The 111,433-nt window shown below is 63.2% G+C and carries 116 protein-coding genes and 1 tRNA gene (2 of these 117 only partly in view); 82 read left to right on the top strand and 35 right to left on the bottom strand.

Features of this window, described 5'->3' with window-relative positions:
- The 4 genes in view from LB515_RS01725 to LB515_RS01710 are tightly spaced (at most 8 nt apart) and all read left to right on the top strand, a layout consistent with a single transcriptional unit that may run on beyond the window.
- On the top strand, positions 1 to 854 hold the 3' portion of the coding sequence (locus LB515_RS01725; RefSeq protein ID WP_224706761.1) for an ABC transporter permease. The gene continues 142 nt to the left of window position 1, outside the view; only the last 854 of its 996 coding nucleotides appear in the window; its start codon lies off the left edge, out of view; it ends in the stop codon at positions 852 to 854.
- Positions 854 to 1,825, top strand: a complete 972-nt coding sequence (locus LB515_RS01720; RefSeq protein ID WP_095765266.1) for an ABC transporter permease — start codon at positions 854 to 856, stop codon at positions 1,823 to 1,825. The genes LB515_RS01725 and LB515_RS01720 overlap by 1 nt, the downstream gene beginning before the upstream one ends.
- Positions 1,822 to 2,781, top strand: coding sequence for an ABC transporter ATP-binding protein (locus LB515_RS01715; protein WP_224706546.1), 960 nt, complete (start codon positions 1,822 to 1,824; stop codon positions 2,779 to 2,781). The genes LB515_RS01720 and LB515_RS01715 overlap by 4 nt, the downstream gene beginning before the upstream one ends.
- A gap of 8 nt (positions 2,782 to 2,789) precedes the next feature.
- Positions 2,790 to 3,779 (top strand): ABC transporter ATP-binding protein, encoded by a 990-nt coding sequence (locus LB515_RS01710; protein WP_224706545.1) that lies wholly within the window; start codon positions 2,790 to 2,792, stop codon positions 3,777 to 3,779.
- Positions 3,780 to 3,827: 48 nt separating this feature from the next.
- On the opposite strand, the gene LB515_RS01705 is transcribed toward LB515_RS01710, so the two are convergent.
- The 4 genes from LB515_RS01705 to LB515_RS01690 form a co-directional block, all read right to left on the bottom strand.
- Positions 3,828 to 4,382, bottom strand: a complete 555-nt coding sequence (locus tag LB515_RS01705; protein WP_224587622.1) for a hypothetical protein — start codon at positions 4,380 to 4,382, stop codon at positions 3,828 to 3,830.
- Positions 4,383 to 4,481: 99 nt separating this feature from the next.
- On the bottom strand, positions 4,482 to 5,564 hold the full coding sequence (locus LB515_RS01700) for a YcjF family protein (RefSeq protein WP_224706544.1): 1,083 nt from the start codon (positions 5,562 to 5,564) through the stop codon (positions 4,482 to 4,484).
- Positions 5,561 to 7,033 (bottom strand): YcjX family protein, encoded by a 1,473-nt coding sequence (locus LB515_RS01695; protein WP_224706543.1) that lies wholly within the window; start codon positions 7,031 to 7,033, stop codon positions 5,561 to 5,563. The genes LB515_RS01700 and LB515_RS01695 overlap by 4 nt, the downstream gene beginning before the upstream one ends.
- A 63-nt stretch (positions 7,034 to 7,096) precedes the next feature.
- Entirely contained in the window at positions 7,097 to 7,600 is a 504-nt protein-coding gene (locus LB515_RS01690; protein WP_095765607.1) for a SixA phosphatase family protein, read from the bottom strand.
- 246 nt (positions 7,601 to 7,846) lie between these two features.
- On the opposite strand from LB515_RS01690, the gene dksA reads away from it, so the two are divergent.
- Positions 7,847 to 8,263, top strand: coding sequence for an RNA polymerase-binding protein DksA (dksA, locus tag LB515_RS01685; RefSeq protein ID WP_095765270.1), 417 nt, complete (start codon positions 7,847 to 7,849; stop codon positions 8,261 to 8,263).
- A gap of 113 nt (positions 8,264 to 8,376) precedes the next feature.
- On the opposite strand, the gene LB515_RS01680 is transcribed toward dksA, so the two are convergent.
- Positions 8,377 to 9,096: a flagellar biosynthetic protein FliO gene (locus tag LB515_RS01680; RefSeq protein ID WP_224706542.1), complete on the bottom strand. Its 720-nt coding sequence runs from the start codon at positions 9,094 to 9,096 to the stop codon at positions 8,377 to 8,379.
- A gap of 211 nt (positions 9,097 to 9,307) precedes the next feature.
- Here LB515_RS01680 and cckA point away from each other — a divergent pair, with 211 nt between their 5' ends.
- Positions 9,308 to 11,893, top strand: coding sequence for a cell cycle histidine kinase CckA (gene cckA / locus LB515_RS01675; RefSeq protein ID WP_224631976.1), 2,586 nt, complete (start codon positions 9,308 to 9,310; stop codon positions 11,891 to 11,893).
- Between the two features lie 104 nt (positions 11,894 to 11,997).
- Positions 11,998 to 12,708, top strand: coding sequence for a DeoD-type purine-nucleoside phosphorylase (locus tag LB515_RS01670; protein ID WP_224532022.1), 711 nt, complete (start codon positions 11,998 to 12,000; stop codon positions 12,706 to 12,708).
- Here LB515_RS01670 and LB515_RS01665 read toward each other — a convergent pair.
- Complete coding sequence (locus tag LB515_RS01665) at positions 12,705 to 13,010, bottom strand: ribbon-helix-helix domain-containing protein (RefSeq protein ID WP_095765274.1); 306 nt, start codon at positions 13,008 to 13,010, stop codon at positions 12,705 to 12,707. The genes LB515_RS01670 and LB515_RS01665 overlap by 4 nt on opposite strands.
- 239 nt (positions 13,011 to 13,249) lie before the next feature.
- Here LB515_RS01665 and LB515_RS01660 point away from each other — a divergent pair, with 239 nt between their 5' ends.
- The 3 genes from LB515_RS01660 (at position 13,250) to LB515_RS01650 (ending at position 15,888) form a co-directional block, all read left to right on the top strand.
- Positions 13,250 to 13,645, top strand: coding sequence for a VOC family protein (locus LB515_RS01660; RefSeq protein WP_224601306.1), 396 nt, complete (start codon positions 13,250 to 13,252; stop codon positions 13,643 to 13,645).
- Positions 13,646 to 13,719: 74 nt separating this feature from the next.
- The gene (locus LB515_RS01655) at positions 13,720 to 14,268 is read left to right on the top strand and encodes a Twin-arginine translocation pathway signal (protein WP_095765276.1); all 549 of its coding nucleotides are present in this window, start codon (positions 13,720 to 13,722) and stop codon (positions 14,266 to 14,268) included.
- A gap of 48 nt (positions 14,269 to 14,316) precedes the next feature.
- On the top strand, positions 14,317 to 15,888 hold the full coding sequence (locus tag LB515_RS01650) for a GMC family oxidoreductase (RefSeq protein WP_224631978.1): 1,572 nt from the start codon (positions 14,317 to 14,319) through the stop codon (positions 15,886 to 15,888).
- Between the two features lie 58 nt (positions 15,889 to 15,946).
- Here the strand turns inward: LB515_RS01650 and LB515_RS01645 are convergent, their stop codons facing one another.
- Positions 15,947 to 16,336, bottom strand: a complete 390-nt coding sequence (locus LB515_RS01645) for a hypothetical protein (protein WP_224636446.1) — start codon at positions 16,334 to 16,336, stop codon at positions 15,947 to 15,949.
- Between the two features lie 306 nt (positions 16,337 to 16,642).
- Here LB515_RS01645 and urtA point away from each other — a divergent pair, with 306 nt between their 5' ends.
- From urtA to LB515_RS01615, 6 genes are all read left to right on the top strand, one after another.
- Positions 16,643 to 17,953, top strand: coding sequence for an urea ABC transporter substrate-binding protein (urtA, locus tag LB515_RS01640; protein ID WP_095765278.1), 1,311 nt, complete (start codon positions 16,643 to 16,645; stop codon positions 17,951 to 17,953).
- Between the two features lie 182 nt (positions 17,954 to 18,135).
- Complete coding sequence (urtB, locus tag LB515_RS01635) at positions 18,136 to 19,752, top strand: urea ABC transporter permease subunit UrtB (protein ID WP_224706541.1); 1,617 nt, start codon at positions 18,136 to 18,138, stop codon at positions 19,750 to 19,752.
- On the top strand, positions 19,749 to 20,975 hold the full coding sequence (gene urtC, locus LB515_RS01630; RefSeq protein ID WP_224706540.1) for an urea ABC transporter permease subunit UrtC: 1,227 nt from the start codon (positions 19,749 to 19,751) through the stop codon (positions 20,973 to 20,975). The genes urtB and urtC overlap by 4 nt, the downstream gene beginning before the upstream one ends.
- Positions 20,976 to 20,981: 6 nt before the next feature.
- A complete protein-coding gene (gene urtD / locus LB515_RS01625) occupies positions 20,982 to 21,728 on the top strand; it encodes an urea ABC transporter ATP-binding protein UrtD (protein WP_224706539.1) in 747 nt (248 codons plus the stop codon).
- A 70-nt stretch (positions 21,729 to 21,798) separates the two neighbouring features.
- Positions 21,799 to 22,494: an urea ABC transporter ATP-binding subunit UrtE gene (urtE, locus tag LB515_RS01620; protein ID WP_224636449.1), complete on the top strand. Its 696-nt coding sequence runs from the start codon at positions 21,799 to 21,801 to the stop codon at positions 22,492 to 22,494.
- Between the two features lie 265 nt (positions 22,495 to 22,759).
- The gene (locus tag LB515_RS01615) at positions 22,760 to 22,936 is read left to right on the top strand and encodes a hypothetical protein (protein ID WP_095765283.1); all 177 of its coding nucleotides are present in this window, start codon (positions 22,760 to 22,762) and stop codon (positions 22,934 to 22,936) included.
- Between the two features lie 23 nt (positions 22,937 to 22,959).
- Here the strand turns inward: LB515_RS01615 and LB515_RS01610 are convergent, their stop codons facing one another.
- From LB515_RS01610 to LB515_RS01570, 9 genes are all read right to left on the bottom strand, one after another.
- Positions 22,960 to 24,105: a GGDEF domain-containing protein gene (locus LB515_RS01610; protein WP_224706760.1), complete on the bottom strand. Its 1,146-nt coding sequence runs from the start codon at positions 24,103 to 24,105 to the stop codon at positions 22,960 to 22,962.
- Between the two features lie 113 nt (positions 24,106 to 24,218).
- Complete coding sequence (locus tag LB515_RS01605) at positions 24,219 to 24,476, bottom strand: hypothetical protein (protein WP_224706538.1); 258 nt, start codon at positions 24,474 to 24,476, stop codon at positions 24,219 to 24,221.
- Positions 24,477 to 24,616: 140 nt separating this feature from the next.
- Positions 24,617 to 25,420 (bottom strand): DUF72 domain-containing protein, encoded by an 804-nt coding sequence (locus LB515_RS01600; RefSeq protein WP_263490153.1) that lies wholly within the window; start codon positions 25,418 to 25,420, stop codon positions 24,617 to 24,619.
- A 26-nt stretch (positions 25,421 to 25,446) separates the two neighbouring features.
- Entirely contained in the window at positions 25,447 to 25,911 is a 465-nt protein-coding gene (locus LB515_RS01595; protein WP_095765285.1) for a GNAT family N-acetyltransferase, read from the bottom strand.
- A 28-nt stretch (positions 25,912 to 25,939) separates the two neighbouring features.
- Positions 25,940 to 28,861 (bottom strand): excinuclease ABC subunit UvrA, encoded by a 2,922-nt coding sequence (gene uvrA / locus LB515_RS01590; protein WP_224706537.1) that lies wholly within the window; start codon positions 28,859 to 28,861, stop codon positions 25,940 to 25,942.
- 798 nt (positions 28,862 to 29,659) lie between these two features.
- Complete coding sequence (locus LB515_RS01585; RefSeq protein WP_224544440.1) at positions 29,660 to 29,938, bottom strand: hypothetical protein; 279 nt, start codon at positions 29,936 to 29,938, stop codon at positions 29,660 to 29,662.
- A 75-nt stretch (positions 29,939 to 30,013) separates the two neighbouring features.
- Positions 30,014 to 30,616 carry an ATP-dependent Clp protease proteolytic subunit gene (locus LB515_RS01580; protein WP_224601284.1) on the bottom strand — a complete coding sequence of 201 codons (603 nt, stop codon included), beginning with the start codon at positions 30,614 to 30,616 and terminating at the stop codon, positions 30,014 to 30,016.
- Between the two features lie 27 nt (positions 30,617 to 30,643).
- Entirely contained in the window at positions 30,644 to 31,120 is a 477-nt protein-coding gene (locus LB515_RS01575; RefSeq protein WP_224636453.1) for an SRPBCC family protein, read from the bottom strand.
- Positions 31,117 to 31,431 carry an ArsR/SmtB family transcription factor gene (locus LB515_RS01570; RefSeq protein ID WP_095765290.1) on the bottom strand — a complete coding sequence of 105 codons (315 nt, stop codon included), beginning with the start codon at positions 31,429 to 31,431 and terminating at the stop codon, positions 31,117 to 31,119. The genes LB515_RS01575 and LB515_RS01570 overlap by 4 nt, the downstream gene beginning before the upstream one ends.
- A gap of 236 nt (positions 31,432 to 31,667) precedes the next feature.
- Here LB515_RS01570 and LB515_RS01565 point away from each other — a divergent pair, with 236 nt between their 5' ends.
- The 3 genes from LB515_RS01565 to LB515_RS01555 all read left to right on the top strand — a co-directional run bounded on the left by LB515_RS01565 (position 31,668) and on the right by LB515_RS01555 (position 33,123).
- A complete protein-coding gene (locus LB515_RS01565; protein WP_224636454.1) occupies positions 31,668 to 32,183 on the top strand; it encodes a single-stranded DNA-binding protein in 516 nt (171 codons plus the stop codon).
- 33 nt (positions 32,184 to 32,216) lie between these two features.
- Positions 32,217 to 32,624 (top strand): DUF2306 domain-containing protein, encoded by a 408-nt coding sequence (locus tag LB515_RS01560; protein WP_411969115.1) that lies wholly within the window; start codon positions 32,217 to 32,219, stop codon positions 32,622 to 32,624.
- Positions 32,625 to 32,697: 73 nt separating this feature from the next.
- Positions 32,698 to 33,123, top strand: coding sequence for an OsmC family protein (locus LB515_RS01555; RefSeq protein ID WP_140841187.1), 426 nt, complete (start codon positions 32,698 to 32,700; stop codon positions 33,121 to 33,123).
- Between the two features lie 30 nt (positions 33,124 to 33,153).
- Here the strand turns inward: LB515_RS01555 and LB515_RS01550 are convergent, their stop codons facing one another.
- Both LB515_RS01550 and LB515_RS01545 read right to left on the bottom strand, forming a co-directional pair.
- Positions 33,154 to 33,783 carry a MarC family protein gene (locus LB515_RS01550; protein ID WP_140546758.1) on the bottom strand — a complete coding sequence of 210 codons (630 nt, stop codon included), beginning with the start codon at positions 33,781 to 33,783 and terminating at the stop codon, positions 33,154 to 33,156.
- A 148-nt stretch (positions 33,784 to 33,931) separates the two neighbouring features.
- The gene (locus LB515_RS01545; RefSeq protein ID WP_224706536.1) at positions 33,932 to 34,465 is read right to left on the bottom strand and encodes a hypothetical protein; all 534 of its coding nucleotides are present in this window, start codon (positions 34,463 to 34,465) and stop codon (positions 33,932 to 33,934) included.
- An 85-nt stretch (positions 34,466 to 34,550) separates the two neighbouring features.
- On the opposite strand from LB515_RS01545, the gene LB515_RS01540 reads away from it, so the two are divergent.
- A complete protein-coding gene (locus tag LB515_RS01540) occupies positions 34,551 to 35,381 on the top strand; it encodes an AraC family transcriptional regulator (RefSeq protein ID WP_224706535.1) in 831 nt (276 codons plus the stop codon).
- A gap of 163 nt (positions 35,382 to 35,544) precedes the next feature.
- On the top strand, positions 35,545 to 38,331 hold the full coding sequence (gene gyrA, locus LB515_RS01535) for a DNA gyrase subunit A (protein ID WP_224706534.1): 2,787 nt from the start codon (positions 35,545 to 35,547) through the stop codon (positions 38,329 to 38,331).
- Positions 38,332 to 38,372: 41 nt separating this feature from the next.
- Here gyrA and LB515_RS01530 read toward each other — a convergent pair whose 3' ends face one another.
- Positions 38,373 to 38,525, bottom strand: a complete 153-nt coding sequence (locus LB515_RS01530) for a hypothetical protein (protein WP_095765297.1) — start codon at positions 38,523 to 38,525, stop codon at positions 38,373 to 38,375.
- Positions 38,526 to 38,716: 191 nt separating this feature from the next.
- Between LB515_RS01530 and coaD the strand changes: the two genes are divergently transcribed.
- The 8 genes from coaD (at position 38,717) to LB515_RS01490 (ending at position 44,939) form a co-directional block, all read left to right on the top strand.
- Positions 38,717 to 39,217 carry a pantetheine-phosphate adenylyltransferase gene (gene coaD / locus LB515_RS01525; RefSeq protein WP_140696281.1) on the top strand — a complete coding sequence of 167 codons (501 nt, stop codon included), beginning with the start codon at positions 38,717 to 38,719 and terminating at the stop codon, positions 39,215 to 39,217.
- 18 nt (positions 39,218 to 39,235) lie between these two features.
- Positions 39,236 to 39,826, top strand: a complete 591-nt coding sequence (locus LB515_RS01520) for a peptidylprolyl isomerase (protein WP_411969114.1) — start codon at positions 39,236 to 39,238, stop codon at positions 39,824 to 39,826.
- Between the two features lie 29 nt (positions 39,827 to 39,855).
- Positions 39,856 to 40,368, top strand: a complete 513-nt coding sequence (locus tag LB515_RS01515) for a peptidylprolyl isomerase (protein ID WP_095765300.1) — start codon at positions 39,856 to 39,858, stop codon at positions 40,366 to 40,368.
- A gap of 10 nt (positions 40,369 to 40,378) precedes the next feature.
- Positions 40,379 to 40,828, top strand: coding sequence for a DMT family transporter (locus tag LB515_RS01510; RefSeq protein WP_095765301.1), 450 nt, complete (start codon positions 40,379 to 40,381; stop codon positions 40,826 to 40,828).
- 90 nt (positions 40,829 to 40,918) lie between these two features.
- Positions 40,919 to 42,007 (top strand): tRNA preQ1(34) S-adenosylmethionine ribosyltransferase-isomerase QueA, encoded by a 1,089-nt coding sequence (gene queA / locus LB515_RS01505; protein WP_224706533.1) that lies wholly within the window; start codon positions 40,919 to 40,921, stop codon positions 42,005 to 42,007.
- Positions 41,997 to 42,266, top strand: coding sequence for a hypothetical protein (locus LB515_RS01500; protein WP_224706532.1), 270 nt, complete (start codon positions 41,997 to 41,999; stop codon positions 42,264 to 42,266). Before queA ends, LB515_RS01500 begins: the two co-directional genes overlap by 11 nt.
- Positions 42,259 to 43,389: a tRNA guanosine(34) transglycosylase Tgt gene (gene tgt / locus LB515_RS01495; protein ID WP_224706531.1), complete on the top strand. Its 1,131-nt coding sequence runs from the start codon at positions 42,259 to 42,261 to the stop codon at positions 43,387 to 43,389. The genes LB515_RS01500 and tgt overlap by 8 nt, the downstream gene beginning before the upstream one ends.
- A gap of 92 nt (positions 43,390 to 43,481) precedes the next feature.
- Positions 43,482 to 44,939 carry a hypothetical protein gene (locus LB515_RS01490; protein ID WP_224706530.1) on the top strand — a complete coding sequence of 486 codons (1,458 nt, stop codon included), beginning with the start codon at positions 43,482 to 43,484 and terminating at the stop codon, positions 44,937 to 44,939.
- Between the two features lie 19 nt (positions 44,940 to 44,958).
- On the opposite strand, the gene LB515_RS01485 is transcribed toward LB515_RS01490, so the two are convergent.
- The gene (locus tag LB515_RS01485) at positions 44,959 to 45,378 is read right to left on the bottom strand and encodes a DUF4864 domain-containing protein (protein ID WP_224706529.1); all 420 of its coding nucleotides are present in this window, start codon (positions 45,376 to 45,378) and stop codon (positions 44,959 to 44,961) included.
- Positions 45,379 to 45,592: 214 nt separating this feature from the next.
- On the opposite strand from LB515_RS01485, the gene LB515_RS01480 reads away from it, so the two are divergent.
- The 17 genes from LB515_RS01480 (at position 45,593) to LB515_RS01400 (ending at position 62,584) form a co-directional block, all read left to right on the top strand.
- Entirely contained in the window at positions 45,593 to 45,829 is a 237-nt protein-coding gene (locus tag LB515_RS01480) for an Lrp/AsnC ligand binding domain-containing protein (protein WP_224706528.1), read from the top strand.
- Between the two features lie 169 nt (positions 45,830 to 45,998).
- The gene (locus LB515_RS01475; RefSeq protein WP_224706527.1) at positions 45,999 to 47,411 is read left to right on the top strand and encodes a circularly permuted type 2 ATP-grasp protein; all 1,413 of its coding nucleotides are present in this window, start codon (positions 45,999 to 46,001) and stop codon (positions 47,409 to 47,411) included.
- A gap of 53 nt (positions 47,412 to 47,464) precedes the next feature.
- Positions 47,465 to 47,824, top strand: a complete 360-nt coding sequence (locus tag LB515_RS01470) for a four helix bundle protein (protein WP_224706757.1) — start codon at positions 47,465 to 47,467, stop codon at positions 47,822 to 47,824.
- Between the two features lie 63 nt (positions 47,825 to 47,887).
- Positions 47,888 to 48,829, top strand: a complete 942-nt coding sequence (locus LB515_RS01465) for an alpha-E domain-containing protein (RefSeq protein ID WP_095765309.1) — start codon at positions 47,888 to 47,890, stop codon at positions 48,827 to 48,829.
- A 20-nt stretch (positions 48,830 to 48,849) separates the two neighbouring features.
- Entirely contained in the window at positions 48,850 to 49,644 is a 795-nt protein-coding gene (locus tag LB515_RS01460) for a transglutaminase domain-containing protein (RefSeq protein WP_224706526.1), read from the top strand.
- Between the two features lie 32 nt (positions 49,645 to 49,676).
- A complete protein-coding gene (locus LB515_RS01455) occupies positions 49,677 to 50,408 on the top strand; it encodes a peptidase (RefSeq protein WP_224528935.1) in 732 nt (243 codons plus the stop codon).
- A 59-nt stretch (positions 50,409 to 50,467) separates the two neighbouring features.
- Complete coding sequence (locus LB515_RS01450; RefSeq protein ID WP_224706525.1) at positions 50,468 to 51,880, top strand: pyridoxal phosphate-dependent decarboxylase family protein; 1,413 nt, start codon at positions 50,468 to 50,470, stop codon at positions 51,878 to 51,880.
- A 126-nt stretch (positions 51,881 to 52,006) separates the two neighbouring features.
- Positions 52,007 to 52,774 carry a DeoR/GlpR family DNA-binding transcription regulator gene (locus LB515_RS01445; RefSeq protein WP_224706524.1) on the top strand — a complete coding sequence of 256 codons (768 nt, stop codon included), beginning with the start codon at positions 52,007 to 52,009 and terminating at the stop codon, positions 52,772 to 52,774.
- A 127-nt stretch (positions 52,775 to 52,901) separates the two neighbouring features.
- Positions 52,902 to 54,428 (top strand): glycerol-3-phosphate dehydrogenase, encoded by a 1,527-nt coding sequence (gene glpD, locus LB515_RS01440; protein WP_224706523.1) that lies wholly within the window; start codon positions 52,902 to 52,904, stop codon positions 54,426 to 54,428.
- A 39-nt stretch (positions 54,429 to 54,467) separates the two neighbouring features.
- Entirely contained in the window at positions 54,468 to 55,547 is a 1,080-nt protein-coding gene (locus LB515_RS01435; RefSeq protein WP_224602424.1) for an ABC transporter ATP-binding protein, read from the top strand.
- Between the two features lie 10 nt (positions 55,548 to 55,557).
- Entirely contained in the window at positions 55,558 to 56,625 is a 1,068-nt protein-coding gene (locus tag LB515_RS01430) for an ABC transporter ATP-binding protein (RefSeq protein WP_224528924.1), read from the top strand.
- Complete coding sequence (locus LB515_RS01425) at positions 56,626 to 57,492, top strand: carbohydrate ABC transporter permease (RefSeq protein ID WP_095765316.1); 867 nt, start codon at positions 56,626 to 56,628, stop codon at positions 57,490 to 57,492.
- Position 57,493: 1 nt separating this feature from the next.
- On the top strand, positions 57,494 to 58,402 hold the full coding sequence (locus LB515_RS01420; RefSeq protein WP_224629310.1) for a carbohydrate ABC transporter permease: 909 nt from the start codon (positions 57,494 to 57,496) through the stop codon (positions 58,400 to 58,402).
- A gap of 4 nt (positions 58,403 to 58,406) precedes the next feature.
- On the top strand, positions 58,407 to 58,694 hold the full coding sequence (locus LB515_RS01415; RefSeq protein WP_224636470.1) for a DUF2160 domain-containing protein: 288 nt from the start codon (positions 58,407 to 58,409) through the stop codon (positions 58,692 to 58,694).
- 76 nt (positions 58,695 to 58,770) lie between these two features.
- Positions 58,771 to 60,501 (top strand): ABC transporter substrate-binding protein, encoded by a 1,731-nt coding sequence (locus LB515_RS01410; RefSeq protein ID WP_095765319.1) that lies wholly within the window; start codon positions 58,771 to 58,773, stop codon positions 60,499 to 60,501.
- 92 nt (positions 60,502 to 60,593) lie between these two features.
- Positions 60,594 to 62,084 (top strand): glycerol kinase GlpK, encoded by a 1,491-nt coding sequence (gene glpK, locus LB515_RS01405; protein WP_224706522.1) that lies wholly within the window; start codon positions 60,594 to 60,596, stop codon positions 62,082 to 62,084.
- Between the two features lie 29 nt (positions 62,085 to 62,113).
- Complete coding sequence (locus LB515_RS01400) at positions 62,114 to 62,584, top strand: DUF6882 domain-containing protein (protein ID WP_224706521.1); 471 nt, start codon at positions 62,114 to 62,116, stop codon at positions 62,582 to 62,584.
- Positions 62,585 to 62,665: 81 nt separating this feature from the next.
- Here the strand turns inward: LB515_RS01400 and LB515_RS01395 are convergent, their stop codons facing one another.
- Positions 62,666 to 63,121, bottom strand: coding sequence for a BA14K family protein (locus LB515_RS01395; RefSeq protein ID WP_224706520.1), 456 nt, complete (start codon positions 63,119 to 63,121; stop codon positions 62,666 to 62,668).
- A gap of 292 nt (positions 63,122 to 63,413) precedes the next feature.
- Here LB515_RS01395 and LB515_RS01390 point away from each other — a divergent pair.
- The 3 genes from LB515_RS01390 to LB515_RS01380 all read left to right on the top strand — a co-directional run bounded on the left by LB515_RS01390 (position 63,414) and on the right by LB515_RS01380 (position 65,102).
- Positions 63,414 to 63,489, top strand: a tRNA-Lys gene (locus LB515_RS01390).
- A gap of 108 nt (positions 63,490 to 63,597) precedes the next feature.
- Positions 63,598 to 63,858, top strand: coding sequence for a hypothetical protein (locus LB515_RS01385; RefSeq protein WP_224706519.1), 261 nt, complete (start codon positions 63,598 to 63,600; stop codon positions 63,856 to 63,858).
- A 98-nt stretch (positions 63,859 to 63,956) separates the two neighbouring features.
- A complete protein-coding gene (locus LB515_RS01380) occupies positions 63,957 to 65,102 on the top strand; it encodes a hypothetical protein (RefSeq protein ID WP_224706518.1) in 1,146 nt (381 codons plus the stop codon).
- Positions 65,103 to 65,134: 32 nt separating this feature from the next.
- Here the strand turns inward: LB515_RS01380 and dprA are convergent, their stop codons facing one another.
- The 4 genes from dprA to LB515_RS01360 form a co-directional block, all read right to left on the bottom strand.
- On the bottom strand, positions 65,135 to 66,262 hold the full coding sequence (gene dprA / locus LB515_RS01375; RefSeq protein ID WP_224636473.1) for a DNA-processing protein DprA: 1,128 nt from the start codon (positions 66,260 to 66,262) through the stop codon (positions 65,135 to 65,137).
- Positions 66,259 to 66,840 carry a glycerol-3-phosphate 1-O-acyltransferase PlsY gene (gene plsY, locus LB515_RS01370; protein ID WP_224636474.1) on the bottom strand — a complete coding sequence of 194 codons (582 nt, stop codon included), beginning with the start codon at positions 66,838 to 66,840 and terminating at the stop codon, positions 66,259 to 66,261. The genes dprA and plsY overlap by 4 nt, the downstream gene beginning before the upstream one ends.
- 187 nt (positions 66,841 to 67,027) lie before the next feature.
- The gene (locus LB515_RS01365; protein ID WP_224706517.1) at positions 67,028 to 68,314 is read right to left on the bottom strand and encodes a dihydroorotase; all 1,287 of its coding nucleotides are present in this window, start codon (positions 68,312 to 68,314) and stop codon (positions 67,028 to 67,030) included.
- Positions 68,311 to 69,276, bottom strand: a complete 966-nt coding sequence (locus LB515_RS01360; protein WP_224544458.1) for an aspartate carbamoyltransferase catalytic subunit — start codon at positions 69,274 to 69,276, stop codon at positions 68,311 to 68,313. The genes LB515_RS01365 and LB515_RS01360 overlap by 4 nt, the downstream gene beginning before the upstream one ends.
- 200 nt (positions 69,277 to 69,476) lie before the next feature.
- Here LB515_RS01360 and LB515_RS01355 point away from each other — a divergent pair, with 200 nt between their 5' ends.
- The 3 genes from LB515_RS01355 to LB515_RS01345 all read left to right on the top strand — a co-directional run bounded on the left by LB515_RS01355 (position 69,477) and on the right by LB515_RS01345 (position 72,330).
- Positions 69,477 to 71,105 carry a DNA alkylation response protein gene (locus tag LB515_RS01355; protein WP_140545768.1) on the top strand — a complete coding sequence of 543 codons (1,629 nt, stop codon included), beginning with the start codon at positions 69,477 to 69,479 and terminating at the stop codon, positions 71,103 to 71,105.
- Positions 71,106 to 71,431: 326 nt separating this feature from the next.
- Complete coding sequence (locus LB515_RS01350) at positions 71,432 to 71,989, top strand: hypothetical protein (RefSeq protein WP_224706756.1); 558 nt, start codon at positions 71,432 to 71,434, stop codon at positions 71,987 to 71,989.
- Entirely contained in the window at positions 71,989 to 72,330 is a 342-nt protein-coding gene (locus tag LB515_RS01345) for a DUF6105 family protein (protein WP_224706516.1), read from the top strand. Before LB515_RS01350 ends, LB515_RS01345 begins: the two co-directional genes overlap by 1 nt.
- Here the strand turns inward: LB515_RS01345 and ruvX are convergent.
- Positions 72,272 to 72,754: a Holliday junction resolvase RuvX gene (gene ruvX / locus LB515_RS01340; protein WP_224706515.1), complete on the bottom strand. Its 483-nt coding sequence runs from the start codon at positions 72,752 to 72,754 to the stop codon at positions 72,272 to 72,274. The genes LB515_RS01345 and ruvX overlap by 59 nt on opposite strands.
- Before the next feature lie 116 nt (positions 72,755 to 72,870).
- On the opposite strand from ruvX, the gene LB515_RS01335 reads away from it, so the two are divergent.
- The 5 genes from LB515_RS01335 to LB515_RS01315 all read left to right on the top strand — a co-directional run bounded on the left by LB515_RS01335 (position 72,871) and on the right by LB515_RS01315 (position 76,937).
- Positions 72,871 to 73,578 carry a metal-dependent hydrolase gene (locus tag LB515_RS01335; RefSeq protein ID WP_224706514.1) on the top strand — a complete coding sequence of 236 codons (708 nt, stop codon included), beginning with the start codon at positions 72,871 to 72,873 and terminating at the stop codon, positions 73,576 to 73,578.
- A gap of 216 nt (positions 73,579 to 73,794) precedes the next feature.
- Positions 73,795 to 74,082, top strand: a complete 288-nt coding sequence (gene gatC / locus LB515_RS01330) for an Asp-tRNA(Asn)/Glu-tRNA(Gln) amidotransferase subunit GatC (protein WP_095765337.1) — start codon at positions 73,795 to 73,797, stop codon at positions 74,080 to 74,082.
- Between the two features lie 3 nt (positions 74,083 to 74,085).
- Complete coding sequence (locus LB515_RS01325; RefSeq protein WP_140841249.1) at positions 74,086 to 74,544, top strand: GNAT family N-acetyltransferase; 459 nt, start codon at positions 74,086 to 74,088, stop codon at positions 74,542 to 74,544.
- Positions 74,544 to 76,109 carry an amidase gene (locus LB515_RS01320; protein WP_224706513.1) on the top strand — a complete coding sequence of 522 codons (1,566 nt, stop codon included), beginning with the start codon at positions 74,544 to 74,546 and terminating at the stop codon, positions 76,107 to 76,109. The genes LB515_RS01325 and LB515_RS01320 overlap by 1 nt, the downstream gene beginning before the upstream one ends.
- A gap of 30 nt (positions 76,110 to 76,139) precedes the next feature.
- Positions 76,140 to 76,937 carry a YdcF family protein gene (locus LB515_RS01315; RefSeq protein WP_224706512.1) on the top strand — a complete coding sequence of 266 codons (798 nt, stop codon included), beginning with the start codon at positions 76,140 to 76,142 and terminating at the stop codon, positions 76,935 to 76,937.
- On the opposite strand, the gene LB515_RS01310 is transcribed toward LB515_RS01315, so the two are convergent.
- The gene (locus LB515_RS01310; RefSeq protein ID WP_140841255.1) at positions 76,910 to 77,629 is read right to left on the bottom strand and encodes a DUF599 domain-containing protein; all 720 of its coding nucleotides are present in this window, start codon (positions 77,627 to 77,629) and stop codon (positions 76,910 to 76,912) included. The genes LB515_RS01315 and LB515_RS01310 overlap by 28 nt on opposite strands.
- Positions 77,630 to 77,797: 168 nt before the next feature.
- Between LB515_RS01310 and LB515_RS01305 the strand changes: the two genes are divergently transcribed.
- The 3 genes from LB515_RS01305 (at position 77,798) to LB515_RS01295 (ending at position 80,545) form a co-directional block, all read left to right on the top strand.
- Positions 77,798 to 79,201 (top strand): L-serine ammonia-lyase, encoded by a 1,404-nt coding sequence (locus tag LB515_RS01305; protein WP_095765342.1) that lies wholly within the window; start codon positions 77,798 to 77,800, stop codon positions 79,199 to 79,201.
- An 84-nt stretch (positions 79,202 to 79,285) separates the two neighbouring features.
- Positions 79,286 to 79,723 carry a DUF1489 family protein gene (locus tag LB515_RS01300; protein ID WP_095765343.1) on the top strand — a complete coding sequence of 146 codons (438 nt, stop codon included), beginning with the start codon at positions 79,286 to 79,288 and terminating at the stop codon, positions 79,721 to 79,723.
- A 123-nt stretch (positions 79,724 to 79,846) separates the two neighbouring features.
- Positions 79,847 to 80,545, top strand: coding sequence for a molecular chaperone DnaJ (locus LB515_RS01295; protein WP_224706511.1), 699 nt, complete (start codon positions 79,847 to 79,849; stop codon positions 80,543 to 80,545).
- A 43-nt stretch (positions 80,546 to 80,588) separates the two neighbouring features.
- Here LB515_RS01295 and LB515_RS01290 read toward each other — a convergent pair whose 3' ends face one another.
- Positions 80,589 to 82,013, bottom strand: a complete 1,425-nt coding sequence (locus LB515_RS01290; protein WP_224706510.1) for an SPOR domain-containing protein — start codon at positions 82,011 to 82,013, stop codon at positions 80,589 to 80,591.
- Between the two features lie 288 nt (positions 82,014 to 82,301).
- Between LB515_RS01290 and LB515_RS01285 the strand changes: the two genes are divergently transcribed.
- The 3 genes from LB515_RS01285 to clpA all read left to right on the top strand — a co-directional run bounded on the left by LB515_RS01285 (position 82,302) and on the right by clpA (position 85,708).
- The gene (locus tag LB515_RS01285; RefSeq protein ID WP_095765346.1) at positions 82,302 to 82,631 is read left to right on the top strand and encodes a phasin family protein; all 330 of its coding nucleotides are present in this window, start codon (positions 82,302 to 82,304) and stop codon (positions 82,629 to 82,631) included.
- Positions 82,632 to 82,909: 278 nt separating this feature from the next.
- The gene (gene clpS, locus LB515_RS01280) at positions 82,910 to 83,236 is read left to right on the top strand and encodes an ATP-dependent Clp protease adapter ClpS (RefSeq protein ID WP_036258315.1); all 327 of its coding nucleotides are present in this window, start codon (positions 82,910 to 82,912) and stop codon (positions 83,234 to 83,236) included.
- A 6-nt stretch (positions 83,237 to 83,242) separates the two neighbouring features.
- Entirely contained in the window at positions 83,243 to 85,708 is a 2,466-nt protein-coding gene (gene clpA, locus LB515_RS01275) for an ATP-dependent Clp protease ATP-binding subunit ClpA (RefSeq protein ID WP_095765347.1), read from the top strand.
- Between the two features lie 90 nt (positions 85,709 to 85,798).
- On the opposite strand, the gene LB515_RS01270 is transcribed toward clpA, so the two are convergent.
- The 4 genes from LB515_RS01270 to LB515_RS01255 form a co-directional block, all read right to left on the bottom strand.
- The gene (locus LB515_RS01270; protein ID WP_224706509.1) at positions 85,799 to 86,227 is read right to left on the bottom strand and encodes an HIT family protein; all 429 of its coding nucleotides are present in this window, start codon (positions 86,225 to 86,227) and stop codon (positions 85,799 to 85,801) included.
- Between the two features lie 172 nt (positions 86,228 to 86,399).
- Positions 86,400 to 87,614: a GNAT family N-acetyltransferase gene (locus LB515_RS01265; RefSeq protein ID WP_224706508.1), complete on the bottom strand. Its 1,215-nt coding sequence runs from the start codon at positions 87,612 to 87,614 to the stop codon at positions 86,400 to 86,402.
- 55 nt (positions 87,615 to 87,669) lie between these two features.
- Complete coding sequence (locus LB515_RS01260; protein ID WP_224528806.1) at positions 87,670 to 88,398, bottom strand: glycerophosphodiester phosphodiesterase; 729 nt, start codon at positions 88,396 to 88,398, stop codon at positions 87,670 to 87,672.
- Positions 88,399 to 88,406: 8 nt separating this feature from the next.
- Positions 88,407 to 88,871, bottom strand: coding sequence for a RidA family protein (locus tag LB515_RS01255; RefSeq protein ID WP_224528804.1), 465 nt, complete (start codon positions 88,869 to 88,871; stop codon positions 88,407 to 88,409).
- Positions 88,872 to 89,010: 139 nt separating this feature from the next.
- Between LB515_RS01255 and LB515_RS01250 the strand changes: the two genes are divergently transcribed.
- The 5 genes from LB515_RS01250 (at position 89,011) to tsf (ending at position 92,807) form a co-directional block, all read left to right on the top strand.
- A complete protein-coding gene (locus tag LB515_RS01250; RefSeq protein ID WP_224706507.1) occupies positions 89,011 to 89,841 on the top strand; it encodes a cell envelope integrity EipB family protein in 831 nt (276 codons plus the stop codon).
- Positions 89,842 to 89,923: 82 nt separating this feature from the next.
- Positions 89,924 to 90,202: a DUF4031 domain-containing protein gene (locus LB515_RS01245; protein ID WP_140841277.1), complete on the top strand. Its 279-nt coding sequence runs from the start codon at positions 89,924 to 89,926 to the stop codon at positions 90,200 to 90,202.
- The gene (locus LB515_RS01240) at positions 90,199 to 90,810 is read left to right on the top strand and encodes a LysE family translocator (protein ID WP_224706506.1); all 612 of its coding nucleotides are present in this window, start codon (positions 90,199 to 90,201) and stop codon (positions 90,808 to 90,810) included. The genes LB515_RS01245 and LB515_RS01240 overlap by 4 nt, the downstream gene beginning before the upstream one ends.
- 175 nt (positions 90,811 to 90,985) lie before the next feature.
- The gene (gene rpsB, locus LB515_RS01235) at positions 90,986 to 91,765 is read left to right on the top strand and encodes a 30S ribosomal protein S2 (RefSeq protein WP_095765354.1); all 780 of its coding nucleotides are present in this window, start codon (positions 90,986 to 90,988) and stop codon (positions 91,763 to 91,765) included.
- A 121-nt stretch (positions 91,766 to 91,886) separates the two neighbouring features.
- Positions 91,887 to 92,807, top strand: coding sequence for a translation elongation factor Ts (tsf, locus tag LB515_RS01230; RefSeq protein ID WP_140841281.1), 921 nt, complete (start codon positions 91,887 to 91,889; stop codon positions 92,805 to 92,807).
- A gap of 53 nt (positions 92,808 to 92,860) precedes the next feature.
- Here tsf and LB515_RS01225 read toward each other — a convergent pair whose 3' ends face one another.
- Complete coding sequence (locus tag LB515_RS01225; protein ID WP_224706505.1) at positions 92,861 to 93,787, bottom strand: LysR family transcriptional regulator; 927 nt, start codon at positions 93,785 to 93,787, stop codon at positions 92,861 to 92,863.
- Positions 93,788 to 93,901: 114 nt separating this feature from the next.
- Between LB515_RS01225 and LB515_RS01220 the strand changes: the two genes are divergently transcribed.
- The 13 genes from LB515_RS01220 (at position 93,902) to lpxB (ending at position 107,029) form a co-directional block, all read left to right on the top strand.
- Positions 93,902 to 94,429, top strand: coding sequence for a nuclear transport factor 2 family protein (locus LB515_RS01220; protein WP_224706504.1), 528 nt, complete (start codon positions 93,902 to 93,904; stop codon positions 94,427 to 94,429).
- Between the two features lie 38 nt (positions 94,430 to 94,467).
- Positions 94,468 to 95,577 (top strand): aldo/keto reductase, encoded by a 1,110-nt coding sequence (locus tag LB515_RS01215; RefSeq protein ID WP_224528754.1) that lies wholly within the window; start codon positions 94,468 to 94,470, stop codon positions 95,575 to 95,577.
- A 168-nt stretch (positions 95,578 to 95,745) separates the two neighbouring features.
- Complete coding sequence (gene pyrH, locus LB515_RS01210) at positions 95,746 to 96,468, top strand: UMP kinase (protein WP_095765617.1); 723 nt, start codon at positions 95,746 to 95,748, stop codon at positions 96,466 to 96,468.
- Between the two features lie 84 nt (positions 96,469 to 96,552).
- On the top strand, positions 96,553 to 97,107 hold the full coding sequence (frr, locus tag LB515_RS01205) for a ribosome recycling factor (protein ID WP_095765618.1): 555 nt from the start codon (positions 96,553 to 96,555) through the stop codon (positions 97,105 to 97,107).
- Between the two features lie 31 nt (positions 97,108 to 97,138).
- Entirely contained in the window at positions 97,139 to 97,858 is a 720-nt protein-coding gene (locus LB515_RS01200; RefSeq protein WP_140545922.1) for an isoprenyl transferase, read from the top strand.
- 11 nt (positions 97,859 to 97,869) lie between these two features.
- Entirely contained in the window at positions 97,870 to 98,685 is an 816-nt protein-coding gene (locus tag LB515_RS01195; protein WP_224706503.1) for a phosphatidate cytidylyltransferase, read from the top strand.
- Positions 98,686 to 98,789: 104 nt separating this feature from the next.
- Positions 98,790 to 99,932, top strand: a complete 1,143-nt coding sequence (rseP, locus tag LB515_RS01190; RefSeq protein ID WP_224706502.1) for an RIP metalloprotease RseP — start codon at positions 98,790 to 98,792, stop codon at positions 99,930 to 99,932.
- Positions 99,933 to 100,150: 218 nt separating this feature from the next.
- A complete protein-coding gene (gene bamA / locus LB515_RS01185) occupies positions 100,151 to 102,514 on the top strand; it encodes an outer membrane protein assembly factor BamA (RefSeq protein WP_224706501.1) in 2,364 nt (787 codons plus the stop codon).
- 78 nt (positions 102,515 to 102,592) lie between these two features.
- Positions 102,593 to 103,648, top strand: coding sequence for a UDP-3-O-(3-hydroxymyristoyl)glucosamine N-acyltransferase (lpxD, locus tag LB515_RS01180; protein ID WP_140545926.1), 1,056 nt, complete (start codon positions 102,593 to 102,595; stop codon positions 103,646 to 103,648).
- On the top strand, positions 103,641 to 104,102 hold the full coding sequence (gene fabZ, locus LB515_RS01175) for a 3-hydroxyacyl-ACP dehydratase FabZ (RefSeq protein ID WP_224706500.1): 462 nt from the start codon (positions 103,641 to 103,643) through the stop codon (positions 104,100 to 104,102). The genes lpxD and fabZ overlap by 8 nt, the downstream gene beginning before the upstream one ends.
- Positions 104,103 to 104,117: 15 nt before the next feature.
- A complete protein-coding gene (gene lpxA / locus LB515_RS01170) occupies positions 104,118 to 104,954 on the top strand; it encodes an acyl-ACP--UDP-N-acetylglucosamine O-acyltransferase (RefSeq protein ID WP_224706499.1) in 837 nt (278 codons plus the stop codon).
- Positions 104,941 to 105,858 carry an LpxI family protein gene (locus LB515_RS01165; RefSeq protein WP_224706498.1) on the top strand — a complete coding sequence of 306 codons (918 nt, stop codon included), beginning with the start codon at positions 104,941 to 104,943 and terminating at the stop codon, positions 105,856 to 105,858. The genes lpxA and LB515_RS01165 overlap by 14 nt, the downstream gene beginning before the upstream one ends.
- The gene (gene lpxB / locus LB515_RS01160; RefSeq protein WP_224706497.1) at positions 105,848 to 107,029 is read left to right on the top strand and encodes a lipid-A-disaccharide synthase; all 1,182 of its coding nucleotides are present in this window, start codon (positions 105,848 to 105,850) and stop codon (positions 107,027 to 107,029) included. Before LB515_RS01165 ends, lpxB begins: the two co-directional genes overlap by 11 nt.
- Before the next feature lie 74 nt (positions 107,030 to 107,103).
- Here lpxB and gltA read toward each other — a convergent pair whose 3' ends face one another.
- Together gltA and gltX are read right to left on the bottom strand one after the other, a co-directional pair.
- Positions 107,104 to 108,432: a citrate synthase gene (gltA, locus tag LB515_RS01155; protein WP_140546402.1), complete on the bottom strand. Its 1,329-nt coding sequence runs from the start codon at positions 108,430 to 108,432 to the stop codon at positions 107,104 to 107,106.
- A 178-nt stretch (positions 108,433 to 108,610) separates the two neighbouring features.
- On the bottom strand, positions 108,611 to 110,035 hold the full coding sequence (gene gltX / locus LB515_RS01150; protein WP_224706496.1) for a glutamate--tRNA ligase: 1,425 nt from the start codon (positions 110,033 to 110,035) through the stop codon (positions 108,611 to 108,613).
- Positions 110,036 to 110,137: 102 nt separating this feature from the next.
- On the opposite strand from gltX, the gene LB515_RS01145 reads away from it, so the two are divergent.
- A protein-coding gene (locus LB515_RS01145; RefSeq protein ID WP_224706495.1) for a ComEC/Rec2 family competence protein crosses the window boundary here: on the top strand, positions 110,138 to 111,433 show its 5' portion. Its footprint extends 1,170 nt past the window's final position; only the first 1,296 of its 2,466 coding nucleotides appear in the window; the start codon lies at positions 110,138 to 110,140; the stop codon falls past the right edge of the window.

The following is a 111,433-nucleotide window of genomic DNA, read 5'->3' as shown; positions in this document are numbered from 1 at the left end:
CGGATCCGTTCGCCTCGACGCTCGACGCCGTCATCCAGATCGACGGCGCCGACGTTCCGGTGATGGAGCAGTCGACCGAGGGACTGGGGCTTGGCTATACGCCGATCGGCCCGACCTGGCGGCTCGGCAATTATTTCCTCGGCGCCGACAGCCAGGGCCGGGACGTCATGGCGAGGTTGCTCTATGGCGGCCTGAACTCGCTGCTGATCTCCGGCGCGGCCACCATCTTCACGCTGATCGTCGGCACGATGGCGGGCCTGATCGCAGGTTATTTCGGCGGCATCACCGACACGGTGCTGTCGCGCTTGCTCGACGTGCTCTGGGCGTTCCCGATCTATCTGCTGGCGATCTCGCTATCCATCGTCACCATCGCGCAAGGCATCGCGATCGGACCGATCGAGATCCAATCAGGTAGCCTATGGCTGCCGATCATCATCATAGGCATCGTCTATATACCCTATGTGGCGCGGCCGATCCGCGGCCAGGTCCTGGCGCTGCGCCACAGCGAGTTCGTGTTCGCCGCGATCAATCTCGGCGTGCCGGGCTGGCGCATCCTGTGGCGCGACATCCTGCCCAACATCACCACCACCCTCATCGTGTTCGTGCCGCTGATGATGGCGCTGAACATGCTGACGGAATCGGCGCTGTCGTTCCTGTCGATCGGCGTGCAGCCGCCGGCCGCGAGCTGGGGCACCATCATCCAGGACGGGCAGGCGCTGCTCTACACAAGGCCACTGGTGGCGCTGGTGCCCGGTCTGGCGATCGCCGTTTCCGTCATGGCGCTCAACGTCTTCGGCGACGGCCTGCGCGATGCGCTCGACCCGCGCTCCAAGGTCCGGCTGGGGCGCGACTGATGTTTTATGCGATCCTTCGCCGTTTCGGTCAGATGCTGTTCGTGATGTTCGGCATCTCGGTCATCGTCTTCCTGATCTTCTTCGCCACGCCCGGCGCCGATCCCGCGGCGCGCATCGCCGGCCGCAACGCTTCGCCGGAAGTGCTGGCCGCGGTTCGCCACAGCTTCGGCTTCGACCAGCCGCTCTACGTGCAATACACGCGCATGATGGAGAAGATCTTCGTCACCGGCGACCTGACCTCCTTCGTCAACCGCGGCTGGAAGGTTGTGCCGGCCGTCATGGATTCCATCCCCGTCACGCTTTCGCTGGTGTTCGGCGCCGCGGTCCTGTGGGTGGTCGTCTCCATCATCATCGGCATCGTCGCCGCGGCCACCCGAGACAGCTGGCTGGACAAGCTTTTGATGGCGCTGGGCCTGCTCGGCATTTCCATGCCGGTCTACTGGCTGGGCGAGGTGATGAACCTAATGACCCAGAGCCGCTATCACGACAGCTGGGCATTCTCCTGGGTGCCGCCGCTTGGCTATAAGAATTTTTCCGACGATCCCAAGGGCTGGTTCCTGACGCTGGTCATCCCATGGATCACGCTGGCCATCCTCTATATCGGCATTTACGGGCGCGTGCTGCGCGCGGCCATCATCGAATCCATGCAGGAAGATTATATCCGCACCGCCCGGGCCAAGGGCCTGTCGGAGACCCGCATCCTGTTTCGCCATGCGCTGCGCACCTCGCTCATCGCCTTCGTCACCCTGTTCGGCCTCGACTTCGGCGCGCTGGTGGGCGGCTCGGCCTTGCTGACCGAAGTCGTGTTCGGCCTGCATGGCATCGGCAAGCTCACCTATGACGCGCTGCAGAATCTCGATCTGCCGATGATCATGGCGACGGTCATGTATGCGTCCATGTTCGTGGTGATCGCCAACGCGGTCGTCGATTTCGTCTACATCCTTCTCGATCCGCGCCTGAGGGCATCATGATATTGTCGGTGCGCGATCTCAAAGTGTCCTTCCGCACCCATGACGGGCCGGTACGGGCCATCGACGGCGTTTCCTTCGATCTCGAGGAAAGCGAGATCCTCGGCGTCGTCGGCGAATCCGGCTCCGGCAAGACGGTGTCGCTGCTTGCCGTGATGGGGCTTATCACCGACCCGAACGCCACCATCGAAGGCTCGATCCGTTACAAAGGCCGCGAATTGGTGGGCCTGCCGCCGCGCGAGCTTCGTCGTTTGCGCGGCAACGAGATCGCCATGATCTTCCAGGACCCGATGACGGCGCTGACGCCGGTCTACACCATCGGCTGGCAGATCGCCGAGCAGATCCGGGCGCATCGCGGTGTTAGCAAGTCCAAGGCGATGGAGCGCGTCGAGCAGCTGCTGGCGGAGGTGAACTTCCCCAACCCGCACGAGGCGATGTCGCGCTATCCGCACCAGCTTTCCGGCGGCATGCGGCAGCGGGCGGTGATCGCGATGGCCTTGTCCTGCGATCCGGCGCTGCTGGTGGCCGACGAGCCGACCACCGCGCTCGACGTCACCGTGCAGGCCGGCATTCTCGACCTCGTGCGCAAATTGCGGGCGAAGCACAAGTCGGCGGTGGTCTTCATAACGCACGACATGGGCGTGGTCTCCGAGCTCGCCGACCGAGTGATGGTCATGTATGCCGGCCGCGTTGTCGAGCGCGGCACCCGCACTGAGCTGTTTTCCGATCCGCGACACCCTTACACGCGCGCGCTGCTCGGCTCGATCCCGCCGCTGACCGGCCAGAAACCGCGCCGCCTGCCTGCGATCCCCGGTTCGCCGCCTTCCTTGCTGCGGCTGCCGCAAGGCTGCGCCTTCGGCCCGCGCTGTCCGGTCCGCTACGAGCCTTGCGAGGCTGGCAAGCCAGGTCTCGGCGCGAGCGCGCACGCCGCCGCGTGCTTTCGGGTGGCGCAGGCATGAGCGAGTTGATGACAAACACAGACCGACCGATCCTCGAGACGCGTTCGCTGGCAAAACGCTTTTCGATCGGCAGCCGCTTTTCCGCCGAGGGCAGGCGGACGGTCCATGCGGTGGACAACGTCTCGCTGAGCGTGCGGCGCGGCGAGACTGTCGGCCTTGTCGGCGAATCCGGATGCGGCAAGTCCACGCTGGCGCGCTGCCTGGTGCGGCTCTACGACATCACCGACGGCAAGCTTCTGTTCGAAGGCGACGACATCACCTCGAAATCGCTATCCGAGCTCAGGCCGCTTAGGCGACGTTTGCAAATGGTCTTCCAGGATCCCTCGGCCTCGCTCAATCCGCGCCGGCGCGTCGGCGACCTCGTCGCCGAGCCGCTGCGTATCCACGGCAAGGTTTCGGCGCGTGAGATCACCGCGCGCGTGGCGGAGCTGTTCGAACTGGTCGGGCTGTTGCCGGACCATATGATGCGCTATCCGCACGAATTCTCCGGCGGCCAGCGCCAGCGCGTCGGCATCGCGCGGGCGATCGCGTTGAATCCCGACCTTGTCGTGCTGGACGAGCCGGTCTCCGCCCTCGACGTGTCGGTGCAGGCCCAGATCGTCAACCTGCTCGCCGATCTGCAGGAGAAGCTGAAGCTCACCTATATCTTCATCGCCCACGATCTCTCTGTGGTGCGCCAGGTCTCGACGCGCATCGCGGTCATGTATCTCGGCTCTATCGTCGAGGAGGGCCCGGCGGAAGAGATCTTTGGGACATCCGCCCATCCCTACAGCCAGGCACTGATCTCGGCGGTTCCCATCGTCGAGACGACGCCTGCGGGCGCGCGCAAGCGCATCATCCTCACCGGCGACGTGCCGAGCCCGCTGGAGCCTCCGTCCGGATGCCGTTTCCACCCACGGTGCCCGATCGCGGCGGAACGGTGCCGTTCCGAGCGGCCGGAACTGAAGGAATATCGTCCGGGCCGCAAAGTGGCCTGCCACTTCCCGACTTTGACCTGAACCGTCTTCTTCCGGGTGGCGGACGCGGGCTGCCAGAACCGCGCCGGATCAGTTCTTGGCGATGGCGCCGACTTCGACCGAATCGACCCGCTTCAGGCTCATGCCGATCACCGGCACCAGCTGATTGTTGACGCGCACGGCAACCGTCACGGTCATCGAATTGCCGTCGGGGACACGCGCCTGCATGACGCCGTTCAACTGCTTGCGGTTGATGGTGAAAACGACCTTCTGGGCGTCGACGACATTGCCGCCGACAATGTCCATGCCGCTTTCGGTCGAGCCGCCCATGAAGGTGCCCCTGTAACCGTCGCGGCCCTTGCGCTCGACGCTGGCCGACATCTTTTGCGTGAACACGCCGACCCTGCAGCCGCCGTCAAGCGTCATGCCGAGCTTGCTGGCGGGCGTCGAGCCATTGAAATCGCAGGTGAATTTGGTGCCCTTGTACTTGCCGGCGATGATTTCGCCAGGGCCGACCCATCTGCCTTCGACGGAGCGGAAAAACTGCTTGTCCGGCTCTGCGCCAAGGGCCTTTTCGACGAGGCCGAGCGGCGCGGCAATCGCAATGGCGGCAGGCAGGACGCAGGACAGGATAACGCTTCTCATCGACGACACCCGGCACGAAAGAGTCTATTCTTGGGACCGGACTGACCATGCAGAAGATTGGTTAATGCTTCGTCACCCGCAATGGGTGACGCGTTTACCTTATCGGTCGTCCTGGCCGTTCTTTCGTGCCGCGAAAGACGTCAGCGCTGAGAGGAAATCGCCGAGGCCCGGGCGCTTCACGGCGATGAACGGCAAGGGGCGGGCGGTTTCCATCGCGGCGATGCCGATGCGCGCCGTCATCATGCCGTTGACCACGCCTTCGCCGAGTTTTGCCGAGAGTTTGGCGGCAAGCCCGTGGCCGACGATCTGCTGCACGAAACTGTCGCCCACCGCGATCGAGCCGGTCACCGCCAGATGCGCGAGCACCCCGCGCGCCAGCCGGAAGAAGCCGAGCGTGCCTGGGCGGCCGCCATAGAGCTCGGAAAGCCGCCGGATCAGCCGCCCGGCCTCGAACACGACATAGGCGATGTCGACCAGCGCGCGCGGGCTGACCGCCGTTATGAGCGACACGCGCTTCGCGGCCTCCAGAATCATGATTTTGGCGCGCTCATCGAGAGGCGACAGGATTTCGGTCTCGGCCAGCCGCACCAGATTGGCACCGTCGATGATCTCGCCGCGCAATTCGGCCAGCGAACGGCGCCCTGCGGCGGTCTCGGGCTTGGCGGCGACGAAAGCCGAGAGCTCGTCGACCAAGGCGCGCGCTGCCTTGGGATCGTCGCGAGCCACCGCATCCAGGGCCCGTTTCTGCATCTTTTCGACTTCGGCCAGGCGGGCGATGGCAAGGAATTCGCGGATGAGGATGACGAACAGCGAAAGCAGCGCGATCGCCGCCATGCCGGCCGCCAGCCAGCCGAGCCATTCGGCGCGCGCAAACAGGTCGCGGATCAACTGATCGGCCCAAAGGCCGATCGCCAGCGAGACGAGCACACTCAGAGCGCCGAAGAACAGCCGCGCCAGCAGCGAACGCTTTGGCGGCGCCGTCGCCGGCGGCGGAACCGCGGCCTCGATATCCGGCTCGTCGAAGACGTCGACTTCCGAGGGGATCACGACCGCTACATCGGCCCTCGCGGCACGTGGCCTGCGCGCCGGCGGCTCCTCGGCGGCGCTATTTCGCTGTGGTTGCGGCGGCGCCTCGGTCTCAGGCTCGATGCGGAAGGCCGCCGGTTTGCGAGGCGCGGTCATGCCAGATGATCTCCGATCAGGAACTGCAGCGCGCGGTCGAGCCGGATATGCGGCAGGGACAGCGTGACGCCTTCGGCGGTGCGTTCAAGCTTCGGCGGGCGGAAACGCACGAAGCGGATCGCCGGTTCGGCGCTGTCCACCTGCGATCCGGAAACGTCGAAGACGGCATCCACCTTTTCCGGCAAATCGCCCGGGAAAATGGCGGTTTCAGTCTTTCCGTCGAATGTCCCGCCGTTGATCGTCTCGCCTTTCAGCGGCGTGCCGATGATGACGGGGAGCGTCTCTCGCTCCTGCTTAACCGTGCCTTCGCGGGTCGAGCGAACGGCGGCCATGGCGACGACATCGACGGCGGCGCCGCTGAAATTCGCCCGCGCGACGGCCCGGTCGGTCAGCCGGCGCACGATCGCCTGCAGCCGGTCATGGCTTTCGTGGTGCAAATGGTCCGCCTTGGTCGCGGCCACCAGGATGCGGTCGATGCGGCGCGAGAAGAAGTCGGTCAGGAAATTGCCCCGTCCGGGCCGGAAGCAGGACAGGATCTCGGTTACCGCGCGCTCCAGATCGGCCATCGCGGCCGGGCCGGCATTGAGCGCCTGCATGGCGTCGATCAGCACGATCTGCCGGTCGAGGCGGGCGATGTGCTCGCGAAAGAACGGTTTGACGACATGCGTCTTATAGGCCTCGTAGCGGCGCTCCATCATCGCCCGTAGCGATCCCGAGCGCGGCCGGCCTTGCGACAGCGTCATCAGCGGCGCGAAGGTGAGCGCCGGCGAGCCTTCGAGATCGCCCGGCATCAGGAAACGGCCTGGCGGCAGCGTCGACAGCGCGTGGTCGTCGAGCTTGCACGCCTTGAGATAGGCGGCAAAGCTTTCGGCCAATCGCCGGGCGGTCATCTCGTCGGCTTCGGCATCTGGATCGATGGTGGAGGCCAACTCACGCCAGGCCTGCGACAGGTCGCAGCGGACGGGCAGGGCGGCCAACTCGACCGCCTCGCGCGAAAAATCGGCGAAGGATTTGCCGAGCAGTGGTAGGTCGAGCAGCCATTCGCCGGGATAGTCGACGATGTCGACAGATAGTTTTCCGGCTGAAAACAACCGGTTCCAGCCGGAAGCCGACTCATATTCGATGGTGAGCCGGAGCTCGGAGATCGCGCGGGTCGAGTCCGGCCAGACGCGCTCGTTCACCAAAGCCGCGACATGGTCTTCATATTGGAAACGCGGAACGGCATCGTCCGGCTGCTCCTCGAGGAAGGCGCGGGCGATGCGGCCGGATTTCTGCGCCTCGAACAGCGGCAGGCGACCGCCATGAATGAGATTGTGGACGAGGGCGGAGATGAACACGGTCTTGCCGGCGCGCGACAGGCCGGTGACGCCAAGGCGCATTGACGGAGAGAAGAGCCCGGCGGCGCGGCCCGACAACGTGTCGAGCGCAATCCTCGCCTCGTCGGTAAAACTGGTCAGCGATGATGCCAAATCAGGCCTCTGGTTGCGCGTCAGCGCCCGATATAGGCCCTGGACCGCGCGTTTGAAATGGCCTCAGAGGTCGGCCGGCGTGAGAAAGGCTTCGAGATAGCCATTGCCCTGGGCCGCTTCGGCAAGGTTGCCGGGAAAGCGCACCACGGCAAGGCCGGAGGTCGGAAAACCGTGATTCATCATGCCGCGCGCCGTCTGCTCGCCATTCCCGGACACCGCCATGGCCAGATCTTCGGTCATGGGGTTGTGGCCGATCACCAGAAGCTGGCCAGCGTCCCGATTTTTGCGGATGATCTCCAGATAGCCGGCCGCATCCTCGCTGTAGAGCGTGTCGAAGAACAGCACCCGGCCGGTGTCGGTGCGCCCCGCCAGGCCTTCCAGCGTCTGCCTGGCCCGCTTGGCGCTGGAGCAAAGAGTGACGTCCGGCACATAGTTGCGGGCCCGCATGGCCTCTCCGATCGCTTCGGCATCGGCCATGCCCGATTCGTCGAGCGGGCGGTCGAAATCGCGCATGCCGGGCAGCGCCCAGCCGGCTTTGGCATGCCGCAACAGATAAAGTCTGCTCAACCGGACCCCCATGGCGCTGCCTTCGTGACAAAGCGCGATTAGTCACCAGAACGATGTCATGCACAATGGTCGGCCCGCAACTGCAACGAATCATGTGCAAATTCGTTTTCTGCCGTTGAACAATGTCGTCGCCGGAGTTGCCGATGTGAGACTAACAATTGCGTGAAACTGTTGCCGATAGCGCTTGTGCAGGCTCTTTTCCCCGAATATATAGGCGCCAAATTTTGGGGTTGTTGGGTGAGTCGAATGAACGATATCGTTACCGCCAATTACGTACCCTCCGAAGACGAGCCGTTCATGAACGAACGGCAAAAATCGTACTTCCGTCAAAAGCTTATCACCTGGAAGAACGACATTCTGCGCGAAGCGCGCGAAACCCTAGAAATCCTGCAGCAGGAAAACGCCAATCATCCCGACCTAGCCGATCGCGCCTCCTCCGAAACCGATCGTGCCATCGAATTGCGCGCCCGCGATCGCCAACGCAAGCTCATCTCGAAAATCGACTCCGCGCTCCAACGCATCGACGAAGGCACCTACGGCTATTGCGAGGAGACCGGGGAGCCGATCGCGCTGAAGCGGCTTGATGCGCGTCCGATCGCGACGTTATCGATCGAGGCGCAGGAGCGTCACGAACGCCGCGAGAAGGTCTATCGCGACGACTGACGCGATCCAACAGGCAGGAACATCAAAAATGGCCGGAATTCCGGCCATTTTTGTTTTCAGCGCTCCCATTGTCTTTGCCGACAAGCGCGAAAGGCTCGCTTGCCGGTGGCCGGTCAGCGCTTGTGGCTGCCCAACTCGCCAAGCAGCTTAGTCATCTCGTCATCGAGCGAAGGCTTGGCCACCGGCTTGCTGGGTGCCGGCTGGGAATGCGTCTCGTCGAGAGAGGTCTCGAGCTCGTGCATCAGCGTGTCGTCGATGGAATCGTTTGAGGGCGGCGGCGTGGATCGGGTGCTGCCGTTCGTCGTTCCGTAGCCCGGCAGCGGCATAACCTTCGCCGTCGGTTGGCTCGGCGCCGCCGGCTTGGGCGCGGGTGCGGGCGCCGGCGCGCGCGGACGTGCGACGGCAGCCGGCTGGGCGGCAGGCGGCGGCGCCGGCCTGGCGGGGGCGGGTGCGGGCGCCGGTTGCGGCGCGCGTGGGCGTTGCGCAACTCCTGTCTGCTGCTGACCGGCGTCGCCCGTCAATGCCGGGCGGCGCAGCGCCGCCAGCCTGATGTCGCGCTCGACCACGACATCGGTCGGCCCGCCGATCAGGATCAGATGCTCGATGTCGTCGCGGCGCACCAGGACAAGCCGGCGATGGCTGTCGACAGCGGTGGCATCCATCACGGCAAGCCGCGTCTTGCGGTTCCTGCCGCCGGCGACGAAGGTGCCGAACGTCAGGTTGCGGACCACCTTGATGGCGAGCAGGACGACAACCAGCATGATGAGAGCCGCTACCGTCCACAAGATTGCAGCGACATAACCCGGGCCCGCTACATTATCCAGCCACTGCATCGGTGCACCCCAATCGCCATCTTTGAAGTCAGGGAACACTAGACCGTTGGGACCAGCGACCGCAAGTTCACATCATCCATCGTGAACAGTTTGAAACATGAATCGTTGATTTTATCGGACATTTGCCGCCGAGGCCTTTTCCGCTACAGGAGAATGTGATTCAACCGGCCGTCCGTGCCCGTCGGACACCGGAATCACGAGCAGGGGGAACATGGCCAAGGAAGCGCGCGGCGATTTCTATCCGGTACCGATCGTCGACCAGAACACGCGTCCGGGCGCCGTCACTAGGCTCATCGTCTTCATCGTCGTCTTGACCGGCGCCGCGATCGTCTTCGGACTTTTCCGCGAGCGCCTCGGCGATCCTTTCCTGCTCGGCATGCTCGGCGTGCTCGCCATGATCGGCGTCGGCTTCCTGTTCGCGACCGCGATCGGCTTCGTGCAGATCGCACCGCGGTCGACCGGCGACGAATTGTCAAAAGCCTTCGTCGACTCCATGTCGCAGGGCCTGCTGGTCACCGACACCAAGGGCCGCGTCGTCTACGCCAACCGCGCCTATGCCGACATGACGGGTGCCGCCTCGGCCGCCGATCTCAAGACCGTCGAAGGGCTGTTGTCGGATGTCCCCGAGGCCTCGATGACGATCTACCGGTTGGCGTCGGGCCTGCGCGACGGCCAGGCCGGCGACGGCGAGTTCCGGCTGGCGCAGTCGATCAAACCAGGCGCTGAGCCGGGCGCGCGCTGGTACCGCGCTCGCGCCCGCGCCTTCAGCATGCCCGGGCAAAGGCTGCCGATGCTGGCCTGGCAGCTGGCCGACATTTCGCAGGAACGGGCGGAGCAGGAACGTTTCTTCCTGGACCTGCAAAAGGCCATCGACCATCTCGACCATGCGCCGGCCGGGTTCTTCTCGGCCGATCAGGAGGGCCGCGTCACCTATATCAACGCCACGCTCGCCGAGTGGCTGGGCATCGATCTTGCCTCCTTCACGCCGGGCGCCATCACGCTGCCGGAAATCATCGCCGGCGACGGCATGGCGCTGGTCCGTTCCGTCAAGGCCGATCCGGGCACCACACGCAATGCGGTCATCGACCTCGACCTCACCACGATGAGCGGCCAGGCGCTGCCGGTGCGCTTCATGCACCGGGTATCGGCAAGCCGCGAAGGCGTGAACGGCCCGACCCGCACGATCGTGCTCAACCGCACCCAGGGCGAGGACGCTTCCGCGGAGCTGCGGGCATCCGAGGTTCGCTTCACCCGCTTCTTCAACTCGACGCCGATGGCCATTGCCGGCGTCGATGCGAGCGGACGCATCCTGCGCACCAACGCGCCGTTCCTGCAGCTGTTTTCGTCCGTGGTCGACCGCGACGCCGTCGACCGGCGGGTGCGCTTCGAAACGATCGTTCACGAACGCGACCGGCCGGCATTCGCCGCCGCCTTCGAGAAGGCGCGGCAGCGGCAGGCCAATATCGAGCCGATCGATTCCGTCCTGCCCGGCAATGAGGAGCGCCACATCCGCTTCTACGTCAATGCCGTCGCCGACAGCGCGGGCAGCGAAGGCGCCGAGGAGGCGGCGATCGTCTACGCGGTCGAGACCACCGAGCAGAAGGCGCTCGAGGGCCAGATGGCGCAGAGCCAGAAGATGCAGGCAGTCGGCCAGCTCGCCGGCGGTATCGCGCACGACTTCAACAACGTGCTGACCGCCATCATCATGGCGTCCGACCTTCTCTTGACCAACCACCGGCCGTCGGACCCGTCCTTCCCCGACATCATGAACATCAAGCAGAACGCCAACCGGGCGGCCTCGCTCGTGCGGCAATTGCTCGCCTTCTCGCGCAAGCAGACGCTGCGGCCGGAAGTGCTCAACCTGACCGATGTTCTGGCCGATCTCAGGATGCTGCTCGCGCGCCTCGTCGGCAACGACATCAAGCTGAAGATCGACCACGGCCGCGACCTGTGGCCGGTCAAGGTCGATATCGGCCAGTTCGAGCAGGTGGTGGTCAATCTCGCCGTCAATGCGCGCGATGCCATGCCGAGCGGCGGCGATCTCACTGTGCGCACCCGCAACGTCACCGCCGACGAGTGCAAATCCTTCGCCTACCGCGAATTGACGCCGGCCGACTATGTGCTCGTCGACGTCGAGGACACCGGCAGCGGCATTGAGCCCGAGGTGCTGAAAAAGATCTTCGAGCCCTTCTTCACAACCAAAGAAGTGGGCAAGGGCACCGGCCTCGGCCTGTCGATGGTCTACGGCATCATCAAGCAGACCGGCGGCTTCATCTTCTGCGATTCCGAAGTCGGCAAGGGCACGGTGTTCCGTATCTTCCTGCCGCGCCACATCGCCGAGGTGAAGAAGCAGGCCGAGCCTGGCGAGGCGCCGTCGACAGCGGCGACTGCTCCGGCCAAGACCGCCGATACCGCAAAAGATCTTTCCGGCTCCGCCACGGTGCTTCTGGTCGAGGACGAAGATGCCGTGCGCATGGGCGGCGTCAGGGCGCTGACCTCGCGCGGCTATACCGTGCACGAGGCGTCGTCCGGCGTCGAGGCGCTTGAAGTGTTCGAGGCGCTCGGCGGCAAGGTCGATATCGTCGTGTCCGACGTGGTTATGCCGGAGATGGACGGGCCGACATTGCTCGGCGAGCTGCGCAAACGCCAGCCGGACATCAAGTTCGTGTTCGTTTCGGGCTATGCCGAGGACGCGTTTGCGAAGAACCTGCCGGCCGAGGCGCATTTCGGTTTCCTGCCGAAACCGTTTTCGCTCAAGCAACTGGCGACGATCGTCAAGGACGTGCTGGAATCCTAGGGCGTTCAGCGCTTCCTTGGATTGCTCTAAATAAGCCGGAGCTTGCGCATTGCGGCAGTCCTGCCATGATAGTCGCCGGATGGGTCTATCAGGGGTGGTAGCGCGTGACGCCGCATATCGAGGCGGGCCGGGGGGACTATGCCGAAACGGTGCTGTTGCCGGGCGATCCCGAGCGCGCGCAATGGATGGCGGAGATGTTTCTCGAGGCGCCGCGCTGCGTGAACCGCCGAAGGGGCGCGCTGGGCTTCACCGGCCGGTTCCGCGGCAAGCCGGTCAGCATCCAGGCGACCGGGATAGGGGCGCCGTCTTTCCTGATTTATGCCTTTGAGCTGATGGAGTATTACGGCGTCAAAACGCTGATCCGCACCGGCACATGCGGCGGCTTGTCGGAAGACGTGCCTTTGCGCGGCGTCGTCATCTCCAGCGAGGTGCGGGCCGAGAGTGCAATCAGCGGGCAAGTGTTCGGGCTTTACCAGCCGGCGGGGCCGGACCCGGCGCTGCATGCGCGGGCGCTGCAATGCGCCGCCGATCTCGGTATCGCCTGCAGCGCCGGACTGACGATCTGCAGCGACGTCTTCCACCATCCCGATGGCCGCGCTCGGTTTGACGAGCCGATGGCGCTGGGGGCGTTGGCCGTCGATATGGAAACCAGCGCCCTCTATCGGATTGCGGCACAGTTCGGCGCTCGAGCGCTGTCGCTGCTGACCGTCGTCGACCATGTCGCCACCGGCGAGCTGATCGACGATTCGGAGCGCCAGGCGCTTTTCACCGACATGACCCGGCTGGCGCTCGAAGTCGCAGTCGAGAGCAGTTAGGCGGCTTCCTGCTTCAATGCGGCCTGGTCTTCGGCGCTGGGCCGATGGCCGCGCAAATAGAGCGCGCAGGTCGTGCGCAGCATGGAAGCGAAGTTCGGGATCTGGCCGTTGATCTCGATCGCCTCGTCATAGAGCTTCGAGATGAATTTCGGCGTTGTCAGTCCCTGGCTGTCGGCGATCTCGTCAAGAAGACCCCAGAATGTCGCCTCGAGCTGGATGCTGGTTGAATGGCCGTCGATGCGGATCGACCTGTTGATCTGCCGGTAGCCTTCCGGGTCCTGCCCGGCGAAGACTCTGCACATCGGTACCTCCCGTTGTTGTTTGTCTTGGGCGCCGATTGGGTTGGCTGGCGCCTTTTTGAACACTGCCTGCGTTGGTCATTTTCGATCCGATAGCCGCCGACGGCAATCGGACTTTCGTCCTTAGAATTGGAGCGACACTAGCCGTTTTCCTGCTCTACGCGTGGTAATCGGCTGCCACCACCATTTTTCGCCGGCGCGCATAATCGGCTTCGAAAGCATGAGAGCTCACGGAGTCCGATTTGGCGAAGACGATCCATTCCATGATCAGGGTTCTCGACGAAGCGCGCTCCGTCGACTTCTACAACAAGGCCTTCGGCCTCGAGGTCGCCCAGCGGCTCGATTTCGAGACTTTCACGCTCGTCTATCTCAGCAATGCCAGTTCGCCCTTCGAGGTGGAGCTGACCGTCAACAAGGGACGTACCGAGCCCTACGCGCTTGGCGACGGCTACGGCCATCTCGCCGTCTCGGTCGCCGATCTCGACAGCGAACACGACCGGATCGGCGCGCTCGGTCTCAATCCGAAGAAGATTGTCGAGTTCAATCACGACGGGGCGCTGATCGCCCGCTTCTTCTTCATCGAGGATCCCGACGGCTACAAGATCGAGGTCCTGCAGCGGGGAGGGCGCTTCCAATAAGGATACGCCGCGGAGAGGCGCGGCGCCAGCAACGGCACTCTCAGGGGTGCGAACAGCAAGCAGGGAGGAAAATCATGGTTACAGTCTACGAGAAGAAACCGGGTTATGAGAGAAAGGCCGGACTATCTAGGCGCGAGCTTCTGAAACGTGGCGGCGCGGGCGCGCTGCTCATCATCTCCGGCAGCGCCGTCATCAGCCCCGAACACGCCTGGGGTCTCGAAACCTCGGCGCTGAAGCCCGAAACGATGGCGACGCTGATCCAGGTGGCGCGCGACATCTACCCGCACGACCAGGTGCCGGACAAATATTACGCCATTGCCGTCAAGGGCCATGACGAGACGGCCGCCAAGGACCCTGCCCACAAGGAGCTGATCGAGAAAGGCATCGCCGAGCTCGACAAGAAGGCTGGCAAGGGCGGCTATCGCGGGCTTGGCTGGGAAGAGCAGAGGGTGGCGCTCCTCACCGGTATCGAGAAGACGCCGTTCTTCCAGGCGGTGCGCGGCGGGCTTGTCGTCAGCCTCTATAACCAGAAGGAGGTGTGGCCGATCTTCGGTTACGAGGGCGAGTCCTACTCCAAGGGCGGCTACATCGCGCGCGGCTTCAACGACATCGAGTGGCTCTGAGCCGCTCTGTCACGAACCGCTTTTCGACAGATTTCATGGGAGGAAACCATGGCAGCACAATTTGATCTCAACAATGACGGCGTGGTCGTCATCATCGGCTCGGGCGCGGGCGGCGGCACGCTCGGCAACGAGCTCGCCCAGAAAGGCATCGACGTCGTCATCCTCGAGGCGGGCGCACGCCACGAATATGAGGACTTCATCAACGACGAGTGGGAGTCGTTCGCCCAGCTCGCCTGGAAGGACAAGCGCACCACTTCGGGCGACTGGCGCGTGGCCAAGGATTTTCCGAACCTGCCGGCCTGGATCGTCAAGTCGGTCGGCGGCTCGACCACGCACTGGGCCGGCGCCTCGCTGCGCTTCCAGGAGCACGAGTTCAAGGCGGCCACGACCTACGGTAAGGTCAAGGGCGCCAACCTCCTCGACTGGCCAGTGACGCTGGCCGAGATGGCACCCTATTACGCCAAGGCCGAAGCCAAGATGGGTGTCACCGGCACCAACAATTGGCCGCGGCTGCCGGGCAACAACAATTTCAAGGTGCTCAAGGCCGGCGCCGACAAGCTTGGCTACAAGGAATGCCACACCGGCAACATGGCCATCAATTCGGTGGAGCGCGACGACCGCAATTCCTGCCAGCAGACCGGCTTCTGCTTCCAGGGCTGCAAATGGGGCGCCAAATGGTCGACGCTCTACACCGAGATCCCGAAGGGCGAGGCGACCGGGCATCTGGAGGTGCGGCCGAACTCGATGGCAATCAAGATCAATCATGACGCCTCCGGAAAGGTGACTGGCGTCGTCTATGCCGACAAGGACGGCAAGCTGCAGGAGCAGAAGGCCCGCATCGTTGCGGTCGCCGGCAATTCGATCGAGAGCCCGCGCCTGTTGCTCAATTCGGACTCGTCCAAATTCCCGCACGGGCTCGCCAACTCGTCGGGACAGGTAGGCAAGAATTACATGCGCCACACCACCGGCTCGGTCTATGCCATCTTCGACAAGCCGGTGCATATGTATCGCGGCACCACCATGGCCGGGATCATCCGCGACGAGGCGCGCCACGATCCGTCGCGTGGCTTCGTCGGCGGCTATGAGATGGAGACGCTGTCGCTCGGCCTGCCATTCATGGCGGCCTTCCTCAATCCCGGCGGCTGGGGCCGCTCCTTCACCACGGCGCTCGACCATTACGACCATATGGCGGGCCTGTGGATCGTCGGCGAGGATATGCCGCGCGAAGAGAACCGCATCACGCTGCACAAGGACGAGAAGGACGAGCACGGCATGCCGATCGCCGACGTCCATTTCGATGACCATCCGAATGACGAGGCCATGCGCAACCATGCCTACAGCCAAGGCCAGGCGCTCTACGCCGCGGTCGGCGCGACGCGGACCTTCCCGACGCCGCCTTATCCTTCGACCCACAATCTCGGCACCAACCGGATGAGCGAAAAGCCGGAGGACGGCGTCGTCAACAAGCACGGCCAGTCGCACGATATCAAGAACCTGTTCATCTCAGACGGCAGCCAGTTCACCACGGGTGCGGCGGAGAACCCGACGCTGACCATCGTGACGCTGGCGATCCGCCAGGCTGACTACATCGCCGCCCAGATGTCGGCGAAAACGATCTGACCTCCCGACTGCCTGCTGGCGCGGGACCCAAACGGGTTCCGCGCCTTTTTTATGCGGGCTATCTTTTGGTGCAGGTCGAGGCTGTGAAGGCGCCGTCCTGCTGTTTCATGATGATGTCGAACGAAGGACCGCTCGGGTCATCCAAGGTCGCCTGGGTCATCGAGACCGAATTGCCGCCGCTGGTGTAGCCGCCGAGCGGACCGAGCCAGGTGATCTCGCCATTGGGATTCATCTGGTAATTGTAAGGCGGCGGCGCGACGCCGAAGGTCACCGGGCCGCTATAGAGGCTGCCCTTGATGGTGATGTCGCCCAGGTTGAGGAACAGGCCGAGCAGGTAGACCTCGCAGTGGTAGACGCCGTCCGGCAGCTTGCCGTCGGCAAAATCGGCGCGGGCGCCGCCGGCGGCGGACACAAGAAGCAGGAAAGCCAGGATTGTTCGCAGGGCCATGACGTCGCTCGTTTGCACGGCGACCTTGCCCCATTTCGCCATGAGCCCGCAACAGGGCCGACAAAGCTATCCTTGCCTATGTGGTGAAATCATAGGCATTTTACAATTTGGGCAAAATCTAGGCAGAGGTGCGTAAACTTTTCTCAATCCTGCCGCGTTGCAGTAGAGGCGACAGTTGCGCGGCTATCATATAACCGACTGTAATCATTGCATTATCGCGAAAATCAGTTCAGCGCATTCCTATCTGGCACGTCGCTTGCACCGCTAATATTGCGATGCAAAACAACCAGCTTGGGAGCGTGTCATATGAGGGGTAACTTCGCGAAAATAACAAAAATCCTGTCCGCCGGCGTCGTCGCGGCTGGTCTGCTGGCTTCAGCTTCCGCCAAGGCGGCTGAAGACACGATCAAGGTCGGTATCCTCCATTCGCTGTCGGGGACCATGGCGATTTCGGAGACGACGCTGAAAGACGTCATGCTGATGCTGATCGACGAGCAAAACGCCAAGGGCGGCCTGCTCGGCAAGAAACTGGAGGCCGTGGTGGTCGATCCGGCGTCCAACTGGCCGCTCTTCGCCGAAAAGGCGCGCGAGCTGATCTCGAAGGACAAGGTCGCGGCCGTGTTCGGCTGCTGGACCTCGGTGTCGCGCAAATCGGTTCTGCCGGTGTTCTCGGAACTCGACAATATCCTCTTCTATCCCGTCCAGTATGAGGGCGAGGAGAGCGAGCGCAACGTCTTCTACACCGGTGCGGCGCCGAACCAGCAGGCCATTCCGGCCGTCGATTACCTGATGAGCGCCGATGGCGGCTCGGTGAAGCGCTGGGTGCTTGAAGGCACCGACTATGTCTATCCGCGCACCACCAACAAGATCCTCGAAGCCTATCTCAAATCGAAGGGCGTGCCGGCCGAGGACATCATGGTCAACTACACGCCGTTCGGCTTCTCCGACTGGCAGACCGAGGTCTCGGCGATCAAGAAATTCGGCTCGGCCGGCAAGAAGACGGCCGTGGTGTCGACCGTCAACGGCGACGCCAACGTGCCGTTCTATAAGGAGCTCGGCAACCAGGGCGTCAAGGCCGAGGACATTCCGGTCATGGCCTTCTCGGTCGGCGAGGAAGAATTGGCCGGTCTCGACACCGGGCCGCTGGTCGGCCATCTCGCCGCCTGGAACTACTTCGAAAGCATCGACACGCCGGCGAACAAGAAGTTCATCGACGACTGGCACAAGTTCATCAAGAACGACAAGCGCACCACCAACGACCCGATGGAAGCCCACTATATCGGCTTCAACATGTGGGTGAAGGCGGTGGAGAAGGCCGGCACCACCGATCCGGACAAGGTCATCGACGCCATGGTCGGCGTTTCGGTGCCGAACCTGACCGGCGGCTATTCGACGATGATGCCCAACCACCACATCACCAAGCCGGTGCTGATCGGCGAGATCCAGGCCGACGGCCAGTTCGAGACCGTTTCGCAAACGCCCGGCCTCGTCATGGGCGACGAATGGTCCGACTACCTGCCGGATTCCAAGGACCTGATCTCCGATTGGCGCGCGCCTCTGTCCTGCGGCAACTTCAACGTCGCCACCGGAAAGTGCGGCGGCAAGGGCACCAACTAATCCCGGTCCGTGATCCCAGGTCTGTCGGATCGCGGAGTGGCCCCGCGATCCGAGACCGCCGCCCGGGCAGGTTCCTGACCCGCCCGGGCAAGATCCCTGAAACCTAGTTTTGCGCAATTCCGGACGGAAAACCGCTTCACACTTTTCCTGGAATTGCTTGAGAAAGCTGCTTGAAAACGACGATGCTGCTGCTGCGCGCAATCGGTCTGATGTTGCTGCTGACGATGGCTGGACTGACGCCGTCGAAGGCGGCTGAGGCCGACCTTCGCGCATCGATCGGCAAATTCGCAGCTGCAACCGGCTTCTCGGCTACCGAGGCCGTCGTGCGCGAGCTTGCCGGGAGCGGCGATCCCGCCGTCGAGCGGCCGCTTTCGGCGCTGGCCGACGGCAATCTCTACATCCGCAAGGCCGATTCCCAGGTTTTTGTCGGCAAGGAGAGCGGCGACAGCATCGAGCTGCTCGATCCGCTGAGCGGCGAGAACGCCGCCGAAGCGGCCAAGGCCGACCTCACCAAGATCAAGGTCAATAACGGGCTGCGTCGTGTCATCCGCGACGCGCTGGGCACGCTGACCTTGCGCGCCAAGGACGCAAGCGTGCGTCTTGCCGCGGCAATGACGATGTTCAAGACGCCCGATGCGGCGAACATCGGGCCGCTGGATGCCGCAATCGCCGCCGAAATCGACCCCGGCGTCAAGGCCCTGTTCGAGCACGCGCGGGCAGCTTCCATCCTCGTTTCGGACAAAACAGAAGCCGATAAGCTCGCGGCGATCTCGGTCGTCGGCGCCCGCGGCGACCGCGACGCGCTCTCGCTGCTCACCTCAGTTGAGGCGAACGCCCAGGGCACGGTCAAGGAGGCGGCAGCCGCCGCGATCGGCAAGATCAACTCCAAGCTGGCTTTGTGGGATGCGGGTCAGAACATCTGGTACGGCATTTCGCTGGGATCGGTGCTGCTGCTTGCGGCGATCGGGCTTGCCATCACCTTCGGCGTCATGGGCGTCATCAACATGGCGCATGGCGAGATGGTGATGCTCGGCGCCTACACCACCTTCGTCGTCCAGCAAGTCATCCGCACCTCGTTTCCGGGCCTGTTCGACTGGTCGCTGGTTATCGCGCTGCCGCTCGCCTTCCTTGTCGCGGGGCTGGTCGGCCTTGCAATCGAACGCGGCATCATCCGCTTCCTCTATGGTCGCCCGCTGGAAACGCTTCTGGCCACCTGGGGCGTCTCGCTGGTCCTGCAGCAGGCGGTGCGCACCATCTTCGGGCCGACCAACCAGGAGGTCGGCAATCCGTCCTGGATGTCGGGTTCGTTCGATGTCGGCCAGTTGGCCATCACCTGGAACCGGCTGTGGATCCTGGTGTTCGCGCTCGCCGTGTTCGGTGTGCTGCTCTACGTCATGAAGCGCACGCCCTGGGGGCTGCAGATGCGCGCCGTCACCGCCAACCGCCGCATGGCCGCCTCGATGGGCATCAGGACGCCATGGGTCGACGCGCTGACCTTTGCGTTGGGCTCGGGCATCGCCGGGATCGCGGGCGTGGCGCTCAGCCAGATCGACAATGTCTCGCCTAATCTCGGCCGCGGCTACATCATCGATAGTTTCATGGTCGTGGTCTTCGGCGGCGTCGGCAATCTGTGGGGGACGCTGGTCGGCGCCTTCTCGCTCGGCGTCGTCAACAAATTCCTCGAGCCCTATGCCGGCGCGGTGCTCGGCAAGATCGTCGTTCTGGTGCTGATCATCCTGTTCATCCAGAAGCGCCCGCGCGGCCTGTTCGCGCTGAAGGGCAGGGCGGTGGAAGCATGATCGCGCAGCGCTTCCTTTCCGCCGATCGCCGCATCGGCATTGCCATCTTCGTCCTGCTGGCCGCCGCCATCATCGTGCCCCTGCTCGACCTGGCGGTCTCGCCGCAAAGCGCCTTCTACATCCCGCCTTACATCGTGGCGCTGATTGGCAAATATCTCTGCTACGCGCTGCTGGCGCTCGCGCTCGACCTGGTCTGGGGCTATTGCGGCATCCTTTCGCTCGGCCACGGCGCCTTCTTCGCGCTTGGCGGCTATGCGATGGGCATGTATCTGATGCGCCAGATCGGCTCGCGCGGCGTCTACGGCAATCCGATCCTGCCGGACTTCATGGTGTTCCTGAACTACAAGCAGTTGCCCTGGTTCTGGTACGGCTTCGATCATTTCTGGTTCGCGGCGCTCATGGTGCTGGCCGTGCCCGGCCTGCTCGCCTTCGTCTTCGGCTGGTTCGCCTTCCGCAGCCGCGTCACCGGCGTCTATCTTTCGATCATCACCCAGGCGATGACCTATGCGCTGCTGCTCGCCTTCTTCCGCAACGACATGGGTTTTGGCGGCAACAACGGCCTGACCGATTTCAAGGATATACTCGGCTTCAGCGTCCAGGCCGACGCGACGCGCTCGGCCCTGTTTGCGGCTAGCGCCGTTACGCTGGCGCTCGCCGTCTTCGTTACCGCTGCGATCGTGCGCTCAAAATACGGCAAGCTCCTGATGGCGGTGCGCGACGCCGAAAGCCGCACCCGTTTCCTCGGCTGGCGGGCGGAGAACGTCAAGCTGTTCGCCTTCACGGTCTCGGCTATCATGGCCGGCATCGCCGGCGCGCTTTACGTGCCGCAGGTCGGCATCATCAATCCCGGCGAATTCGAGCCGTCCAACTCGATCGAGGTGGTGATCTGGACCGCTGTCGGCGGGCGCGGCACCATTGTCGGCCCGATCCTCGGCGCGCTGCTGGTCAACGCCGGCAAATCCTGGTTCACCGGCGTGCTGCCGGAATTCTGGCTGTTCGCCCTGGGCGGCCTGTTCGTCGCCGTCACGCTGCTTTTGCCCAAAGGCATCGTCGGCATGTGGGATGCCTGGCGCAGCCAGGCCAAGGCGCTGCGCTCAGCTTCGCTAGCGGCGGAAGCCGGCGCCGATCCCGAGGAGCCCCCGGAGCCAAAGATCGTTCGCTCGGCCGCGAGAACACCGGGCGCCTGGTCTGCCGCCGGCGCCGAGCCGCAGCCGGCGGAGTGAACGATCATGAGCAAGTCGAACACCATCCTTTATCTCGACGGCGTCTCGGTCTCCTTCGATGGCTTTCGTGCCATCAACAACCTGTCGCTGGTGCTCGACAAGGGCGAGATGCGCGCGATCATCGGCCCCAACGGCGCCGGCAAGACGACGATGATGGACATCGTCACCGGCAAGACGCGGCCGGACGAGGGCGAGGTGTTCTTCGATGGTGAGGTGGATCTCACCCGGCACGACGAGGCCGAGATCGCCATGATGGGCATCGGCCGCAAGTTCCAGAAGCCGACGGTCTTCGAGAGCCACAGCGTCGAGGACAATCTCATGCTGGCGCTAAAAGGGCCGCGCTCGATCTTCCCCGCGCTGTTCCATCGCCGTTCGGCGGCCGAGACGCGGCGCATCGACGACATCCTCGGTGTCATCCGTCTCGGCGACAAGCGCGGCGAGCTCGCCGCCAATCTCAGCCATGGCCAAAAGCAGTGGCTGGAGATCGGCATGCTCCTGGCGCAGGACCCAAAGCTTTTGCTCGTCGATGAGCCGGTCGCCGGCATGACCGATGCCGAGACCGAGGAGACCGCGCGGCTGCTCAAGGACATCGCCCGCGACCATTCGGTGATCGTCGTCGAGCACGACATGCATTTCGTGCGCGAGCTCGGCGTCAAGGTCACCTGCCTGCATGAGGGCTCGGTGCTGTCGGAAGGCACGCTCGATTTTGTTTCGGCCGACGAGCGCGTCGTCGAAGTCTATCTGGGGCGGTGAGCATGGTCTGGCGGGTTCCCTTCCACCGTTTCGATTTCGCTTTCCTGAAGCGCTGGAGAAGGGGCTGACCATGCTCGAGGTCTCCAATGCCACGCTGCATTACGGCGCCGCCCAGGCGCTGCGCGGCGTTTCGCTGAAAGCCGGCGCCGGCAAGATCACTTGCGTGCTCGGCCGCAACGGCGTCGGCAAGACCAGTTTGATGAGATCGATCGTCGGCCATCACCGGCTGACGAGCGGAAGCGTTGCCTTCGAGGGGAAGGCGCTCGACCGGAGCGCGGCGTATGACCGCGCCCGGTCGGGCATCGCATTCGTGCCGCAGGGCAGGGAAGTCTTTCCGCTGCTCACGGTGCGCGAAAACCTGGAATCCGGCTTCGCGCCGCTGCGGCGCGCCGACCGCAACATTCCGGCCTATGTCTTCGAGCTGTTCCCGGTGCTGAAGCAGATGCTGTCGCGGCGCGGCGGCGACCTGTCCGGCGGCCAGCAGCAGCAGCTCGCCATTGGGCGCGCGCTGGTGATGCGGCCCAAGCTCCTGGTGCTCGACGAGCCGACCGAAGGCATCCAGCCTTCGATCATCAAGGATATCGGCCGCGCCATCCGCTATCTGCGCGACCAGGCGGGGATTGCCGTGCTTCTGGTCGAGCAATATCTCGACTTCTGCCGGGAACTTGCCGACGAGGTCAACATCATGGATCGGGGCCAGATCGTGCATACCGGTCCTGCAGAAGACCTCGACCGGGCGGATGTGCGGAAGTTTCTGACAGTCTAGAATCGTTTGCTCGACTTCGGTCGATATCGCGAGGCGGCAGCAACCCCAGTATTTCTCTTTGCTGTCCAGGCCGAGCTCTGGCGCGTTGAATACCGCATGCTAGTCTTTTCTTGGCCCTGGTGAGTCGGCCGCTTTCCGTATCAGTTGCGAATGAGGGGGAAGGCGCGGGCTCCGTCCGCAAGTTCCACGCAAGCCAATCCACCTAGCTTTCCCCGCAGTGATTGTCGGTCAATGCGTCCAAAAAGAATTTTGCCAGGGGACGGCGATGGAACGTTTTGTCGAGGACTACCAAAAACGGCGCCTCACCGAGCGCGTCGACATCATGACCGCGATCAACATCCTGATGTCGCAAGGCTATGACGAAGATCATCTCCTGGATGAGATCACCAAGGTTTTCTACGTCGATCTCGACGCCTTCAACGAAGTGATCTCACACCATTGAGAGTTTGCACGCGGCGGTAAAACTCAGCCGGCGCGGCGAAAATCCAGGACGCGGTTGCGGCCGCCGCGCTTGGCGGCATAGAGCGCCTTGTCGGCGGCGCTGAGCACCTTGTCGAAGCTCATGCCATCCCTGCTGCCAAATGCGAAGCCTGCGCTGACCGTGCAGCGCAGCGGTCCGGTCTCGGTCTCGACCGTGCGCGCGGCGAACGCGGCCCGGACGCGTTCGGCCGTCGCCTCGGCTGTCTCGGGCAAAGTGCGCTTCAACACCATGGCAAATTCCTCGCCACCCATGCGGGCGACGGAGTCGTTCGGGCGAAGGTCGGCGGAAAGCACTTGGGCAAAGACCTTGAGCACCTCATCGCCGGCGGCGTGGCCGAATTGGTCGTTGATCGCCTTGAAGCCGTCGAGGTCGAACACCACCACCGCCGTGAAAGCGCTGACGGGCGTCTTGCCGTGCAGGTCGAACAACGCGCGGCGGTTGAGCAGCCCCGTCAGCACGTCGGTCTCTGCCTCATGCTTGTGGTGGCGCGCGAGCCGCCCCTGGTTGAGCGCCAGCGACAGCGCGCCGATGCCGGTCATCGAGGCGATGACGATGACCAAGCTCAGATCCTCCGCCCAGTTGCTCGGCGCGTGGCCGAGGATGAGCTTGCCGTCCCAAGCCAGCACGGCCGCGCAAAGCACGAAGGAAACAGCGGTCAATGAATAGAGCAGCGCCACGCCCACGAGTTGCGCCGGTGCCTCTTCGCGACCCTTCCAATATTCATGTGCGGTGCCGAATAGGAGCAGCGCGGCAAGGAAATTCTCAAGCATGAAGCCCAGACCGTCATAGCCGAGCGCCATTGGCGGTAACGCCAGCGCAAAAGAGATGGCAGTGCCAAGCGTGATGCGCGGCAGCGGCGAGCGGCCGGTCCGGAACTGGTGGGCGGCGCCCAACATCACCGAGAAGCCGAACAGCAGCAGCGCCAGCGCCAGGATGCCGAGGGCTGTTCCGGGCGCATCGATATAGGCGTCATAGACAAAAACCTCCGCCACCACCACCAGCACGCTGATCGCCCAGGTCAGCAGGAACCTGTCGGAACGGGCGGTCAGCCAGGTTCCGAACAGGGTGAGGCTGAGGCAGGCGGCGGAGAAGCCGACGGCCAGCAGCAATGAATTGTAGTCGAGAAGCATGCGCTCGCCCTTGCCGCCGCCGGGTCTCTGCAACCTGCCGTGCGTTCTATCAGTGCAGCAAGGAAGTATCGATTACGTTACGATAGCGGTGAAGATGCCATAATTCCGCGGCGTCAGAGGACCGCCACCAACAATAGCAGGATGATGCCGACCCCCATCATCACCAGACCCGGCCAATTCTGCGACAGGCCGAGGAAACCGAGGCCGCGCCGGCGTGGCTCAAGCGTCGGGCCAGGCGTTGCCAGGTTTGGCATCGGGCGATCCGAGGCTGCAGATGCCGGATCGCTAAGTTTCCCGCGCCTGAGGACCGCACCCGCCATGTACACAATGCCGGCGACAATGAGCAATGCCCCGATGAGGATGACAGCCATATCACCTCGCTTTCTTCGGGCTCTCCCGATGCCGGAGCCCGGGCCATTGTTCCGCGACGCTCAACCGCTATGGAAATCCGCTCCCGGCGAGAAAGGCAAAACGGTCGAGATGCCCCGTAAGTTCCGGCGGAGCTCGCCCCTCAATCGGTCACTCGCTTCATCAGTGCCATGGCGCCGAACGGCGCGCGCACCTTGCCCTCGGTGATGAAGTAGACGAACACGTCGCGCGGCTTGACCGGCGCATCGGTCTTGGGATCGGCGCGCGGCAGGTCGGCGGGCTGCTTGCCTTGCGCCCAGGTCTTCACCCTTCCCGCCCATTCGTCCAGGCCTTTCGGCGTGTAGCAGTCAGGGTTGTCGTCGCTGCCGGTCTGCAGCCGCGCATAGACGAAGCCGCCGGTTACATCGGCGATCGCCGGATATTTTGCGTGATCGGCATAGACGATCGCGGCGTTGTATTTTCGGGCGAGCGCTGGAAACTCCGGCACGACGAAGCTGTCGTGGCGCACCTCCAGCGCGTGACGCAGAGGCACACCGTCCTGCTGCTCGGGCAGCAGCTTCAGGAAGGCTTCGAAATCGTCCGCGTCGAATTTCTTGGTCGGCGCGAACTGCCACAGAATCGGGCCGAGCTTCTCGCCGAGCGCGGCAACGCCGGAGCCCAGGAAGCGCATCATCGATTCGCCGGCCTCGCCGAGCACCCTCCGGTTGGTCACGAAGCGGTTGCCTTTGAGCGAGAAGACGAAACCCTCCGGCGCTTCGTTGGCCCACTTGGCGAAAGTCGGTTCCTTGAAGCTGGAATAATAAGTGCCGTTGACCTCGATGGTCGGGACCTGCCGGCTGGCGTAGTGGAGTTGCTTGGCCTTGGCGAGCTTGTCCGGGTAGAAGGAGGTGTCCCAAGGCTCGAAAGTCCAGCCGCCCATGCCGGAGCGGATTTTTCCTTGGCTCATTATCGTCCTCCTCTGTTCAAATGTGATCAGGCGGCTCGGTCGACCGACTTCATCATGTCGACCAGGGTCCATCCTGGCCGGTGTGGGTTGGCGCGGCGACCCGTTTCCCGATAGCCGTAGGCGGAATAGAGCGCGATGTTCCGCTCCATCCGCGAATTGGTGTAAAGCCGCACCTCCGGCACGGCCCACAACCGCGCCTGCTCGTCGGCGAAGTTGAGCAGTTTGATGCCGAGTTTTTTACCTTGGAAGGCCGGCGCGACGGCGACGCTGAAGATCATGGCGTGGTCGGGATGCCGTTCGAGGACGATCAGCCCGGCCAGTCCTCCGTCCTCTTCGAGCAGCCAGACCTCGCCGCGCTCGATGCGCGGCGCGTAGTCTTCCGTCACCGGAATCGGCGGGGCGCCGAACAGAGCGGTGTAGGGCGCATAGGCGGCCGTCGTCACCGCGGCAACGGCCGGAAGATCACCGGAAAGCGCTCTTCTAATTGTCATTCAAGCGCCCTTCCGACGAAATGCGCGCTCACTCCGCCGCTTCGCGTTTGCCCCCGGGGCGCCGCTCCAGCAGCTCCTTGAGGAACTGGCCGGTGTAGCTGCGCTTCTCGCGCACGATCGCTTCCGGCGTGCCCGACGCCACCAGCTCGCCGCCGCCGTCGCCGCCTTCGGGGCCGAGGTCCAGCACCCAGTCGGCGGTCTTGATCACTTCGAGATTGTGCTCGATCACCACCACCGTGTTGCCCTGGTCGACCAGCTCGTGCAGCACTTCGAGCAGCTTGGCGACGTCGTGGAAATGCAGGCCGGTGGTCGGCTCGTCGAGGATGTAGAGCGTCTTGCCGGTCGCCTTGCGCGACAATTCCTTGGCAAGCTTGATGCGCTGCGCCTCGCCGCCCGAGAGCGTCGTCGCCTGCTGGCCAATATGGATATAGCCGAGGCCGACCTGCTTCAGCGTCTCCAGCTTGTCGCGTACACCGGGCACCGCCGAGAAGAAGTCGACGCCTTCCTCGACCGTCATGTCGAGCACGTCGGCGATCGACTTGCCCTTGAACAGCACGTCGAGCGTCTCGCGGTTGTAGCGCTTGCCGTGGCAGACGTCGCAGGTAACATAGACATCGGGCAGGAAGTGCATCTCGATCTTGATGACGCCGTCGCCCTGGCAGGCCTCGCAGCGGCCGCCCTTGACGTTGAAGGAGAAGCGGCCCGGCTGATAGCCGCGCGCCTTGGCTTCGGGGAGGCCGGCGAACCAGTCGCGGATCGGCGTGAAGGCGCCGGTATAAGTCGCGGGGTTGGAGCGCGGCGTGCGGCCGATCGGCGACTGGTCGATGTCGATGACCTTGTCGAGGAATTCAAGGCCCTCGATGCGGTCGTGCTCGGCCGGATGCTCGCGCGAGCCCATGATGCGGCGCGAGGCCGCCTTGAACAGCGTCTCGATCAGGAAGGTCGATTTGCCGCCGCCGGACACGCCGGTGACCGCGGTGAAGGTGCCAAGCGGGATTTCCGCCGTCACATTCTTCAGATTGTTGCCGCGCGCGCCGACCACCTTGATGCGCCGGTTCTTCTTCGCCTCGCGCCGCACTGCGGGCGTTGCCACTTCGAGCTCGCCCGACAAATATTTGCCGGTGATCGAGGCAGGTGTGGCCATGATCTGCTGCGGCGTGCCTTGCGCGATGATCTGGCCGCCATGGATGCCGGCCGCCGGGCCGATGTCGACGACATAGTCGGCATGCAGGATGGCGTCCTCGTCATGCTCGACGACGATCACCGTGTTGCCGATGTCGCGCAGGTGCTTGAGCGTATCGAGCAGGCGCGCATTGTCGCGCTGATGCAAGCCGATCGACGGCTCGTCCAGCACATAGAGCACGCCGGTGAGGCCGGAGCCGATCTGCGAAGCGAGCCGGATGCGCTGGCTCTCGCCGCCCGACAGCGTGCCGGAATTGCGCGACAAGGTCAGATAGTCGAGGCCGACATCGTTGAGGAAGCGCAGCCGCTCGCGGATTTCCTTCAGCACGCGGACCGCGATCTCGTTCTGCTTGTCGTTCAACTGCGCCGGCAGGTCGGTGAACCACTGGTCGGCCTTGCGGATCGACATCTCCGTGACTTCGCCGATATGCTTGCCGCCGATCTTCACCGCCAGCGCTTCCGGCTTCAGGCGGTAGCCGTTGCAGGCGGGGCAGGGGGTGGCCGACATGAAGCGCTCGATCTCCTCGCGCATCCAGGCGGATTCAGTTTCCTTCCAGCGCCGGTCGAGATTGGGGATGACGCCCTCGAAGGTCTTGGTCGTCTTGTAGGAGCGCAGGCCGTCATCATACTGGAAGGTGATCTCGCGCTCGCCCGTGCCGCGCAACACGGCTTCTTTGGCCTCGGCGCTCAGATCCTTGAACTTGTCGCCGAGCTTGAAGCCATAGACCTTGCCCAGCGCTTCCAGCGTCTGTGCGTAATAGGGCGAGGTCGATTTCGCCCACGGGCTGATGGCGCCGTCGCGCAGCGACACGTTCTCGTCCGGTACGACGAGGTTGGGATCGATGGCGCGCTGGCTGCCGAGCCCGTCGCAGGTCGGGCAAGCGCCGAACGGGTTGTTGAAGGAGAACAGCCTGGGCTCGATCTCCGGAATGGTGAAGCCGGACACCGGGCAGGCGAATTTCTCCGAGAACAGGATGCGCTCATGCGTCTCGTTCTTCGACTTGTTGACCGAATCCTCGCCGGTCTGGCTGGCGTCGAGCGGCCGGTCGGCGAATTCGGCCACGGCAAGACCTTCGGCAAGCTTCAGCGCTGTCTCGATCGAGTCCGCGAGACGCGTGGCCAGATCGCCGCGCACGACGATGCGGTCGACGACGACGTCGATGTCGTGCTTGTATTTCTTGTCCAGCGCCGGCACGTCGGCGATCTCGTAGAAGACGCCGTCGACCTTGACGCGCTGAAAACCCTTCTTCTGCAGTTCCAGCAGTTCCTTGCGGTATTCGCCCTTGCGGCCGCGCACGATCGGCGCCAGCAGGAACAGGCGCGTGCCCTCGTCCAGCGCCAGCACGCGGTCGACCATCTGCGAAACCGTCTGGCTTTCGATCGGCAGGCCGGTGGCCGGCGAATAGGGGATGCCGACACGCGCGAACAGCAGGCGCATGTAGTCGTAGATTTCGGTGACGGTGCCGACGGTCGAGCGCGGGTTGCGCGAGGTGGTCTTCTGCTCGATCGAGATGGCGGGCGACAGGCCGTCGATCTGGTCGACGTCCGGCTTCTGCATCATCTCGAGGAACTGGCGGGCATAGGCCGACAGGCTTTCGACATAGCGGCGCTGGCCCTCGGCATAGATGGTGTCGAAGGCAAGCGACGATTTGCCGGATCCCGACAATCCGGTCATGACGATCAGGCTGTCGCGCGGCAGGTCGAGATCGACGTTCTTGAGATTGTGTTCGCGCGCCCCGCGAATGGAAAGGTATTTATGGTCGGCCATCGCCGGTCGCCGCCTCAGATCTGGAATTTGCTGGATTGGCGGGATTGTCCCGGCCATCCCCTATGTAGGTATTTTCACCGCCACGTCGAGAGACGCCACAATCTCGACGGGACAAGCCAATCATGGGTTTAACCGTCTTTCGCGCGACCGGGCAAGCGGAAAGAACAAAGGTCGAACACGCTCCTGACAAAGCGTTGTGGAAACAATCGCTCAAGCGTTGTGAGAACAATTGTCCAAGCGTTGTGGAAACAATCGCGGCCGAGCTACGCGCCGTTGGGTGTGCCGAAGCACTCGACTTACCTGCACGTAACCTCCAGACGATCACATTTTTCGGTAACCGACTATTCAACGGTTGACGTCCCGGGCCCAGGGGAGCAGTCTCAAACGCGTCAACGAAGCCGGCCGTCTTTCGATGGCCTCGCCGCCCAATAGGCGGTCTGCGAGACGCCGCAGGCGATAGCGATTTGCGCTTCGAACGACATTGTCGCAACGGACCCAGGAGCGGAGCATGACGCCACCGGACAGTCCCTTGAGGCTCCACACTGAGATGGAGCCGCGGCGGGCATAAGTGCCAGGGCAGACTTGAAACGCCGGCCCGACAAACCGTGACTTGCCGATTCTTAACAATCAGAGACGATAGTCGGATCGTCGGCTGAACGCCGCGTTGCATCCGAAACAGAACGCCGGCAGTCCACTCCCGGCTAAAATTGGATTATCAGATCCATGAAAGCCCCGTCCACCTGCGGAAGCAGTGGCGGGGCTTACATTTTGTGGTGTTCGCGTTTGACCCGCTCGCAATCAATGGTTCGGGATCCGAGCGCCGCCCGTGGCCATATCGATCGTTATGCTGCCACCGATCCTGACATCGGTGTCGCCGATCTTGAAGGAACCGTCGCTGCCGGCCGGTAGCGCGTCTGGTTCCGGCTGCGGCGCCGGCTTGGCGATGCGGTAGTCGCCGCTGACGCCAGGCAGTTTCTGCGCCGAACTGTCGTCGGCAAGGGCGGCGCCGGCCACCAGCGCGCCGGCAAGCGCGGCGAGGGCAACGCACAAGTGCCTGGATTGGAACGGATCGATCATGCGCGGACTATAGGGACGCGGCTAGGGCAATGCCAGACGCGCGGCGATCAATTTGCCGCGCGCCTTCCCGCAACGTCAGGCCGCTTTCTTGCGCGTGTCGTAGACGTGGTCGACAAGGCCCCAAGTCTTGGCTTCCGCGGCGCTCATGAAGTAATCGCGATCGAGCGTGCGCTCGACCTCCTCGTAGGTCCGGCCGCAATGCTTGGCGTAGAGCTCGGTCATATGCTGCTTGGTACGCACGATGTCCTCGGCATGGCGCTGGATGTCTGAGGCCTGGCCCTGAAAGCCGCCCAGCGGCTGATGCAGCACGATCCTTGTGTTGGGCAGCGCGATCCGCCGCCCCGGCGCGCCCGCCATCAGCAGGAAGGAGCCCATCGAGGCGGCAAAGCCCATGCAGACCGTCGACACCGGGCAGGAGATGTACTGCATCGTGTCGTAGATGGCGAAGCCGCTGGTCACCATGCCGCCCGGCGAGTTGATGTAGATCGAGATTTCCTTGTCGGGGTGGTCGGACTCCAGCGACAGAAGCTGCGCGCAGACCAGCGCCGAGACGTTGTCGTTGATCTCGCCGTTGATGAAGACGATGCGCTCGCGCAGCAGCCGCGAAAAAATGTCGAAGGAACGCTCGCCACGGCTCGATTGCTCGATGACCATCGGCACCAGATTGGCAATGCTCATGACGGGTTTCCTCGGTCCTCTTTTTGATCAGGCCGCGCGCAGCATCATGCAGGGCGCGTTGGCGGCGATCGGGTTCTTGCGCGCGTGAAGCGAGAGCCCGCAGCCAGCGCCGGCAATGGCGAGGACAGGTTCCGCCACCGGCACGAAGCCGTCATGGACGATGCTGAGATGCGTGCCGCCTGAGGCGGTGCGCGTCAGCGTGAAGGTGACGATGCTGTCGAAGGCCGGAAACCGGTCGCGGTCGTTCGCGTCGGGCCGCTGATGCCAGGAATAGCGCAGCAGCCTGCCGGGCTCGGCCTCGAGCACCTCGCATTCGATCGGCGCATCCGGTCCGGCAAAGGCGAAGCGGCTGCCGGCTTCCGGCTTGATGTCGTTCGGCATCATCCAGGCGGCGAGCAGTTCCGGCTCGGTCAGCGCCCGCCAGACCTTTTCCGGCGGCTCAGGGAGGTCGCATTCGAAGCTGAGCGGCGCTTCGTTGACAATCGGGTTTTCGGTTGCCGTCATTGGTCCATTCCCTTCAGAACCGTCTTCAACTTCTCGATGCGTTCCGGCCAGAAGGCGCGGTAGCGTTCGATCCAGCCGAGCAGCGGGTCGAGCCCTTGCGGATCGGCGCGATAATAGGCGTTGCGGCCGGCGCGCCGCTCGACCACCAGGCCGGCGCCGCGCAATACGGCAAGGTGCTGCGAGACCGCCGGCTGGGACACCCTCATGCCGGCGCGCAGCTCGCTCACGCTCATCTCGCCAGCGGTCAGCCGCTCGTAAACCGCGCGTCGCGTCGGGTCGGCCAGAGCGCGGAAAATCTCTGCTTCGATCATGACAGAAGCATAAGTCGATACTTATCGATTTGGCAAGCTTCTATTTGATCGCCATATCAGAATGCACGTCCACTCCTGCCTTTGCTGACATTCCTTGACAGAAAGTGCAGCTATGACTAGAACGAAAAGAGAACAAAAACCTTGTGGGAAAAGCCAGCCTTTTGCGGGCGGCGACGACCCGCAGGCTATAAGGTGAGCGACTTGAAATTTGTTTCGGATGAGCGCGGAGAAGTAAGATGGCGGGTAGCGTCAACAAGGTCATTCTGGTCGGCAATCTCGGAGCGGATCCTGAAATCCGCCGCCTGAATTCCGGTGATCCGGTCGTCAACATTCGCATCGCCACGTCGGAAAGCTGGCGCGACAAGAACTCGGGCGAGCGTAAGGAAAAGACCGAGTGGCATAACGTCGTCATTTTCAACGACCAGCTCGCCAAGGTGGCCGAGCAGTATTTGAAGAAGGGCATGAAGGTCTATGTCGAGGGTCAGCTGCAGACCCGCAAATGGCAGGACCAGACCGGTGCCGACAAATACACCACCGAGGTCGTGCTGCAGAAATTCCGAGGCGAGTTGCAGATGCTCGACGCGCGCGGCGAGGGCGGCGGCGGCCAGGTCGGCAGTTATTCCGGTGGCGGCAACAGCCGAGGCTCGGATTTCGGCCAGTCCAGCCCGAATGAAAGCTTCAACCGCGGCGGCAGTGGCGGCTCCAGGGGCGGCGGCTCGTCACGCGAGCTGGACGACGAGATCCCGTTCTAAGCGTCTCGAAACGGCCGTCTGAGGGGAGGCGTCATGTCGCTCGGACCGCTTCTGTCGGCGCCGCCTCCCATTCCATGGCATGCATTCGCGGCCTTCGCCGCTTTGGCCATCGGCGGCGCCCAGCTGGCGCTGCCGAAAGGTACTGTGCGTCATCGTGTGCTGGGCTACACCTGGGTGGCGTTGATGCTGGTCATCGCCATATCGAGCTTCTGGATCCAGCAGATCCGGCTCGTCGGTTCGTTCAGCCCGATCCATCTGTTGTCGATCCTGGTGCTGGGCACCGTGCCGCTGGCGGCCTGGTACGCGCACACGCATAAGGTAACCGCGCATCGCGGCGCCATGATCAAGCTCTATCTGTTCGCGCTGGTCGGCGCCGGCATCTTCACGCTGCTGCCGGCCGGATCATGCACGCCGTTGTGTTCGGCCAGTAAGGCGTGTTGATATTCAGGTGAGGCCGGCCTGACCTGAATATCAACACGCCTTGGCGGACGGCAATTTCTCAAGGAAGGTCAACGTGAAAGCACGCATCAAATGGGTCGAGGAACGCACCTTCGTCGGCGAGTCCGGCAGCGGCCACAAGGTCGTGCTGGGCACGGCGCACAGGCCGGAAGGCAAGACGCCGGGACCGAGCCCGATGGAACTGGTGCTGATCGGCACCGGCGGCTGCTCGGCCTATGATGTCGTGCACATCCTCGAGAAGGGCCGGGAGGCGGTCGAGGATTGCGTGGTCGAGCTCGACGCCGACCGAGCCGAAGCCGACCCAAAAGTGTTCACCCGCATCCACATGCATTTCATCGTCAAGGGCAGAGCCCTGTCGCACGACAAGGTGAAACGCGCGATCGATCTGTCGATCGAGAAATACTGCTCGGCCAGTGCCATGATGGCCAAGACGGCGACAATCACGCATGATTTCGAGGTGGTCGAGACGGCGGCGAAGTGAGGCAGTAGGCAGTAGGCAGTAGGCTACTGTTCAAGCGGCCATCAGCGCCTTGATGCCGTCCGCCACGAACTGCACGGCAAGCGCCGCGAGAATGACGCCGAGCAGACGGGTCAGGATCGAGCGGCCGGTCTGGCCGAGGATGCGGTCGATACGCTCGGACAGCACGAAAACCAGAAAGGTGATCACCAGGCAGATCGCTATGATGCCGACCAGCGCCGCCTGTGCGCCAAAACCCTGGAAGGAGCCCGACAGCAGCACGGTTGCCGAGATGGCGCCCGGACCGGCGATCAGCGGGATTGCCAGCGGGAAGGCGGCGATGTTGTGAATCATGTCCTTGGTGATGGCGACGTCGCCGATCTTCTCTTTGCGGTCCTGGCGGCGCTCGAACACCATTTCGAAGGCGATGAAGAACAAGAGGAAGCCGCCGGCGACGCGAAAGGCCGGCAGCGTTATGCCGAACACCGACAGGATCGAGGCGCCGGCAATCGCAAACAACGCCATGACCAGGAAGCCGATCACCGAGGCGCGGACCGAAACCTGCTGGCGCTCGTCACGATTCATGCCGCGCGTCACGGCAAGGAACAGCGGCGCCAGTCCCGGCGGGTCGATGGTCACCAGGATGGTGACGAAGGCGTTGAACAGGCTGTCGAAACTCGGCATCGCTGGTCCCCTCCCGCCGGGCGAAGCCCAGGTTTTGCAATTGGTAGAGCAAAGCCGCGGCGCTGGAAAGCGGAAGGAAATGGTGTGCGAAGCTGCGAAAGCAGGCGCGAAGGATCGCTACTTTCAATTCCTTGCGGCTTTTCGACCGCTATCGAGGTTCATTTAGGCGACGAGCCAGAAACTCGACCTCCATGCGCCAGGTCGCGCCGCCATCATGCGAGCGCTCGCCGAGCCAGCGAAACGAGTTTTCGGTGATGCGTGAAAAGCTCCAGCGCACAGACGCGCCGGTGCCGTCGGCACCGACCTGGACGATCGTGCCGTCCTCGGCGCGGCCGAGTTGGCGGCTGTAATACTGGTTGCGAGGGTCGCTCCAGAAGATGTGCCAGGCGTCGGCGCCCGGATCGTAGACACGCAATGTGGTGCCGTAGAAGGTCCATGCTCCGAGCGAAGTTTGGGCCCCGGTGTTCCGCGCGGGCAAGATCCAGACGTCCTGCACGGCGCGGCCTTCGAGAACCCAGCCGAAATGCACTTCGCCGCGACCCGTGAGCCTTGTGCCATCCTCGAGAATGCGTGTGGCATCGAACGTCCAGGCGCCGATGAAGCGGCCATAGAGTTTCAGCTTTTCGGCAAGGTCCGGTTTTGGGCCGTCGCTGTGGAGGGCCTCGGCAAAGGGATCGGTCATTGTTGCTGCCTCGTTTGTCAGGAGAAGGCCAGCAATAGCGGTATGGCAGGGTTCTGCGCTTGGGAAAAATTGCTATCTTTCAGCCATGACGACCGCGCAGAAGACTCTGGCTTCCGGACATGGCTGGCAGGTGTCGGACGTGGTGTGCACGGCCATCGCCGGCGACAAGCCATTCGAGGAAGAGCATTGCAGCTTTTGCGTCGCCGCCGTGACCAGGGGCGCGTTCCGCTACCGCACGCGCCAGGGGACGGCGATGCTGGCGCCGGGCGCCATCCTGCTCGGCAATCCCGGCGCCTGCTATGAATGCGGGCATGAGCACGGCGCCGGCGACCGCTGCCTCTCTTTCCATTTTTCGCCGGCCTATCTGGAGCGCGTCCTGGCCGACCTGCCGGATGTGAAACGGCTCGGCTTTACCCATCCACGCCTGCCGCCCTTGCCGGCGCTGGCGCCTCTGCTGGCCGAGGCGGAGGCGGCACGGGAAGCGGGCGACGGCGAAGCATTCGAGGAGCTGGGCCTGCGCATGGCCGGGGCGGTCGCCACGGCTGCGGCCGGCACTTCCACAGCTGGCCGGACGCCCAGCCGCCGCGACCAGAAACGCGTTGCCGAGGCGGTGCGGCTGATCGAGCTCAACGCCGATCGACCATTGTCGCTTGCCAAGCTCGCCGCCGGCGTGGCGACAAGCCCGTTTCACTTCCTGCGCACGTTCCGGCAGGTTGCCGGCATGACGCCCTATCAGTTCCTGCTGAGGACGAGGCTGCATCGCGCGGCGGTGCGTCTGCGCAGCTCGGGCGCGGCGATCTCGACGATCGCCTTCGATGCCGGCTTTAACGATCTGTCGACCTTCAACCGCCGGTTCCGGCGCGAGATGGGACAAGCTCCCGGCGCCTATCGCGCCAGACGGACCAGAGGGCGCTGACGCCGGCTGAAGCGAAATCGACCTTGGCCATATCGTCGCAATCAGCGATATCCATTTGAAATTGCCATCAAAATTGTCTCTGGAAAAGTCCGGCCGACATTGGAGTTTCGGCGAGGCTTCCTATATAAGCGGTGAGTGATTCCCGACTGGATTGTGACCTGATTTGACCGACCAGAAGACACCGCGCGGGCCGGACGGCGGCCCCACCGGCATCGAGCCGATTTCGATCATCGAGGAGATGCAGCGCTCCTATCTCGATTACGCCATGAGCGTGATCGTCAGCCGTGCGCTGCCCGACGTGCGCGACGGCCTGAAGCCGGTGCATCGCCGCATCCTCTATGCCTCGCATGAGAGCGGCTACCACTGGAACCGCAAATATGTGAAATCGGCCCGCCCGGTCGCCGACGTGATGGGTAAATACCATCCGCATGGCGATGCCTCGATCTATGACGCGCTGGTCCGCATGGCGCAGGACTGGTCGCTGCGCGTGCCGCTGATCGACGGTCAGGGCAATTTCGGCTCGATCGACGGCGATCCGCCGGCGGCGATGCGCTACACCGAGTCCAGGCTCACCAAGGTCGCGCATGAGCTCTTGGAGGACATCGACAAGGAAACCGTCGATTTCCAGGATACTTACGATGCGTCCGGCAGCGAGCCCAAGGTACTGCCGGCCCGTTTCCCGAACCTTCTGGTCAATGGCTCCGGCGGTATCGCCGTCGGCATGGCCACCAACATTCCACCGCACAATCTTGTCGAGGTCTGCAACGGCGCCATCGCTCTCATCGACAATCCGGCGATCGACCTGACGGCGCTGATGGACATCGTGCCCGGTCCGGATTTCCCGACCGGCGGCATCGTGCTTGGCCGTTCGGGCATCTACAATGCCTATTCGACGGGCCGCGGCTCGATCGTCATGCGCGGCCGCGTCGAGATCGAGCAGCGCGGCAATGACCGCGAATCCATCGTCGTCACCGAGATTCCCTATCAGGTGAACAAGGCCTCGATGATCGAGAAGATGGCCGAGCTGGTGCGCGACAAGCGCATCGAGGGCATTTCCGACATCCGCGACGAGAGCGACCGCCAGGGCTACCGCGTCGTCGTGGAGTTGAAGCGCGACGCCGTAGCCGACGTTGTCCTCAATCAGCTCTACCGTTTCACGCCGCTGCAAACCTCGTTCGGCGCCAATATGGTGGCGCTCAACGGCGGCAAGCCGGAAGTGCTGACGCTGATCGACATGCTGAAGGCCTTTGTCGGCTTCCGCGAGGAAGTCGTCAGCCGTCGCACGAAATATCTGCTGCGCAAGGCGCGCGAGCGGGCGCATGTGTTAGTCGGGCTGGCGATTGCGGTCGCTAATATTGACGAGGTGATCAAGCTGATCCGCACCGCGCCGGATCCGCAGACGGCGCGCGAGCAGTTGATGGAGCGGCGCTGGCCGTCACACGACGTCGCTCCGCTGATCCAGCTGATCGACGATCCGCGCCATCGCATCAACGAGGACGGCACCTATAATCTGTCCGAGGAACAGGCGCGCGCCATTCTTGACCTGCGCCTGCAGCGCCTGACCGCGCTCGGCCGCGACGAGATCGCCGACGAATTGAACCAGATCGGCGCTGAAATCGTCGATTTCCTTGATATTTTGTCATCGCGCGCGCGTATCCAGCAGATCGTCAAGCACGAGCTGGTCGCGGTCCGCGACGAGTTCGGCACACCGCGCCGCACCGAGCTGACCGACGGCGGTTCGGATATGGAAGACGAGGACCTGATCCAGCGCGAGGACATGGTCGTCACCGTCAGCCATTCCGGCTACATCAAGCGCGTGCCGCTTTCACTCTACCGGGCGCAGCGCCGTGGCGGCAAAGGCCGCTCCGGCATGTCGACCAAGGAAGAGGATTTCGTCACCCGCCTGTTCGTCGCCAACACGCACACGCCGGTGCTGTTCTTCTCCTCGCGCGGCATCGTCTACAAGGAAAAGGTCTGGCGGCTGCCGATCGGAAACCCGCAATCGCGCGGCAAGGCGCTGATCAACATGCTGCCACTCGAGCAGGGCGAGCGCATTACGACGATCATGCCGCTGCCGGAGGACGAAACCAGCTGGGGCGAGCTCGATGTGATGTTCGCGACCACGCGCGGCACCGTGCGCCGCAACAAGCTGTCCGACTTCGTCCAGGTCAACCGCAACGGCAAGATCGCCATGAAGCTGGAGGAAGAGGGCGACGAGATCCTTGGCGTCGAGACCTGCACCGACAATGACGATGTGCTTCTGACCGCGAATTCCGGCCAGTGCATCCGTTTCCGGGTCTCCGATGTGCGTGTGTTCCAGAGCCGCAATTCCGTCGGCGTGCGCGGCATAACCATGGCCGAGACCGACCGCATCATCTCGATGTCCATCATCGAGAACGTCGATGCGTCGCCCGCAGAGCGCGCAGCCTATTTGAAGCGCGCCGCGGCGGAGCGCAGGCTTGCCGCCGGCGGAGCCGGCGAGGAGGAGGAGATCGCGCTCACCAATGAGGAAATCGGCGAGGAAGCCGAGCTTTCCGAGGAGCGCTACGAGTTCCTCAAGGCGCATGAGAAGCTTGTGCTCACAGTGACCGAATATGGCTACGGCAAGCGCTCGTCGTCCTACGATTTCCGGCTGACGGGCCGCGGCGGCAAAGGTATCCGCGCCACCGATGTGTCGAAGGTAGCCGAGATCGGCCGGCTGGTCGCGACTTTCCCGGTCGGCAATGACGATCAGATCATGCTGGTTTCGGACGGCGGCACGGTCATCCGCGTGCCGGTCAACGGCATACGCTTCGCCAGCCGGGCCACTAAGGGCGTGACGATCTTCAACACGGCCGAAGGCGAGAAGGTTGTATCGGTGGAGCGGATTTCGGAACCGCAGTCGGACGAAGAGGCCGAAGACGTGGCTTCAAGCGAGACCGGCACCGACGACATGGGCGAAGGCGAATAGGTTCAAGCTTCACCGGCCTCTCTGGGCCGGTGCGATCATGATCAGTGGCGACGGTAGACGTTGCGATGGGCGAAACCATCGAGCCGCTTGGTATTGGCCTTGACGCGCACTCGCGCTGCTTCCTGATGCAACCCGAATGCAGTCGCGATCAGCATCACAATGGTCATTGCAGTGGCAAGCATGTAGATCAGCATTTGCGTGTTCTCCTGGGCGTACAACGATGAGGTGGGGATTTGGTTTCACCTCTTGAAGCGGCAACCTAGTGAACGCTGCGTGAAATGTTCGTGATTGCCGCATTCATCTGTCGTTCATCGGCGCGAAAAGGTTCACGGCAATGCAATTAATGAGATTTGCCTTTGTCCGAGAGGCTCGCTAGAAGCCTGCCATGACGGAACGCACCGCCCTTTACGCCGGCTCTTTCGACCCGCTGACCAATGGCCATCTCGATGTGCTGAAAGCGTCGCTGGCGGTGGCCGACACCGTCTATGCGGCGATCGGCATTCATCCGGGCAAGAAGCCGTTGTTTTCCTTCGAGGAACGCGTTGAGTTAATCGAGGCCGCAACCAAGGCCGAATTCGGTCGCGACAGCGATCGTATCAAGGTCGTGTCCTTCGACGGGCTGGTCATCGACGCGGCCCGCAAGCACGGCGCCTCGATCATGATCCGGGGGCTGCGCGACGGCACCGACCTCGATTACGAAATGCAGATGGCCGGCATGAACGAGACGATGGCGCCCGAATTGCAGACGGTTTTTCTGCCCGCCAGCCCTTCGGTGCGCACCATTACCGCCACACTTGTGCGCCAGATTGCGTCGATGGGCGGCGATATCCGCCCGTTCGTGCCTGCGGCCGTTGCCGGCGCGCTCGCCGCCAAGTTCACCAAATAGGTTTTCCCGGAGATACCCATGCAGCTGAAGAAGCTCGCTTCGTTCCTTGTCGTGGTTGCCGGCCTTTTCGCGGCGTCCTTGCCGGCCGTCGCCGCCGACAAGGAAAACACCATGATCATCACGCTCAAGGACGGCGACGTGACCATCGCGTTGCGTCCCGATCTGGCGCCCAAGCATGTCGCGCAGATCAAGAAGCTGGTGCGCGACAGCGCCTACGACAACGTCGCCTTCCACCGCGTCATTGACGGCTTCATGGCGCAGACGGGCGACGTTAAATTCGGCAACATGAAGAAGGGGTTCAACCCCGAAGCCGTCGGCACCGGCGGCTCCGATCTTCCCGACCTGCCGGCCGAGTTTTCGCAGAGCGAGCAGTTCGCGCGCGGCGTGGTCGGCATGGCCCGTTCGCAGGACCCGAACTCGGCCAACTCGCAATTCTTCATCATGTTCGCGCCGGCGCCGAACCTCGACGGCCAGTACACCATCGTCGGCAAGGTGGTCGGCGGCATGGATCTCGTCGATAAGATCAAGAAGGGCGATGAGGCCGACAACGGCACGGTCACCGACCCCGACCGCATGATCAAGGTTCGCATCGCCGCCGACAGCAAGTAACTCCCTCAATTTTCAAAGGATTTTCCGACATGGCTGAGATCAAGGATCGCGAGAACGCGCTCATCATGGAAACGACCAAGGGCCCGGTCGTCATCGAAATGTATCCCGAGCTGGCGCCCGGGCACGTCGCCCGCATCAAGGAACTGGCGCGCGAAGGCGCCTATGACGGCGTGGTGTTCCACCGCGTCATTGACGGCTTCATGGCGCAGACCGGCGACGTCAAGTTCGGCAATTCGAGCAAGCCCACTTATGCGCCGTCGCGCGCGGGCATGGGCGGCTCCGACAAGCCAGACCTCAAGGCCGAGTTCTCCAACGCCAATCACGGCCGCGGCGCCTGCTCGATGGCTAGGGCCCAGAACCCGAACTCGGCGAACTCGCAGTTCTTCATCTGCTTCGACGACGCCGCCTTCCTCAACCGCCAGTACACGGTTTGGGGCCAGGTCATCGAAGGCATGGAGAATGTCGATAAGATCAAGCGCGGCGAGCCGGTGCAGGATCCCGACAAGATCGTGTCGCTGAAAGTCGCGGCAGACGTCAAGTAAAGGCGGAACGATGATGGGCGCTGTCTGGTCCCTGCTCGGCATCCTGTCCGGCGCCTTCATCGCCATCCAGGCGCCGATCAATTCGCAATTGGCTAAGGGCCTCGGCCTTCCGGTCGCGGCCGCCGCCTTTTCTTTCCTATCCGGTGCCATCGTGCTCGGCATCATCTCGATCTCGGTGGTGAAGCTGCAGGGCATCTCGCTCGACTGGAAGGCGCCGGCGCCCTGGCTGTTCGTCGCCGGCGGCATGCTCGGCGGCTTCTATGTGACGCTGTCGACGATCCTCACGCCACGCATCGGCGCGGCGGCGCTGATGGCCTTCCTGGTCGCCGGCCAGCTGATCGCCGGCATGCTGATCGACCGCGCCGGCTTCCTTGGCGTGGCGGTGCGCGAAATCTCGCTTGGCCGTGTCGCCGGCGCTGTGCTGCTCTTGGCCGGAGCGCTGCTGGTGCGGCTGACCTGAGCGTCGGCTGTTTCGTTCGACGGCAATTGCTCGCAAGGCGCGGCAACAAGACGGTGGCGAGAGCGCGGCGATCGGGTTATTGCCGCAGGCATGAAAGTGGACCTCTTCGATTTCGATCTTCCCGAAGACCGCATCGCGCTCAGGCCGGCCGAGCCGCGCGACAGCGCTCGGCTGCTGGTGGTGAGGCCGGGTGCCGGTTTCGAGGACCGGACGGTCCGGGACCTGCCGTCGCTGCTCAGGGCCGGGGACGTGCTGGTGTTCAACGACACCAAGGTCATCCCGGCGCAATTGAAGGGCATCAGGCTGCGCGGCGAAGCGGCGGCGCAGGTCGAGGCGACGCTGCACATGCGCACCGGCCCCGACCGCTGGCTGGCCTTCATGCGGCCGGGCAAGCGCATCGCCGCCGGCGACCGCATCCATTTCGGCCACGACGGCAATTCCTGCTTTCTGGGCCGGCTCGACGCCACGGTGCTTGAAAAAGGAGAGGGCGGCGAAGCGCTGCTCGGCTTCGATCTGTCGGGCGCCTTTCTCGACGAGGCGCTGCATGCCGTCGGGCATATCCCGCTGCCGCCCTACATTGCGTCGAAGCGCGAGGACGACGAGCGCGACCGCGCCGATTATCAGACGATCTATGCGCGCGAGGAAGGCGCGGTGGCCGCGCCTACCGCCGGCCTGCATTTCACCCCGGAGCTGTTCGGGGCGCTCGACGCCAACGGCATCGAGCGCCGCTTCGTCACGCTGCATGTCGGCGCCGGCACTTTTTTACCGGTGAAGGCCGACGACACGACCGACCACAAGATGCATGCCGAGACCGGCTCGGTAAGCCCGGAGACGGCGGCGGCGCTCAACGCGGCCAAGGCGCGGGGAGGGCGGATCATCTGCGTCGGCACGACATCGCTGCGGCTCTTGGAGAGCGCGGCGCGCGACGACGGCAGGATCGAGCCCTGGTCCGGACCCACCGACATCTTCATCACGCCCGGCTATCGCTTCCGTACGGCCGACATGCTGATGACCAATTTCCATCTGCCGCGCTCGACGCTGTTCATGCTGGTCTCGGCCTTCAGCGGGCTGGAGACGATGCGCTCGGCCTATGCGCATGCCATCGCGAACCGCTACAGGTTCTACTCCTATGGAGACGCAAGCCTGCTTTTTCGTGCGGAGACGAGCAATGGACGATGACCTCGACAGCATGGGCCGCGACACGCTGATCGCGGAGGTGAAGAAACTGCGCGCCGGCATTCGCGCGCATCGCGACGCGACAGGGCATGATCTGTGCTGGCATCATCCTGAGCTCTGGGAGCTTTTGCCGGAAAGGACCGAGCCGGCGATTGCCGTGCCGCCATGGCCGAAATTCATGCGCGGCTGCATCCGCTACCGGCAGTCGCTCGACGAGCAGGCGCCCGGCGCGCCGGAGCACGACAAGGAATTCAATGGCTGACACTTTTTCATTCGAGGTGCTTGCCACCGATGGCAAGGCGCGGCGCGGCCTGGTCTCGATGCCGCGCGGCGAGATCCGCACGCCGGCCTTCATGCCGGTCGGCACCGGCGGCACCGTCAAGACCATGTATATGGACCAGGTGCGCGGGGTCGGCGCCGACATCATCCTCGGCAACACCTACCATCTGATGCTGCGACCAGGCGCCGAGCGCGTGGCCAGACTCGGCGGCCTGCATGAGTTCGCGCGCTGGCCGCATCCGATCCTGACCGACAGCGGCGGCTTTCAGGTCATGTCGCTGTCGAAGCTCAGGAAGCTGACCGAACAGGGCGTCACCTTCCGCTCGCACATCGACGGCGCGCCCTACGAGATGTCGCCGGAGCGATCGATCGAAATCCAGGGACTGCTCGATTCCGACATCCAGATGCAGCTCGACGAATGCACGGCGCTGCCGGCCAAGCGCGAGGAGATCGAGCGCGCCATGGAATTGTCGCTGCGCTGGGCAGAGCGCTGCAAGGCGGCGTTCGGCGACCAGCCGGGCAAGGCGATGTTCGGCATCGTCCAGGGCGGCGACAGCGCAGCCTTGCGCGTGCGCTCCGCCCAGGCGCTGAAAGCGATGGACCTGAAAGGCTATGCGGTCGGCGGGCTCGCGGTCGGCGAGCCGCAGCCGGTGATGCTGGAGATGCTCGACATCACCTGCCCGGAGCTGCCGGCCGACAGACCGCGCTACCTGATGGGCGTCGGCACGCCGGACGATATTTTGAAATCGGTGGCGCGCGGCATCGACATGTTCGACTGCGTGATGCCGACCCGCGCCGGCCGCCATGGCCTTGCCTACACGCGCCGCGGCAAGGTCAATCTCAGGAACGCCCGCCATGCCGACGATCCGCGCCCGCTCGACGAGGAAAGCGACTGCCCGGCCGCGCGCGATTATTCGCGCGCCTACCTGCATCACCTGGTGCGCTCGCAGGAAGCGCTCGGCGCCATGCTGCTCACCTGGAACAACCTATCTTATTATCAGAGTCTGATGCAGGACGTCCGAGCAGCCATCGAGGCGCAGGCTTTCGAAGCGCGCGCCGCCGAGATTACCGAAGGCTGGGTGCGGGGCGATATCCCGGTCCTTTGATCGGGGAAGCGTCGGAAAACCTTTCATAAATCAGATCAAGAGTAAGTATGCCTTGCCATATCGAGGCAAGGGGCGGCACGACTTTGGTAAAGATGGACGCGTCGATCGTCGACCATAGAGCAGCAATCGCTGATGTTTACCGGTCGGGTTCGGCGGCGACCCAGCAATGGAGTTACAGTTTATTACTTGTAATTTCAGGGGTCGTGCTTGTCGGCCTTATCTTGCGCCTGCTCGGCGCGCGCGGGGATCTCTGGCACGACGAGATCTGGAGCATCACGCTGCTGAAGCCCCTGACGTCGATCGACCAGATATTCTGGCGTGTGAACCACGACAACAACCACTTTCTCAACTCGATATACCAGTATGTCGTCGGGCCTGATGCCGCGCCGCTGGTCCAGCGCGGCTTCTCAATAACGCTCAGCGGATGCACCGTCATTGCAGCCGCGGCGATATCGCGCGGACGTTGGGCAATGATTGGGTCGGCGCTGCTGTTTGCGTTGAGCTATCCGATGGTTCACTACGGCTCGGAGGCGCGTGGCTATGCCGGCCTGGCGCTGTTCACACTCGTTGCGGTGGCTCTTCTGGAGCGCTGGTTCGACAAGCGGGGCGCGTACGGCGTCGCTCTTGCTGTCGCAATTCTGCTTGGCTTCCTTTCCCACCTGACAATGGTCGAAACGGTGGTGGTGCTAACGGCCTGGACGGCGTGGCTGAGCTGGCGAGGCAGCCGCAGTCTGATTGTCGTCAACAAGGAGGTCGTCCAGGCCTTTCTGCCTGCTTTCCTTACCGTGCTTCCGCTTGCCGCGGCAATGCTTGTAGGCGCACGATGGTTCAGCTTCAATATCGGCGGTTTTTCCTCTTTCTCGCTCGAGAAATTCGCCGCCGGTTATGGCGGAATGATCCGCTATCTTTTCGGCCTGCCGGACTGGATCGGCGACTGGACGTGCGTCGCGGTGACCTGCATCCTCGTCTTGGCACATGCAGGCGTCTCGCGCGATCGCCGGGCCAGCCTTTATGCCATCGGCATCGTCGGGCTGCCCGCCCTGATGGCGGCGGCGCATCTGCCGAATGTTGAATTCCCGCGCTATTTCATTGTCAGCGGAACCTTGTTGCTGCTTTGGGCCGGAGACTTGATCGGACGCGGCTTCGACGCCGGCGGTAAGAGAAGGCTTTTTGCCGCCGGGATGCTCGTTCTTGTGGCGGGCGGCAACGCGGCGTTGCTGGCCCATTTCTATGAGCATGGGCGCGGTTCCTATTCCGAGATGGTGGACGAGATGACAAAGAGCGGCGCCGCCACATATGCCACCAACGCCGATTTCCGCACCGGCATGGTGGTCGATTATTTCGCCGCGCGCATTGGCCGCCAGGCATCGCTCGTCACCCAGGACAAGATTTGCGCCGGGCGCGCGGACTGGCTGATTCTCGAAGGCGATACCCAAAAACAGCCGGAGCGCGTGGATTTCGATTGCGCACTTGCCTACGAACGAGCCGGAGCCTCGACCTTCTGGGGCCTCTCCGGTCTGGGCTGGACACTGTATAGCCGTCGAGATTGAGCGGTCATGCCGGTCGGGCTCAGGTACTGACCGAAGTCGAGGCGCGCAGGCTGCAGCCGGTGATCTTGAAGCTGCCGTCCGCTTGTTGCTGCAGCGTATAGACCGCCTCATAATCCTTGCCGTCGGGCCCGACGATCAGCACCTGCTGGATGATCGAGCCGGGTCCGGTCTGCTCGACCTTGCCGAAGGAATAGGACCGGGGCTTGCGCACCGGCGCGTAGCCATTCGTCACCATGTTCATGAAGGTGTCGACGGTCGGAAAGATCTGCTTCACGTTCGGCGCGGCGAAGCTGTAGGCGGTGGCGCCGTCATCGGCGACGAAGGCCTTCAACTGGCTGTCGATGACCGTCTGCGCGGCCTTGATCTCGGCCTCGCCGGCAAAAGCAAGCGAGGCTATCAACATCGGAACAAGAGCAAGTGCGAACAAAGCGCGGCGCATGGCCTGCCTCCCCGGAATTCGCTTTGACGAATGCAATCTAACATACGCATCGCGCCATGGCGTGGTTTCACCGGGATGCGAAGATTTCACCATTTCAGCGTCGGGAAGCGGGATCAGGTACTCTTCGAGGTGCGCGGCGCGGGAAGCTTGAAAGCCGGGCAGCAGTCTGCCACAAGGGCCGCTTATTCATGAAGCAGGCTGGCAGGACCGGGCAATGAAGGCATTTTTCGTGCAGATCAAGTGCGACCTGGGCAAGTCCTATGAGGTCGCCAGCGCGCTCGCCGATGCCGAGATCGCCTCCGAGATCTACTCGACCGCGGGCAATTACGACCTGCTTGCCAAATTCTATATCGACGACGACGAAGACGTCGGCCATTTCGTCAACGAGCGGGTGCAGATTCTGCCTGGAATCAAGGACACCTTCACCATTGTGACCTTCCGGGCGTTCTGACCGGGCCTGTCTGTGCCCCGCCGGGAAGCAGGAGCTGACCCAGCCTTGCTGTCCGTGCCTTGATTTTGGGCAATTTGCATAGAGTGGCCATCGCGGCTTCCTAAATTACCGATTGCGCTTGATTTTCTCCGGCGAGGCCAGTGAAATGGTCTCAGAGGGGAGTACGCGATTGGCAGCGTTCGACGAAATGCTTCCGGAAGTTTCCGGACTGAGAAGACCTTATGAGGCTTACGATCGCTGGCTGAAGGAGCAGGACCCAGCCAGGCTTACCCAGAAAATGCAGGATGCCGAGCGCGTCTTCCGCAAGACCGGCATTACCTTTGCCGTCTATGGCGAACAGGAAGCTTCCGAGCGGCTGATCCCTTTCGACATCGTCCCGCGCATCCTCTCCGGCCACGAATGGCGCCGGCTGACGCAAGGCATCGAGCAGCGCGTGCAGGCGCTGAACGCCTTTCTCGACGACATCTATCATCGCCAGGAGATCCTGCGCGCCGGGCGGGTACCCAAGGATCTGATCGCCAGGAATGAGGCCTTCCTGCCCGAGATGATCGGGGTCAGGCCGCCGGCCGGCGTCTACACCCACATTATCGGCGTCGACATCGTCCGCATCTCTGAGAACGAATTTTACGTGCTGGAGGACAATGCCCGCACGCCGTCCGGCGTCTCCTACATGCTGGAGAACCGCGAGACGATGATGCAGCTCTTTCCGGAGCTGTTCCAGAAGATCAAGGTGCGGCCGGTCGAGAACTACCCGCAACTCCTGCGCCAGTCGCTGGCCGCGGTGCGGCCGCAAAGCAGCAAGGGCGCGCCAACCATCGCGGTGCTGACGCCGGGCTCGTACAACTCGGCCTATTTCGAGCATGCGTTCCTTGCCGACCAGATGGGCGTGCAACTCGTCGAAGGGCAGGACCTACGTGTCGTCGACGGCCATGTGGCGATGCGTACGACCGAAGGTTACAAGCAGATCGACGTGCTCTACCGGCGCGTCGACGACAACTTCCTCGATCCGCTGACCTTCCGGCCGGATTCCGCGCTCGGCGTGCCCGGCATCATGGATGTCTACCGCGCCGGCAACATCACCATCGCCAACGCGCCGGGAACCGGCATCGCCGACGACAAGGCGATCTATTCCTACATGCCGGAGATCGTCGAGTTCTACACCGGCCGCAAGGCGATCCTCGGCAACATCCCGACCTGGCGCTGTTCGGAGCCCGACAGCCTCAAATATGTGCTCGAGCACATCCACGAGCTCGTCATCAAGGAAGTGCACGGCTCCGGCGGCTACGGCATGCTGGTCGGCCCGGCGGCGACCAAGAAGGAATGCCAGGACTTTGCAAAAAAGCTGCAGGCGAAGCCCTCGAACTATATCGCCCAGCCGACGCTGGCGCTGTCGACCTGCCCGATCCTGACCGAAAAGGGCCTGTCGCCGCGCCATGTCGATCTTCGGCCGTACGTGCTGGTTTCGGATCGTATCCAGATCGTGCCCGGCGGCTTGACGCGCGTCGCGCTCAAGGAGGGGTCCTTGGTGGTCAATTCCTCACAGGGGGGCGGGACGAAGGATACGTGGGTGCTGGATGATTAAGAGCGAATAGAGAGTAGCGAATAGCGAGTAGGGAAAAGGGGGATACGACGGCAATCAATTCCTACAGAGATCTGATTGTTTGGAAGGCGGCTTTGAGGTTGGCCGTGGATTGCTATTCGGCCACGAAAGCTTTTCCAAACAGCGAAGCGTACGGAATGACCTCTCAGATAAGACGCTCGGCGGCTTCCATCGCAGCGAATGTTGCGGAAGGTCACGGAAGAGAAAATACGGGAGCTTTCATTCAATTTCTTCGGGTAGCGCAGGGCTCTCAGAAAGAGTTGGAGACACATCTCATCCTGTGCGGAGAGGTTGGGCTGATGGTCGAAGCGAAGGTCGCCAGCTTGCTTGGCCAAACTGACGAAATAGGAAAGATGCTACGTTCGATGATCCGGAGCCTGCAGCAAAAGTCATGAAGTCTTTTTCTCCCTATTCGCTACTCGCTATTCGCTATTCGCTCGACGCCGGAGCAAGCTGATATGCTTTTGGGCCGCACCGCAAACGGTCTCTACTGGATGAACCGCTATATCGAGCGGGCCGAAAACATGGCGCGCCTGGTCGATGCCGGCCTACGCATGGCGTTGACGCGCACCCAGAGCGCTTCGGAGGAATGGAACTCGGTCCTGCTCAGCGCCGGCTCGGACATCGCCTTCAGCCAGAAGTACCAGGACTATACCGCCGCCAACGTCTCGGACTTCTTGCTGCGCGACACCTCGAACCCGTCGAGCACGATGTCGTCGATCGAGACGGCGCGCAACAATGCCCGCATGGTGCGCACGGCGCTGACCCGCGAGACCTGGGAAAGCATCAACGAAGCCTGGATGTCGCTGAAGCGCATGCTGGCAAGGCCGATCGACGAACGCGACCTGCCGACGGTGCTCGATGCAATCAAGCGCGAGACGGCGCTGATCCGCGGTTCATTCTACGGCACCATGCTGCGCAACGAAATTTTCGATTTCTCGCAGCTCGGCACTTATGTCGAACGCGCCGACAACACGGCGCGCATCCTCGACGTGAAATATTATGTGCTGCTGCCGTCGTTGTCCTGGGTCGGCTCGACGCTCGACAACTATCAGTGGGAATCGATCCTGCGCTCGGTGTCGGCGCACCGTTCCTATCGCTGGGTTTATGAAGCCGACTACAAGCCGACGAATATCGCCGACTATCTGATCCTCAACGTGCGCATGCCGCGCTCGCTGACTTTCTGCTACCGCTTCCTCGGCGAGCATTTGAAATTCCTCGCCGACGATTACGGTGAACGCCATGCTTGCCATGGCACGGCCGAGAAGATCCAGGCGCTGCTCAAAAGGGGTTCGATCAAGGACATATTCGATCATGGCCTGCACGAGTTCCTGGCCGAGTTCATTCGCGACAACACCAGGCTGGGCGACGAGATCGCCCAGGACTACCGGTTCTATTGAGCACAGCCGAGGCGAGCGTTATGCGGCTCAAGATCACCCATCGTACCGAGTACCGCTACGATCAAGCGGTGCAGTATCTGCTGCAGCGGCTGCGCCTTTGGCCTTCCAGCGGGCGCACGCAGACCGTCGGCTCCTGGGCGGTCAAGGTCGAAGGCGCGCGTGAGGAGGTGCGCTTCACCGACCATTTCGGCAACGAGACGCGGCTGGTGAGCGCTGAGAGCGGCCAGAATTCGATCACCGTCGAGGCAGCCGGAGACGTGACCACGCATGATACGGCGGGCGTCACGGGTCCGCATCAGGGCTTTGCGCCGCTCTGGCTATTCGGACAGCCGACGCCACTCACCGTCGCCGGCGAGGGCATACGTGAACTGGCCGGCACGCTGGGCCAGGGCACCGAGATCGAGCGACTGCACCGGCTGATGGGCGCTATCGGCGAACGCGTCGCCTACAGGCCGGGCACGACCAGCGTCGTGACGCCGGCGGAGGAGGCGCTCGCATTGAAGTCCGGTGTCTGCCAGGACCACTCCCACATCTTCATCGCCGCCGCCGTCGCCCTCGGCTTTCCCGCACGCTATGTCAGCGGCTACCTGATGATGGATGCGGCCGTCGAGCAGGCGGCAAGCCATGCCTGGGCCGAGGCCTATGTCGTGGGGCTCGGATGGGTTGCCTTCGACCCGGCGAACGGTATCTCTCCCGACGAACGTTATGTGCGGGTGGCGACGGGGCGCGACTATCGCGATGCCTCGCCGGTGTCGGGGATACTGCTCGGGCAGGCACAAGAGAAGCTTGCCGTCACTGTCACGGTAGAGCAGTAATCTGCGCCGGAATCGCTAGCAGAAGAGCAATCATGACCTATTGCGTCGGCCTCAAGATCGATAGCGGGCTCGTGTTCATGTCGGACACGCGCACCAATGCCGGCATGGATTCGATTTCGACCTTCAAGAAGATGCATGTGTGGGAACAGCCCGGCGAGCGCGTCATCGTGCTGATGTCGGCGGGCAACCTTGCCACGACGCAGGCCGTTGTCAGCCTGCTCGACGAGCGTAACAAGGCGGTCAGCGACCGTCATCCGAAGCTGCTCGAAACTCCCTCCATGTACCAGACGGTGCGGCTGGTCGGCGATACAGTGAAGGAAGTAATAGAGCATGCCTCGCCGAATGGCGACAAGGCGGATTCCTACTTCAATGCCTCCTTCATCCTCGGCGGCCAGATCAAGGGCAGCCCGCCCAGACTGTTCATGATCTATCCGGAAGGCAACTTCATAGAGTCGACCGACGACACGCCTTTCTTCCAGATCGGCGAGACGAAATACGGCAAGCCGATCATCATCCGTGCCTATGATCGGGCAATGAGCCTGGCCGAAACGGTGAAGCTGCTTCTGGTGTCGTTCGACTCGACACTGAAATCCAACCTCTCGGTCGGGCTGCCGCTCGATCTGCTGTTCCTGGAACAGGATGCGCTCAGGGTGGGGCTGAACCGACGGATCGGCCATGATGACCCTTACTACCGCACCATATCGGACGGCTGGTCCAACGCGCTGAAAATCGCTTTTTCAAATCTGCCGGACTTTCCGGGATAGGGCTTTGCGAGAGCGGTTCGACCGGCCGGTATCTTCGACGGCCGCTGGGGAGGGAAAATATGGACAGCGACGAATTCCGCGATTGGTCGAGGCGCGCCGCCGACTGGGGCGCCGACTATCGTGCCAACCTGCGCGACCGCCCGGTGCGGCCGGCGATCGCGCCGGGCGAGATTTTCAGAAGCATCGAGGCGTCGCCGCCGGAAATGCCGGAGCCGATGGACAGGATCTTCGCCGACTTCGAAGAAAAGATCGTGCCGGGCATGACGCATTGGCAGCATCCGCGCTTCTTCGCCTATTTTCCCGCCAATGCAGCGCCGGTTTCGGTGGTGGGCGAATATCTGGTCTCTGCGATGGCCGCGCAATGCATGCTGTGGCAGACCTCGCCGGCGGCGACCGAACTCGAAACGCGCATTGTCGACTGGATGCGCCAGGCGCTCGGCCTGCCCGTGGGCTTTTCCGGCGTCATCCAGGATTCGGCTTCCTCGGCGACGCTTGCGGCGGTGCTCACCATGCGCGAGCGGGCGCTCGACTGGCAGGGCAACAAAAAGGGGCTGGCCGGGCAGGCGAAGCTACGCGTCTATTCCTCCGACCAGGTCCATACCTCGATCGACCGAGCCATCTGGGTCTCCGGCATCGGCGAGGACAACCTTGTCCGTATCCCGGTCGCCGGACGTTTTCGCGCCATGGATACGCACGCGCTCGAGGCCGCGATCGTTGCCGATCGCAAGGCCGGCCTGCTGCCAGCCGGCATCATCGCCTGCGTCGGCGGCACCAGCACCGGCGGCACGGACGACATCGCGGCGGTGGCCGCGGTCGCTCAGCGGCACGGGCTTTACCTCCATGTCGACGCCGCCTGGGCAGGGTCGGCGATGATCTGCCCGGAATACCGGCATTTCTGGGCCGGCGTCGAAGGCGCCGATTCCATTGTCTTCAATCCGCACAAGTGGCTCGGCGCGCAGTTCGATTGCTCGATCCAGTTCGTGCGCCAGCCGGAAGATCTGGTGCGCACGCTGGCCATCAAGCCGGAGTTTCTGAAGACGCTGGGTCATGACGGCATCATCAACTATTCGGAATGGTCGGTGCCGCTCGGCCGCCGCTTCCGCGCCCTGAAACTTTGGTTCCTGCTGCGCGCCCATGGCCTCGAGGGCCTGCGCACCATGATCCGCAACCATGTCGCCTGGAGCGCAGGGCTTGCCGCGCGCCTTGCCGGGGAAGAGGATTTCGAGCTCGTCAGCGAGCCAATGCTTTCGCTGTTCTCGTTCCGGCACCGCACGGTGGCAGGCGCCGACCCTGACGAGCACAACCTCCGCCTCGTCGACGCCATCAACACCAACGGCCGCATTTACCTGACTCAAACGCGGGTCGATGGGCGCGTGGCGATCCGCTTTCAGGCGGGGCAGTTCGAGTCGACGGCGGCAGATGTCGATGCGGCGTTCGACGTCATAACCGAGATTGCGCGGCGCTTATCCTGAGGCAGCAGACCTGTTCCACACTGGTTTGCCTTTTTCAATCAGGTGATTTTCGTTAGCCGGCTTATACCTTTTCTTCGCTTTCGTTTTCCGATATAGACGGGAAAAAACGAAAATGGAGGACGCGCAATGTTTCTTTCGCCACGCCATGCCGAGATCATCCAGAGGGCGAAAGACCATGGCAGGGTGCTGGTCGATGACCTGGCGACGCATTTCAACGTGACGCCGCAGACCATCCGCAAGGACCTCAACGACCTGTGCGATCAGCGCCTGCTGACCCGTATCCATGGCGGTGCGCTGTTCCCGTCCGGCATCGAGAACATGGAGTACGAGGCACGCCGCAAGATTGCCGCCGACGAGAAGGAGGCGATCGGCAGCGCGGCGGCGCGGCTGATTCCTGACAATGCTTCGCTGTTCATCAATATCGGCACCACCACCGAGGCCGTCAGCAAGGCGCTGCTCGACCATAACGGGCTTATGGTCATCACTAATAATATCAATGTTGCCAATAGGATGCGCATCTACCCCACGATCGAGGTGGTGATTGCCGGCGGCGTTGTGCGCGGTTCCGACGGCGGCATTGTCGGCGAGGCAGCCGTCGATTTCATCCGCCAGTTTAAGGTCGATTACGCCGTCATCGGTGCCTCGGCGATCGATCATGACGGCGCGCTGCTCGACTTCGATTTCCGCGAGGTGAAGGTTGCGCAGGCCATCATCGCAAATGCCCGCCACGTCATTCTGGTTTCCGACCGGACGAAATTCGAACGCACGGCGCCGGTCCGGATTGGCCATCTTTCGCAGGTGAATACCTTCATCACGGATCGTTGCGAGATCGCGTCGATTCGCAGGATTTGCGAGGAAACCGAAGTCCGGCTGATCGAGACAGCGTTCGAATAGGCACGCCTCGACGGCTTGCTCAGCCGACTGCGATATTTCGTTTGACATTCGCTTTGAGTTCGAAATAATTCCGTCACGGTTTCGTAAAACACAAAAATGGTGCAATGCGAAATCGTTGGAGGATTCTTTGGACGCATATCCGATCCATGACATTTTTGTCATCGGCGGCGGCATCAACGGCTGCGGCATAGCCCGTGATGCCGTTGGCCGCGGATTTTCAGTTTACCTCGCCGAAATGAACGATCTCGCCAGCGGGACTTCCTCCGGCTCGACCAAGCTCATCCATGGCGGCCTGCGTTATCTCGAATTCTACGAGTTCCGGCTGGTGCGCGAAGCGCTGATGGAGCGCGAGGTTCTGTGGAAGAACGCGCCGCACATCATCTGGCCGATGCGCTTCGTGCTGCCTTACGCTAAGGGCCTCAGACCTGCTTGGCTGATCCGGCTGGGACTGTTCCTTTACGATCATATCGGCGGGCGCAAGCTGCTGCCGGCGACGAAGACGCTGGACATGGCCCGCGATCCGGCAGGCAAGCCGCTCAAGCCGTTGTTCCGCAAGGCTTTCGAGTATTCGGACGGTTGGGTCAACGACGCGCGCCTGGTGGCGCTGAACGCGCGTGACGCCGCCGACCGGGGTGCCATTGTCCGCACGCGCACCAAGGTCGTCAGCGCGCGGCGCGACGGCGCGCTTTGGACCGTGAAGGTGCAGAATGTGCTTACCGGGGAGACCGAAGAGGTCCGCGCGCGGCTTCTCGTCAACGCTGCCGGCCCCTGGGTCGATCACGTGCTCTCGACCGCCGTCGGCCAGAACGACGTCCACAATGTCCGCCTCGTCCAGGGCAGCCATATCGTAGTCGGAAAGAAGTTCGACGATCCGCGCGCCTATTTCTTCCAGAACAAGGATGGCCGCATCATCTTCGCCATTCCTTACGAGGAAGAATTCACGCTGATCGGCACCACCGATCGCGACTATCCGGGCGATCCGCATGAGGTGAAGATCTCCGACGCCGAGATCGACTATCTGTGCGCGGCGGCAAGCGAATATTTCGCGCAGCCGGTGAAGCGGTCCGATATCGTCTGGACCTATTCGGCGGTGCGCCCGCTCTATGACGACGGCGCCTCGAAGGCGCAGGAAGCAACGCGCGATTATGTGCTGAAGGCCGATGGCGGGGAGGGTTCTGCCCCCTTGCTCAACGCCTTCGGCGGCAAGATCACCACCTTCCGCCGGCTGGCCGAATCGATGTTGGAGAAGATCGAAGGTTTTCTCGGCAAGCGCGGCAGGCCGTGGACGCATGATGCGCCGCTGCCCGGCGGCGATTTCGCGGCGACCGGCTTCGATGCCCAGGTTGCCAGGCTGAAGAGCGCCTATCCGTTCCTCGACCAGCGGCTGGCGCGCCGCTTCACCCGGCTCTACGGCACGCGGGCGGAAAGGCTGCTCGGGCTCGCCAAGTCGAATGCCGATCTCGGCCGCAATTTCGGCGCCGACCTTTTCGAGGCGGAAGTTCGCTATCTGGCCGAAAACGAATGGGCGGTCACCGCCGAGGACGTGTTGTGGCGCCGCACCAAGCGCGGCCTGCATTTCAGCCGCGAGCAGACGGCGGCATTGGAAGAATTCATGCGCGGACTGAGCAGCCGCCATGTCGCGGCGGCGGAATAAGGATCGGCCGCTGATGCGCAAGGCCTGGGAGGAGGCGTGATGCTGGAATTGAGGAACGTGACGAAGACCGTCGGCGCGCAGGAGCACATCCGCGACGTGTCGCTGACGCTTCAGCACGGCTCGCTGAACGTCCTGCTTGGGCCGACGCTCTCCGGCAAGACCAGCCTGATGCGGCTGATGGCTGGCCTCGACGCGCCGACTTCCGGCTCGGTCTGGTTCGACGGCAAGGACGTCACCGGACAGAAGGTGCAGAAGCGCAACGTCGCCATGGTCTACCAGCAGTTCATCAATTACCCGGCGATGACCGTCTACGAGAACATCGCCTCGCCGCTGCGGGTCGCCGGCGTCGAGCAGGCCATGATCGACAAGGAGGTGCGCAACGCCGCGGCGCTCTTGAAGCTGACGCCCTATCTCGAGCGCACGCCGCTCAGCCTGTCCGGCGGCCAGCAGCAACGCACCGCGCTTGCCCGCGCCATCGTCAAGAATGCCAGTCTGGTGTTGCTCGACGAGCCTTTGGCCAATCTCGACTACAAGCTGCGCGAGGAATTGCGCGCCGAATTGCCGAAGATCTTCGCCGCGGCCGGCACGATCTTCGTTTATGCGACGACCGAGCCGCACGAAGCGCTGCTCCTCGGCGGCAATACGGCAACGCTTTCGGAAGGCCGCGTCACGCAATTCGGCCCGACGGTCGAAGTGTTCCGCAAGCCCATCGACCTGGTGACGGCTCGGACCTTCGCCGATCCGCCGCTCAACACCATCGTGCTCTCCAAGAAGGGGTCGGATTTCCTGCTCGAAGGCGGCGTCAAGCTGCCGGTGCCGACGGAACTCGCCGGCATTGCGGACGCCAGCTACACGATCGGCTTCCAGCCGCATCATCTGTCGCTGGAGCGGCCGAACGCCGGCGCCGTGCCGGTGCGGGCCAAGGTCACCATCACGGAGATCACCGGCTCGGAAAGCTTCGTCCATCTCGATTTCGCCGATGCGCGCTGGGTGATGCTTGCGCATGGTATTCTCGATTTCGAGACGGACGATGAGGTCGAGGTGTTCATCGATCCGCGCCACATCATGGTATTCGACCATAACGGCCGCGCCGTTACGGCGTCGAAGCTGGCGGCCTGAGGAGAAAACGATGGCGCGCATCGAGGTCAACCACATCCGCCATTCCTACCTGCCCAACCCGCAGAAGGATTCCGACTTCGCTCTGAAGGAAGTGCACCACACTTTCGAGGATGGCGGCGCCTACGCGCTGCTCGGGCCTTCGGGCTGCGGCAAGACCACCTTGCTCAACATCATTTCGGGACTGCTGCACCCCTCGCATGGGAAGTTGCTGTTCAATGGCCGGGACGTGACCAGGCTGTCGACGCAGGAGCGCAATATCGCGCAGGTGTTCCAGTTCCCGGTCATTTACGACACCATGACCGTCTACGACAATCTGGCCTTCCCGCTGCGCAACCGGCGCGTGCCGGAAGCCGATGTCGACCGCAAGGTGCGCGAGACGCTCGACATGATCGATCTCGCTTCGATGGCGAACAGGAAGGCACGCCGGCTCACCGCGGACCAGAAGCAGAAGATCTCGCTTGGACGCGGCCTGGTGCGCTCCGACGTCAACGCCATTCTGTTCGACGAACCGCTGACGGTCATCGACCCGCATATGAAGTGGGTGCTGCGCTCGCAGTTGAAGCAGCTGCACCGCCGCTTCGGCTACACCATGGTCTATGTCACACACGACCAGACCGAAGCGCTGACTTTCGCCGACCGCGTCGTGGTCATGTATGACGGCGAGATCGTGCAGATCGGCACGCCTGCCGAACTTTTCGAGCGTCCGCGCCACACCTTCGTCGGTTATTTCATCGGCTCGCCGGGCATGAACGTGCTGCCGGTTGCCCTGGAAGGCAGGATGGCGAAGCTCGGCGCCCAGCGCATCGAATTGCCGGGCGTGCCCAAGGCTGAAGCCGGCGCCGTCGAGCTCGGCATCCGTCCCGAATATGTGCGGCTCGGCCGCGAGGGCATGACGGTGCAGGTCAGCAAGGTCGAGGACGTCGGCCGCCACAAGGTGGTTCGCGCCAATCTCGAGGGCAGGGAGATCGCCGCGGTGATCGGCGAGGATGACGAAGTGCCGGCCGAACCGAAAGTCCGCTTCGATCCGGCCGGCATCAACATCTATGCCGATTCCTGGCGCGTCGAGATGGGGGCATAGATGGACAAGACCTGGAACAACAAGGCCTGGTTCCTTGTCCTGCCGGTGCTGGTGCTGGTGGCGTTCTCGGCCGTCATCCCGCTGATGACGGTCGTCAACTATTCGGTGCAGGACACGTTCGGCAACAACGTCTTCTTCTGGGCCGGCACCGAATGGTTCGAGGACCTGCTGCACTCCGACCGCTTCTGGGAAGCGATGGTGCGCAACCTGATCTTCTCTTTCATCATCCTGGCAATCGAGGTGCCGCTCGGCATCTTCATCGCGCTCAACATGCCGAAGAAGGGCTGGGGCGTGCCGGTCTGCCTGGTGCTGATGGCGCTGCCGCTGCTCATTCCGTGGAACGTCGTCGGCACGATCTGGCAGGTCTTCGGCCGCAACGACATCGGCCTGCTCGGCTACTACATCAACGCGCTCGGCATCGACTACAACTACGTCCAGGATCCGATCGATGCCTGGGTAACCGTCATCATCATGGATGTCTGGCACTGGACCAGCCTGGTCGTGCTGCTTTGCTATGCCGGCCTGGTCTCGATTCCCGATGCCTTCTACCAGGCTGCCAAGATCGACGGCGCCTCGCGCTGGGCTGTGTTCCGTTACATCCAGCTGCCCAAGATGCAGCGCGTGTTGCTGATCGCCGTGCTGTTGCGTTTCATGGACAGTTTCATGATCTATACCGAGCCCTTCGTCGTCACCGGCGGCGGTCCCGGCAATTCGACCACCTTTCTGTCGATTGACTTGGTCAAGACGGCGCTCGGCCAGTTCGACCTCGGCCCCGCGGCGGCGATGTCGCTGGTCTACTTCCTGATCATCCTGTTGCTATCGTGGGTGTTCTACACCGTGATGACCAACTACGACGCGGAGCGCTGAGATGGTGGGTGCCAACGAAACGACGCGCGTGAGCGAGACGGCGGTCACCGAAGTGGGCAGCACGCTGTCGCAGGACGAGGTGGCGAAGCTGATGCGCCGCCGCGGCGAGGAATCGCGCTGGTGGTGGATCGTGCCGACGGTCTACATTATCGTTATCCTGCTACCGATCTACTGGCTCATCAACATGAGCTTCAAGACCAATGCGGAGATCGTGTCGTCGCTGACGCTGTTTCCGCATAATCCGACACTGGCGAACTATCGCACCATCTTCACCGACCCTTCGTGGTATTCGGGCTACATCAATTCGATCACCTATGTGGTGATGAACATGGTGATATCGGTGGCGGTGGCGCTGCCGGCGGCCTACGCCTTCTCGCGTTACCGCTTCCTCGGCGACAAGCATTTGTTCTTCTGGCTTTTGACCAACCGCATGGCGCCGCCCGCGGTGTTCGCGCTGCCGTTCTTCCAGCTCTATTCAGCGTTCGGCCTGATCGACACCCATATTGCCGTGGCGCTGGCGCACTGCCTGTTCAACGTGCCGCTCGCGGTGTGGATCCTCGAAGGCTTCATGTCCGGCGTGCCGAAGGAGATAGACGAGACCGCCTATATCGACGGCTATTCCTTCCCGCGCTTCTTTCTGAAGATTTTCATGCCGCTGATCGCGAGCGGCATCGGCGTCGCCTGCTTCTTCTGCTTCATGTTCTCGTGGGTGGAGCTCTTGATCGCGCGCACGCTGACCACGACGGACGCCAAGCCGATCGCCGCCACCATGACCCGCACGGTCTCTGCCGCCGGCATGGATTGGGGTCTGCTCGCCGCCGCCGGCGTGCTGACGCTGATCCCCGGCGCCTTGGTTATCTGGTTCGTGCGAAATTATATCGCCAAGGGCTTTGCCCTGGGGAGGGTCTAAAGCCATGAATCTCGACTTCTCCTGGATGGCGTGGACGTGGCCGACGGCCGCCTTCTTCATCATCATCGTGCTGATGCTCTTTGGCATGGGCGTCTGGGAATATGCCTCGCCCGGCGGTCATCCGCGCATCGGGGTGCTGCGCTTCGAGACGACGCGCGGCGATCGTTTGTTCCTGTCGCTGCTTGGCAGCGCATTTATCCATCTCGCTTGGCTGGGTCTGGTTGGACCCAACCTGTGGTGGGCTCTCGCTCTCTCCGTGGTCTACGCCGTTGGCGTGTTCCGATACGTATAGAGGGGGAATAGCCGGATCGGCCGCGTGCTGGCGGCCGCCCCGGATCGCACTTGCAACTTAAGACTGGAGGAGACACATGCGACGGCAATTTCTAACATCGACGACAGCCCTTGTCCTTTTGCTGGGAGCGGGCCATGCCTATGCCGGTATGGACGAGGCAAAAGCCTTTCTCGACAAGGAGATAGGCGACCTGTCGACGCTTTCACGCGCCGACCAGGAAAAGGAAATGCAGTGGTTCATCGACGCAGCCAAGCCGTTCGCCGGCATGGACATCAAGGTCGTTTCGGAAACCATCGCCACGCACCAATACGAGTCACAGGTGCTGGCACCGGCCTTCTCCGCCATCACCGGCATCAAGGTCACACATGACGTCATCCAGGAAGGCGACGTCGTCGAGAAGATCCAGACCCAGATGCAGACCGGCCAGAACCTCTATGACGGCTGGGTCAACGACTCCGACCTGATCGGCACGCATTGGCGCTACCAGCAGGTGCGCAACCTGACCGACTGGATGGCGAACGAGGGCAAGGACGTCACCAATCCGAACCTCGACCTGAAGGACTTCATCGGCACCTCGTTCACGACGGCGCCCGACAAGAAGCTTTATCAACTCCCCGACCAGCAGTTCGCGAACCTCTACTGGTTCCGCTACGACTGGTTCAACGACGAGAAGAACAAAGCCGACTTCAAGGCCAAATACGGCTACGACCTAGGCGTTCCCGTCAACTGGTCGGCTTATGAGGACATCGCCCAGTTCTTCACCGGCCGCGAGATCGACGGCAAGAAGGTCTACGGCCATATGGACTACGGCAAGAAGGACCCGTCGCTCGGCTGGCGGTTCACGGACGCCTGGCTGTCCATGGCCGGCAATGGCGACAAGGGCATTCCGAACGGCCTGCCCGTCGACGAATGGGGCATCAAGGTCGACGAGAAATCGCGTCCTGTCGGCTCCTGCACGGCGCGTGGCGGCGATACCAACGGCCCGGCCGCGGTCTACTCGATCCAGAAATATCTCGACTGGCTGAAGGCCTACGCTCCGGCGGAAGCCCAGGGCATGACCTTCTCCGAATCCGGCCCGGTGCCGGCGCAGGGCGGGGTCGCGCAGCAGATCTTCTGGTACACCGCCTTCACCGCTTCGATGGTCGACGCCGGCGCCAAGGCGGTGCTGAACGACGACGGCACGCCGAAGTGGCGCATGGCGCCGTCGCCGCACGGCGTCTACTGGAAGGACGGCATGAAGCTCGGTTACCAGGACGTGGGTTCCTGGACACTGATGAAGTCGACGCCTGACGATCGCGCCAAGGCCGCCTGGCTCTACGCGCAGTTCGTCACCTCGAAGACGGTCGACGTGAAGAAGAGCCATGTCGGCTTGACGTTCATCCGCGAGAGCACGATCCACGACAAGAGCTTCACCGAGCGCGCTCCGAAGCTCGGCGGCCTGATCGAGTTCTATCGCTCGCCGGCCCGCGTCCAGTGGTCGCCGACCGGCACCAACGTGCCTGATTATCCGAAGCTGGCGCAGCTCTGGTGGCAAGCGATCGGCGATGCCTCGTCCGGCGCCAAGTCGGCCCAGGAAGCGATGGACTCGCTCTGCGCCGAGCAGGAAAAGGTCATGAGCCGCATCGAGAAGTCGGGCGTCCAGGGCGACATCGGCCCGAAGATGGCCGAAGAGCACGATCTTGCCTACTGGAATGCCGACGCGGTCAAGAAAGGCAATCTCGCTCCTCAGTTGAAGATCGAGAACGAAAAGGAAAAGCCGGTCACCATCAACTATGACGAACTGGTGAAGAGCTGGCAGCAGCAGTAACTGCATGACGCGGGCGTGCTTGCCCATGTAGGAAGTGCAGGGGAGGCGGCTTTGCCGTCTCCCCTGTTGCATGAGAAGCGGAGGGATGCGGAATGAGCGGTTTTGTGCTGGCCATCGATCAGGGAACGACCTCGACCAGGGCGATACTGTTCGACGACAAGATGAAAGTCGCCGGCACCGGCCAGCAGGAATTCGCGCAGCATTATCCGGCTTCCGGCTGGGTCGAACATGACCCGGAAGACATCTGGGCAAGCGTTCTCGCCACGGTGAAAGCGGCCTTGAAGGCCGCCGCCCGCACGGCTTCGGATGTCGCCGCGATCGGCATCACCAACCAGCGCGAGACCGTCGTCATCTGGGACAAGGCGACCGGCAAGCCTATCCATAACGCGATCGTCTGGCAGGACCGCCGCACCGCGCCGCTCTGCCAGAAGCTGAAGAAGCAGGGACTGGAGAAGACATTCACGAAGAAGACCGGCCTGCTGCTCGATCCGTATTTCTCCGGCACCAAGATCGCCTGGATGCTGGACAAGGTGAGGGGTGCCAGAAGGCGCGCCGAGAGGGGCGAACTGCTTGCCGGTACCATCGACAGCTTTCTCATCTGGCGGCTGACCGGCGGCCAAATGCACGCCACCGACGCGACAAATGCCTCGCGCACGCTGGTCTACAACATCGAGAAGAATGTCTGGGACGACGAGCTGCTCTCGATCCTGAAGCTCCCGGCCGCGATCCTGCCTGAGGTGAAGGACTGCGCCGACGATTTCGGCGTCACCGAGAAGAGCCTTTTCGGAGCCGAGATGCGGATCCTCGGGGTGGCCGGCGACCAGCATGCGGCGACCATCGGCCAGGCCTGCTTCGAGCCCGGCATGATGAAATCCACCTACGGCACCGGCTGCTTCGCGCTGCTCAACACCGGCGCCGATCTGGTGCGTTCGAAGAACCGGCTTTTGACCACCATCGCCTATCGGCTCAACGGCAAGACAACCTACGCGCTGGAAGGCTCGATCTTCATCGCGGGCGCAGCCGTGCAGTGGCTGCGCGACGGCATCAAGGTGATCGGCAAGGCCGAGCAGAGCGGAGTATTGGCTGCGGCCGCTGACCCTGCGCAACAGGTGTATCTGGTGCCGGCCTTCGTCGGCCTCGGCGCGCCGCATTGGGACGCGGATGCGCGCGGCGCGATCTTCGGGTTGACGCGCAATTCGGGCCCGGCCGAGTTCGCCCGCGCGGCACTCGAATCGGTCGCCTTCCAGACGCGCGACCTGCTCGACGCGATGCGCAAGGACTGGAAAGGCGCCTCGGCCAAGACGGTGCTTCGCGTCGACGGCGGCATGGTGGCATCCGACTGGACCATGCAGAGGCTCGCCGACATTCTCGACGCACCGGTCGACCGTCCGACGATCCTGGAGACGACGGCGCTGGGCGCGGCCTGGCTTGCCGGGTCGAGGGCGGGTGTCTGGCCGAAAGCGAAGGACTTCGCCAAGAGCTGGGCACTGGAGCGGCGCTTCGAGCCGCAGATGGACGCCACAACGCGCGGTGCGAAACTGGCCGGATGGCGCGATGCGGTGCGCAGGACGCTGAGCGTGTGAAGCGGTTTACGGGACCGGGCGAACGGGAAATGCAGCCGGATTGGTATCCTGCCTGGCGCGATGAGGCCTTTGAACAGCTCATCGCCAAGAATGCGCGCCTGGCGAAAGATTTCCGCCTCGGCAGTTGGTCGCGTTACGACTACGACTTGACGGCAGGAAAGCTGCTGTTCTCCGACCGGAGTGGAGTCAAGGTCGTTTCGGAAATCCAGGTTGCGGGCTCTACCAGCGCCAAGGCTGGCAATTGGCTCTGGGCTTGGGCCAATTCGATTTGGCCTTCGGAGTTCATAACTGACGCCCAGTCAGCTCGATCTTTCGGTGAAAAGCACGGCATCGGCGAGCTAACTCAAGACTATGTGACGGACGAAGATCTTAATGCACTCAGTTGGGAATTGACCTCGGCAGCGGCTCGGATTTGCAACGCCTGCGGAGCCTATCGCTCTCCTTCTGATGAAGGCGTAGGTCTGTATATGATTTTGAAGAACATTAGCTGGGCCAGTTGAATTCGGCTGAAGGGCAACGAGAGAGCCCGTGCCTCTCGAGGCACGGGCTCAGTCAACGACCCGGGTACTGACTGGAGGCTGTCAGTAGGGTGAAACGCACTGCTGACGCGGGCCGTTGTTAGGCTGGAAGGTGTTGTCCGAGGCGCGATAGGAGCGGTAGCGGTCGTAGCACCACTGCACGTGCGCGTTGCCGCGATAGACGCGGTTGTTCTCGCTGTTGACGATGGCGCCGGTGATCAGCGCGCCGGTCGCGAAAGCTGCCAGCGGGAACCAATAGTCGCCATGCCGGCGATAGCCGCGACGATATTCGCGATAGCCGCGATGGCCGTTCCAGTAGACGGCGTCACCACGACGCGAGAAATCGCGGTTGAAGCCGCGGTGCCTTCTCCAGTCCCGATACTGCACGGTCTGAAGATCTGACGACAGGCCCTGGGGTTGCTGCACATAAGCTGGCTGAGCGTTGACCGGCACCATCTCCGCCGTGACGAACGACGCCGAGAGAGCGGTTGCCAACAGGCCGGATGCGATCTTGTTCATTGATCTTCTCCTCGATGGTTGATGGGGACGTCCTGTTTTGCGAAACGGGCCCGGATTGCAATAGTTCCCGTTCCACCATCAGCCCATTGTGTCAGCCCATTGTTATTGTAGGGCTTTCTGAAGCAGCCCCAAGCCGGGCCGTTGGCGCAGGCATCGAAAGCCGTTCATCCTCGGCGCCCCTTCGAATCCGTTCAAGAAACCCGCCTTGGAAGCCCGTCTTTTTCCGGTTGACCGGCCGCGGCACTCTCCCTATGTTCCGCGCAATTTCGAGGGCGGCGTTCCGAGCCCACGGGAGCGCGTAGCTCAGCCGGTAGAGCAACTGACTTTTAATCAGTAGGTCATGGGTTCGAATCCCATCGCGCTCACCAAAATTTTTAACACCCAAATAGATGCGAGATCCGACCCACGGGCGCTTCCATGTCCGGGGCGATCGAAGCAGCACATTTGTCTGCTTCTCCGGCAATCGGAACAAAAGCTTGAGCGCGGCTGTTTCCCCTATTGAAGGGACCGCAATCTGGGATGCGGATACAGTGGACGTACTGAACTTGGAACTGGCCAGGGCCAGGCTGCGCGTCAAGCGCGCAGAAACTTCGCTCAATCATGCAAAAGAAATGCTGGATGAAGAATGTGGCGTCGGGATCAATCTCGCGCTGTGCGACCGCATAAGGTCGGAGAAGAAGCGAGTGGCGGAGGCCAGAAAGCGGCTGATGAAGATCGCTTCGACCGCCTCAGCGTAACGGGGTGACTTGCCCGAAGGCAAGAGAGATCCTGCCGCGTTGCCTTGTCCCTGGATGGGGTCGTGGTTAAACTCGGCGCCTCCGAGGGAGGCTCCAGGATGGCACTTGACCTTTCGGTAGATGCACAGGCGCCCAAGGCGGCGACGCCGCCGGGCAGATATCTTTTCGGCCCGGTCGCCGATTTCCTCATGCTCGGCGGCAGCGCGTTTCTGATCCTGCCCGTGCTGTTCTTTGTTCCGCGCGATTATGAAGGTCCATTGGCCGCGACGATGGTCGTCGTGGCCTATCTGGTGAACTATCCGCACTTCGCCCACTCCTACCAGATTTTCTACCGCAATTTCGGCCGCAAGGCGCGTGGCGAGGGCTACGACAGAAGCCTGCAGCTTCGCTACATTTTCGCCGGCGTCATCGTGCCAGTGGTCATGGCCCTGTTCTTTGCCTATGGCGCGGCGACGTCGAACACGCGGCTGCTCGGCTTTGCGGCCAACGCGATGTTCTTCTTCGTCGGCTGGCACTACGTCAAGCAAGGCTACGGCATGCTGATGGTCGACGCCGTCCTGAAGCGCAAATTCTTCGACGACCGGGACAAGAAGGTGCTGCTCGTCAACAGCTATGCGGTGTGGATCCTGGCCTGGCTGCAGACGAATACGGCCGTGACGCAGGGGCAATATTACGGCCTTCAATATTACACCTTCGCGGCGCCGTCATGGATCACCGACATTGCCGTGCTGGCGGCCGTCGGATCGACGGCGGCCACGCTTTTCATGCTGGTCAGCCGCTGGCGAAGGAATGGCGGCGGACTGCCTTACAACGGCATCGTGGCCTATGTCGCCTCGCTCTATCTCTGGATCCTGATCGCCAGGATTAACCCGCTCTGGCTGCTCGTGGTGCCGGCGCTGCACTCGCTGCAATATCTGGCCGTGGTGTGGCGCTATCAAACCAATGTCGAGCGTGATGTCTCGGATGCCGCGCGGGATCCGGAGCCGAAGGTGCTATCTGTGCTCGGGCCCCGCTATAGGTTGCGGGTGCTGGGATTCATCATCGGGGGTGGGGCGCTCGGCTATCTCGGCTTCTGGCTGATCCCGTTCGTGCTGACTGCCCTGGTTCCCTACGACGAGCAGGTGCTCGGTTCGTCGCTGTTCTTCTTCATCGTGCTGATCTTCATCAACGTGCACCACTATTTCCTCGACAATGTGATGTGGCGCCGCGGCAATCCGGAAGTGTCCAAATATTTGTTCCGGTAGAAGGATCCAAATCCGGAACTGAAGCCCGCAGGTCACGCGATCAGCGACACATTCCCGCCGGCGTGACGCTCGAGCCGCCCGGCAAGGTCGAGTTCCAGGAGCACCATGGCAATCTGCGCGGCGCTCAGTCCCGTGTGGCGGATGATCTCGTCTATGCCTGTCGGCGTAGGCCCGAGCGCTTCCAGCACATCGGCGCGGTCGTTTTCGCCTGGCGGCGGCATGGCTGATATGTCGGGCGCCTCCGCAAGTGGGGCGGTTCTTGGAAGCCGGGTGCCGGCAAGCGGCGCCAGCGCGCTAAGGATATCGGCGGCTTCAGTGACCAGCGTGACGCCGTCCTTGAGCAGCGCGTTGCAGCCGGCAGCGCGCGGATCGAGCGGCGAGCCCGGCACGGCGAAGACCAGCCGGCCCATTTCATTGGCCAGGCGCGCGCTGATCAGCGAGCCGGAGCGCTGCGCCGCCTCAACCACCACCAGTCCAAGCGCCATGCCGGCCACCAGGCGGTTGCGGCGTGGGAAATCCTGCGCGCGCGGCTGCCACCCGAAGGGCATCTCGGAAACGATGGCGCCGCCGCGATCGGCGATCTCATCGCAAAGGCCGGCATTTTCAGGTGGGTAGGGGACATCGAGCCCGCCGGCCAGCACGCCGACTGTGCCGGTCGAAACGCTGCCTTTGTGCGCGGCCGTATCGATGCCGCGCGCCAGGCCGGAAACGATGGCGTAGCCGTCTCGGCCGAGATCGGCCGCCAGCATGCGCGCCATCTTGATGCCGGCCAGCGAGGCATTGCGAGCACCGACAATCGCCACCGCCGGCAAGCGGAAGACCGCGCCTTCGCCTTTCACCGCGAGCAGCGGCGGCGGGTTGTCGAGGGTCTTCAGCAAGGGCGGATAATCGGCCTCGCCGATACCGACGAAGCGGGCGCCGGCGCGCCGCGCGGCCTCCAACTCGGCTTCGGCCTCGGCGATGGAGGGGATGCGGACGATGCGATTGGCGCCGCCGGAGATCATCAATTCGGGCAGCATTTCAAGCGCGGCTTCGGCCGAGCCGAAGCGGTTGATCAGCTCGCGAAACGAGGCCGGGCCGACATTGGGCGTGCGGATCAGGCGAAGCCAGGCAAGCCGCTGCCGATCGCTGAGACGCGGGCCGGCAGCCAGGGCGCTCATCCCTTCGCCCCGATCTTGCCCTCGGTGCCGGCGAGCAGTCGCGAGATGTTTGCTCGATGCTTGACGATGACGATCAGGCTCATCAGCGCGAACAGGCCCGCGATCTGCGGCGTGCTTGTGACATAGAGCGCGATCGGCACGACCACCGCGGCCGCCAATGCCGCCAACGAGGAATAGCGGAACAGGAAGGCCATTGCGAGCCAGACGACGGCGAAGACAAGCATGCCTTGCCAGGCAAGGCCAAGCAGCACGCCGAGATAGGTGGCGACACCCTTGCCGCCCTTGAAGCCGAGCCAGACCGGGAAGAGGTGGCCGAGAAAGGCACCGAAACCGGCCAACAGTCCGAAGTCCGGCGAAAAATGTCCGGCGATCAGCACCGCGGCAGTGCCTTTCAGCGCATCGAGCAGCAGAGTGGCGGCAGCAAGGCCCTTGTTACCCGTCCTCAGCACATTGGTCGCGCCGATGTTGCCGGAGCCGATCTGGCGGACATCGCCGAGCCCGGCCGCACGGGTGATCAGGAGCCCGAACGGGATCGAGCCGAGCAGATAGCCGAAGACGAGCGCGATCACGTAACCCATTGTTTCCCTCATATTTCCTGCCGCCCGGTTGATCGCCCTATGATTGATCCAACTGTGCGCGATGCAACCATAGTTTGCAAGTGCTGGCCCTGCTTGGGCGTGAATTTATCATAATGGTAGAGTCGGGAGGGTTCGCCAAGCAAGTCTATGCCGGGCAGGCTGAGCAGGGCTTAAGCGATGCGGTGGCTTATGCGGAAAACACCGTGCGCCCCGCCACCACCGTTTGCAGGACCGTGCCCTGCAGACGCGCGCCCTCGAAACAGGTGTTCTTCGAGCGCGAGCGCAGACCGCTTTCGCTGACGATCCACGGCTCGTCCAGATCGACGACCGCGAGATCGGCCGGCGCCCCCGGCTTCAGCGTGCCGCCCGGCAGGCCGAACAGTCTGGCCGGCGCCGTGGACAGCGTCTCGATCAGCCTCAACAGCGGCACATCGCCATTGTGGTAAAGCCGAAGCGCTGCGCCCAGCAACGTCTCCAGCCCGATGGCGCCGGCAGCGGCGTCGGCGAAGGGCAGGCGCTTGGTGTCGACGTCCTGCGGGTCATGCGAGGAGACGATGATGTCGATCGTGCCGTCCTTGATCGCCTCGATCATCGCCAGCCGGTCGTCCTCGGCGCGCAAGGGCGGCGTCAGCCGGAAGAAGGTGCGGTATTCGCCGACGTCGTTCTCGTTGAGCGACAGATTGTGGATCGCGACGCCGGCCGTAACGTTGGCGCCATCGGTCTTTGCCCGATTCACCGCGCCGGCCGCCATCGCCGACGAGATTTTTGCCGCGTGATAAGCGCCGCCGGTCAGCCGGGCCAGCGCCAGGTCGCGTTCCAGCGGGATCAGCTCCGCCTCGCGCGGAATGCCGGACAGGCCGAGCCAGCTCGCATAGAGCCCTTCGTTCATCACGCCGGACGAGGCGAGATCGGCGTCCTGCGTTTCGTGCGCGATGACGCCGCCGAAATCGCGGGCGTAGGTCAGCGCGCGGCGCATCACCAGCGCATTGGCGATCGTGTGGCGGCCGTCGGTGTAGGCGACGGCGCCGGCCTCGCGCAGCAGGCCGAACTCGGTCATCTCGCGGCCTTCGAGGCCCTTGGTGATCGCTGCCGACGGGAAGATGTTGACGCTAGCGGTGTCGCGTGCCGTGCGCAGCACGAATTCGACCAGCGCGACATTGTCGATCACCGGATCGGTGTCCGGCATCATGACGATGGAGGTGACGCCCCCCGCCGCCGCGGCGACGCTTGCCGAAGCGATGGTTTCGCGATGCTCGCCGCCTGGCTCGCCGATGAAGACGCGCGCGTCGACAAGGCCTGGAATGATCGTCTTGCCGGCGCAGTCGACGACGGCGGCGCCTTCCGGCACGCCCTGGTTCAACGCGGCTTTCCCGGCCGCGACGATCTTGCGGCCGTCGACAATGACGCTGCCGATCTCGTCGACGCCGCGCGAGGGGTCGACAATGTGCGCCTTGCTGAAGACGGTCATGCTCATGCGCCGCGCCCTTCATGGTTGCGGCGCGGATCAAGCAGCGCCTCCATCACCGCCATGCGCACGGCGACCCCCATCTCCACCTGTTCCTGGATGACGCTTTGCGGTCCGTCGGCGATCTCGGAGGCGATCTCGACGCCGCGGTTCATCGGGCCGGGATGCATGACCAGCGCATCGTCCTTGGCAGCTTTCAGCTTTTCGGCATCAAGGCCGAAATAGCGGAAATATTCGCGGACCGACGGCACGAAAGCGCCTTCCATGCGCTCGCGCTGCAGGCGCAGCATCATGACCACGTCGGCGTCCTTCAGGCCTTCGGCCATCGAGCGCGACACGATCACGCCCATCCTGTCGATGCCGGACGGCAGCAATGTCGAGGGCGCGACGACGCGCACCTGCGCGCCAAGCGCGTTCAGAAGCATGATGTTGGAGCGGGCGACGCGCGAATGCAGGATGTCGCCGCAGATCGCCACGATCAGCTTCGACAGCGGCCCCTTGGCACGGCGGATGGTCAGCGCATCGAGCAGCGCCTGCGTCGGGTGCTCGTGCGCTCCGTCGCCGGCATTGACCACCGAGCAGCCGACCTTTTGGGCGAGCAGGGCAGCCGCGCCAGCCGATTGGTGGCGGATGATCAGGATGTCGGGGCGCATGGCGTTGAGGGTTATGGCCGTATCGATTAGCGTCTCGCCCTTCTTCACCGAGGAGCTTGCCACCGACATGTTCATGACGTCGGCTCCGAGACGCTTGCCGGCGAGCTCGAAGGACGACTGCGTGCGAGTCGATGCCTCGTAGAACAGGTTGATTTGGGTGCGGCCGCGCAGCGTCGAGGTCTTCTTTTCCGATTGCCGCGAGATTGCCACGGCCTGGTCGGCCCGATCGAGCAACAGCTCGATATCGGCGGGGGAAAGATCGCGGATGCCCAGAAGATGGCGGTGAGGGAAGAGCGGCAGGGACGAAGCGTCGGTCATCTCAAGGCGCTGCTATAGGGTGCGGTCCGGCCCGCCGCAAGCGCCAGGTTTGGATTGCGGGCGTTCTCCCCGGTATTTTCGTCGCGCGCTTTTCGTGGCTTGGGCTATAAGGCCCAGTGGCTTCGGATTCGCGACCGCGGGCTTGGAAATGGTAAGAACCTCTCGGCCAACTGAAGGATTGGGCAACTGAAGGATTGGGCGTGACCGACGAGGTGATCAACCAGCCGCCGCCGTTGGCAGGCGGCAATGCATGGCGGGGCGATCCGTTGCTCATCCAGCTAGCCGAGCGTTTTTCCGATCCCGTGCGCAAGGATCTCGACGGGCTTGGCCGGTTCGTGATGACGCAGGAAGCGCAGGAGCTTGCCCGGCTTGCCAACACCGACACGCCGAAATTGCGTACCCATGACCGCCAGGGCCGTCGCCTCGACCTGGTCGAATATCATCCGGCCTATCATGCCTTGATGCGCCGCGCGATCGCCGGCGGCCTGCATTCTTCGGTATGGGAAAACGGCGATGCCGAGATCGGCCGCCGCCATCAGGTGAGGGCGGCACGCTTCTACCTGACCGCTGAGCTCGAGACGGGGCATCTTTGCCCCATTACCATGACCAGCGCTTCGCTGGCGGCCTTGATGGCAAGCCCGAAGCTTTTCCGCGAATGGGCGCCGCGCGTGACGACGCGCAAATACGACCAGGCGCAGAAGCCTCCGGTGCAGAAGACCGGGCTGACGCTCGGCATGGGCATGACCGAGAAGCAGGGCGGCACCGATGTGCGCGCCAACACCACCAGGGCGGAGCGTACCGGTAGTGGTTTTTACCGGTTGACCGGCCATAAATGGTTCATGTCGGCGCCGATGTCGGATGCCTTCCTGGTGCTCGGGCAGGTTCCGGAGGGGCTGTCCTGCTTTCTCGTGCCGCGCATCCTGGGCGACGGTTCCGGCAACGGGTTCCGCTTCCAGCGGCTGAAGGACAAGCTCGGCAACCGCTCGAACGCCTCGTCGGAGGTGGAGTTTGTCAACGCGATCGGCGAGATGGTCGGCGACCCGGGCGCAGGCGTGAAGACGATCATGGACATGGTGACGCTGACCAGGCTCGACTGCGCGGTCGCTTCGTCGGCGCTGATGCGGGCAGGCCTCGCCGAGGCTGTTCATCACACGCGCCATCGCCAGGTGTTCGGCTCCAACCTGATCGACCAGCCGCTGATGCAGCGGGTTCTGGCCGACATGGCGCTCGACGTGGCCGCGGCCACGGCGCTGTCGTTCCGCCTGGCGCGCTCTTTCGACGAGGCGGCAAGCGACCGCGGCGAGGCGGCCTTTGCCCGGGCCATGACGCCAGTCGTCAAATACTGGGTCTGCAAGATCGCGCCGCAGCTGCTTTACGAGGCGATGGAATGCCTTGGCGGCAACGGCTATGTCGAGGAAGCGCCGCTTGCCCGCTATTACCGGGAGGCGCCGGTCAACGCGATCTGGGAGGGCTCTGGCAATGTCATGGCGCTCGACGTGCTGCGCGTGCTCGGCCGCGCGCCCGGCCTGTTCGAGGAGGTGCTGACCGGCATCGACCGCGATCTCGGCACCGGCGGGCGCGGCACCATCGGCGTGCTGAAGGCGGCCATGCAGGTGGCGGCGACCGACCAAGGCTCGGCGCGGCTGCTCACCGAACAGCTGGCGCTGTCGGCCGCCGCGGCGGAGCTGCGCCGGCTGGGAGCAGGGCGGATCGCCGACGCCTTCGTTGAAACGCGGCTGGGCGGCCAGTGGCGCACCACCTACGGCATGCTCGATTCGCGCCACGACGCGCGCATGATCATCGACACGCTCTATCCGCCGGTGACATGATTCGCCTCTAAATCTCTAAATCAAGAGATTGAGCATCACGTCATCCGAAAACCGCTTCACGCTTGTTCGGCATCATTCCGTAGAGCGCATCGCGCCGAAACGGATTCGGGCGACGCGCTTTAAGTCATTGTTGTGATGCATGTCGCCCAGAGCCGCTGCGCACTTTTGGGCGACATGCATTAAAGGCAGATTGCCGATCTGTGGACAGCTGTTAACCTTAACAAATGGTTTCCGTTGCAGCGAGCCGATGCAAAGCCCACTCTCCGCTTTGCTGGAGTAGGGAAGGGTTAACCATGACCTCCCCGAACTCCGCCAGCGGGAAACGTATGCGGCACGTATTGAGCTCAGTTCTGGCCTTGCATTGGGCGGTGGTTTTCGCCCTGCTTGCCTATGTCTGCATGGACGGCAGCCGCGGCATAGCGACGGCTCTCGGCGTGCTCGGCCTTTCCGTCCGGGGCAACGGGTTTCCGCAGTTTGAAAATGCGGCCGTGGTCGCGCCGCTTTCGATCGCGTTGTTGATCGTCGCGGTGTTGTTCTGCTGGGCCCTCGTCGAAACGCTGCTGAACGCGGCGGCAAGGCCGGACGCGGGCGAGAGCGTGGCCCGGATCGCCTTCATCTCGGCATCTTTCCTGCTTTCGCTGATCCTCATCGGCGGCGTGGTTCAAGGCATAGACGGCCTGTTCATGATCGTCGCCATCCAGATGACGGCGCTGCTTGCCTCCTACATCGCCGTGCTGGCTGAACGCCGCTCCACCTTTGCAGCAATGCACTTGCCCGAGGGTGATATCCGCGCCGCCTCGCGCATGGCGATAGGAGCCGCGCACAGTTCGCTTCTTTCCCGCATATCCGGCCGCCCGGAAAACAAGCCTGGAGGCAGGCGCTGATGCGCACGATATTCACGCTCTGGGCTGCTCCGATGGCCATTTTTTGGGGATGGTTCTTCCTGTCGGCCAACGACATGAATTTCGGCTATGCGATGCTGAGCCGACAGGTGCACGATTTCGCTTTCCAGCTCTACGGCCAGATGCTCGGCGTCGATCCGGCGATCATTCCGGGCATGGTGGCGCGGACCTGCGTTTTCGACTTTTTCCTGCTCATGGGGCTTTGGGCCTTCCGGCGCCGGCACAACATCGCCGAATGGATCAGACAGCGCCGGCACGGCGATATCAGCCCCGATCGGCTCGGCCAAGCGACTGAAGCCGGTCCAACGCTCCCTGCAGAATAAAGGCGGCGGCCGCCGAATCGATCTTGCCGGCGCGCTTCTTGCGCGAGAAATCCATCTCGATCAGTGTCCGCTCGGCCGCGACCGTCGACAGCCGCTCGTCCCACAGCACGAAGGGCAGGTCGGAAAGCGGCGCCATGTTGCGGACGAAGGCGCGCGATTTTTGCGCACGAGGCCCTTCCGAGCCGTCCATGTTGATGGGCAGTCCCAGAACGATGGCGCCGACATTGTCCTTCCCGAGCTGAGCGAGCAGCTCAGTCGCATCAAGAGAGAATTTTCGGCGCTGTATGACCGGGCGCGGATGGGCGAAGGACAGCCCGCGATCGGAAACCGCTACGCCGATCGTCTTGTCGCCGAGATCGAGCCCGGCGAGCGTCTTGCCGCCGGCAAGCCGCGCCGGCAGTTCCTCGATTGAAATAATGCCCAACGGCTGCCTCTGATATCCAGGCGTCACATCCTTTTGACGTTTAGAAGGAGGGCGCCACTTTCAATTTGCGACTAGCGTTCTATCTTCCGGCAACGAAGAAATCGAGGAAAGCGTTCATGAAACTGACCTGGTACGGGCATTCGGCATTCCGCGTCGAGACCAAGGACGCCACCATTCTCATCGACCCCTATCTGGTTGGCAACCCGTCATGGACGGGCGGCTGGGAAGGACCGGCCGAAGGCGTGAGCCACGTGCTTCTGACCCACGGCCATAGCGACCATGTCAGCGGCGCTGTCGAAGTGCTGAAGAAAAGCGGCGCCATGCTGGTCGCCAATTTCGAGATCTGCATGTACCTCGTCGGCCAGGGCGTCAGCGGCGACAAGATCAATCCGGGCAATATCGGCGGCACCGTCGATTGCGGCCCTTTCACCACGACCTTCGTCCAGGCGCTGCACTCGTCCTCCTTCGGCGGCGAAGGCGGCACGAACACCTATCTCGGCAATCCGGGCGGGCTTGTCCTGCACTTTCCCGAGGACAAGACGCTCTACCATATGGGCGACACCGACATCTTCTCCGACATGGGGCTTATCAACGAATTGCACGAACCGAAGATCGGCATCGTCCCGATCGGCGACCGCTTCACCATGGGCGGCGCCGTGGCGGCCCTTGCCTGCCGCCGCTTCTTCGGCTTCGATACGGTCGTTCCCTGCCATTTCGGCACCTTCTCGATGATCGACCAGACCGCCGACAAGTTCGTCGCCGGCATGGAAGGCTCGGGCGTAAAGGTGGCGCTGCCGGACATCGGCAAGGCGATCACGATCTAGATTTCTCTGCGTCGGAAGAGCCCTGCTCCCAAGCCAGGAAAAGATACGCTGCAGACAGGCCGGCAAACCGTGGCAGCCATTATCACTGCGAGGGCGTCGCATTGCCGCTTAAGCGCCCGGGGAGCAACCGCGTGGCGATCGAACCGGCATGATCCGTGTTGCACGCTGAGCGCCGCGCCGCTATAGCCCGAACTGGTTTTCCCGAGGCGATAGAACATGTCCGTTGATCTTCAGACCGTGAAGCGCGTCGCGCACCTTGCCCGCATAGCGGTGAGCGAGGAGGACGCCGAGCGCATGACCGGCGAATTGAACGCCATTCTCGGCTTCGTCGAGCAGTTGAACGAGGTCGATGTTTCGGGCGTAGAGCCGATGACCTCGGTCACGCCGATGGAGATGAAGAAGCGCCAGGATGCCGTCACCGACGGCAACAAGGCCGCCGACATCGTCGCCAACGCGCCGGCGACGGACGAGAACTTCTTCCTCGTTCCGAAGGTGGTGGAGTAGAGCGTGGCTGTCGAGATCGCCGTCGAGACGCCTTTGCAGGACGACGTGCGCGCGTTGGTCGCCGAACTCAACGCCGCGCTGCTCGAACTGACGCCGCCCGAGCACTGCTATCATCTCACCGTCGAGCAGATGGCCGACGAGGATACGACGGTGTTCATCGCTCGCGACAACGGCCTTGCCGTCGGCTGCGGCGCGCTCAAGCGCCATGACGATACGGTCGGCGAGGTCAAGCGTATGTACACGCGGCCTTCGCATCGCGGCCGCAAGATCGGCGCCGAGATCGTCGCACGTGTCGAGGCGCTTGCCCGGCAGGAAGGGCTGAAGCGCCTGGTCCTTGAAACCGGCGATCGGCACCCCGCCGCCTGGACCGTCTATGAGCGCGCCGGATTCTCGCGTTGCGGACCGGTGCTGGATTATCCCGATTCCGAGTGGTCGGTGTTTTACGAAAAGAGCCTTGCCTGATGAGCGATCTCACACATCTCACCATTTCCGAGGCCCGCGCCAAGCTGCGCGGCAAGGAGATCACCGCGGCCGAGATCACCGAGGCCTATCTCGCGGCGATCGATCGCGCCAATCCGGTGCTCAATGCCTATGTGACTGTGACCGCCGACAAGGCGCGCGACATGGCCAAGGCTTCCGATGCCAGGTTGGCCACGGGCGAGGGCGGCGCGCTGGAAGGCATTCCGCTCGGCATCAAGGACCTGTTCGCCACCGAAGGCATCCACACCCAGGCCTGCAGTCACGTGCTGGACGGCTTCAAGCCGCGCTACGAGTCGACCGTGACCAGCAATCTGTGGGCCGACGGCGCCGTCATGCTCGGCAAGCTCAACATGGACGAGTTCGCCATGGGCTCGTCCAACGAGACCTCCTATTACGGCCCGGTGATCAATCCGTGGCGTCGCTCGCGTATCGATACGGTCGTCATGCCGACGACGCATCAGGGCGATGGCGGCTTTGTGTCCGCCGGCGGCACGAAGACGGCGCGGACCTTGGACAACGCCCAGCTGGTACCGGGCGGCTCATCGGGCGGGTCGGCTTCGTCGGTGGCCGCCTTCCTTTGCGCCGGCGCCACCGCCACCGATACCGGCGGCTCGATCCGCCAGCCAGCCGCCTTGACCGGCACGGTCGGCATCAAACCGACTTACGGCCGCTGCTCGCGCTGGGGCATCGTCGCCTTCGCTTCCTCGCTCGACCAGGCCGGGCCGATCGCGCGCGATGTGCGCGACGCCGCGATCCTGCTGAAGTCGATGGCCTCCGTCGACCCGAAGGACACGACCTCGGTCGACCGTCCGGTGCCGGACTATGAGGCGGCGATCGGCAAGCCGATCAAGGGCATGAAGGTCGGCATTCCGAAGGAGTATCGTGTCGACGGCATGCCGGAAGACATCGAGGCGCTCTGGCAGCAAGGTATTGCCTGGCTGAAGGACGCCGGCGCGGAAATCGTCGACATCTCGCTACCGCACACCAAATACGCCTTGCCGGCATACTATATCGTGGCTCCTGCCGAAGCTTCGTCGAACCTCGCCCGCTATGACGGCGTGCGCTACGGCCTGCGCGTGCCCGGCAAGGACATCGTCGACATGTATGAGAAGACCCGCGCCGCCGGTTTCGGCCGCGAGGTCAAGCGGCGCATCATGATCGGCACCTATGTGCTGTCGGCGGGCTATTACGACGCCTACTATCTGCAGGCGCAGAAGGTGCGCACGCTGATCAAGCGCGACTTCGAGAACGTCTTTGCCGCCGGCGTCGATGTGATCCTGACGCCGGCGACGCCGTCGGCCGCCTTCGGCATCGCCGACGAGGACATGGCCTCCGATCCGGTCAAGATGTATCTCAACGACATCTTCACCGTGACGGTGAACATGGCGGGCCTTCCCGGCATTTCGGTGCCGGCCGGCCTCGACGGTAAGGGCCTGCCGCTCGGCCTGCAGCTGATCGGCCGCCCCTTCGACGAGGAAACGCTGTTCCAGACGGCCAACGTCATCGAGCAGGCGGCGGGCAGGTTCCAGCCGGAAAAGTGGTGGTAGCGTCGCCCCTCATCTGACAAGGGGCGATGCATGTTCTACTATCTTTCCAAGATTCTCTGGTTCTTCATCCAACCGATCAACCTGGCGATCTTCCTGTTGCTTGCCGGGCTGCTGGCAGCGCTGTTTGGGCGCCGGCGGCTGGCGGCCGCGGGCAGTGTGCTCGGCATCGCGATCCTGGTCCTTTCGGCCTGGACGTCGGTCGGCGCGATGATGCTCAATCCGCTCGAAGAACGCTTCCCCAAGCCGCCATTGCCCGAGAAGGTCGACGGCATCGTCGTGCTTGGCGGCGGCTTCGAGGGCGCCATCAATCTGGCGCGCGGCGGTTACGAGCTGAACAGCAGCGGCGACCGCATGGTGGAGACAGCGATCCTTGCGAGGCGCTTTCCGCAAGCGAAGGTCGTCGTATCGGGCGGCAATGGCTCGCTTTTTCTCGACGGCGAGGGCGACGCCGACACGGCGCCGCGGCTGCTCGGCGCCTTAGGCGTTTCCGCCGATCGCCTGATCCTAGAGGATAAATCCCGCAACACTTACGAGAATGCGGTGTTCTCGCGAAAATTGGTCGAGCCGAAGCCGGGCGAGACCTGGCTGTTGGTAACCTCGGCTTTCCACATGCCGCGCGCCAAGGCGCTGTTCGACAAGGCGGGTTTTGCGACCATTCCGTGGCCGGTCGACTATCGCACCTCGGGCAGGGAAGGCGTCGGCTTCTACCGCGACAATCCGGTCGATTCGGTGCAGGCGACCACCATCGCAGTGCGCGAATGGATCGGACTTTTCGCCTACAGGCTGTCCGGCAAGATCGATCAGTTCTTTCCCGGGCCGGGCGGCTGACCGAGCACGGCTTGCCGCGCCGCCGAGAAGAACTGGCGCCGCACCAGCACCGCCAGAAGCACCAGCGTCGATATCACGAAGACGACCGGGTCGACGAACCAGCCGAGATAGCCGATTGAGAAGAAGACGGCGCGCAGTCCGGAGTTGAAGTGCTTGCCGGCAAGCACGTTCATGCGGGTCGCCCGCCACACCGCCGTTTCGCTGACCGGGTTGCGCGAAGCCGGGCCATGCGGAGTCGGCACCGCGCCGATCAGGATCGAGCAATAGTTGAACAGGCGGTAGGCCCAGCCGAATTTGAAGAAGGCGAAGGCCAGGACAAGCACCAGGCCGAACACCTTGGTCTGGAAGGCTTCGCGTGACGAGGCCGCGCCGAAGGGCAGGTCGGCCAGAACCTCAAGTACGCGGTCGGAGGCGCCGAGCAGGGCAAAGCAGCCGCCGAGCGCGATCAGAGAAGAAGAAGCGAAGAAGGCGGTGCCTTGCTGCAGGCCGCCCATGATGGCAGTGTCGACGATGCGGATTTCACGCTCGGCCATATTGCGCATCCAGGCCTCGCGCTGGGCATTCATCGCCGTGGTCAGTGACATGCGACGGACCAGCTTGCCGTCCGAGGCGAGCGTGTGCGCAACCCAGACGACCAGGAAGAAAGCCAGCGCCGCCAGATCGGCCGCCGAAAGATGAAGTGAATCGCCCATCCATTGCTTTTAACACAAGGGGTGCCGGCACTTCGACAGGCGGCAAGCGATGTCGCTGGCGGACCAAACAAGGTCGGCAGCCGCCGCGCCGCGCCATGCAAAACAGCGGAAACATCCCGGGAATTCCTATATGTAAGCCTTGAGCGGTCCTCAGGAGACGACGCCCCAGTGTTCCTTTCGGTTTTCGACCTGTTCAAGATCGGCATCGGCCCATCGAGCTCGCACACGATGGGGCCGATGACGGCCGCGCGCCGCTTCCTCGACGAGATCCTGGCCGGCGACTGGCCCCGGCCCGCCGGCGTCAAGGTTGACCGCATCGGCGCCAGCCTGCACGGCTCGCTTGCCTATACCGGCATCGGCCACGGCTCCGACCGCGCCGTCATCCTCGGCTTGGCCGGGCAGACACCGCAGACGGTCGATCCGGACGAAGCCGACGGCATCGTCGCCCGCATCGGCGCGGAGAAGCGGGTTTCGCCGCCCGGGCATCCGACATACCGCTTCGATCCCGCCAAGGACCTCGTGCTCGACCGCAAGACGCCGCTGGCCGGCCATGCCAACGGCATGGCCTTCTATGCCTATGATGCGTCCGACCGGCTGCTGCTCAAGCGCATCTATTATTCGATCGGCGGCGGCTTCGTCGTTTCCGAGGAAGAGCTGCAGCGCATGAAGGCAAAGGGCTCGGTGACGACCGAGGGCAAGAAAGTACCGTACCCCTTCAAGAACGCCGCCGAAATGCTGGCCATGGCGGCCAAAAGCGGGCTTTCGATCGCCGAGATGAAGCGCGCCAACGAGGAAATGCATATGTCGCGCGAGGAGCTCGACGAAGGCCTCGACGCCATCTGGGGCGCGATGAAGGGCTGCATCGATCGCGGCTTGTCGCAGGACGGCATCATGCCGGGCGGGTTGAAGGTGCGCCGCCGCGCGCGGCAGCTGCACGACAAATTGCAGGAACAGTGGCAGCAGAATAGGCCAAATCCCTTGCTCGCCAATGATTGGCTGTCGATCTACGCCATGGCTGTCAACGAGGAGAATGCCGCCGGCGGTCGCGTGGTGACGGCGCCGACCAATGGCGCCGCCGGCACACTGCCGGCAGTGCTGCGCTACTGGTTGCATTTCCATCCCGAAGCCGACCAGCCGAGCATCCGCGATTTCTTGCTGACGGCCGCCGCCGTCGGCGGCATCATCAAATCCAACGCCTCGATCTCGGGCGCCGAAGTCGGTTGCCAGGGCGAGGTGGGTTCCGCTTCGGCGATGGCCGCCGCCGGGCTGTGCGCCGTCATGGGCGGCACGCCCGAGCAGGTGGAGAACGCCGCCGAGATCGCGCTCGAGCATCATCTCGGCATGACATGCGATCCTGTCGGCGGCCTGGTGCAGGTGCCCTGCATCGAGCGCAACGCGCTTGGCGCGGTGAAGGCAGTGACGGCGGCCTCCTTGGCCATCAAGGGCGACGGCACGCATTTCGTGCCGCTCGACGCCGCGATCGAGACCATGCGCCAAACCGGCCTCGACATGAACGAGAAATACAAGGAAACCAGCCTCGGCGGCCTCGCGGTCAATGTGGTGGAGTGCTGAGGTCTTATCGAGACCCCAGGCTGGCCTTGTGGAGAAGTCGCTCAAGGCGTTGACGCGTCAACCCTCGCGGCTAAATCTTGGGGCATGTCACTCAATCTCATCAAACTGTGCGTCGGTTGCGACAGCGTCGAGGACCTCGAAGAGTGGATCGCCTTCCGCCTCGACGAGCGGCGCCGTGCGGGCGAGCCGGCCGAGCACTGGCACACCACCCGCATGGTGCCGACGCGCGGCGATGAGATCACCGACGGCGGCTCGCTCTATTGGGTGATCAAGGGCAGCGTGCAGTGCCGGCAACTGATCACCGAGATCCGGCCCTTCGTCGACGGCGAGGGCATCGGCCGTTGTCATCTGGTGCTCGATCCTGAGGTGGTGCGCACCGACTGGCAGCCGCGCCGCGCCTTCCAGGGCTGGCGTTATCTGAAGCCCGCCGACGCACCGGCCGATCTCGGCAAGGGCAGGGCGGCACTCGCCGAAATGCCGCCGAAGCTCAGGCTCGAACTCGCCGAACTCGGCCTGCTGTAGCGCCGCGCCGGCCGGCAAACCCACCGCTGGCCCTTCGGCTCGTCCGATGTGGGACTTGCAAGCGCCGGACCTTGGTCCCATCCTATTTGTTATGCTCGGTCATCCGTATGGCGGTGCTAATCGATGGGTGTGATCCTCGCTTTGGCAGCGGTGCTTGTGGTGCTTTTCGGCGCCGCCATGCTCTTTGTGCGCGCTGATCCCGCAAGGATGGCCGATAGTCTGAGATCGCTTGGACCGGCTTTTCTGGGACTGGTCGGGGCGCCCATGCTGGTCTTCGGCCGCAGCCTTATCGGCGGACTGCTTTTGCTCGCGGCGCTGGCCTGGGTCGGCTGGATACGCACGAGGCGGCCTCCGGCGCGCGCCGCCGCTTCCAAACATTCGACGGTGCGCACTGCCGCGCTCGAAATGGACCTCGACCACGACAGCGGCAAGCTCGAGGGGCTCGTCCTGGCCGGGCGTTATGAAGGCAAGATGCTGGGCGCAATGGGGCTGACGGACCTGCGCCAGCTTCATGGCGAGCTCAGCCCGGATATGGAGAGCCGCCAGCTCCTAGAGACGTATCTTGACGGCCGTTTTCCCGTCTGGCGCAAGGACGCGCAGCCGCACGGTGGCGAAGGGCTGGGTGTTGCGCCAGGTGCGGGCTCCATGACTAAGGAGGAGGCCTACAAGGTCCTTGGTCTTGAAGCGGGGGCTGCCGCGGCGGATATCCGCAAGGCGCACCGCCGCCTGATGCAGCGCCTGAACGCCGATGTCGGCGGCACGTCTGTCCTGGCGGCGCGGATCAATGAAGCCAAGGACGTCCTGCTCTCCAATCACGATTAGTCTCCTTCGACGCGGGTACTTTCCCGGAGATTTCAACAGCCGCCTATTGCTCGACGGCGTAGCACGAGATTTTCTTGCGTTTCAGGGCGTCGCAGGCCTTCCAGGCGGCGTCCTTCGAGTCGAAGCCGCCGAAACGGGCGCGGTAATAGGTGGTGCCGTCCTTGTCGAAAGCGACCGTGAAGCCCGATGCGTCCGCCAAGACCCTCGGCGCCTGCTTGCTCGTCTTTTCGAGCAGCGCCTGGGCTCCGGTTTTCGTCGGCGACGATGCAACCTGAACGACCCAGCCGGAGGGCACCGACGCTGTCTTGACCGGATCGATCGCCGGTGTTGCGGGCGATGGGTCGGCATAAGCGGTGACGACCTGGGCCGAGGCTTCCTCGGTTTTGGCGGGCGGCGCCATCGCGGCCACGGCAACCGTCTTCACCTTCTTGATCTGGATCACCGGTTTCGTCTCTTCGGCGACCTGCTGGCTGTCGTCCTGGACGTCATCGTCGGCTGAGGCGACGACAGCGTCATCCGTAGCCGGCTTGGCGTCCGGAGTCGGCGCGTCATGCTTGGGCAAAAAGACCTTGGCCAAAGTCTTGATCGGATTGTCGTTGCCCTTGGCGATGAGATCGCCGCCGCCGCGCGTCGAGGCGCGCGGCAGATAGGTGTTGATCAGCGCGGCCATCTGGTTGTCGCGGCTGCGGCCGGAAGCGCCGCCCATCACCACCGCGACGAGGCGGCGGTCGCCATCGGCAACGGAGGAGACGAGGTTGTAGCCCGATGCGCGGGTGTAGCCGGTCTTGATGCCGTCGACGCCCTTGATGCGGCCGAGCAGACGGTTATGGCCGTTGATGCGCTGACGGCCATATAGAAACGAGCGCTGCGAGAAATAACCGTAATATTGCGGATAATGCTCGCGGAGCGCGATGCCCAGCATCGCCATGTCGCGAGCCGTGGTGAACTGGCCGGGGTCGGGTAGGCCGTTGGCGTTGCGGAAGACGGTGCCGTTCATGCCCAGCTGGCGCGCCTTGGCCGTCATCATGCGGGCGAAATTGTCTTCGCTGCCGCCAAGCATCTCGCCAAGCGCGGTCGCCGAGTCGTTGGCTGATTTCGTCACGATCGACAGGATCGCGGTCTCGACCGGAACCGAGCCGCCGGCGCGCACTCCGAGCTTGGTCGGCGCCTCGGCGGCGGCATGAGCGGAAAACGGAACCGGGGTGTTCTTGCTGATCCTGCCCTTCGCCAGCGCTTCGAAGGTGAGGTAGAGCGTCATCATCTTGGTAAGCGAGGCGGGATAGCGCCGGCCATTGGCGTCAGCGGAGTAGAGCACCTTGCCGGTCTTGGCGTCCACGACGATGGCCGAGGCTCTCGCTGCCATTGCCGACGCCACGTCGGCGACGACAACCGTCATCGCGAGCGCGGCGATCATGATTGCCTTGAGGGAGAAAGATTTGGAGACCAGCCCCGACAACGCCTGACGCACCGTTACTTACCCTGAATTTCGTTGCCCCGGAGGCGGCAAAGGGAGTGCCGACCTCACTTCCAGCGAAGCTATCGCGCCCAGCGTTACCAATCCGTTTATGGTAACCGCCACGTTCACCATTTTTCGGCAAATCGAGCTTCTCTTTAATCGAATTTTACCGGCCGCCGGCGCTGGACCCCCTGCATATCAAGGGGATTCTTGACTTTTGTGCATCGCACAATATATTGAGGTGCATTGCACAAGGGCGCCCGGGGCAAAAAGGGCGTTTCAACCAAAGGGAAGTATGAAATGACCCAGACCTATGAGGACTTCACGAAATACGGCAAGGAATTTGCCGACACCGGGCTGAAGAGCTTTGCGTCGCTCACCAAGGGCGCGCAGGCGATCGCCACCGAAGCCGGCGAATACACCAAGAAGAGCTTCGAAGCCGGCACCGCCGCCTTCGAGAAGCTGTTCGCGGCCAAGTCGATCGAAAAGGCCGTCGAGATCCAGACCGATTACGCCAAGCAGAGCTATGAGAGCTTCGTGGCCGAGGCCAGCAAGATCGGCAATCTCTATGCCGAGCTCGCCAAGGAAGCGTACAAGCCCTTCGAATCGGTGGTCGCCAAGGCGAAGTAATTTCGCCCGATCACACCGGACACGGCCAGCGGGCCAATCAAAAGGACCCGGTCGCGAAAACGCGGCCGGGTTTTTTCATGCGTGATCGCAACCTGACGCACCTTGCCGCATTCACGATTGAGAGAATTCGCTGCAGTTTGCCCACCTAGCCATATTGTCAGCTAAACAGAAGGGCTTAAAATCGTCCATCGAGAACCTACATGTTGAACTCGCATGAGGATTCGAAAAGGCTGGACTACGTGACGATCGGTTTGACTGCCACGGCAGGCGTGGTGCGAATGCAAAGTGACGGAGACCGCAACGATCCCGGTCGCGGCACCGCTGTCATCACGCGCACCAAAACCAAGACCAAGAAGCCCAGTCTCTACCGGGTCCTCATTCTGAACGACGACTACACCCCGATGGAGTTCGTCGTTCACGTCCTGGAACGATTTTTCCAAAAGGACCGCGAAGCCGCCACACGCATCATGCTTCATGTTCACAATCATGGAGTGGGCGAGTGCGGCATCTACACATTCGAGGTGGCCGAGACCAAAGTGTCCCAGGTCATGGATTTCGCCCGACAGAATCAGCATCCGCTGCAATGCGTGATGGAGAAGAAGTGAGGTAACATGCCGGCTTTCTCCCAAGGCCTGGAAAAGGCGCTACATCAGGCGCTGACATTCGCCAACGAGCGGCATCATGAGTATGCGACGCTCGAACATTTGCTGCTCGCGTTGATCGACGATACCGAGGCCGCCGCCGTCATGCGCGCCTGCAACGTCGATCTCGACGAGCTCAAGCATACGGTTCTCACCTATATCGACACCGAGCTCGACAACCTCGTCACCGGTTATGACGAGGATTCGAAGCCGACGGCAGGTTTCCAGCGCGTCATTCAGCGCGCCGTGATCCATGTGCAGTCATCCGGCCGCGAGGAAGTGTCCGGCGCCAACGTGCTCGTCGCCATCTTCGCCGAGCGCGAGAGCCACGCTGCCTATTTCCTGCAGGAACAGCAGATGACCCGCTACGACGCGGTCAATTACATCTCGCATGGCATTGCCAAGCGCCCAGGCGCTTCGGAATCGCGCACGCCGCGCGGCGCCGAGGACGAGCAGGGCGGCCAGAACGGCGCCGAACCGCAGGAAGAGGGCGGCAAGAAGAAGCAGCAGGACGCGCTGACGGCCTACTGCGTCAACCTCAACAACAAGGCGCGCGCCGGCAAGATCGATCCGCTGATCGGCCGCGACAGCGAGATCAACCGCACCATCCAGGTGCTGTGCCGCCGTTCCAAGAACAACCCACTCTATGTCGGCGATCCGGGCGTCGGCAAGACGGCGATCGCCGAAGGCCTCGCCAAGCGCATCGTCGAAGGCGATGTGCCGGAAGTGCTGCAGGACGCAACCATCTTCGCGCTCGACATGGGCACGCTGTTGGCCGGCACCCGCTATCGCGGCGACTTCGAGGAGCGGCTGAAGCAGGTCGTCAAGGAGCTCGAGGACTATCCGGGCGCGGTGCTGTTCATCGACGAGATCCACACGGTGATCGGGGCCGGCGCCACCTCGGGCGGCGCCATGGATGCATCGAACCTTCTGAAGCCGGCGCTGTCGTCCGGCGCCATCCGCTGCATCGGCTCGACCACCTACAAGGAGTTCCGCCAGTTCTTCGAGAAGGACCGCGCGCTGGTGCGGCGCTTCCAGAAGATCGATGTCAACGAGCCGACCATCGAGGACGCCATCGAGATCATGAAGGGCTTGAAGCCTTATTTCGAGGAGTTCCACAAGGTCCGCTACACGAGCGAAGCGATCAAGGCCTCGGTCGAGCTGTCGGCGCGCTACATCAACGACCGCAAGCTGCCGGACAAGGCGATCGACGTGATCGACGAAACCGGCGCCTCGCAGATGCTGGTGCCGGAAGCCAAGCGCAAGAAGACGATCGGCATCAAGGAGATCGAGGCGACGATCGCCACCATGGCGCGCATCCCGCCGAAGACGGTCTCGGCCGACGACGAGAAGGTGCTGCAGGGGCTCGATATCGAGCTGAAGCGCGTCGTATACGGCCAGGATACGGCCATCACGGCGCTGACCTCGGCGATCAAGCTGGCGCGCGCCGGCCTGCGCGAACCGGAGAAGCCGATCGGCTCCTACCTGTTCTCAGGCCCGACCGGCGTCGGCAAGACGGAAGTCGCCAAGCAACTTGCCGCCTCGCTCGGCGTCGAGCTGATCCGGTTCGACATGTCGGAATACATGGAACGCCACACCGTCTCGCGGCTGATCGGCGCGCCTCCCGGCTATGTCGGCTTCGACCAGGGCGGCCTGCTCACCGACGGCGTCGACCAGCATCCGCATTGCGTGCTGTTGCTCGATGAGGTCGAAAAGGCGCATCCGGACCTGTTCAACATCCTGTTGCAGGTGATGGACCACGGCAAACTGACGGATCACAACGGCAAGCAGATCGACTTCCGCAACGTGATCTTGATCATGACCACCAATGCGGGCGCCTCGGACGCGCAGCGTGCGGCGATCGGCTTCGGCTCGACCAAGCGCGAGGGCGACGACGTCGAGGCGATCAACCGGCTCTTCACGCCGGAGTTCCGCAACCGCCTGGACGCGATCATCCCGTTCGGTTCGCTGCCGGTGCCGGTTATCCATCAGGTGGTGCAGAAGTTCGTCATGCAGCTTGAGGCCCAGCTCTCCGAGCGGGGCGTCACCTTCGACCTGTCGCCGGACGCGATCGCCTGGCTGGCCGATAAGGGCTATGACGAGCGCATGGGCGCGCGTCCGCTCGGCCGCGTCATCCAGGAGCACATCAAGAAGCCCCTGGCCGACGAGGTGCTGTTTGGCAAGCTCAAGAAGGGCGGCACGGTGCGCGTCACCGTCGAGAAGAAGGAAACCGGCGAGTCCGGCCTGAAGCTCGAATCGCTCGCCGACGAGTCGCCCGTGCAGCCGAAGAAGGAAGAGCCGGAAGACTCGCCGAAGCCGAAGAAGGCGGTGGCCAAGAAGCCGGCGCCCAAGAAGGCCGTGGCGCAGAAGCCGGAGCCGAAGGGCAAGGACGGCAACAAACGCAGCCTTGTGCCGCAACTGCCGCGCAAGGGCTGATCGGCCTTCATTTGAAATGCAAAAGAGCCCCGGCAATGGGGCTCTTTTCTTTTGAGCGGTCAGCGCGCAGTCACCGGGTCGAAGGCTGGGTCAGCTTCCCAGCGCCGCGCGGATCTTGCCGGCGTTCTCGGCCAGCACCTCAGGCTTCTCCATCTGGCCGGAATGCGGCTTCAACGGCACGCCTTCGAAGCGCGGCACGACGTGGACATGGAGATGGTAGACGGTCTGCCCGGAGGCCGATTCGTTGAACTGCATGATGGTGACGCCGTCGGCGTCGAAGGCCTTTTTCACTGCCACGGCCACCTTCTGGACGACCGCGAACAGCGGGCCGAGCGTTGCCGGATCGGCGTCGAGCATGTTGCGCGACGGCGCCTTGGGCATCACCAGCGTGTGGCCCATGCCTTGCGGCATCACATCCATGAAGGCGACGACCGTATCGTCCTCGTAGACGCGGTGCGACGGAATCTCGCCGCGCAGGATTTTCGCAAAGATATTGCCGGGATCATAGGCTTCGGCCATGGGGTGACACTCCCAATTGCATTCACCGTCCGGTGTAGCGAAGCCGCCGACGGGCGGCAAGGCGCTCGGGCGGGATCGCTGAAGCGCGTCGTAAGGAATGGATTCGGGCGACGCGCTTTAAAGTCTCTGTTTTCATGTTTCATCGCAGCGGCATGGCGCGCGGTGAAGCCGGCTATTCCCCAAGATCCTTGCGGAAGGGCGTGTGCTCTTCGAGATATTCGGCCATGCGTTCGACCTCGCGTCGCTCGCGCCTGAGATAGTCGGCGACGGCGTTGCGCAAGCCGGGATGCGAGAAGTAGTGCGCCGAATGCATGGTCACCGGCCGGTAGCCGCGCGCCAGCTTGTGCTCGCCCTGCGCGCCTGCCTCCACCACCTTGAGCTTGCGCTCGATGGCGAAATCGATCGCCTGATGGTAGCAGACCTCGAAATGCAGGAAGGGGTGATCCTCGATGCAGCCCCAGTTGCGTCCGTAGAGCGCGTCGGAGCCGATGAAGTTGATGGCGCCGGCAATGTAGCGGCCGTTCCGCTTCGCCATCACCAGGAGGATGTCGTCGGCCATGCGTTCGCCGATCAGCGAGAAGAACTGTCGGTTGAGATAGGGCCGCCCCCATTTCCTCCCGCCGGTATCCATGTAGAAGGCGAAGAAATCGTCCCAGGCGCTTTCGGTGATGTCCTTGCCGGTCAGCCAGTCGATCGAGATGCCGTCGGCAAGCGCTTCCCGGCGCTCCTTCTTCATTGCCTTGCGCTTGCGCGAGGCAAGCGTGGCGAGGAAGTCGTCATAGGTCGAAAAACCTTCGTTGAAGAAATGGAACTGCTGGTCGGTGCGATGCAGGAAGCCCGCCGCCTCCAGTGTCGCCACATCCGGCTCGGTTGCGAAAGTGACATGCGCGGACGAGACGCCGAGCTTGTCGGTCACGAGCTTCAGGCCTTCCGCCAGTCCGGCCTTCACCGCACTTTCATTCTCGCCTCTGCCGACCAGCAGGCGAGGGCCGGTGACTGGTGAAAACGGCACCGAGCATTGCAACTTGGGATAATAGCGGCCGCCGGCGCGTTCGAAAGCATCCGACCAGCCATGGTCGAAGACATATTCGCCCTGGCTGTGCGATTTGAGGTAGCAAGGGACGGCGCCGAGAAGCCTGCCTTGCGCGGTTTCCAGCCGCAGGTGATGACCCTGCCAGCCAGTGCGCCGGACGGCGCAGCCGGAATCTTCCAGAGCGCTTAGAAAAGCGAATGAAACCAGCGGGTTGTATCCGTTCTCTTGATCGCCGCGCGTGGTTCCGGCAAAGCCGTTCCATTCCTCGCAGGTGAAGGCGCCGATACCCGCCGCGATGCGGATCGCATAATCCGCGTTCGCTGCCCGTCCATCGTCTTCGTCGCCCTGATCCATGGGGCTTATTTAAGCTTCGCAGGGGCAGCTACAAGTCACGTTTGAGGCACTCGGCTCAGCCAACTCTCACCAGGCCGGGCTCGAAACCCTCGAAAGTCATCTGGTCGGCATATTTGAAGGTGAGGTCGACAGCCGGCTGGTCATGCACGGTCCAGGTGATGACCGGCATCTTCAGCTTTTCGCGCACGAAGCTGACGAAGGGGTTGGGCAGATCGCCGGCAGCGTAGGAGGTGAAGGCGAGATCGTGCGCGAGCATGGCGAAATGCGCCTCGATCAACTGGTTGTCCCTGCCATAGGCGGTCAGCCCGCCGGGGATGCCGGGGGCGTCCTTGGCGAAGTCGCGGATCAGCCAGTGATCGAACGACATGATCGCCACCTTGCCGTTGTAGCGCTTGAGCAACCGGCCGACGCTGGCCACCAGCCCCGCATCGTGGCCGGGAACGCCTTTCAGCTCGACCACCAGCGGCACACGGCCGTCGATCAGGTCGAGCGCCTCCTCGAGCGTCGGCACGTGGTCCTTGGTGCCGCCGATCTTGAGCGTCGCCAGTTCGGCCGCGGTGCGTTGCCAGACGAAGCCATCCTGGCCGGTCAGCCGTTTCAGATCGCCGTCATGGATGATGACCGGGACGCCGTCGGACGAGAGATGCACGTCGCATTCGATGGCATAGCCGCGCTCGGCCGCCGCGGCGAAAGCCGACAGCGTGTTTTCCCAGCGCGTCTTGTTCATGTCGTGGAAGCCGCGATGCGCGACGGGCTGCGCAATCAGCCAGGACAGATCGGTCATGTTGAGCCTCACTCGACTTCGAAGATCGCTTCGATCTCAACCGCGGCGTTGAGCGGCAGCGAGGCGGTGCCGACGGCGGAGCGGGCATGCTTGCCGCGCTCGCCGAGTGCTGCGACCAGGAAGTCGGAGGCGCCGTTGGCGACAAGATGCTGCTCGACGAAATCCGGCGCGGAGGCGACGAAGACGGTGATCTTGACCAGGCGCCGGACCTTTTCGAGATCGCCCAGCGCGGCCTTGGCCTGCGCCAGGAGGTTGATGGCGCAGAATTTCGCGCCTTCCTTGCCTGTAGCGGTGTCGATGTCGCGGCCGAGCAACCCGCTTGCCTGCAGCTTGCCGTCCTTCAGCGGCAACTGGCCGGCGGTGAACAGCGTGTTGCCGGTGCGGCAATAGGGCACGTAGTTGGCGGCGGGAGCGGCGGCGGCCGGGAGGGTGACGCCAAGATCGCTTAGCCGCTTTTCGATTGTTTCGCTCATTGGTTTTCCCTATTGCTGGAAGACGCCGCGTTGGCCGGGCCGAAATTGCTATTTTTGCCTCGCTTCCGCCACGACTTTTTTTAAGCTGGACCATCTTTCCCTGCGGTCTGCCTCGCAGCCGCGACGATCGGAGCAACGCATGCGCGCAACGCGCCTTTTTCTCGCCGCCGCCTGTTTCTCGGCGATGCTCCCGATGGCGCCGGCCCTTGCGGTGCCCGCGCTGCAGGCGCATCGCGCCGTCTACGATCTCACGCTCAACAAGGCCTCCGATCGCTCAGGCATTACCGGCATCACCGGCCGCATGGTCTATGAGTTCAATGGTTCCGCCTGCGAAGGCTATACGGTGAAATTTCGCTTCGTCACCCAGATTGCCACCGCCGACGGCACGAAGCTGACGGACCAGCAGACGACCACGTTCGAGGATGCCGAAGGCAAAACTTTTTCGTTCGTGACGAAATCCTTCACCGACCAGAACCTCGACAAGGAAGTGAAAGGCATCGCGACCCGGGAGCAGAAGGGCCTCAAAGTCGAGATCGACAAGCCTGAGAAGAACAGCCTCGAGCTTGCAGCGACGCAGTTCCCGACCCAGCATTTGGTCGAGCTGATCGGCAAGGCCGAAAAGGGCGAAAATTTCTACCAGACCAATCTGTTCGACGGCTCTGAAGACGCCAACAAGGTGATGACCACCACCGTCATCGTCGGCAAGAAGACCGATGTCCAGAAATCGGACCCGGAGGCGCCGGCGCTGGCCAAGCTCGCGACCGACAAATACTGGCCGGTCGACATCGCCTATTTCGACGATACCGACAACAAAGGCGAAGAGGTGCCGGAATACCGGATCAGCTTCAAGCTGCACGAGAACGGCATCACCCGCGACCTCGTCATGGACTATGGCGAATTCTCGATGACCGGCAAGCTGGTGAACCTGTCGCTGTTCGATCAGAACAAGCCTTGCCCGGCGTCGAAATAGCAATTGCTGACGGCAGCCGGCCCGGATTGCAGGCTTGGCCTTCGAATACCATGCGTGAGGCTCACCGAATGCGGTGGGCCTGATGGCAGTCTATGTCGATGCGGCGATCTGGAAATGGGCCGGCCACCGCTGGTGCCATCTGCTCGCCGACAATACCGACGAACTCCATCGCTTTGCAGCCGAGCTGGGCCTTAAGCGTTCGTCCTATCAGGGGCCACCCAAGACATCGGCGCCGCATTACGATATCACTGGCTTCGAGCGTGATCGCGCGGTCAGGCTTGGGGCGATCGAGTGCAGCCGCGAGGACATCGTGGCGATCTTCCGCCGCGTGCGGGTTCCGAACGGGAAGGTAAGACGATGACGATGACGGCGTTCCTGGCTTATTGCGTCGCGATCTCATTGGCCGCCGCCACGCCTGGACCGGCGATGTTCGCGGTCATCACCAATGGTCTGTCGCGTGGGTTCTTGCGCGCTTTCATAGCCGGCATGGGGGTCGCCGCGGGCGACGCCGTCCTGGTCACCCTGGCGTTGCTCGGGTTGGTGGCGTTGGCCCAGACCTTCGAGTGGATTTTTCTTTTGCTGAAATACGCCGGCGCCGCTTACCTGGTCTTTCTCGGCATCAGGATGTGGCGGGCGGTCGCCCAGAAACCGGACGACTCTCGCCAAACACAGGCGCGGCTGTCGCGGTCCTTCTTTCTCGGCGCGTCCATTGCGCTCGGTAATCCGAAGGCCATTCTGTTCCACGCCTCCATCATGCCGCTGATCCTCAACCTTGACACCATGACCTTCGCCGATGGCCTGCTCGTGGTCCTTGTCGTGGTCAGCGTCAATATCGTCACCATGGGTCTCTATGCCGCGATGGCGGGGCGGGCAGCCGGATGGTTCAAGACCCCGAAGCGCATGCGCCTCATGAACAGGCTCGCTGGCGGCGCGATGATCGGTAGCGGTGCGCTGATTGCCGCACGTTGATGCGCGAAGTGGCGCCCGGCTTGCGTTTGTGACGCTTCCCCTCTATATGCGCGCTCATTCCACACACGGACTTTGGTGTCTGCCCGGGAGAAATCCGGCTGAGACCTCCGGTGGCATCAGGACATAAGTCCGAAATGCCTGTGTCCGTGGAGGCCAACCGGAAAGGAACTAAAGAATGGCTCTGCCAGATTTCAGCATGCGCCAGCTTTTGGAAGCTGGTGTTCACTTCGGCCACCAGACCCACCGCTGGAACCCGAAGATGGCGCCTTATATCTATGGCGCCCGCAACAACATCCACATCATCGACCTGTCGCAGACGGTGCCGCTGCTGCACCAGGCCCTGAAGCAGGTGTCCGACACCGTCGCCAAGGGCGGCCGCGTGCTGTTCGTCGGCACCAAGCGCCAGGCGTCCGACATCGTCGCCGACGCGGCGCAGCGTTCGGCCCAGTATTATGTCAATTCGCGTTGGCTGGGCGGCATGCTCACCAACTGGAAGACGATCTCGAACTCGATCCAGCGCCTGCGCAAGCTCGACGAGACGCTCTCCGGCGAGGCCCAGGGCCTCACCAAGAAGGAGCGCCTGAACCTCGACCGCGAGCGCGAGAAGCTCAACAAGGCTCTCGGCGGCATCAAGGACATGGGCTCGACGCCGGACCTGATGTTCGTCATCGACACCAACAAGGAAGCGATCGCCATCCTCGAGGCCAAGCGCCTCGGCATCCCGGTCGTGGCCATCATCGATTCGAACTGCGACCCGGACAAGATCGACTTCCCGATCCCCGGCAATGACGACGCGGCCCGCGCCATCCAGCTCTATTGCGATCTGATCGCCAAGGCCGCCATCGACGGCATCGCCCGTCAGCAGGGCGCGCTCGGCGTCGACATCGGCGCTTCGGCCGAGGCTCCGGTCGAGCCGGCGCTCGACGCTCCGGCTGCAGAAGCTCCGGAAGCCTGATAAGGAAGGCCGGATCCCGGCCTTCATCTTTCCAATAAGTTGGCGCGCTAAAGCGCTTTTGCCGAGCGCATCACCCGAGTCCCGGTTGGTGCGTCGGCGCATTTGAGACAAAGAGGCGACAATGAGCATTTCGGCTGCACAGGTCAAAGAACTCCGCGACTTGACCGGCGCGGGCATGATGGACTGCAAGGCGGCGTTGAACGAGACCAACGGCGACATGGAAGCGGCCGTCGACTGGCTGCGCAAGAAGGGTATCTCCAAGGCCGACAAGAAGGCCGGGCGCACTGCCGCCGAGGGCCTGATCGGCGTCGACGCCGGCGTGCGTGAAGCCGCCATCGTCGAGGTCAATTCCGAGACCGACTTCGTCGCCCGCAACGAGCAGTTCCAGCAACTGGTCCGCAATGTCGCGAAGGTCGCGCTCGCCTATGGCGCAACCGAAGCGGTTGCCGCCGCCAAGTATCCAGGCTCCGACAAGACGGTCACCGAGACCGTCAAGGACGCGGTCGGCACCATCGGCGAGAACATCAATTTCCGCCGTTCGGCCAAGCTCACCGTGCCGCATGGCGTGGTGGCGACCTATGTCCACAATGCGGTTGCCGATGGGCTGGGCAAGCTCGGCGTGCTGGTCGCGATCGAGACCACCGGCAACGAGCATGCCGCGAACGCCTTTGCCCGCCAGGTTGCCATGCACGTCGCCGCCACCAACCCGGTGGCGCTGACGGCCGAAGAGGTCGACCCGGCGCTGATCGAGCGCGAGAAGGCGATCTTCTCCGACCAGGCGCGCCAGTCGGGCAAGCCGGAAGCGATCATCGAGAAGATGGTCGAGGGCCGCCTGCGCAAGTTCTACGAAGAGGTGGTGCTTTTGAAGCAGGCCTTCGTGCTCAATCCCGACATCACCGTCGAGAAGGCGCTGAAGGATGCCGAGAAGGAGATCGGCGCTCCGGCGAAGATCACCTCCTATCTGCGCTTCGCGCTGGGCGAAGGCATCGAGAAGGAAACGACCGATTTCGCGGCGGAAGTCGCGGCCGCGGTCAAGAAATAGCTCCGATCCGAGGGGAGCGCGCGGCGTTTCCTTAAGGTGACGAGCTCACGAGCTCAGGCGACTCGGCCGGATGTCCGCATGGATACCCGGCCGATTTCTTGCGCGGTATCGATAAAGGCCCTGAGCTTCGGCGCCATCGACGCGCGGCGCGGGAAATAAAGGAAGAGGCCAGGCTCCTCGATCGCCGTCTGCGGCAGCATCTGGACGAGGCGCCCGGCGGCAAGGTCGGCGCGCACCAGCGGCTCGAAGACGTAGGCGAGCCCGACGCCGGCCAGCGCCAGATCGACGGCGCCAAGCGAATCCGTGACGACGGTCGTGCCGCGCGTCTCGACAACGACATCCTTGCCGTTGTCGTTCAGATCCCAGCGGTAAAGCGCGCCTGACCGAACCAGCCGGTAGCCGATGCAGTTGTGATTGGCGAGATCGGCCACGTCGCGCGGACGCCCGCGCTTTGCGACATAGGCGGGAGAAGCAACGATCACGGCTTTGAACGGTGGCGTCATCCTGACGGTGACCATGTCCTGCGCGATCATTTCACCCAGCCGGATGCCGGCGTCAAACCCTTCCCCGACGATATCGATGAGTCCCTGATCAGCAACGATCTCGACCGTCACCTCGGGATAGCGTTCCGCCATCGCCGCGACCACCGGCGTCACCGCCAGGGGGATCGCTATATTGGAGGCGTTGATCCTTAGCAGGCCGGCGGGCCTTCCCTTCACGCCTCGAATGCGGTCCATCCGCTCGGCGATGTCCTGCAGGGCAGGGCCCGCAGTCTCCACCAGCGCTTTGCCTGCCTCGGTCAGCGAGACGCTGCGCGTCGTGCGCGCAAAGAGCGGCTGGCCGATGCGCTCCTCCACCAGCCGCACCGCATGGCTGACGGCAGACGGGCTCATGCCCAGCTCAGCCGCGGCAAGCGCGAAGCCGCCGCGTCGGGCCACGGCGACAATGACCGGAAGGTGTGTGAGCAGATCGCGATCCATTCATGAATGATATCGCACAGTTTTTGCGAACAATGCAATCTTATCGATGCCCCTGAGCCGGCTCATATTGGCTTCAACACATCGGCGGCGGGCTGATGGCCAAGGAGAGACCAAATGAACGCGTTGAGACATGTAACTTTTGCCGCAGGAATGGTGCTGGCGCCGGTCGATGCCGGCGGTGCCGAACCGGCCGGCTGGCAGGCCCTTGCCGACGAGCGTGCCGTCATCCGCATCGCCGACGCCATCGACCGCGCGGTGGATGCGCAGGACTGGAAGCTGGCGCGCAGCTATTTCGCCGAGCGTGTCACCGCCGATTTCAGCAGCCTGTCCGGCCAGCCCGCGGCCAACATCGCGTCCGACGACCTGATCGGCGCCTGGGCGGGCAACCTCAAGGGCAGCAAGACCAGCCTGCATCTGCGCACCAACCATCAGGTCGTGTTCGAAGCCGATGCCGCGACTGTCCGCTCCAATGGCTATGCCTGGAACCGGATGGAAGGCAATGGCGATCCGCTCTGGGAAGTCTGGGGCATCTACGAGCACCACCTGACGCGCTCGGCTTCCGGCTGGAAGGTCGACGGCTTCACCTTCCGCATGACGCATGAGCGCGGCAATCCCTGGGTCAAGGCCACCCCCGGCCAGTGACCGGCAGGAAATCAGTTCAGAATCGGGAGACCACCACCATGACCATGACCTATTACACGCTTGGCAACAGCGGCCTGCGCGTCAGCCGGCTGGCGCTCGGTACCATGACCTTCGGCACCGAATGGGGCTGGGGCGCGGACAGGGACACAGCCCGCGCGATATTCGACGCCTATGCCGAAGCGGGCGGCAATTTCTTCGACACGGCCGACCTCTATACTGGCGGTACCGCCGAGACCTGGCTCGGCGAGTTCGTCGCCGAGCGCGGCCTGCGCGATAAGGCGGTGATCGCCACAAAATTCACCATGAATTCCGAGGCCGGCAATCCGAATGCCGGCGGCAACGGCCGCAAGAACATTATGCGGGCCGTGGACGCCTCGCTGAAACGGCTCGGCACTGACTATATCGACCTTTATCTTCTGCATGTCTGGGACAGGATTACCCCGGCTGAGGAGGTGCTGCGCACGCTGGACGACCTCGTTCGCGCCGGCAAGGTGCGCCATATCGGCCTCTCCGACGTGCCGGCCTGGTATGCCGGCCGCGCCCAGGCGATCGCCGAACTGCGCGGCTACGAGCCGGTCTCGGCGCTGCAGCTCGAATATTCGCTCGCCGAGCGCGCCATCGAACATGAATATGTGCCTTTCGGCACCCGTCATGGCGCCGGCATCATGGTGTGGAGCCCGCTGGCCAGCGGGCTGCTCAGCGGCAAATACAAGCCGACGCAAGCCGGAAGGGCCGGGCGGCTCGACGGTTTCCGCAACACCACGCATCCCGGCTTCCAGAAGTTCAGCGACCGCAACTGGGCGATCGTGGCGGAACTCGAGAAGGTGGCGGCCGAGCTCGGCCGCAGCATGGCCCAGGTTGCGCTCAACTGGGTGGCGACGCAGCCAGGCATCGCTTCCGTCATCCTTGGAGCGACGAAGCTCACTCAGCTGCAGGACAATCTCGGCGCGCTCGATTTTTCGATTCCCGCCGAGCTTCGGGCGCGGCTGGAAAAGGTCAGCGCCATGCCGGCGCCGTTCCCGCATTCCTATTTCGGCTCCGAGATCCAGGTCCGGGTGACCGGCGGCGCCGTGACCGGCGACAAGCCGGCCGGTTATTCGCCCGCGGTCATGATCGAAGGCGAGGCGGTCAGCGTCTCCAGCCGTTGATCAAAGAGGCGGCAACTGACCGAAAAAGCCTGGAATTTTGCACGAGGGCGCGGCGTGACATCGCCGCGCCCTTCGTGTATCGGGTCAACCCGTCATGACAGCATCGCCGGATGAAACGGGGGCGGTTTTGCCTCCAAAATTGTCGCGCCGAGATATTCGAGGAATGAGATGACGGTGAAGCCCCTCTATCGACGTGTCGTGCTGAAGGCTTCCGGCGAAGCGTTGATGGGCGAGCAGCATTTCGGCATCGATGTCTCCGTTGTCGACCGCATCGCCGCCGACATTGCCGAGGCGCGCGCGCTGGGCGTCGAAGTGGGTGTCGTCATCGGCGGCGGCAACATTTTTCGGGGCGTGGCTGTGGCCTCGAAAGGCGGCGACCGGGTCACCGGCGATCACATGGGCATGCTCGCCACCGTCATCAACTCGCTGGCGCTGCGCACCTCGCTCAACAAGATCGGCGTCGATGCCGTTGTGCTTTCGGCGATCGCAATGCCGGAACTTTGCGAGAGCTTTTCCCAACGCCAGGCGACAGCCTATATGAACCAGGGCAAGGTGGTCATTTTCGCCGGCGGCACCGGCAATCCGTTCTTCACCACCGATTCGGCCGCGGCCCTGCGCGCCGCCGAGATCGGCGCCGATGCGCTGTTCAAAGGCACGCAAGTCGACGGGGTCTATTCGGCCGACCCCAAGAAGGACCCGAACGCGGTCCGTTTCGACCGCATCAGCCACGCCGAAGTCATCAAACGCGGGCTTGCGATCATGGACACAGCCGCGATTGCACTTGCGCGTGAAAACAACATTCCGATAATCGTCTATTCGATCCACGAAAAAGGTGGTTTCGGCGATATTCTAAGGGGCGGCGGCCATTGCACGGTCGTCGCGGACAAATAACCGAAGCCGGCATCCGTTGAACGGTACCGCGGACGGGACGACGGCATAAGCAGTGAACCCGGCGAACGGGTCGAGGAGATGATCATGAGTGGCGAGTTCGAAGATCTGAAGCGACGCATGGACGGGGCGATCGCCGCCTTCAAGCACGACTTGGCGTCGCTGCGCACCGGCCGAGCCTCCAGCAACCTGCTCGACGCCGTCCAGGTCCAGGCCTACGGCACGACGATGCCGATCAACCAGGTGGCCAACGTGACGGTGCCGGAGCCGCGCATGATTTCGGTCTCGGTCTGGGACAAGTCGATGGTCAGCGCGGTCGACCGCGCTATCCGCGAAGCCAATCTGGGCTTCAATCCGATCGTCGACGGCACCAATCTCAGGATCCCGCTGCCGGAACTCAATGAGCAGCGCCGCAAGGAACTGGTCAAGATCTCGCATGGCTATGCCGAGAACGCACGCGTCGCGGTGCGCCATGTCCGCCGCGACGGCATGGATTTCCTCAAGAAGGCTGAGAAGGACGGCACCATCAGCGAGGACGATCAGCGCAAGCGGTCCGACCAGGTCCAGAAGCTGACCGACGAGATGATCAGCACCATCGATCACCTGCTTTCCGATAAGGAAGCTGAAATCATGCAGGTTTAGGGTCGGGATTTTCCGGCTCGAAAGCGAGACTATGGCAACGCCCGCGCATGTCGCGATCATCATGGATGGAAACGGACGCTGGGCCAAGGCGCGCGGCTTGCCGCGCCTTGCGGGACACCGCGCCGGCGTTGAGGCCCTGCGCAAGACGGTCCGCGCCGCACCCGAGCTCGGCATCTCCTATCTGACGGTCTACGCATTTTCATCGGAGAACTGGTCGCGGCCGAAATCCGAGGTCAGCGACCTCATGGGGCTTTTGAAGCTGTTCATCCGCCGCGATCTTGCCGAACTGCATCAGAACGGTGTGCGGGTGAGGGTGATCGGCGACAAAGAGGGGCTGCAGCCCGATATCCGGGGGCTGCTGCAGGAGGCCGAATCGCTGACCGCCGGCAATGAGGCGCTGACACTGGTCATCGCCTTCAATTACGGCGGCCGCGACGAGATCGTGCGCACAGCGCGCAAGCTGGCGGAGGCCGTCGCGCGCGGCGACATGGCGAGCGAGGCGATCACGGCCGAAAGTTTTGCCGCATCGCTCGACACAAAGGGCATTCCCGATCCCGAGCTGGTGATCAGGACCAGCGGCGAGCTCAGGCTGTCGAACTTCCTTCTCTGGCAGGCTGCCTATAGCGAGCTCGTTTTCCTGCCTTGCTATTGGCCGGACTTCAGCCGCGAGCACCTGGCCGACGCCTTGCGCGACTTTGCCGGCCGTGAAAGACGTTTTGGCGGGCTCGCCGCCCGTGATGTCGCGCTTTAGGCGCCGCACCCATGAGCAACCTCCAGCAGCGCCTCATCTCGGCAATCGTGATGGCGGCTCTGACGCTTGCGCTCACCTGGCTCGGCGGATTGCCGTTCCGGCTGTTCTGCGCCGCAATAGCGGCGCTGATCTTCTATGAATGGACGCGCATGGCGCGCGCCGGGAACGGCGCGGCGCTCGGCTTCCTGCCCGAAGTACTGATTCTGATCTTCGTCGGCGCCCTGATCGCCGGCCTGCCGGCCTTGTGGCTGCTGCTCCTCGTCGCGATCCTGGTGGCGGTCGCGGCCATTGTCGCTCGGACCAAGGGGGCCGCGCCGTGGGAAGCCTCGGGGGTGGCCTACGCAGCACTATCCGGCTTTTCGCTCGCCTATCTCCGTGACGACAGTCATTCCGGGCTGATTGCGATTCTCTTCCTGTTCGCCGTGGTCTGGGCAACCGACATAGCTGCCTATTTCGTCGGCCGCGCGGTCGGCGGCCCGAAGCTCGCGCCGTCAATCTCGCCCGGCAAGACGCAGAGCGGCGCGCTGGGCGGCGCCGTCGGCGGCGTTATCGCCGGAGTTTTGCTCGCAATCGCGGCCGGCGCCGGCAATCTCGTTCAGCTTGGCCTGGTGGCGCTTGCTCTGTCGATCGTTTCGCAAGCCGGCGACCTGTTCGAATCATGGGTCAAGCGCCGGCACGGCGCCAAGGATTCGAGCAATCTCATTCCCGGCCATGGCGGCGTCATGGACAGGGTGGACGGGCTTGTCGCGGCCGCGTTCGCACTGTACGTCATGGGCTGGGTCGCGGCGGGCGCCGAGCATCCGGCATTGGGGCTTTTTCCAAACTGAACGACACAGCAGTAAGGCGAAAAATGGCGCGCGCCACCGATTCGCCCGGATTGATGCCACAGTCGCGGTGGAATGTCGCTCGCGGGCGAATTTGAGGGCATGACTTGAACGACATCTTTCACGCGGTTTTCAGTACACAAGGCTTCGTCCTTGGCACGCTCGTGCCGTTTTTGTTCGTGCTGACCGTCGTCGTGTTCGTCCACGAGATGGGCCACTATCTGATCGGCCGCTGGTGCGGCATCGGCGTGAAGGCTTTTTCCATCGGTTTCGGCCCCGAGCTCTTCGGTTTTTACGACCGCCGCGGCACGCGCTGGAAGCTTTGCGCCATTCCGCTTGGCGGCTACGTCAAATTCGTCGGCGACATGAATGCGACGTCGAGCCAGCCGAGCACGCAAGAGCTCGAATCGCTGACGGATGCCGAGCGCGAGGTCGCCTTCCACACGCAACCGATCTGGAAGCGCGCCGCTACCGTCGTTGCGGGGCCGTTGTTCAATTTCCTGCTGACGATCGCCGTGTTTGCGGTGCTGTTTTCCCTCTATGGCCGTCCGGTCCTGGAGCCGATGGTGGCCGAGGTGACCGCCGGCAGCCCGGCGGAAAAAGCCGGAATCCGGCCGGGCGACCGATTCGTCAAAGTCGATGGCAGCAAAGTAGAGACCTTCGCCGACGTGCAGCGGCTGGTTTCAGGCCGGGCTGGCGACGCCATCACCTTCACCATGCTGCGCGACGGCAAGGAAATCGACGTTACGGCCGCGCCGGAGCCCATGGAGCAACAGGATGCGCTGGGCAACAAGGTCAAGGTCGCGGTCATCGGCGTCGTCAACAACGCCGAGCTCGGCCAGCCGCGGCTGATCTCCTACACGCCGGCCGGCGCCGTGGTGGCGGCGGTCGAGGAAACCGGGCACGTGATCGAGCGCACCGGCCAGTTCCTGCAGCGCTTTGCGCTTGGACGCGAGGACAAATGCCAGTTGGGCGGTCCGATCAAGATCGCGAAGATGTCGGGCCAGGCAGCCAAGCTCGGCTTCGAGTGGCTGGTGCAGCTTGTTGCATTTCTGTCAGTCGGAATAGGATTTCTCAATCTCCTGCCGATTCCCCCTCTCGACGGCGGCCACCTGTTGTTCTACGGCGTGGAGGCCGTCATCAGGCGGCCCGTTTCGGAGCGAACGATGGAGATGGCCTACCGGACCGGGTTGTTCCTGGTCCTCGGATTCATGGGCTTCGTATTTTGGAACGATCTGTTTGGATGCTGAAATCATGAAGAAATTTGGCTTCAGCTTCGGTCATATTGAGATGCCGTTTACCATGCGTGGGGATATGCGTGACGCGAAAGCCACGCGGTACGGTTAAGTAAATACAAATTAACCGGGAGCCTTGCGTGTAGGGAAAATCCGGTTAATACGGTAAGGGAAAATACCGCACGTCCGGTTTTCTCGCCGTGGGGACTACGAGAAAAAGGTACAAAAGCCCGATGAAGGCAGCATCCAAGTTTCTGAGCGCCGCTTCCGCGGCGGCTTTGTCCGCCGCTCTGGTCGTGCCAAGCGCGCTCGCAGTGCAGTTCGCCGCCACGTCGGTGGCCGAGGCCGCGGTCATCTCGCGTGTCGAGGTCAGCGGCAATCAGCGCGTCGATGCGGAAACCATCCGCAATTACATTTCGATCAAGCCGGGCAAGCCTTTCTCCAGCTCCGATATCGACGACGCCGTCAAGGCGCTGTTCGGCACGGGGCTGTTCTCGGACGTTCAGATCAACCAGGTCGGTTCGAGCCTGGTCGTCAAGGTTTCCGAATACAAGGTCGTCAACCAGGTCTTGTTCCAGGGCAACAAGAAGATCAAGGACAACGCGCTTCAGATGGGTATCCAGCTGAAGCCGCGTGCAACCTTCTCGCAGCAGGCGCTGGACGCCGATGTCGAGGCGATCAAGACGGCTTACAAGCGCATTGGCCGCGACGACGCCGCGGTGACCACGCAGGTCATGGATCTCGGCGACAATCGCGTGAACGTTGTCTTCAACATCAACGAAGGCGGCCGCACCCAGATCGCGGCGATCAACTTCGTCGGCAACCACGCTTATTCCAGCCGCCGCCTGTCGGACGTCATCAACACCAAGCGCTCGTCCTGGCTGTCCTTCGTGCTGCGCGATGACGTCTATGACGAGGACAAGCTGCGCGCCGACCAGGAGCTGCTGCGCCGCTTCTACTACAATCACGGCTATGCCGACTTCCAGGTTGTCTCGGCCGTCGGCGAGCTTGACGACGCCACCAACAAATACACGGTCACCATCACCGTGCAGGAAGGCGATCGCTATACGTTCGGCGACGTCAGCGTGGAAAGCACCATCCCTGAAGTCGATTCGAAGTCGCTGGAATCGGCGGTCGAAACCCACAAGGGCGACGTCTACAATGCCAAGGACGTCGAGGATTCGATCGTCGCGTTGACCGAGAAGGTCGCGGGTTCGGGCTATGCCTTCGCCCAGGTGACGCCGCGCGGCGATCGCAATTTCGAGAACCACACCATTTCGGTCGTCTACACCATCGACCAGGGCACCAAGGCCTATGTCGAGCGCATCGAAATCCGCGGCAACGACCGCACGCGCGACTATGTCATCCGTCGCGAATTCGATGTCAGCGAAGGCGATGCCTTCAACCAGGTTCTCATCCAGCGCGCGAAGAAGCGGCTGGAAGCCCTTGATTATTTCCAGTCTGTCGACATTTCGACCGTCCCCGGCTCGGCGCCGGACCAGGTCGTGCTGGTGGTCACCGTGGTCGAGAAGTCGACCGGCGAATTCTCGATCGGCGCTGGTTATTCGACTGGCGGCGACACGCCCGGCCCGTCGATCGAAGGCTCGATCACCGAGCGTAACTTCCTCGGGCGCGGCCAGTACATCAAGCTGTCGGCCGGCGGCGGCAGGCATTCGCGCGACTATGCCATTTCGTTCACCGAGCCTTACTTCCTCGGCCGGCGTATTGCGGCGGGCTTCGATATTTACAAGTCCACCCGCGAATACGATCACTACGACACAGACACAACTGGCGCGACTATCCGCTTCGGCCTGCCGATCACCGACAACGTTTCGACGCAGCTGGCGTACAATATCTCGCAAGAGAAGTATTCGATTGCTGATAACTGTCTGACAGGCGGCGTGTATGTTCCTGGCAGCCCATGCACGATCTCTCCGGCCATTATTGAGGGTGTCGGCGAGAGCCCTTGGCTAAAGTCATCGGTCAGTTTGGGCTTGGTCTACAACACCATCGATGACATGAAGAACCCGCATGAGGGTCTCTACGTCACTGGTGTAACCGAAGTTGCTGGTCTCGGCGGCGATGCTAAGTGGGTCAAAGTGACCGGGCGTGCAAGCGTGTATCAGACGTTGTCGGAGCAGCTCGACCTTGTCGGCCTCGTTTCTGGCGGCGCAGGCTACATTGCGGGCTATGGCGACAACGGTCTGCGTATCTTCGACCAGTTCCAAAGCAACGATCGCATGATCCGCGGCTTTGAGTATGGCGGCATCGGCCCTGTGGACCCGCTCACGGGCGATCATCTCGGCGGCACGACCTATTTCAATGCGTCGGCCGAAGCGCAGTTCCCGCTGCCTGTCATTCCAGAAAGCTTCGGCTTGCGTGGTGCCGTGTTTGCCGATGCGGCAACGCTTTACGGAACCAAGATTACTTCGGTTGCGCAGGAATCGACGGACATGAAGCTACGCGCCTCGGTCGGTGTCGGCCTGATGTGGGCTTCGCCGTTCGGCCCGATCCGCATCGACTATGCGATCCCGGTCAAGAAAGAGTCGACCGACGACGTGCAGGAATTCAACTTCGGTATCGCGACCCGCTTCTAACTTTGTGGTTGCGATGGTTCCGGGCCGGATGACGGCCCGGAGTGGACCGATCCAACCCAGCTGGATATTACTTCTGGAATGACCGATCCGGTGTTCTTCGCGCCTTCACGCCGGTACACGGCTGGCGAGGTCGCGAATCTGACCGGCGCCAGCCTGTTCGATTCCGATCAGGCCGAAATTGCCATCGAGGCGCTGGCTCCCGCCAACGAGGGTGGCAACGGCGCGCTCGTCTTTGTCGACGGCAAGCGCAATTTCGCCTTGATGCCGTCGCTCAGGGCGGCCGCGGTGCTATGCCCCGCCGATTTCGCCAGCAAGGCGCCGCCGGGCATCGCGGTGCTCATGCATCCGCGCCCGCAGCAAGCTTTCGCGATGGTCGGGCGCCTGTTGTTTCCGCAGGCTGCGACTCCGGGGCCATTGACCGGAGAAACCGGCATATCGCCCCATGCGTTTATCGATCCATCCGCGCACATCGAGGACGGGGCGATCGTAGAGGCGGGCGCCGTGATCGGTCCCGGCGTATCCATCGGCAGCGGCACGGTCGTTGCGCCCCACGCCGTTGTCGGCCGTTCCTGCCAGATCGGCCGCGACGGCTTCATCGGCCCCGGCGTCAGCATTCAATATGCGCTTATCGGCAACCGCGTCATCATCCATGGCGGCGCCAGGATCGGCCAGGATGGTTTCGGCTTCGTCGGCGGCGCCAAAGGGCCTGAACGCGTGCCGCAGATCGGCCGCGTCATCATCCAGGACGATGTCGAAGTGGGCTCCAATTCGACCGTCGACCGCGGCGCGATGTCCGACACCGTCATCGGCCAGGGCACCAAGATCGACAATCTGGTGCAGATCGCCCACAATGTTCGCATCGGCCGCAATTGCATTATAGCCGGGCTTTCGGGTATTTCCGGTTCCGTCGTCGTCGGCGACAACGTCACCATGGGCGGCGGTGTCGGCCTCGCCGATCATCTGACCATCGGGCCAGGAGCCAAGCTTGCTGCGAGAAGTGGATTCATGAACAACGTGCCGGCAGGCGAGGTCTGGGGAGGTTACCCGGCGCAACCCATGGCGGAAGCCATGCGTGAGATAGCGATGCTGCGCAGGATGGCCAGGACGCGCAAGCAAGGCGACGGAAATGGCTGATACGGTGGCAACAACACTCGACGCGGTCGACATCATGGGGCTTATGAAGCTCCTGCCGCATCGCTATCCATTCCTGCTGATCGATCGCATCGTCGACATAGACGGCGACGAGTCCGCCGTCGGCATCAAGAACGTGACCATCAACGAGCCGCATTTCCAGGGCCATTTTCCCCAGCAGCCGGTCATGCCCGGCGTGCTCATCATCGAGGCCATGGCCCAGACCGCGGGCGCGATCTGCATTCGCAGCCTCAACACCGAGAAGCCGTCGCTGGTTTATTTCATGACCATCGACAACGCGAAATTCCGCAAGCCGGTCGTTCCAGGCGATCAGCTCAGGATCCACGTCAAAAAAATCAAGAAACGCGGCAACCTGCTGAAATTCGCCTGCGAGGCGATGGTTGACGGCGCGAAAGCCGCCGAAGCCGAGGTTTCGGCCATGATGGTTACCGGCTGACGGTTCGAAATGCTCATGAAAGTCGCGACATCCATTCATCCTTCCTCGGTCGTCGAAGAAGGAGCCAGGCTCGGCGAAGGCGTACGCATCGGACCCTTCTGCCATGTCAGCGCCGATTCGATCATCGGCGACCGCGTCGAACTGGTCAGCCATGTGTCGGTGATGGGCGCCACGTCCATCGGGGCGGGGACAAAGGTCTATCCAATGGCGACGCTAGGCGCGCCGCCGCAAAACACCAAGCACAAGGGCGGTCGCACCACTCTGGTCATCGGAGCGAACTGCACCATTCGTGAAGGCGTCACAATGCATGTCGGCACCGACACCAGCCGTGGCGAGACGACTGTCGGCGACAACGGCAACTTCCTAGCCTACGCCCACATTGCCCATGATTGCGTCGTCGGCAAGAATGCCACCTTCGCCAATGGCGCGACGCTGGGCGGACATTGCGAGATCGGCGACAACGTCTATATCGGCGGCCTGACCGCCGTTCATCAATTCGTGCGCCTCGGCGACAATGTTTTCATCGGCGGCTGCGCGGCGGTCGTTGGCGACGTCATTCCTTATGCCATCGCCGCCGGCAACCGCGCCAAGCTGCGTGGCCTGAACATCATAGGGCTCAAGCGCTCCGGCCTGCCGCGTTCCGAAATCTACCTGCTGCGCAAGGCTTATAGGACGATCTTCGATCGTTCCCGCACCGTCGGTGAGAATGTGGAACTCGCCAAGGCCGAGTTCGCCGGGTCGCCAACGGCCATGAAGATCATCGATTTCATCACAAGTCGCGGCAAACGGCACTTTGCCGTCCCATCGCTCAAGGGCGACGGCGACGACGACAGCGGCGATGACGAGGGCTGAGCCGGCCAAGGCAGGGCTCGTACTCGCGCCGGGCTCCAGGGTCGGCATCATCGCCGGTGGGGGCAGCCTGCCCGTCGAGGTTGCCGATGGTCTGCTCAAGCAAGGTTTTGTGCCCTTCGTGATCATCGCCGAGGGTGAGGTCGACCGCGAGGCGGACTTTTCCGCCTACGAGCGGCAGACGCTGGCACTGGAAGATATCGGCCTGCTGCTTCCCTTGTTGAAGCGCAATGGGATCACGCATCTCGTTCTTGCCGGCGAAATCAAGCGCAGGCCGCGTTTGAGCAAAATTCGACCGACACTTGGCTTGCTGGCCATAATACCTTCCGTGACCAGAGCGCTGAGACGCGGCGACGACGGCTTGCTGAAAGTGTTGACCCGAAGCCTTGAAGATCGGGGCATTGCGGTGGTCGGCGCGCATGAGGTCGTTCCCGAACTGACGGCCGGCGAAGGCACGTTGACGGCGGCTCATCCAAATCAATCGGACTGGCGCGACATCAAAGCCGGGCGCGCCGCCGCCAAAGCCATTGGCGCGCTCGATATCGGCCAGGCGGCGATTGCGATAGGAGGTCGAGCCATCGCGCTGGAAGGCATCGAGGGCACTGCCGGCCTGCTCGACAGAACGCGGGAATTGCGCAGCCACGGCAGGCTGGCCGGCAAGGCGCGCGGCGTACTGGTCAAATGCGCCAAGCCTGGGCAGGAGCTGCGCGCCGACTTGCCCTCCATCGGCCCGCAGACGATCGAAGCCGCACACGCCGCCGGGCTGGCCGGCATTGCGCTGGAAGCCGGCCACGCCCTAATTCTCGAAGGTCCGGAAACGCTGGCGCGCGCCAATGCTCTCGGCCTGTTCATCATCGGCCTGCCCGCCATGGAGGCGTCCAATGGGGAGCCGGCTAATGGTCGCTGACAAGCCGCTCAAGCTCGCGATGGTCGCCGGCGAGGAATCCGGCGATCTGCTTGGCGCCGACATCGTGCGGGCGCTCGAGCGCACGACGGGCCGCAAGGTGCAGCTCGTCGGCATTGGTGGCCGCCACCTGCAGCAACTGGGGCTGACCCCACTCTTCGATGGCGGCGAGATCGCGCTGATGGGCTTCAGCGCGGTGCTGCGCGACCTGCCGCGGCTGATGCGCCGCATCAGCCAGACGGCGGCGATGATCGCGGCCGAGCGGCCCGATTGCCTGATCACCATCGACAGTCCGGACTTTTCGCTGCGTGTCGCAAAGAAGATCCGCGCAACGGCACCGGCCATTCCGATCGTCCATTATGTCTGCCCGAGCGTATGGGCCTGGCGGCCGGGCAGGGCGGTGGCGATGAAGCCCTATGTCGATCACATCCTCTGTATCCTGCCGTTCGAGGTGAAGGCGCTCGCTCGTCTTGGCGGACCGCCGGGCACTTATGTCGGCCACCGGTTGACGCAGGATCCGGGCGTGCTTGGCGCCGCCAAGGCGCAGAGCCAGCCGCGCGATCTCGCCGACGACCGCGTCAAGACGGTGCTGGTGCTGCCCGGCTCGCGCCGCGGCGAGGTGCGGCGGCTGATCGAGCCCTTCGGCAAGGCGATGTCGGCGCTGCGCCAGCGCGGCCACCGCCTGCGCTTGCTGTTGCCGACGGTGCCGCATGTCGCCGAGCTGGTGAAGGCCTCGGTCGCGAGCTGGGACGACAAGCCGGAAATCATCACCGAGCCGGACCGCAAATGGCAGGCCTTCGGCAAGGCCGACGCGGCGTTGATCGCGTCTGGGACGGTTTCGCTGGAACTGGCGCTCGCGGGCGTTCCGATGGTTTCCTGCTACAAGCTCGACCCGATCGCGCGCCAGCTTCTGCAGCATATGGTGACGACGTGGTCGGCGCTGCTGCCCAATTTGATATCCGATCGCGCGCTGGTGCCGGAATTCTACGATCAGTATGTCCGGCCGGAGAACCTGGCGCGGCAGCTGGAAGCCCTGTTTGCCGACACCGGCATGCGCGCCTGGCAAAAGGCGGGCTTTGCCGAGATTGCCCGGCGCATGGCGACCGATCGGCCCTCGGGCGAGATCGCCGCCGAGGTGGTGATGGGGTGCATAAAGAGAGTGAATAGGGAGTAGCGAATAGCGAATAGGGCTGTGTCGGCTTCGCCCGTTTCCCCTATTCGCTACTTGCTATTTCGCTATTCGCTCAATTACCTTTTCGCAATCGGCACGTAATCGCGTTCCGTAGCGCCGGTGTAGAGCTGGCGCGGCCGGCCGATCTTCTGGTGCGGATCCTCGATCATTTCCTTCCACTGCGCGATCCAGCCGACGGTGCGGGCGACCGCGAACAGCACGGTGAACATCGTGGTGGGGAAGCCCAGCGCCTTCAGCGTGATGCCGGAATAGAAGTCGACATTCGGATAGAGCTTCTTTTCGATGAAATACTCGTCGGTCAGCGCGATCTTTTCCAGCTCCATCGCGATGTCGAGCAGAGGATCGTCCTTGATGCCGAGCTCGCCCAGCACCTCATGCGCGGTCTTCTGCATGATCTTGGCGCGCGGATCGTAGTTCTTGTAGACGCGGTGGCCGAAGCCCATCAGCCGGAACGGGTCGTTCTTGTCCTTGGCGCGGGCGATGAACTCGGGGATGTGATCGACATGGCCGATCTCGCCCAGCATGTTGAGGGCCGCTTCGTTGGCGCCGCCATGCGCCGGACCCCACAGGCAGGCGATGCCGGCGGCGATGCAGGCGAACGGGTTGGCGCCCGACGAGCCGGCTAGGCGCACTGTCGAGGTCGAAGCGTTCTGCTCGTGGTCGGCGTGCAGGATGAAGATGCGGTCCATGGCGCGCGCCAGCACCGGATTGATCTTGTATTCCTCGCACGGCACGGCAAAGCACATGTGCAGGAAGTTGGCCGCGAAGCCGAGATCGTTCTTCGGGTAAATGAAGGGTTGGCCGATATGGTACTTATAGGCCATCGCCGCGATCGTCGGCATCTTGGCGATCAGGCGCATGGAGGCGACCATGCGCTGATACGGGTCCGAGATGTCGGTCGAGTCGTGATAGAAGGCCGACAGCGCGCCGACCACGCCGCACATCACCGCCATCGGATGCGCGTCGCGGCGGAAGCCGGTGAAGAAGCGCGACATCTGCTCATGCACCATCGTGTGGCGCGTCACGCGATAGTCGAAGTCGTCCTTCTGCGCCTTGGTCGGCAATTCGCCGTAGAGCAATAGATAGCAGACCTCGAGGAAGTCGCCATGCTCGGCGAGCTGATCGATCGGGAAACCGCGATGCAGCAGGATGCCGGCATCGCCGTCGATGAAGGTGATCCCCGATTCGCAGCTTGCGGTTGAGGTGAAACCGGGATCGTAGGTGAAGGCGCCGGTGGTGCTGTAGAGCGAGCCGATGTCGATGACGTCCGGCCCGACCGTCCCGCTTCGCACCTTCAATTCGTGCGTCTTGCCGGCGAGCTCGAGCCTGGCGGCCGACTCGCGCGTTTTGCTGCCCGGTTCCGGTTTTGTCGCAGCTTCGCTCATTCTCAACTCCTTTTGTTCCTCATGCCGGCAAGGCAATTCCTGCAAACGACACGTCGAAGTCACCGGAATGCGCGAACTCGCCACCGCATTTTAGGAGGTGCGTGCCAGATTGGGCCAAGCCCAATGTTGCACTGCGAAACACACCTTTCAATGCCAATCTTCTTGGGCCAGCTCGCTCCTAATCGATTTGATCTCCAATGCGCGCAAGGCTTTCCTCGCGGCCCAGCACAGCAAGCACATCGAACACGCCTGGCGAGGTGCTGCGGCCGGTCAGCGCGGCTCTCAGGGGCTGCGCCACGGCGCCCAGCTTGTGCCCGCCGGCCTGCGCGAAGTCGCGGATCGAAGCCTCGGCCGAGGCGGCGTTCCAGTCGCCCTGAACAGAAGACAATGCGCCATGCGCGCCGCGCAGAATCGCGCGCGCATCCGCGTTGAGCAAGCCCGCCGCCTTCTCGTCCAGCGGCAACGGCCGCTCGACGAACAGGAACGCCGCGCCGTCGACCAGTTCCACAAGAGTTTTCGCCCGCTCCTTGAGGCCGGGCATAGCGGCAAGCAGTTGCGCCTTGCGCCGGTCATCGAGCTTTGCCGCGAGCGCCGGGCCGCCTTCGAGATATGGCAAGGTGGCGACGAAGATGTCAAACAGCGCCCGGTCGTCCATCTTGCGCATATGGATGCCGTTCAGCGCCTCGAGTTTGGCGAAGTCGAAGCGGGCCGCCCCCTTGTTGACGTCGCCGATGTCGAACCAGGCGATCATGTCCTTAATCGACATCACCTCGTCGTCGCCATGGCTCCAGCCGAGCCTGGCCAGATAGTTGAGCAGAGCCTCGGGCAGGTAGCCCATGGCGCGATATGCCTCGACGCCGAGCGCGCCGTGCCGCTTCGACAGCTTGGCGCCGTCGGCGCCGTGGATCAGCGGGATGTGCGACATCGATGGCACGTCCCAGCCCATGGCGTTGTAGATCACCGTCTGGCGCGCGGCATTGGTCAGGTGATCGTCGCCGCGGATGATGTGGGTGACGCCCATGTCGTGATCGTCGACGACGACGGCATGCATGTAGGTCGGGACGCCATCGGAACGCAGGATGATGAAGTCGTCGAGATCCTTGTTGGGGAAGCGCACCTCGCCCTGCACGCGGTCGTTGACGATCGTCACGCCCTCGGTCGGCGCCTTGATGCGGATCGCGCCCTTGACGCCTGCCGGCGCCTCGGAGGGGCCGCGGTCGCGCCAATGGCCGTTGTAACGCGGCGGCAGGCCCTTGGCACGTGCGGCCTCGCGCATCGCCTCCAGCTCCGCCGGCGTCTCGTAGCTGTAATAGGCCTTGCCCATGCGCACGAGCTGCTCCGCCACCTCGCGGTGACGCGGCGCGCGCTCGAACTGCGAGACGGCGTCGCCATCCCAGGAGAGGCCAAGCCAGGTCAGCCCGTCGAGAATGGCAGCCGTGGCAGCTTCGGTGGAGCGCTCGCGATCGGTATCCTCGATGCGCAGCAGCATCGTGCCGCCGGTGTGCTTGGCATAGAGCCAGTTGAACAGCGCCGTGCGCGCCCCGCCGATATGCAGGTAACCTGTAGGCGAGGGGGCAAAACGGGTGACGACCTTGTCGGACATGGAACTCTCGAGGAAGCGCTGAAAAATGCATGTTTCGCGCAGACTTCCACGCGACCGGCGTTCATGTAGCATAGGCGGTCTGGGGCGCAAGGGGCAGACCCGATGGCTGGACGTGGCCGGGGCGTGAGGGAGGGCGGGGAAACGACAGCTGGCGTCAGCGAGCGCCTGATGTTTGCCCATGCCGCGCCTGCGGAAGAAGCGCCGGTTTCGCTTCCGGAACTCCGTCTACCAGCCGGGCTTCTGCCGCCCGGTGCCGGTGCGCTTCAGCCAGCCTCGTCAATAGACACCGTAGGCCGAATCCGCAAACAGCTTGGCCGCGCTTCGCTTCCTGCGTTGCGCCGAGGCATCGCCGTCGCCATGGAGATCGAGCTTGACCGTGGCGTGGGCTTCCTGCTGGTGCCGGTGTTCCTGGCAGCCGGCGTGATCTGTTACTTCTCGCTGAGCGCCGAGCCGGACCTCTACAGGCCGCTTGCGGCGGTCGCCCTGATGGCGGTCTGCGCGGCGGTCTCGCGTTCCCGGCACAGAACGCACCTTGTCTTCATGGCGGCGTTTTTCTGCGCCTTGGGCTTTCTTGCGGCCAAGGTGGAGACCTGGCGGATGGCGACCCCGATGCTGGGTTCCGAAATCCAGACACGGCTGACGGGCCGCCTCGTCACCGCCGAGGCGATGGCCAACGGCCGTGTCCGGCTCACCATAGATCTGATATCCACGGAGCGTCCGAAGCTGCGCTACGCGCCGGACCGCATCAGGCTGTCGGCGCGCAGGATCCCGTCCGACATGTCGGCCGGGTCGATGCTGACCGGCTATGCCAAGCTGCTGCCGCCGACAGGTCCTGTTCGGCCGGACAGCTACGACTTTTCCTTCGACAGCTATTTTGCCGGCATAGGCGCCAGCGGCTTTTTCCTGGGCGATCCGAAACTTGTCGCGCCGACCCCGAGTGCGCCAACGGAGGTGCCGTTTGGCGCGCGCGTGGCATCGGCCATAGAAAATGCTCGCGAGGGGATTGCCGACCACATCAGGAGCAGCATCGGCGGTTCCGAGGGCGAGATCGCGGCGGCGCTGATCGTCGGCGTTCGTGCTGGCATTCCGGAAGCCATCAACGAGTCGATGCGACGCACCGGCATCTACCACATCATTTCGATCTCCGGCCTGCATATGGCGCTGGTCGCCGGCACGATCATGGTGCTTTTGCGCGGCGCCTTCGCGCTGTTTCCGGACTTCTCGTCGCGCCGGCCGGTGAAGAAATATGCCGCTGGCATCGCGCTGGCGTCGATCGCCGCCTATCTCGTGATCTCCGGCATCGTGGTGGCGGCCGAGCGAAGCTTCATCATGCTTGGCGTGATGCTGGTCGCCGTGCTTTTCGACCGCGCGGCGCTGACCATGCGCAACCTGGCGATC

Source organism: Mesorhizobium sp. CA15 (assembly GCF_020165215.1).
GTDB lineage: Bacteria > Pseudomonadota > Alphaproteobacteria > Rhizobiales > Rhizobiaceae > Mesorhizobium.
Note: the sequence above shows the minus strand (reverse complement) of the source record. Positions and strands in the feature narration are given on the sequence as shown.

Excerpts from the sequence above, each read along its gene's own strand:
- LB515_RS01720 (WP_095765266.1), top strand. The coding sequence starts at position 854 with ATGTTTTATGCGATCCTTCGCCGTTTCGGTCAGATGCTGTTCGTGATG.
- LB515_RS01715 (WP_224706546.1), top strand. The coding sequence starts at position 1,822 with ATGATATTGTCGGTGCGCGATCTCAAAGTGTCCTTCCGCACCCATGAC.
- LB515_RS01710 (WP_224706545.1), top strand. The coding sequence starts at position 2,790 with ATGACAAACACAGACCGACCGATCCTCGAGACGCGTTCGCTGGCAAAA.
- LB515_RS01705 (WP_224587622.1), bottom strand. The coding sequence starts at position 4,382 with ATGAGAAGCGTTATCCTGTCCTGCGTCCTGCCTGCCGCCATTGCGATT.
- LB515_RS01700 (WP_224706544.1), bottom strand. The coding sequence starts at position 5,564 with ATGACCGCGCCTCGCAAACCGGCGGCCTTCCGCATCGAGCCTGAGACC.
- dksA (WP_095765270.1), top strand. The coding sequence starts at position 7,847 with ATGAACGATATCGTTACCGCCAATTACGTACCCTCCGAAGACGAGCCG.
- LB515_RS01680 (WP_224706542.1), bottom strand. The coding sequence starts at position 9,096 with ATGCAGTGGCTGGATAATGTAGCGGGCCCGGGTTATGTCGCTGCAATC.
- cckA (WP_224631976.1), top strand. The coding sequence starts at position 9,308 with ATGGCCAAGGAAGCGCGCGGCGATTTCTATCCGGTACCGATCGTCGAC.
- LB515_RS01665 (WP_095765274.1), bottom strand. The coding sequence starts at position 13,010 with ATGTGCAGAGTCTTCGCCGGGCAGGACCCGGAAGGCTACCGGCAGATC.
- LB515_RS01655 (WP_095765276.1), top strand. The coding sequence starts at position 13,720 with ATGGTTACAGTCTACGAGAAGAAACCGGGTTATGAGAGAAAGGCCGGA.
- LB515_RS01650 (WP_224631978.1), top strand. The coding sequence starts at position 14,317 with ATGGCAGCACAATTTGATCTCAACAATGACGGCGTGGTCGTCATCATC.
- LB515_RS01645 (WP_224636446.1), bottom strand. The coding sequence starts at position 16,336 with ATGGCCCTGCGAACAATCCTGGCTTTCCTGCTTCTTGTGTCCGCCGCC.
- urtA (WP_095765278.1), top strand. The coding sequence starts at position 16,643 with ATGAGGGGTAACTTCGCGAAAATAACAAAAATCCTGTCCGCCGGCGTC.
- urtB (WP_224706541.1), top strand. The coding sequence starts at position 18,136 with ATGCTGCTGCTGCGCGCAATCGGTCTGATGTTGCTGCTGACGATGGCT.
- urtC (WP_224706540.1), top strand. The coding sequence starts at position 19,749 with ATGATCGCGCAGCGCTTCCTTTCCGCCGATCGCCGCATCGGCATTGCC.
- urtD (WP_224706539.1), top strand. The coding sequence starts at position 20,982 with ATGAGCAAGTCGAACACCATCCTTTATCTCGACGGCGTCTCGGTCTCC.
- urtE (WP_224636449.1), top strand. The coding sequence starts at position 21,799 with ATGCTCGAGGTCTCCAATGCCACGCTGCATTACGGCGCCGCCCAGGCG.
- LB515_RS01615 (WP_095765283.1), top strand. The coding sequence starts at position 22,760 with ATGGAACGTTTTGTCGAGGACTACCAAAAACGGCGCCTCACCGAGCGC.
- LB515_RS01610 (WP_224706760.1), bottom strand. The coding sequence starts at position 24,105 with ATGCTTCTCGACTACAATTCATTGCTGCTGGCCGTCGGCTTCTCCGCC.
- LB515_RS01605 (WP_224706538.1), bottom strand. The coding sequence starts at position 24,476 with ATGGCTGTCATCCTCATCGGGGCATTGCTCATTGTCGCCGGCATTGTG.
- LB515_RS01600 (WP_263490153.1), bottom strand. The coding sequence starts at position 25,420 with ATGAGCCAAGGAAAAATCCGCTCCGGCATGGGCGGCTGGACTTTCGAG.
- LB515_RS01595 (WP_095765285.1), bottom strand. The coding sequence starts at position 25,911 with ATGACAATTAGAAGAGCGCTTTCCGGTGATCTTCCGGCCGTTGCCGCG.
- uvrA (WP_224706537.1), bottom strand. The coding sequence starts at position 28,861 with ATGGCCGACCATAAATACCTTTCCATTCGCGGGGCGCGCGAACACAAT.
- LB515_RS01585 (WP_224544440.1), bottom strand. The coding sequence starts at position 29,938 with ATGATCGATCCGTTCCAATCCAGGCACTTGTGCGTTGCCCTCGCCGCG.
- LB515_RS01580 (WP_224601284.1), bottom strand. The coding sequence starts at position 30,616 with ATGAGCATTGCCAATCTGGTGCCGATGGTCATCGAGCAATCGAGCCGT.
- LB515_RS01575 (WP_224636453.1), bottom strand. The coding sequence starts at position 31,120 with ATGACGGCAACCGAAAACCCGATTGTCAACGAAGCGCCGCTCAGCTTC.
- LB515_RS01570 (WP_095765290.1), bottom strand. The coding sequence starts at position 31,431 with ATGATCGAAGCAGAGATTTTCCGCGCTCTGGCCGACCCGACGCGACGC.
- LB515_RS01565 (WP_224636454.1), top strand. The coding sequence starts at position 31,668 with ATGGCGGGTAGCGTCAACAAGGTCATTCTGGTCGGCAATCTCGGAGCG.
- LB515_RS01560 (WP_411969115.1), top strand. The coding sequence starts at position 32,217 with ATGTCGCTCGGACCGCTTCTGTCGGCGCCGCCTCCCATTCCATGGCAT.
- LB515_RS01550 (WP_140546758.1), bottom strand. The coding sequence starts at position 33,783 with ATGCCGAGTTTCGACAGCCTGTTCAACGCCTTCGTCACCATCCTGGTG.
- LB515_RS01545 (WP_224706536.1), bottom strand. The coding sequence starts at position 34,465 with ATGACCGATCCCTTTGCCGAGGCCCTCCACAGCGACGGCCCAAAACCG.
- LB515_RS01540 (WP_224706535.1), top strand. The coding sequence starts at position 34,551 with ATGACGACCGCGCAGAAGACTCTGGCTTCCGGACATGGCTGGCAGGTG.
- LB515_RS01530 (WP_095765297.1), bottom strand. The coding sequence starts at position 38,525 with ATGCTGATCTACATGCTTGCCACTGCAATGACCATTGTGATGCTGATC.
- coaD (WP_140696281.1), top strand. The coding sequence starts at position 38,717 with ATGACGGAACGCACCGCCCTTTACGCCGGCTCTTTCGACCCGCTGACC.
- LB515_RS01520 (WP_411969114.1), top strand. The coding sequence starts at position 39,236 with ATGCAGCTGAAGAAGCTCGCTTCGTTCCTTGTCGTGGTTGCCGGCCTT.
- LB515_RS01515 (WP_095765300.1), top strand. The coding sequence starts at position 39,856 with ATGGCTGAGATCAAGGATCGCGAGAACGCGCTCATCATGGAAACGACC.
- LB515_RS01510 (WP_095765301.1), top strand. The coding sequence starts at position 40,379 with ATGATGGGCGCTGTCTGGTCCCTGCTCGGCATCCTGTCCGGCGCCTTC.
- queA (WP_224706533.1), top strand. The coding sequence starts at position 40,919 with ATGAAAGTGGACCTCTTCGATTTCGATCTTCCCGAAGACCGCATCGCG.
- LB515_RS01500 (WP_224706532.1), top strand. The coding sequence starts at position 41,997 with ATGGACGATGACCTCGACAGCATGGGCCGCGACACGCTGATCGCGGAG.
- tgt (WP_224706531.1), top strand. The coding sequence starts at position 42,259 with ATGGCTGACACTTTTTCATTCGAGGTGCTTGCCACCGATGGCAAGGCG.
- LB515_RS01490 (WP_224706530.1), top strand. The coding sequence starts at position 43,482 with ATGGACGCGTCGATCGTCGACCATAGAGCAGCAATCGCTGATGTTTAC.
- LB515_RS01485 (WP_224706529.1), bottom strand. The coding sequence starts at position 45,378 with ATGCGCCGCGCTTTGTTCGCACTTGCTCTTGTTCCGATGTTGATAGCC.
- LB515_RS01480 (WP_224706528.1), top strand. The coding sequence starts at position 45,593 with ATGAAGGCATTTTTCGTGCAGATCAAGTGCGACCTGGGCAAGTCCTAT.
- LB515_RS01465 (WP_095765309.1), top strand. The coding sequence starts at position 47,888 with ATGCTTTTGGGCCGCACCGCAAACGGTCTCTACTGGATGAACCGCTAT.
- LB515_RS01460 (WP_224706526.1), top strand. The coding sequence starts at position 48,850 with ATGCGGCTCAAGATCACCCATCGTACCGAGTACCGCTACGATCAAGCG.
- LB515_RS01455 (WP_224528935.1), top strand. The coding sequence starts at position 49,677 with ATGACCTATTGCGTCGGCCTCAAGATCGATAGCGGGCTCGTGTTCATG.
- LB515_RS01450 (WP_224706525.1), top strand. The coding sequence starts at position 50,468 with ATGGACAGCGACGAATTCCGCGATTGGTCGAGGCGCGCCGCCGACTGG.
- LB515_RS01445 (WP_224706524.1), top strand. The coding sequence starts at position 52,007 with ATGTTTCTTTCGCCACGCCATGCCGAGATCATCCAGAGGGCGAAAGAC.
- LB515_RS01435 (WP_224602424.1), top strand. The coding sequence starts at position 54,468 with ATGCTGGAATTGAGGAACGTGACGAAGACCGTCGGCGCGCAGGAGCAC.
- LB515_RS01430 (WP_224528924.1), top strand. The coding sequence starts at position 55,558 with ATGGCGCGCATCGAGGTCAACCACATCCGCCATTCCTACCTGCCCAAC.
- LB515_RS01425 (WP_095765316.1), top strand. The coding sequence starts at position 56,626 with ATGGACAAGACCTGGAACAACAAGGCCTGGTTCCTTGTCCTGCCGGTG.
- LB515_RS01420 (WP_224629310.1), top strand. The coding sequence starts at position 57,494 with ATGGTGGGTGCCAACGAAACGACGCGCGTGAGCGAGACGGCGGTCACC.
- LB515_RS01415 (WP_224636470.1), top strand. The coding sequence starts at position 58,407 with ATGAATCTCGACTTCTCCTGGATGGCGTGGACGTGGCCGACGGCCGCC.
- LB515_RS01410 (WP_095765319.1), top strand. The coding sequence starts at position 58,771 with ATGCGACGGCAATTTCTAACATCGACGACAGCCCTTGTCCTTTTGCTG.
- glpK (WP_224706522.1), top strand. The coding sequence starts at position 60,594 with ATGAGCGGTTTTGTGCTGGCCATCGATCAGGGAACGACCTCGACCAGG.
- LB515_RS01400 (WP_224706521.1), top strand. The coding sequence starts at position 62,114 with ATGCAGCCGGATTGGTATCCTGCCTGGCGCGATGAGGCCTTTGAACAG.
- LB515_RS01395 (WP_224706520.1), bottom strand. The coding sequence starts at position 63,121 with ATGAACAAGATCGCATCCGGCCTGTTGGCAACCGCTCTCTCGGCGTCG.
- LB515_RS01380 (WP_224706518.1), top strand. The coding sequence starts at position 63,957 with ATGGCACTTGACCTTTCGGTAGATGCACAGGCGCCCAAGGCGGCGACG.
- dprA (WP_224636473.1), bottom strand. The coding sequence starts at position 66,262 with ATGAGCGCCCTGGCTGCCGGCCCGCGTCTCAGCGATCGGCAGCGGCTT.
- plsY (WP_224636474.1), bottom strand. The coding sequence starts at position 66,840 with ATGGGTTACGTGATCGCGCTCGTCTTCGGCTATCTGCTCGGCTCGATC.
- LB515_RS01365 (WP_224706517.1), bottom strand. The coding sequence starts at position 68,314 with ATGAGCATGACCGTCTTCAGCAAGGCGCACATTGTCGACCCCTCGCGC.
- LB515_RS01360 (WP_224544458.1), bottom strand. The coding sequence starts at position 69,276 with ATGACCGACGCTTCGTCCCTGCCGCTCTTCCCTCACCGCCATCTTCTG.
- LB515_RS01350 (WP_224706756.1), top strand. The coding sequence starts at position 71,432 with ATGCGGCACGTATTGAGCTCAGTTCTGGCCTTGCATTGGGCGGTGGTT.
- LB515_RS01345 (WP_224706516.1), top strand. The coding sequence starts at position 71,989 with ATGCGCACGATATTCACGCTCTGGGCTGCTCCGATGGCCATTTTTTGG.
- LB515_RS01335 (WP_224706514.1), top strand. The coding sequence starts at position 72,871 with ATGAAACTGACCTGGTACGGGCATTCGGCATTCCGCGTCGAGACCAAG.
- gatC (WP_095765337.1), top strand. The coding sequence starts at position 73,795 with ATGTCCGTTGATCTTCAGACCGTGAAGCGCGTCGCGCACCTTGCCCGC.
- LB515_RS01320 (WP_224706513.1), top strand. The coding sequence starts at position 74,544 with ATGAGCGATCTCACACATCTCACCATTTCCGAGGCCCGCGCCAAGCTG.
- LB515_RS01315 (WP_224706512.1), top strand. The coding sequence starts at position 76,140 with ATGTTCTACTATCTTTCCAAGATTCTCTGGTTCTTCATCCAACCGATC.
- LB515_RS01310 (WP_140841255.1), bottom strand. The coding sequence starts at position 77,629 with ATGGGCGATTCACTTCATCTTTCGGCGGCCGATCTGGCGGCGCTGGCT.
- LB515_RS01300 (WP_095765343.1), top strand. The coding sequence starts at position 79,286 with ATGTCACTCAATCTCATCAAACTGTGCGTCGGTTGCGACAGCGTCGAG.
- LB515_RS01295 (WP_224706511.1), top strand. The coding sequence starts at position 79,847 with ATGGGTGTGATCCTCGCTTTGGCAGCGGTGCTTGTGGTGCTTTTCGGC.
- LB515_RS01285 (WP_095765346.1), top strand. The coding sequence starts at position 82,302 with ATGACCCAGACCTATGAGGACTTCACGAAATACGGCAAGGAATTTGCC.
- clpS (WP_036258315.1), top strand. The coding sequence starts at position 82,910 with ATGCAAAGTGACGGAGACCGCAACGATCCCGGTCGCGGCACCGCTGTC.
- clpA (WP_095765347.1), top strand. The coding sequence starts at position 83,243 with ATGCCGGCTTTCTCCCAAGGCCTGGAAAAGGCGCTACATCAGGCGCTG.
- LB515_RS01270 (WP_224706509.1), bottom strand. The coding sequence starts at position 86,227 with ATGGCCGAAGCCTATGATCCCGGCAATATCTTTGCGAAAATCCTGCGC.
- LB515_RS01265 (WP_224706508.1), bottom strand. The coding sequence starts at position 87,614 with ATGGATCAGGGCGACGAAGACGATGGACGGGCAGCGAACGCGGATTAT.
- LB515_RS01260 (WP_224528806.1), bottom strand. The coding sequence starts at position 88,398 with ATGACCGATCTGTCCTGGCTGATTGCGCAGCCCGTCGCGCATCGCGGC.
- LB515_RS01255 (WP_224528804.1), bottom strand. The coding sequence starts at position 88,871 with ATGAGCGAAACAATCGAAAAGCGGCTAAGCGATCTTGGCGTCACCCTC.
- LB515_RS01250 (WP_224706507.1), top strand. The coding sequence starts at position 89,011 with ATGCGCGCAACGCGCCTTTTTCTCGCCGCCGCCTGTTTCTCGGCGATG.
- LB515_RS01245 (WP_140841277.1), top strand. The coding sequence starts at position 89,924 with ATGGCAGTCTATGTCGATGCGGCGATCTGGAAATGGGCCGGCCACCGC.
- LB515_RS01240 (WP_224706506.1), top strand. The coding sequence starts at position 90,199 with ATGACGATGACGGCGTTCCTGGCTTATTGCGTCGCGATCTCATTGGCC.
- rpsB (WP_095765354.1), top strand. The coding sequence starts at position 90,986 with ATGGCTCTGCCAGATTTCAGCATGCGCCAGCTTTTGGAAGCTGGTGTT.
- tsf (WP_140841281.1), top strand. The coding sequence starts at position 91,887 with ATGAGCATTTCGGCTGCACAGGTCAAAGAACTCCGCGACTTGACCGGC.
- LB515_RS01225 (WP_224706505.1), bottom strand. The coding sequence starts at position 93,787 with ATGGATCGCGATCTGCTCACACACCTTCCGGTCATTGTCGCCGTGGCC.
- LB515_RS01220 (WP_224706504.1), top strand. The coding sequence starts at position 93,902 with ATGAACGCGTTGAGACATGTAACTTTTGCCGCAGGAATGGTGCTGGCG.
- LB515_RS01215 (WP_224528754.1), top strand. The coding sequence starts at position 94,468 with ATGACCATGACCTATTACACGCTTGGCAACAGCGGCCTGCGCGTCAGC.
- pyrH (WP_095765617.1), top strand. The coding sequence starts at position 95,746 with ATGACGGTGAAGCCCCTCTATCGACGTGTCGTGCTGAAGGCTTCCGGC.
- frr (WP_095765618.1), top strand. The coding sequence starts at position 96,553 with ATGAGTGGCGAGTTCGAAGATCTGAAGCGACGCATGGACGGGGCGATC.
- LB515_RS01200 (WP_140545922.1), top strand. The coding sequence starts at position 97,139 with ATGGCAACGCCCGCGCATGTCGCGATCATCATGGATGGAAACGGACGC.
- LB515_RS01195 (WP_224706503.1), top strand. The coding sequence starts at position 97,870 with ATGAGCAACCTCCAGCAGCGCCTCATCTCGGCAATCGTGATGGCGGCT.
- bamA (WP_224706501.1), top strand. The coding sequence starts at position 100,151 with ATGAAGGCAGCATCCAAGTTTCTGAGCGCCGCTTCCGCGGCGGCTTTG.
- lpxD (WP_140545926.1), top strand. The coding sequence starts at position 102,593 with ATGACCGATCCGGTGTTCTTCGCGCCTTCACGCCGGTACACGGCTGGC.
- fabZ (WP_224706500.1), top strand. The coding sequence starts at position 103,641 with ATGGCTGATACGGTGGCAACAACACTCGACGCGGTCGACATCATGGGG.
- lpxA (WP_224706499.1), top strand. The coding sequence starts at position 104,118 with ATGAAAGTCGCGACATCCATTCATCCTTCCTCGGTCGTCGAAGAAGGA.
- LB515_RS01165 (WP_224706498.1), top strand. The coding sequence starts at position 104,941 with ATGACGAGGGCTGAGCCGGCCAAGGCAGGGCTCGTACTCGCGCCGGGC.
- lpxB (WP_224706497.1), top strand. The coding sequence starts at position 105,848 with ATGGTCGCTGACAAGCCGCTCAAGCTCGCGATGGTCGCCGGCGAGGAA.
- gltA (WP_140546402.1), bottom strand. The coding sequence starts at position 108,432 with ATGAGCGAAGCTGCGACAAAACCGGAACCGGGCAGCAAAACGCGCGAG.
- gltX (WP_224706496.1), bottom strand. The coding sequence starts at position 110,035 with ATGTCCGACAAGGTCGTCACCCGTTTTGCCCCCTCGCCTACAGGTTAC.